This window comes from Bradyrhizobium sp. AUGA SZCCT0283 (genome assembly GCF_018130385.1).
Lineage (GTDB): Bacteria > Pseudomonadota > Alphaproteobacteria > Rhizobiales > Xanthobacteraceae > Bradyrhizobium.
Window position 1 is genome coordinate 55,425 of record NZ_JAFCLU010000014.1, and the last position, 115,343, is coordinate 170,767.

The 115,343-nt window shown below is 63.5% G+C and carries 88 protein-coding genes and 2 tRNA genes (2 of these 90 cut by a window edge); 29 read left to right on the plus strand and 61 right to left on the minus strand.

Annotated elements, in window-relative coordinates; all coding sequences use genetic code 11:
- Both JQ624_RS20125 and JQ624_RS20130 read right to left on the minus strand, forming a co-directional pair.
- A protein-coding gene (locus JQ624_RS20125; protein ID WP_212420653.1) for an alpha/beta hydrolase fold domain-containing protein crosses the window boundary here: on the minus strand, nucleotides 1-331 show its beginning. 2,348 nt of this gene lie to the left of the window's left edge; the window shows 331 of its 2,679 coding nt (coding positions 1-331); its start codon is at nucleotides 329-331; its stop codon lies off the left edge, out of view.
- Nucleotides 332-572: 241 nt separating this feature from the next.
- The gene (locus tag JQ624_RS20130) at nucleotides 573-1,550 is read right to left on the minus strand and encodes a LysR family transcriptional regulator (RefSeq protein WP_212420654.1); all 978 of its coding nucleotides are present in this window, start codon (nucleotides 1,548-1,550) and stop codon (nucleotides 573-575) included.
- A 185-nt stretch (nucleotides 1,551-1,735) separates the two neighbouring features.
- Between JQ624_RS20130 and JQ624_RS20135 the strand changes: the two genes are divergently transcribed.
- A complete protein-coding gene (locus JQ624_RS20135) occupies nucleotides 1,736-2,713 on the plus strand; it encodes a tripartite tricarboxylate transporter substrate binding protein (RefSeq protein ID WP_212420655.1) in 978 nt (325 codons plus the stop codon).
- A 43-nt stretch (nucleotides 2,714-2,756) separates the two neighbouring features.
- On the opposite strand, the gene JQ624_RS20140 is transcribed toward JQ624_RS20135, so the two are convergent.
- From JQ624_RS20140 to JQ624_RS20265, 26 genes are all read right to left on the minus strand, one after another.
- Entirely contained in the window at nucleotides 2,757-4,457 is a 1,701-nt protein-coding gene (locus tag JQ624_RS20140) for a phospholipase D-like domain-containing protein (RefSeq protein WP_212420656.1), read from the minus strand.
- 192 nt (nucleotides 4,458-4,649) lie between these two features.
- Nucleotides 4,650-5,840, minus strand: coding sequence for an ABC transporter permease (locus JQ624_RS20145; RefSeq protein ID WP_212420657.1), 1,191 nt, complete (start codon nucleotides 5,838-5,840; stop codon nucleotides 4,650-4,652).
- A 2-nt stretch (nucleotides 5,841-5,842) separates the two neighbouring features.
- Nucleotides 5,843-7,003 carry an ABC transporter permease gene (locus JQ624_RS20150; RefSeq protein ID WP_212420658.1) on the minus strand — a complete coding sequence of 387 codons (1,161 nt, stop codon included), beginning with the start codon at nucleotides 7,001-7,003 and terminating at the stop codon, nucleotides 5,843-5,845.
- Entirely contained in the window at nucleotides 7,000-7,680 is a 681-nt protein-coding gene (locus tag JQ624_RS20155) for an ABC transporter ATP-binding protein (RefSeq protein ID WP_212420747.1), read from the minus strand. Before JQ624_RS20155 ends, JQ624_RS20150 begins: the two co-directional genes overlap by 4 nt.
- 50 nt (nucleotides 7,681-7,730) lie before the next feature.
- Nucleotides 7,731-8,792, minus strand: coding sequence for an efflux RND transporter periplasmic adaptor subunit (locus tag JQ624_RS20160; protein ID WP_212420659.1), 1,062 nt, complete (start codon nucleotides 8,790-8,792; stop codon nucleotides 7,731-7,733).
- Nucleotides 8,793-9,095: 303 nt separating this feature from the next.
- Complete coding sequence (locus tag JQ624_RS20165) at nucleotides 9,096-10,109, minus strand: NAD(P)-dependent alcohol dehydrogenase (RefSeq protein WP_212420660.1); 1,014 nt, start codon at nucleotides 10,107-10,109, stop codon at nucleotides 9,096-9,098.
- Between the two features lie 73 nt (nucleotides 10,110-10,182).
- On the minus strand, nucleotides 10,183-10,809 hold the full coding sequence (locus JQ624_RS20170; protein WP_212420661.1) for an FMN-dependent NADH-azoreductase: 627 nt from the start codon (nucleotides 10,807-10,809) through the stop codon (nucleotides 10,183-10,185).
- Nucleotides 10,810-10,825: 16 nt separating this feature from the next.
- Nucleotides 10,826-12,403 (minus strand): isochorismatase family protein, encoded by a 1,578-nt coding sequence (locus JQ624_RS20175; protein ID WP_212420662.1) that lies wholly within the window; start codon nucleotides 12,401-12,403, stop codon nucleotides 10,826-10,828.
- 19 nt (nucleotides 12,404-12,422) lie between these two features.
- Entirely contained in the window at nucleotides 12,423-13,271 is an 849-nt protein-coding gene (locus JQ624_RS20180) for an MBL fold metallo-hydrolase (RefSeq protein ID WP_212420663.1), read from the minus strand.
- A 25-nt stretch (nucleotides 13,272-13,296) separates the two neighbouring features.
- A complete protein-coding gene (locus JQ624_RS20185) occupies nucleotides 13,297-14,187 on the minus strand; it encodes an amidohydrolase (RefSeq protein ID WP_212420664.1) in 891 nt (296 codons plus the stop codon).
- Nucleotides 14,184-15,302 carry a VWA domain-containing protein gene (locus JQ624_RS20190; protein WP_212420665.1) on the minus strand — a complete coding sequence of 373 codons (1,119 nt, stop codon included), beginning with the start codon at nucleotides 15,300-15,302 and terminating at the stop codon, nucleotides 14,184-14,186. Before JQ624_RS20190 ends, JQ624_RS20185 begins: the two co-directional genes overlap by 4 nt.
- The gene (locus tag JQ624_RS20195) at nucleotides 15,299-16,180 is read right to left on the minus strand and encodes a MoxR family ATPase (RefSeq protein ID WP_212420666.1); all 882 of its coding nucleotides are present in this window, start codon (nucleotides 16,178-16,180) and stop codon (nucleotides 15,299-15,301) included. Before JQ624_RS20195 ends, JQ624_RS20190 begins: the two co-directional genes overlap by 4 nt.
- 8 nt (nucleotides 16,181-16,188) lie before the next feature.
- On the minus strand, nucleotides 16,189-17,211 hold the full coding sequence (locus JQ624_RS20200) for a xanthine dehydrogenase family protein molybdopterin-binding subunit (protein ID WP_212420667.1): 1,023 nt from the start codon (nucleotides 17,209-17,211) through the stop codon (nucleotides 16,189-16,191).
- Between the two features lie 2 nt (nucleotides 17,212-17,213).
- Nucleotides 17,214-18,800 carry a xanthine dehydrogenase family protein molybdopterin-binding subunit gene (locus JQ624_RS20205; protein WP_212420668.1) on the minus strand — a complete coding sequence of 529 codons (1,587 nt, stop codon included), beginning with the start codon at nucleotides 18,798-18,800 and terminating at the stop codon, nucleotides 17,214-17,216.
- Nucleotides 18,801-18,811: 11 nt separating this feature from the next.
- Nucleotides 18,812-19,291 carry a (2Fe-2S)-binding protein gene (locus tag JQ624_RS20210; protein WP_212420669.1) on the minus strand — a complete coding sequence of 160 codons (480 nt, stop codon included), beginning with the start codon at nucleotides 19,289-19,291 and terminating at the stop codon, nucleotides 18,812-18,814.
- Between the two features lie 6 nt (nucleotides 19,292-19,297).
- Nucleotides 19,298-20,116 (minus strand): xanthine dehydrogenase family protein subunit M, encoded by an 819-nt coding sequence (locus tag JQ624_RS20215; protein ID WP_212420670.1) that lies wholly within the window; start codon nucleotides 20,114-20,116, stop codon nucleotides 19,298-19,300.
- Nucleotides 20,117-20,132: 16 nt separating this feature from the next.
- Nucleotides 20,133-20,576, minus strand: a complete 444-nt coding sequence (locus JQ624_RS20220) for an SRPBCC family protein (RefSeq protein WP_212420671.1) — start codon at nucleotides 20,574-20,576, stop codon at nucleotides 20,133-20,135.
- A 1-nt stretch (nucleotide 20,577) separates the two neighbouring features.
- Nucleotides 20,578-21,015, minus strand: a complete 438-nt coding sequence (locus tag JQ624_RS20225) for an SRPBCC family protein (protein ID WP_057842976.1) — start codon at nucleotides 21,013-21,015, stop codon at nucleotides 20,578-20,580.
- Nucleotides 21,016-21,024: 9 nt separating this feature from the next.
- Nucleotides 21,025-23,919, minus strand: coding sequence for a flotillin family protein (locus tag JQ624_RS20230; protein WP_212420672.1), 2,895 nt, complete (start codon nucleotides 23,917-23,919; stop codon nucleotides 21,025-21,027).
- A gap of 24 nt (nucleotides 23,920-23,943) precedes the next feature.
- On the minus strand, nucleotides 23,944-24,777 hold the full coding sequence (locus tag JQ624_RS20235; protein WP_212420673.1) for a phosphoenolpyruvate hydrolase family protein: 834 nt from the start codon (nucleotides 24,775-24,777) through the stop codon (nucleotides 23,944-23,946).
- Between the two features lie 2 nt (nucleotides 24,778-24,779).
- Nucleotides 24,780-27,017 carry an ABC transporter permease gene (locus JQ624_RS20240; RefSeq protein ID WP_212420674.1) on the minus strand — a complete coding sequence of 746 codons (2,238 nt, stop codon included), beginning with the start codon at nucleotides 27,015-27,017 and terminating at the stop codon, nucleotides 24,780-24,782.
- Nucleotides 27,010-27,792: an ABC transporter ATP-binding protein gene (locus JQ624_RS20245; RefSeq protein ID WP_212420675.1), complete on the minus strand. Its 783-nt coding sequence runs from the start codon at nucleotides 27,790-27,792 to the stop codon at nucleotides 27,010-27,012. Before JQ624_RS20245 ends, JQ624_RS20240 begins: the two co-directional genes overlap by 8 nt.
- On the minus strand, nucleotides 27,785-28,867 hold the full coding sequence (locus JQ624_RS20250; protein ID WP_212420676.1) for a branched-chain amino acid ABC transporter permease: 1,083 nt from the start codon (nucleotides 28,865-28,867) through the stop codon (nucleotides 27,785-27,787). Before JQ624_RS20250 ends, JQ624_RS20245 begins: the two co-directional genes overlap by 8 nt.
- 1 nt (nucleotide 28,868) lies before the next feature.
- Nucleotides 28,869-29,879, minus strand: a complete 1,011-nt coding sequence (locus JQ624_RS20255; protein ID WP_212420677.1) for a branched-chain amino acid ABC transporter permease — start codon at nucleotides 29,877-29,879, stop codon at nucleotides 28,869-28,871.
- A gap of 129 nt (nucleotides 29,880-30,008) precedes the next feature.
- Nucleotides 30,009-30,836 carry an AraC family transcriptional regulator gene (locus JQ624_RS20260; RefSeq protein ID WP_212420678.1) on the minus strand — a complete coding sequence of 276 codons (828 nt, stop codon included), beginning with the start codon at nucleotides 30,834-30,836 and terminating at the stop codon, nucleotides 30,009-30,011.
- 128 nt (nucleotides 30,837-30,964) lie between these two features.
- Complete coding sequence (locus JQ624_RS20265; RefSeq protein ID WP_212420679.1) at nucleotides 30,965-32,215, minus strand: ABC transporter substrate-binding protein; 1,251 nt, start codon at nucleotides 32,213-32,215, stop codon at nucleotides 30,965-30,967.
- Between the two features lie 370 nt (nucleotides 32,216-32,585).
- Here JQ624_RS20265 and JQ624_RS20270 point away from each other — a divergent pair, with 370 nt between their 5' ends.
- Complete coding sequence (locus tag JQ624_RS20270) at nucleotides 32,586-33,479, plus strand: DUF2066 domain-containing protein (RefSeq protein ID WP_212420680.1); 894 nt, start codon at nucleotides 32,586-32,588, stop codon at nucleotides 33,477-33,479.
- A 27-nt stretch (nucleotides 33,480-33,506) separates the two neighbouring features.
- Here JQ624_RS20270 and JQ624_RS20275 read toward each other — a convergent pair whose 3' ends face one another.
- From JQ624_RS20275 to JQ624_RS20305, 7 genes are all read right to left on the minus strand, one after another.
- Entirely contained in the window at nucleotides 33,507-34,274 is a 768-nt protein-coding gene (locus JQ624_RS20275) for an SDR family NAD(P)-dependent oxidoreductase (protein WP_212420681.1), read from the minus strand.
- Nucleotides 34,271-35,386: an ABC transporter ATP-binding protein gene (locus tag JQ624_RS20280; protein ID WP_212420682.1), complete on the minus strand. Its 1,116-nt coding sequence runs from the start codon at nucleotides 35,384-35,386 to the stop codon at nucleotides 34,271-34,273. The genes JQ624_RS20275 and JQ624_RS20280 overlap by 4 nt, the downstream gene beginning before the upstream one ends.
- Nucleotides 35,387-35,396: 10 nt before the next feature.
- A complete protein-coding gene (locus JQ624_RS20285) occupies nucleotides 35,397-36,254 on the minus strand; it encodes a carbohydrate ABC transporter permease (RefSeq protein ID WP_212420683.1) in 858 nt (285 codons plus the stop codon).
- Nucleotides 36,247-37,098 (minus strand): carbohydrate ABC transporter permease, encoded by an 852-nt coding sequence (locus tag JQ624_RS20290; RefSeq protein ID WP_249129952.1) that lies wholly within the window; start codon nucleotides 37,096-37,098, stop codon nucleotides 36,247-36,249. The genes JQ624_RS20285 and JQ624_RS20290 overlap by 8 nt, the downstream gene beginning before the upstream one ends.
- 74 nt (nucleotides 37,099-37,172) lie before the next feature.
- Complete coding sequence (locus tag JQ624_RS20295) at nucleotides 37,173-38,459, minus strand: ABC transporter substrate-binding protein (RefSeq protein WP_212420684.1); 1,287 nt, start codon at nucleotides 38,457-38,459, stop codon at nucleotides 37,173-37,175.
- Nucleotides 38,460-38,519: 60 nt separating this feature from the next.
- Nucleotides 38,520-39,692 carry an ROK family transcriptional regulator gene (locus JQ624_RS20300; protein WP_212420685.1) on the minus strand — a complete coding sequence of 391 codons (1,173 nt, stop codon included), beginning with the start codon at nucleotides 39,690-39,692 and terminating at the stop codon, nucleotides 38,520-38,522.
- 536 nt (nucleotides 39,693-40,228) lie between these two features.
- A tRNA-OTHER gene (locus tag JQ624_RS20305) sits at nucleotides 40,229-40,303 on the minus strand.
- Between the two features lie 283 nt (nucleotides 40,304-40,586).
- Between JQ624_RS20305 and JQ624_RS20310 the strand changes: the two genes are divergently transcribed.
- The gene (locus tag JQ624_RS20310) at nucleotides 40,587-41,753 is read left to right on the plus strand and encodes an FIST N-terminal domain-containing protein (RefSeq protein WP_212420686.1); all 1,167 of its coding nucleotides are present in this window, start codon (nucleotides 40,587-40,589) and stop codon (nucleotides 41,751-41,753) included.
- Complete coding sequence (locus tag JQ624_RS20315; protein ID WP_212420687.1) at nucleotides 41,753-43,108, plus strand: hybrid sensor histidine kinase/response regulator; 1,356 nt, start codon at nucleotides 41,753-41,755, stop codon at nucleotides 43,106-43,108. The genes JQ624_RS20310 and JQ624_RS20315 overlap by 1 nt, the downstream gene beginning before the upstream one ends.
- 29 nt (nucleotides 43,109-43,137) lie before the next feature.
- On the opposite strand, the gene JQ624_RS20320 is transcribed toward JQ624_RS20315, so the two are convergent.
- From JQ624_RS20320 to JQ624_RS20335, 4 genes are all read right to left on the minus strand, one after another.
- Nucleotides 43,138-43,824: a response regulator transcription factor gene (locus JQ624_RS20320; protein WP_212420688.1), complete on the minus strand. Its 687-nt coding sequence runs from the start codon at nucleotides 43,822-43,824 to the stop codon at nucleotides 43,138-43,140.
- Nucleotides 43,825-44,014: 190 nt separating this feature from the next.
- The gene (locus tag JQ624_RS20325; protein WP_212420689.1) at nucleotides 44,015-44,701 is read right to left on the minus strand and encodes a response regulator transcription factor; all 687 of its coding nucleotides are present in this window, start codon (nucleotides 44,699-44,701) and stop codon (nucleotides 44,015-44,017) included.
- A gap of 124 nt (nucleotides 44,702-44,825) precedes the next feature.
- Entirely contained in the window at nucleotides 44,826-46,073 is a 1,248-nt protein-coding gene (locus JQ624_RS20330) for a c-type cytochrome (RefSeq protein ID WP_249129937.1), read from the minus strand.
- A 134-nt stretch (nucleotides 46,074-46,207) separates the two neighbouring features.
- Nucleotides 46,208-47,899: a PQQ-dependent methanol/ethanol family dehydrogenase gene (locus tag JQ624_RS20335; protein ID WP_249129938.1), complete on the minus strand. Its 1,692-nt coding sequence runs from the start codon at nucleotides 47,897-47,899 to the stop codon at nucleotides 46,208-46,210.
- A 206-nt stretch (nucleotides 47,900-48,105) separates the two neighbouring features.
- Here JQ624_RS20335 and JQ624_RS20340 point away from each other — a divergent pair, with 206 nt between their 5' ends.
- Both JQ624_RS20340 and pqqA read left to right on the plus strand, forming a co-directional pair.
- Complete coding sequence (locus JQ624_RS20340; protein ID WP_212420691.1) at nucleotides 48,106-48,294, plus strand: hypothetical protein; 189 nt, start codon at nucleotides 48,106-48,108, stop codon at nucleotides 48,292-48,294.
- 242 nt (nucleotides 48,295-48,536) lie between these two features.
- Nucleotides 48,537-48,617 (plus strand): pyrroloquinoline quinone precursor peptide PqqA, encoded by an 81-nt coding sequence (gene pqqA, locus JQ624_RS20345; protein ID WP_212420750.1) that lies wholly within the window; start codon nucleotides 48,537-48,539, stop codon nucleotides 48,615-48,617.
- 1,027 nt (nucleotides 48,618-49,644) lie between these two features.
- Here the strand turns inward: pqqA and JQ624_RS20350 are convergent.
- Nucleotides 49,645-49,720 (minus strand) — tRNA-Ile (locus JQ624_RS20350).
- Nucleotides 49,721-49,890: 170 nt separating this feature from the next.
- On the opposite strand from JQ624_RS20350, the gene JQ624_RS20355 reads away from it, so the two are divergent.
- A complete protein-coding gene (locus JQ624_RS20355; RefSeq protein ID WP_212420692.1) occupies nucleotides 49,891-50,868 on the plus strand; it encodes a TAXI family TRAP transporter solute-binding subunit in 978 nt (325 codons plus the stop codon).
- Nucleotides 50,869-50,925: 57 nt separating this feature from the next.
- On the opposite strand, the gene JQ624_RS20360 is transcribed toward JQ624_RS20355, so the two are convergent.
- A complete protein-coding gene (locus JQ624_RS20360; protein ID WP_212420693.1) occupies nucleotides 50,926-52,137 on the minus strand; it encodes an ABC transporter substrate-binding protein in 1,212 nt (403 codons plus the stop codon).
- Between the two features lie 182 nt (nucleotides 52,138-52,319).
- Between JQ624_RS20360 and JQ624_RS20365 the strand changes: the two genes are divergently transcribed.
- From JQ624_RS20365 to JQ624_RS20375, 3 genes are read left to right on the plus strand one after another with little or no spacing between them, the layout of a single operon-like run.
- Nucleotides 52,320-53,432, plus strand: a complete 1,113-nt coding sequence (locus tag JQ624_RS20365) for a molybdopterin-binding protein (protein ID WP_212420694.1) — start codon at nucleotides 52,320-52,322, stop codon at nucleotides 53,430-53,432.
- A gap of 1 nt (nucleotide 53,433) precedes the next feature.
- Entirely contained in the window at nucleotides 53,434-55,395 is a 1,962-nt protein-coding gene (locus tag JQ624_RS20370; protein WP_409334351.1) for a molybdopterin biosynthesis protein, read from the plus strand.
- 51 nt (nucleotides 55,396-55,446) lie between these two features.
- Nucleotides 55,447-56,577 carry an FAD-dependent monooxygenase gene (locus JQ624_RS20375; protein ID WP_212420696.1) on the plus strand — a complete coding sequence of 377 codons (1,131 nt, stop codon included), beginning with the start codon at nucleotides 55,447-55,449 and terminating at the stop codon, nucleotides 56,575-56,577.
- Between the two features lie 7 nt (nucleotides 56,578-56,584).
- Here JQ624_RS20375 and JQ624_RS20380 read toward each other — a convergent pair whose 3' ends face one another.
- The 3 genes from JQ624_RS20380 to JQ624_RS20390 form a co-directional block, all read right to left on the minus strand.
- Nucleotides 56,585-57,268 carry a hypothetical protein gene (locus JQ624_RS20380; RefSeq protein WP_212420697.1) on the minus strand — a complete coding sequence of 228 codons (684 nt, stop codon included), beginning with the start codon at nucleotides 57,266-57,268 and terminating at the stop codon, nucleotides 56,585-56,587.
- Nucleotides 57,269-57,796: 528 nt separating this feature from the next.
- Nucleotides 57,797-58,441 carry a molybdenum cofactor guanylyltransferase MobA gene (mobA, locus tag JQ624_RS20385; protein WP_312014455.1) on the minus strand — a complete coding sequence of 215 codons (645 nt, stop codon included), beginning with the start codon at nucleotides 58,439-58,441 and terminating at the stop codon, nucleotides 57,797-57,799.
- The gene (locus JQ624_RS20390) at nucleotides 58,431-59,321 is read right to left on the minus strand and encodes a formate dehydrogenase accessory sulfurtransferase FdhD (RefSeq protein ID WP_212420699.1); all 891 of its coding nucleotides are present in this window, start codon (nucleotides 59,319-59,321) and stop codon (nucleotides 58,431-58,433) included. The genes mobA and JQ624_RS20390 overlap by 11 nt, the downstream gene beginning before the upstream one ends.
- 181 nt (nucleotides 59,322-59,502) lie before the next feature.
- Between JQ624_RS20390 and mobB the strand changes: the two genes are divergently transcribed.
- The 8 genes from mobB (at nucleotide 59,503) to fdhF (ending at nucleotide 71,971) form a co-directional block, all read left to right on the plus strand.
- A complete protein-coding gene (gene mobB, locus JQ624_RS20395) occupies nucleotides 59,503-60,030 on the plus strand; it encodes a molybdopterin-guanine dinucleotide biosynthesis protein B (protein ID WP_212420700.1) in 528 nt (175 codons plus the stop codon).
- Nucleotides 60,031-60,038: 8 nt separating this feature from the next.
- A complete protein-coding gene (gene glp, locus JQ624_RS20400) occupies nucleotides 60,039-61,295 on the plus strand; it encodes a gephyrin-like molybdotransferase Glp (protein ID WP_212420701.1) in 1,257 nt (418 codons plus the stop codon).
- 42 nt (nucleotides 61,296-61,337) lie between these two features.
- The gene (locus tag JQ624_RS20405) at nucleotides 61,338-61,589 is read left to right on the plus strand and encodes a sulfurtransferase TusA family protein (RefSeq protein WP_212420702.1); all 252 of its coding nucleotides are present in this window, start codon (nucleotides 61,338-61,340) and stop codon (nucleotides 61,587-61,589) included.
- A gap of 95 nt (nucleotides 61,590-61,684) precedes the next feature.
- Complete coding sequence (locus JQ624_RS20410; protein ID WP_212420703.1) at nucleotides 61,685-63,118, plus strand: sigma-54 dependent transcriptional regulator; 1,434 nt, start codon at nucleotides 61,685-61,687, stop codon at nucleotides 63,116-63,118.
- Nucleotides 63,119-63,131: 13 nt separating this feature from the next.
- Nucleotides 63,132-65,135 carry a HAMP domain-containing sensor histidine kinase gene (locus tag JQ624_RS20415; protein ID WP_249129939.1) on the plus strand — a complete coding sequence of 668 codons (2,004 nt, stop codon included), beginning with the start codon at nucleotides 63,132-63,134 and terminating at the stop codon, nucleotides 65,133-65,135.
- A gap of 410 nt (nucleotides 65,136-65,545) precedes the next feature.
- On the plus strand, nucleotides 65,546-67,201 hold the full coding sequence (locus tag JQ624_RS20420) for an OFA family MFS transporter (RefSeq protein ID WP_212420705.1): 1,656 nt from the start codon (nucleotides 65,546-65,548) through the stop codon (nucleotides 67,199-67,201).
- Between the two features lie 295 nt (nucleotides 67,202-67,496).
- Nucleotides 67,497-69,209 (plus strand): NADH-ubiquinone oxidoreductase-F iron-sulfur binding region domain-containing protein, encoded by a 1,713-nt coding sequence (locus tag JQ624_RS20425; protein ID WP_212420706.1) that lies wholly within the window; start codon nucleotides 67,497-67,499, stop codon nucleotides 69,207-69,209.
- The gene (gene fdhF, locus JQ624_RS20430; RefSeq protein ID WP_212420707.1) at nucleotides 69,206-71,971 is read left to right on the plus strand and encodes a formate dehydrogenase subunit alpha; all 2,766 of its coding nucleotides are present in this window, start codon (nucleotides 69,206-69,208) and stop codon (nucleotides 71,969-71,971) included. Before JQ624_RS20425 ends, fdhF begins: the two co-directional genes overlap by 4 nt.
- 42 nt (nucleotides 71,972-72,013) lie before the next feature.
- Here fdhF and JQ624_RS20435 read toward each other — a convergent pair whose 3' ends face one another.
- From JQ624_RS20435 to JQ624_RS20445, 3 genes are all read right to left on the minus strand, one after another.
- Nucleotides 72,014-73,009, minus strand: a complete 996-nt coding sequence (locus JQ624_RS20435; RefSeq protein ID WP_312014456.1) for a LysM peptidoglycan-binding domain-containing protein — start codon at nucleotides 73,007-73,009, stop codon at nucleotides 72,014-72,016.
- A 273-nt stretch (nucleotides 73,010-73,282) separates the two neighbouring features.
- Nucleotides 73,283-74,299: a magnesium and cobalt transport protein CorA gene (locus tag JQ624_RS20440; protein WP_212420710.1), complete on the minus strand. Its 1,017-nt coding sequence runs from the start codon at nucleotides 74,297-74,299 to the stop codon at nucleotides 73,283-73,285.
- A gap of 241 nt (nucleotides 74,300-74,540) precedes the next feature.
- Nucleotides 74,541-75,008 carry a hypothetical protein gene (locus JQ624_RS20445; RefSeq protein WP_212420711.1) on the minus strand — a complete coding sequence of 156 codons (468 nt, stop codon included), beginning with the start codon at nucleotides 75,006-75,008 and terminating at the stop codon, nucleotides 74,541-74,543.
- Nucleotides 75,009-75,366: 358 nt separating this feature from the next.
- On the opposite strand from JQ624_RS20445, the gene JQ624_RS20450 reads away from it, so the two are divergent.
- The 6 genes from JQ624_RS20450 to JQ624_RS20475 all read left to right on the plus strand — a co-directional run bounded on the left by JQ624_RS20450 (nucleotide 75,367) and on the right by JQ624_RS20475 (nucleotide 83,469).
- Complete coding sequence (locus tag JQ624_RS20450; protein ID WP_016846764.1) at nucleotides 75,367-75,456, plus strand: K(+)-transporting ATPase subunit F; 90 nt, start codon at nucleotides 75,367-75,369, stop codon at nucleotides 75,454-75,456.
- A 114-nt stretch (nucleotides 75,457-75,570) separates the two neighbouring features.
- Nucleotides 75,571-77,274 carry a potassium-transporting ATPase subunit KdpA gene (gene kdpA / locus JQ624_RS20455; RefSeq protein WP_212420712.1) on the plus strand — a complete coding sequence of 568 codons (1,704 nt, stop codon included), beginning with the start codon at nucleotides 75,571-75,573 and terminating at the stop codon, nucleotides 77,272-77,274.
- Between the two features lie 25 nt (nucleotides 77,275-77,299).
- Nucleotides 77,300-79,417 carry a potassium-transporting ATPase subunit KdpB gene (gene kdpB / locus JQ624_RS20460; protein ID WP_212420713.1) on the plus strand — a complete coding sequence of 706 codons (2,118 nt, stop codon included), beginning with the start codon at nucleotides 77,300-77,302 and terminating at the stop codon, nucleotides 79,415-79,417.
- Nucleotides 79,418-79,427: 10 nt separating this feature from the next.
- Complete coding sequence (locus JQ624_RS20465) at nucleotides 79,428-80,030, plus strand: K(+)-transporting ATPase subunit C (RefSeq protein WP_212420714.1); 603 nt, start codon at nucleotides 79,428-79,430, stop codon at nucleotides 80,028-80,030.
- A 41-nt stretch (nucleotides 80,031-80,071) separates the two neighbouring features.
- The gene (locus JQ624_RS20470) at nucleotides 80,072-82,783 is read left to right on the plus strand and encodes a sensor histidine kinase KdpD (RefSeq protein ID WP_212420715.1); all 2,712 of its coding nucleotides are present in this window, start codon (nucleotides 80,072-80,074) and stop codon (nucleotides 82,781-82,783) included.
- Complete coding sequence (locus JQ624_RS20475) at nucleotides 82,780-83,469, plus strand: response regulator (protein WP_212420716.1); 690 nt, start codon at nucleotides 82,780-82,782, stop codon at nucleotides 83,467-83,469. Before JQ624_RS20470 ends, JQ624_RS20475 begins: the two co-directional genes overlap by 4 nt.
- Nucleotides 83,470-83,691: 222 nt before the next feature.
- Here the strand turns inward: JQ624_RS20475 and JQ624_RS20480 are convergent, their stop codons facing one another.
- From JQ624_RS20480 to JQ624_RS20495, 4 genes are all read right to left on the minus strand, one after another.
- Nucleotides 83,692-85,074 (minus strand): TRAP transporter large permease subunit, encoded by a 1,383-nt coding sequence (locus JQ624_RS20480; RefSeq protein WP_212420717.1) that lies wholly within the window; start codon nucleotides 85,072-85,074, stop codon nucleotides 83,692-83,694.
- Nucleotides 85,075-85,094: 20 nt separating this feature from the next.
- On the minus strand, nucleotides 85,095-85,655 hold the full coding sequence (locus tag JQ624_RS20485) for a TRAP transporter small permease subunit (protein WP_212420718.1): 561 nt from the start codon (nucleotides 85,653-85,655) through the stop codon (nucleotides 85,095-85,097).
- 127 nt (nucleotides 85,656-85,782) lie between these two features.
- A complete protein-coding gene (locus JQ624_RS20490) occupies nucleotides 85,783-86,856 on the minus strand; it encodes a TRAP transporter substrate-binding protein (RefSeq protein WP_212420719.1) in 1,074 nt (357 codons plus the stop codon).
- A gap of 437 nt (nucleotides 86,857-87,293) precedes the next feature.
- Entirely contained in the window at nucleotides 87,294-88,901 is a 1,608-nt protein-coding gene (locus tag JQ624_RS20495; RefSeq protein WP_212420720.1) for an AMP-binding protein, read from the minus strand.
- Between the two features lie 156 nt (nucleotides 88,902-89,057).
- Here JQ624_RS20495 and JQ624_RS20500 point away from each other — a divergent pair, with 156 nt between their 5' ends.
- Nucleotides 89,058-89,285: a DUF6496 domain-containing protein gene (locus tag JQ624_RS20500; RefSeq protein WP_212420721.1), complete on the plus strand. Its 228-nt coding sequence runs from the start codon at nucleotides 89,058-89,060 to the stop codon at nucleotides 89,283-89,285.
- Nucleotides 89,286-89,384: 99 nt separating this feature from the next.
- On the opposite strand, the gene JQ624_RS20505 is transcribed toward JQ624_RS20500, so the two are convergent.
- Nucleotides 89,385-90,269: a Ku protein gene (locus JQ624_RS20505; protein ID WP_212420722.1), complete on the minus strand. Its 885-nt coding sequence runs from the start codon at nucleotides 90,267-90,269 to the stop codon at nucleotides 89,385-89,387.
- Nucleotides 90,270-90,369: 100 nt separating this feature from the next.
- Here JQ624_RS20505 and ligD point away from each other — a divergent pair, with 100 nt between their 5' ends.
- Nucleotides 90,370-93,036, plus strand: a complete 2,667-nt coding sequence (gene ligD, locus JQ624_RS20510; protein WP_409334352.1) for a DNA ligase D — start codon at nucleotides 90,370-90,372, stop codon at nucleotides 93,034-93,036.
- A gap of 143 nt (nucleotides 93,037-93,179) precedes the next feature.
- Here the strand turns inward: ligD and JQ624_RS20515 are convergent, their stop codons facing one another.
- Nucleotides 93,180-93,344: a DUF3309 family protein gene (locus JQ624_RS20515; protein WP_065752791.1), complete on the minus strand. Its 165-nt coding sequence runs from the start codon at nucleotides 93,342-93,344 to the stop codon at nucleotides 93,180-93,182.
- A 163-nt stretch (nucleotides 93,345-93,507) separates the two neighbouring features.
- Here JQ624_RS20515 and JQ624_RS20520 point away from each other — a divergent pair, with 163 nt between their 5' ends.
- Nucleotides 93,508-93,819, plus strand: a complete 312-nt coding sequence (locus JQ624_RS20520) for a polyhydroxyalkanoic acid system family protein (RefSeq protein ID WP_212420724.1) — start codon at nucleotides 93,508-93,510, stop codon at nucleotides 93,817-93,819.
- 7 nt (nucleotides 93,820-93,826) lie between these two features.
- Here the strand turns inward: JQ624_RS20520 and treY are convergent, their stop codons facing one another.
- From treY to treS, 5 genes are read right to left on the minus strand one after another with little or no spacing between them, the layout of a single operon-like run.
- Nucleotides 93,827-96,616, minus strand: a complete 2,790-nt coding sequence (treY, locus tag JQ624_RS20525) for a malto-oligosyltrehalose synthase (protein WP_212420725.1) — start codon at nucleotides 96,614-96,616, stop codon at nucleotides 93,827-93,829.
- Between the two features lie 5 nt (nucleotides 96,617-96,621).
- Complete coding sequence (treZ, locus tag JQ624_RS20530; protein ID WP_212420726.1) at nucleotides 96,622-98,379, minus strand: malto-oligosyltrehalose trehalohydrolase; 1,758 nt, start codon at nucleotides 98,377-98,379, stop codon at nucleotides 96,622-96,624.
- Complete coding sequence (gene glgX, locus JQ624_RS20535) at nucleotides 98,376-100,451, minus strand: glycogen debranching protein GlgX (protein ID WP_212420727.1); 2,076 nt, start codon at nucleotides 100,449-100,451, stop codon at nucleotides 98,376-98,378. Before glgX ends, treZ begins: the two co-directional genes overlap by 4 nt.
- A gap of 3 nt (nucleotides 100,452-100,454) precedes the next feature.
- A complete protein-coding gene (gene glgB / locus JQ624_RS20540; protein ID WP_212420728.1) occupies nucleotides 100,455-102,602 on the minus strand; it encodes a 1,4-alpha-glucan branching protein GlgB in 2,148 nt (715 codons plus the stop codon).
- Complete coding sequence (gene treS / locus JQ624_RS20545; protein WP_212420751.1) at nucleotides 102,599-105,889, minus strand: maltose alpha-D-glucosyltransferase; 3,291 nt, start codon at nucleotides 105,887-105,889, stop codon at nucleotides 102,599-102,601. Before treS ends, glgB begins: the two co-directional genes overlap by 4 nt.
- Before the next feature lie 300 nt (nucleotides 105,890-106,189).
- Between treS and malQ the strand changes: the two genes are divergently transcribed.
- Both malQ and JQ624_RS20555 read left to right on the plus strand, forming a co-directional pair.
- On the plus strand, nucleotides 106,190-108,139 hold the full coding sequence (gene malQ / locus JQ624_RS20550; RefSeq protein WP_212420729.1) for a 4-alpha-glucanotransferase: 1,950 nt from the start codon (nucleotides 106,190-106,192) through the stop codon (nucleotides 108,137-108,139).
- Between the two features lie 137 nt (nucleotides 108,140-108,276).
- Nucleotides 108,277-110,076, plus strand: a complete 1,800-nt coding sequence (locus JQ624_RS20555) for a glycoside hydrolase family 15 protein (RefSeq protein ID WP_212420730.1) — start codon at nucleotides 108,277-108,279, stop codon at nucleotides 110,074-110,076.
- Nucleotides 110,077-110,302: 226 nt separating this feature from the next.
- On the opposite strand, the gene JQ624_RS20560 is transcribed toward JQ624_RS20555, so the two are convergent.
- From JQ624_RS20560 to JQ624_RS20570, 3 genes are all read right to left on the minus strand, one after another.
- Nucleotides 110,303-114,070, minus strand: coding sequence for an S-layer family protein (locus JQ624_RS20560; protein WP_212420731.1), 3,768 nt, complete (start codon nucleotides 114,068-114,070; stop codon nucleotides 110,303-110,305).
- A gap of 395 nt (nucleotides 114,071-114,465) precedes the next feature.
- The gene (locus tag JQ624_RS20565; RefSeq protein ID WP_212420732.1) at nucleotides 114,466-115,266 is read right to left on the minus strand and encodes a Cof-type HAD-IIB family hydrolase; all 801 of its coding nucleotides are present in this window, start codon (nucleotides 115,264-115,266) and stop codon (nucleotides 114,466-114,468) included.
- Nucleotides 115,263-115,343, minus strand: the end of a protein-coding gene (locus JQ624_RS20570) for a gluconokinase (protein ID WP_212420752.1). The gene runs 408 nt beyond the window's last position; the window shows 81 of its 489 coding nt (coding positions 409-489); the start codon falls outside the window, past its right edge — the gene reads right to left on this strand; the stop codon is at nucleotides 115,263-115,265. The genes JQ624_RS20565 and JQ624_RS20570 overlap by 4 nt, the downstream gene beginning before the upstream one ends.

Sequence of the window (115,343 nt, forward strand, 5' to 3'; positions counted from 1 at the left end):
GGTCGGCGACGAAGCCGAGATAGCGCAGGATTTCAGGTTGGGTGGCGTATTTCTCCGACCATTGCCACGCGCTCTCCAGCTCCGGATCAAACGTGTAGCTGTAGTCGATGGTCTGGATGTCGCAGCGTGCGCCGGGATAGCGGTTCCAGTACCAGGTGCCGCCGACGTCGCCGGCCTCCTCGATCGCGACAGCGGTGAAGCCGGCCTTGCGCAGGCGATGCAGGAGATAGAGGCCGGCAAATCCGGCGCCGACGACGGCGACATCGACCTGTTGCGTCGTATCGCTGTTCGTCGTTTCAGAAGAACGTGCTGCGACCGCTGCGTCCGGCATGTATTCCTCCCGTGCGTTTTATATTTTGGGGTAGGCTACTGCCGCGTACTCAGTTTGTCATCAGGACAAATACAATCGCTGGATGTTTCCTTCGAGATACGATCTGCCGAGGCGCCCGGTCCACGACTTCACGAATTTCTCCGTGCGAAGCAGCGACTTACCCGCAACGCTCTGCGCGGGGCATGACAAATCGCAGGATGGGTGGAGCGAAGCGATACCCATCAATCGTGAGGCTGGTTCGCTATATGCGCTTGCGCCGTTCGCTGGTGCGGCGGCGCTCGCTTCCGCCTGCTGCCCAATTCGGGCTGAAACCGAGCGTGAAGTCGCGAAAACTCTCCACGGCGGGCGAGAGCGATGCGCTGTGCGTTACGAACATCGCGATCTTCCATTTGACGGCCGGTTGCAGCAGCGGCAGGAACGTCAGCCCGAAGCCGCGCACCAGCGGCTCCGCCATCGAGGGGCAGATCACGGCGCCTTGTCTCACCCGCAGCATCGATAACGCCGTGTTCACCCGGTGCACCGGCACCAATTCCTTAGGCTGATGCCGGGGCGGCACGTTGCTCAACACATTGATGGCGATGTTGGGCATGTAGTTGAGCAGGGGCCGCTCGCGCAAATCCTTCCAGCTGACCGACTTGCCTTTTGTCAGCGGGTCATCGCTGCGCAACGCCACCCAGAGCGGGTCGGCGCAAATCATATGCACTTCGACTGATTGATCCGGAACGACGCCGGCCGGCCCGAAGCCGATGTCGGTCGAGCCGTTCTGCAAGCCCGCCAGCACCTCCTGGATCGGCACGTCGTCGAAGCGGACCTCAACGCCGGGATGGCTGTTGTTGTATCCGGCGATGAGCTCCGGCAGCAGCGTGCAGGATAGCGTTTCGGGCGCGGCGACACGCACCAGCCCGCGGCGGAGCTCCTTGAGATTGGTCAGGTTGTCGAGCGCCTCGTCCAGGCTCGAAAGCACCCGCCGCGCCATCGGTGCAAAGGTCTCGCCGACCGCAGACGCCGAAACTTTTCGCGTCGTGCGGTCCAGCAGGCGGACGCCGACGCGGGTCTCGAGCTCCTTGATCAGGCCTGAGAGCGCCGCCTGCGACAGGTGCATGGCCTTGGCGGCTTCCGAGAAGCTTGCTGCCTCCAGCACGGCCACATAGGCGCGCAACTGCCGCAGTGTCACATCCATCGCCATGCCGCGTCCCCCGCCCGTCGTTTCGTAATTCATAGGCCAGGCTTATCAATCAGTCAAAAAATACACATTGTTCGATAGAAGTCGCCTCTCTATCGTTGCAGCCTCGACAAGATGATGAGTCCGGCGACGTCTGCGATCGCACCAATACGGCTCGAATAAAAATGGGATGAACGCAACGGGCCGCACCGTGCCTTCAGGCGACCCCAAAAGAGGCATTCATGAAAGTCACACGCCGAACTCTGCTGGGGACCATCGCCGCCGGCTTCGCCGCAGGTCCTCGCCTTCCTGCGTTTGCCGAGGGCGATTGGCCCTCGCGGCTGGTGCGGCTGGTGTCGCCCTACGGGGCCGGCGGGGCCAACGACATCTCGTTGCGTATCCTGGCCGAACAGTTCGGACGCAGCCTGGGCCAGCAGTTCATGGTCGAGAACAAACCGGGCGCGGGCACGCGCATTGCCAACGAACTGGTCGCGCGCGCCACGCCGGACGGATACACCTTCCTCTACGCGGCCGCGCCCTATGCCACCGCCGAAGCCCTGTATGGAAAACTGAAATACGAGCGTAAGGATCTGCAGCCGGTGGCGATGACCGTCATGGCGCCGCTCTTCCTGATCGTCAACGCCAAGGCGAGCTTCAAGAAGCTGCAGGAGATGATCGCCTACGGCAAGGCGCAGCCGGATGGCCTGACGTTCGCCTCTCCGGGCGCGGGTTCTCAGCCGCATCTGGCGGCTGAGTTGCTGCTGAGAGACGCCGGCGTCAAGGGCCTCAACGTGCAGTACCGCGGTGATTCGATGGCGTATACAGAGCTGCTCGCCGGCCGCGTTGACGCCACGCTGACCGCGATCAGCACGGCGTTACCGCATATCCAGAGCGGCGATTTCCGCGTGCTGGGCGTGGCTTCCGCCGAGCGCAGCGCCATCTACCCGGCGGCTCCGACCCTGCGCGAGCAGGGCTTTCCCAACGTGGTCGCGTCCGGATGGTTTGGCTTCATGGCGCCGTCAGCCACGCCGCAGCCGATCGTCGAGCGGATGCAGCAGGAGATCAGTCGTGCGCTGGCCGATCCCGAGGTGAAGCAGAAGCTGCTGGCGCAAGGGCTCGAAGCGCACAGCCGCACCGCCGCCGAGTTCGGCCATTTCATCGACGACGAGACGCGCAAATGGGGCGAGGTGATCCGCGCGGCCGGCCTCAAGGGGGAATAGGCAAGTTATGCCATGAGGGGCGATGATCTCAGCATGACGAATGTTACGAGAATAGCTTGCGGTCACGAATCTTTCGTTCGTCGGTATAATACTCGCTCCACCACGCCTTCTCGCCGCGCTTTCGCGGCGGCTTGGCCAATTGCAGCTTCTTTCTGGCCTTCCTGGCTTCGGCTTGCGCGACACGGAAATGATAGTGATCGAAGATTCTGAGCGCTTCGATCATATAGGACACGGCGATACGCCGGTCCTTTATCAAAAGAAGATTTTCGCCATTCGATGTATCGGCCGGTGGCGAAAAATTGTAGGAGCCGAAGTAAACTCTCGCGGTGGGCTTGTCGAAATCAATTACCACGAACTTGTGGTGCATTCGATTTCCCCCGCCTCCTTTTGGTTCGGACTTGAAGGGCTCCGGCACGTTTTTCGAAAGCGCCGACGGAAAGACTGGCTCGACCTTCCCATCCGGCTTTTGAAAGTCCAGGCCTCCGACTTTCTTGTCAGAGATGCCATAGAGAAAGATACCCTTGGCCTTGGCCAGTTTCTTGACCGCCTCGCGAATAGGTCCTTCGGTCTGAAACAGAAATGCCAGGGAAAACAGCACGCTCGATTCCGCCGACTTCATGTCTTCCGCGATGCCGTCGAGCAGCGCGTTGCTGCTGATGTGCGGCGAGAAGGAAACGTCCGCGTCGATATTGTCCAGCCCGAGACTGGTCCACTCGGCTGATCCCGTGGCGCCGAAGTCCACGGCCGCGTCGTTCTCCCAGTAATTCTCGAACGCGTCACGAAAGGGCTTGATGGCGGATTCGCCGGTCAGGACAACGGCGTTGTTGGACTGAACATAGAACCCTCGCCAGGAGAAATTCGTCGAGCCGCAGATGGCTTTCTTCAGATTTGGAGAATCGACGACGATGGTTTTGTTGTGCTGAGGCGCGCCCATCTTCTGGCGCTTCACGTTGTCTTCTCCGGCCGTTTTCACCAGTCGCTTTGCGGCCTGCGACTCTCCCGATTCTGCAGGTCCGTGTTCCCCAGCATTGTCGATGATGATTTTCAGGCGAGAGCCTAGTTTCTCCAATCGGGACACCACTTCAATTTCGCTTAGATCGTATGCAACAACCCGAACCGCTGCGTCTTCATCCTCAATCGCCTGATCCAGAACCTCGAGAATTGCGTGGCGGGCTTCAAAGCCCATCCAGGGGAGCGCCTCATCCTTCTTGGGATGGGTGGGTTTGAACTTGAGACCATCCTTGGCTTTTGCGGGCAGGAGCTTGGAAATCGTCCCGTACTTGTCGACGAACGCCTGCGACAATACGAACCCGCGTGTGTAAGTGACATTGAGTTGACCCGGATAGGTTTCCCGGCGCAGTTCAATGGCCGCCTCCTGCGCCTCGCCAAAACTCAGCTCGTCCTGCTTGTTCATGAAGACCGGGGTGACCCGGTAGACGAATTCTCCCGCCAATTCGGCGTTGCGAGGAAAATGCACCCAGCGAAATTTCTGTATGGGCGACTGCATCGTGGTCAGCCGATTTGGATTGGTCTTTCCGCCAGCGCCGGGAAACGCGATCCGGTTCTTCAAGGCAAAGAACCTGTTGCCGTCCGGCTCCTTGTATTCGATTGCGAAACCGACAAAATCGATCGGCGGCTCATCGTCCTTCCAATCCATGGCGATCAGAGCCATGCCATCGCCGCGATGAACCTTGAGGGTAAAGAGCACGTCGGCGTTGCTTCCCGTGACCTGAAATTCAGACATTGGCGGCCCCCCAAGTTGAAGTTTCATGCAACTCTAGGGCGATCATGGTCCTATCCGCAATGGCGAAGTGATGGCCGGAACAGGCCGTCGTGAATTGTCACAGAACCGGCAGTGGCCATGCCCGTATCGGGTCACTATGTCGCCCAGGCCTGCCGACGTGCGGCGGCGGGCCTCAAGGGGGGAATAGCAAGCTCAGTGCGCGTACAGGCCTTCGACGATCGGCAATCGCGCGGCGCGCAATGCCGGAAACAGTCCGCCGATCAGGCCCACGATCAGCGCCAGCGCAACACCCTCGGCGATCAGCCAGGGACTGAGCTTGAAGTCGAACACCACCTGGGTGAAGTTGCCGCCAAGGGTCGACGCCGTGACGCCGTCGAAGATCAGGTAGGTGGCGGCGGCACCTAACAGGCCGCCGATGACGGCGAGCAACAGCGATTCGGCGAGCGTCCCGACAAAGGCGGGAAAGCCGCCGAAGCCGATGGCGCGCAGCGTTGCGATTTCCGTCGCGCGGGACGCGACCGACGAATACATCGTGTTGAGCGCGCCGGCGACCGCGCCCAGCGCCATCGCGATCGCCAAAGGCCAACCGAGTTTCTGAATCAGGTCGGAGGTCTGCGAGGCCTGTTCGGCGAAGTAGGCTGCTTCGGATTTGACGTCGAGCTTCAGCCGCGGATCGTTGTCGCTGTAGCTTTTGAGCTCATTCAGCGTGGCCGGCCCGGTGAGGCGCACGCGCACGGTTTGCACGATATTGTTGCGGTTGAACAGGCTCTGCACCACGTTGAGATCGGCCCAGATCTCGGATTCGAATACGCTGCCGCCGGCCTCGAACACGCCGACGACGTTCCAGCGCGTGGCGCCGAACGATACGGTAGAGCCGATGTCGAATCCTTCGAATTCCCGCAGCAAGGCCTTGCCGACCACCACCTCATTGCTGCCGCGATTGAACATGCGGCCCGCGGTGATGGTAATGCCCTTGCGCAACGCGGTGCCCTGTTCGCCGATCCCGCGCAGCGGCAGGTTGGCCTTGGTCTTTGTCGAACGCTTGATGCCGTCGACCACAAGATAGAGCTCCGGCGAGATCAGGGGCTTGCCATCGCTGCCGCGGGCGATGCCGGGACCGTCCTCGATCAGCCGCACCTGATCGCGGCTTACCGTGCTGTTGATTTCGGCCTGCGAGCCGGCCCGCAGCACGATGGCGATGTCATCGGCCCCGGATCCCGCGATGGTGCGCTGGAAGCCGTTGGCCATCGCCAGGAACGCGAGCAGCACGATCACCACCAGTGCGATCGCGATCACCGTCGAGAGCGAGAGCCAGCGCCGCTGTCCAATGCTCTTGAGGTTGATGGCGGTGACCGCCGCGACTTGAAGCCAAAGCGAACGCATGCCTATCCCCGTCCGAGCGCGGTTGCAATTTTGAGCCGCATGGCGTTGAGCGCCGGGATGATCCCCGTGATCAGCCCAAGCGCGATCATCAGCGCCACCCCTTGCAGGATTATCGTCGGCGATACCGCAAAAGCGGGCGCGACGTTGGCGAGGCTGTTACGCAGCGCGATGGCGATCAGCGCCGCAATCGCGAGGCCGGGAATTCCTCCGAGCAGCGCCAGCAACACGGATTCGCCGAGCACCATCGCCAAAATCCGCGGGCCTGAAAAGCCGAGCGTCTTCAGCACGCCGATCTCGCGGGTGCGCTCCCGGATCGAGAGCGCCATGGTATTGCCGACGATCATCAGGATGGTGACGAAGGCCGCGCCGACGACCAGCAACACGATCAGTGCGATGTTGCCGAACTGCGCCGCGAACGCCTTGCCGAACGCCTTTTCGGTGTCGGTCGAGGTTTCCGCAGTGGAATTGGCGAACATCGCATCGATCGCCTTTGCCACGCGATCGTTGTTTTCGGGCGAGGTGGTCTGGAGGATCATCCAGCCGATGGTATCCTTGCCGAAACTGCGGGTCTCGTCGAAATAGGGGTACTGGAACAACAGGAAATTGGTATCGATGTGATCGGCCTTGCCCTTGACGATGCCGGCAATGGTGAGGTCCCAGGTGTGGCCGCCGCTCTTCTGGCTGAAGATGTTGCTCTGAATGGGAATGCGATCGCCGATCTTCCAGCCCCATTTCTGCGCCAGTTTTTCGCCGACCACCGCGCTGCCGCGGTCGCGGGTGAAGGCCTGAAGCTGGTCGGGCGGAACCTCGAATTCGCTGCGGTAGACGTCGAAATAGGTGCCCGGATCGATCGCGAGCGCCATGATGAAGTTCTTCGGGTCCTGATAGTAGCCGCCGAACCAGTTGGCGAAGGTCACCTGCCGGACGCCTTCGACCGCGCGGACACGATTGAAGTAGGCGATCGGCATCGGCTGGGTGAAGTTGATCTTGTTGACGGTGATCATCCGGTCCGCGGCGGCGCGGTCCTCGCCGGCGGTGAAGGCGCGGTAAAATCCGGCGAGCACGCCGAAGATCATGAAGGCGATCAGGATCGACACGATCATCAGGCTGGCGCGCAATTTGCGGCGGAACAGGTTTTTCCGGACCAGGTCGAAGTCGTTCACGCGGCAAGCTCCCGTTCGACGAAACGGCCCTTGTCGAGATGCAGGACACGCTTGGCATAGTTTGCCGCCGCAGGGTCATGCGTCACCATCACGATGGTCTTGCCGAGTTCGCTATTGAGCAGTTGCAGGATCGAAAGAATCTCGTCGGCGGATTGCCGGTCGAGATCGCCGGTCGGCTCGTCGCAAAGCAAGAGGTTCGGATCCGAGACGATGGCGCGCGCAATCGCCACGCGCTGCTGCTGGCCGCCGGACATTTCGCGCGGACGGTGCTTGATGCGGTCGGCGAGCCCGACCACGGAAAGCGCGGTGTGAACGCGCTCGGCACGCTCCTTGCGGCTCAATTTGGTGAGCAACAGCGGCAGTTCCACGTTCTGCGCGGCGGTCAGCATCGGCATCAGATTGTAGAACTGGAAGATGAAGCCGATATTGGCGGCGCGCCAGGCGGCGAGTTCGCCCTCGGAGAGGCCGTCGATGCGCTGGTCTGCAACCGCAATCTCGCCGGTGTCGGCGCGATCGATGCCGCCGAGCAGGTTGAGCAGCGTGGTCTTGCCCGAGCCGGACGGCCCCATGACGGCAATGAAATCGCCGCGGGGAATCGCAAGGTCGAGATGATCGAAGATCGAGATCGTCTCCTTTCCCTTGGTGAAACGCTTAGCTACGCCGGCAAGGCGAACCATCGGTTGTTCGGCTGTCACGCTTGTCTCCTCTGAAGGATTACGGCTGGAGGCTAGTTCGCGGCGGTGGTCTCGGGGGCGCCCTTTGCCTTGGCGTCAGCCAGGAAGTTCACCTTCACCGCCATGTCGGGCAGGATGCGCGGGTCCTTCTTCTCGAAGCGGATGCGCACCTTCACCGTGGCCTTCTCGCGGTTCGCGGTCGGCACGATGGCGATCACCGAGGCGGGAATGGTCCAGTCCGGATAGGCGTCCAGCATCGCGTTCACCGCGCCGCCGGGGACGACCCGGCCGATGAAGGCTTCGTTGACGTCGACTTCGATTTCGATCGAATCCATGTCGACGATGGTGCAGATGCCGGTGCGCGTGTAGCCGCCGACCGACATCGGTGAAATCATCTCGCCCGGCTGCGCGCTGCGGTCGATGACGACGCCGGCGAACGGCGCCCGGATCTGGTGCTTGTCGAGCATCGCGGCGCTGCGCTTGGCGTCGATCCTGGCGGTCTCGAATTGCGACCGCGCCTGGCGCAATTGCGCACTGAGCACACCGACCCGGGCCTGCGCCTTGGTCAGGTCGGCCTCGGTCGCAAAATTCTTCTGCGACAGTGTCTGCAGACGCGACATGATCCGGGTCGCGTCCTCCAGATCGGCATTGATCGCGGCGATCGCGGCATCGGCCGTCTCGACGCGCGAACGGGCCAGCTCATAGTCCCTTTCGGCAAGCACACTATCGAGCCGCGCCACGACCTGACCCTCGGTCACCGTCATGCCTTCGTCGATGAAGACTTCGACCACCTTGCCGGTGATCTCGGCCGCAACGGTCGCCTTGCGGCGCGCCACCACATAGCCGGATGCCGCAAGACTGCCGGCCGCCTTGTTATTCGGTGCCGCCTGCTGCGGCGCCTGCGGCTGTGAGGCGGTCTGCGCTACGGTCTGCGATGCGGTCTCTCTGGGCGCGTCCTGCCTGCGGAACTCGAAAGCGGCAAAGGCGCCGAATCCGACGACGCAGGCGACGATCGCTGCCGAGATCGGCAACCAGCGGCTTCCCAATCGTTCCGCCTTGCCGGCGCTGCGATCGATGGTAAGCGATCTCAGTAATTTGCTCTTGTCGTCGGTCATTATTCATTTCCATCCGGCTGCTCGCTGCGGTTCCTGCGCGGGCGGCATCGTTCTCGCGCTGGCGGTCTCGCTCTCGGCCGGTCTACACGTCTCGCCATCGTAGGGGCGGGGCCCTCAGCTTTTGGTGAGGCGGCGACCCCAGCTCGGTTGTAAATCCCGTTCAGCTCTCGCGAGCGCCAGGCGGCGCCCATTTTTCGACGAGGCGAATAGCGGGAATTTAAAGCTTAATGGCGGCGGAAGCAATTGCTGGAACCAGCAAGAGTTGCATGTGACCAGATGCCGCCATTTTTGGTGTGCCGTGGTTCATCCAATCGCAATCGCCACTTTGCCGAAATGCGCACCGCTTTCCATATGGGCAAACGCCTGTTTCGCCTGGTCGAACGAAAAGATCTTGTCGATCACCGGCTTCATGCGACTTGCCGCGATGCCATCCGCCATCGCCTGGAGGTCCTCGACCGATCCGACGGTGACACCCTGCAGCCGCTGCTGCTGCATGACCATCAATGGCAGCCGCAGGTCGGACGGCGGCGGCCCGGCGAGCACGCCGATAAAGGCGATCGTGCCGCCGATCCTGGTCGCCCTGATCGATTCATTCAGCGTGCCGACGCCACCCACCTCGACGACCAGGTCGACGCCGTGGCCGCCCCACTCGCGGGCTTTCTTTCCCCAGTCGGGTGTCGCCCTGTAGTTCAACGTAAAGTCGGCGCCGAGCTGCTTGAGGCGTTCGATCTTCGCGTCGCTCGACGAGGTTGCGATGACGCGCGCGCCGCACATTTTGGCAAACTGAATGGCGAACAGGGATACGCCGCCGGTGCCCTGCGTCAGAACGATCTGGCCGGGTTTCACGCCGCCGAGCTTGACGATCGCGCTCCAGGCCGTGACCCCGGCGCAGGGAAGTGCTGCGGCTTCGATGTCGCTGAGGTGCTCCGGCGTTCTGACCAGCGCGTGCTTCGGAAAGATCCGATACTCGGCAAGCACGCCGTCCACCGAGCCGCCGAGGGCTCTGCGCATCTTTGCTTCGCTCGGCTCGCCGGCGATCCAGCTTTCGAAGAAACTGCCGATGACGCGGTCATGGGCTGCGAATTCCCGCACGCCCGGGCCGACCCGCTCGACCACGCCCGCGCCGTCCGAAACCGGCACCAGCGGAAATTTTTGTCGCGAGCCGTAACCGCCCTTGACGGTGATGAGATCGCGATAGTTCAGCGTTGCCGCCTTGAGGCGAACCAGCACCTCGCCCGCAGCGGGCTCCGGCATGGGCTTGTCGACAAGGGCAAGTCCATCGATACCGTTCGGCCCCTGCAGCTCGTAGCACTTCAACGGGGTTCTCCTTCGGCGCAGCCGGATAAGCGCAGTATTGCAGCAAAAGTTCCGGTTCCGGCAAGCCCGTGGATCAGAATCGCGCAGCCATCTCGGCCAGCCGCCGATGCGCGCCTTCGCGTACGGTGCGGATCGGCTCCGCCGGCCCTGTGGTCGGTCCGATCGGCACGAACCGCACATCGCTGATGCCGATGAAGCGGAGCGCCTCGCGCAGATAGGGGGTCGCCATGTCGATGCGGCCGCGGTTCATGCCGGTGATGAAATCGCTGCCGCTCGCCAGGATGACGACCGTCGGCCTGTCCTTGAACAGCGGCAGATAGCCTTGCGCCGGATCGTAGCGGAACGCCAGCCCGGGCTGCGTGATCACGTCGATCCATTGTTTCAGCTTGTAGGGAATGCCAAAATTCCACATCGGCGTCGAAATCAGCACGCGGTCGGCGAGTGCGAAGCGGAGTGCGATGCGCTCGGTGACCGCAAACGCATCGCGCTGCGAATCCGTGAATGCCCGCCCGTTGATGCGGGCGTATTTGGCCTCCAGTACATAACCCTCGAATTCCGGCAGGTGATCCCGCCACAGGTTCATCACGTCGATGTCCCAGTCCGGCCGCACGTCGCGGAAGCGGTCAATAAAGACCCGGGCGCCGGCGGAGGATTCCGAGTCCGTGCGCGGCGAGCAGCTCAGATGAAAGAGTTTTGGCATGGCCGGGCCCTGGTCATCATCCCAGCCCCCTGAGGACCGCATCGGCGTTGGTGACGACGGCCACGTTCTGCATGGCAAAATTGATGGAGGCGTTATGCCAGTCGGCGTTCATCGTCGAGCAGCAGTCTTCCGGGACGATCATGAAGTAGCCCTTGTCGGCGCCGGTGCGCGCGGTGTGTTCGACCGACATGTTGGTCCAGGCGCCGGTGTTGATGATCATGTCGCGGCCGGTTGCCTTGAGGATGGTCTCCAGTCTCGTGCCTTCCCAGGCGCTCATGCGCATTTTCTCGACGACGAAATCGCCGGCGCGCGGCTCCAGTCCCGGAACTGGAGCTGCGCCCCAGCTCCCGCGCACCATCGCGCCGCTGTCGACCAGCCCCTCGAACAGCGGCGCATTGAGCGTGACGCCGGGCGCGCCCGGCTCGACGATGAACCAGACATGGATGATGACGACGCCGCGCGCCCGCGCGGCTTCGGCGAGGCGGCGGACATTGTCGACCACCCGCTGCTGGCGCGCATGGGCAGGCGAGCCGGAATCGGCGAACGCGCCACCCTCCATGATCACGTCGTTCTGCAGATCCTGAATGATCATCGCGCAGCGCCGCGGATCGAGCTGCATGTCGCCGCCGGCAAGCTGGGGAGAGGCAGGCGCAGCGGAGGCCGTATCAGGATTGGTCGCAGGCCGGCTGCTCATATAGGGTTCGTGGCGCGGTCCGGCCTTGACCGGGATCGCATAGACCGAATGTGTGGCGGTCAGATAGAGCGTGCGAAAGTCTGGTCCGCCCCAGGAGAGATTGGCGACGAGTTCGGGAACGCGCACTTTGCCGAGCAATTCGCCGGCGGGCGAGTAGACCCAGACGCCGCCGGGCGCGGTGACCCAGACATTGCCGCGCTGGTCGCACTTCATGCCGTCGGGCACGCCGGGCTCGAGCTCGGAACGTATGCCGCTGGCGAAGACGCGGGCATTGGAAAGCGAGCCATCGGCTTCGACGTCGAAGACGCGGATCAGCGCCTGCGTGGTGTCGTTGACATACAGCAGGCGCTCGTCGGGCGAGAAGCAGAGGCCGTTGGGCTGGTCGAACAGATGGCGGTCGACGACGAGTTTTGGCGGGCCGCCACCTGATGGGACGCGGTAGACGCCCTGGAAGCCGAGCTGGCGCGGCCGTTCGACGCCGTAGACCGGCATGCGGCCATACCAGGGGTCGCTGAAATAGATCGCGCCGCTCGAATGGACGCAGACGTCGTTCGGGCTGTTGAGTTCTTGATTCTCGAAATGCGAGGCGATCACCTCGCGCCTTCCGTCGGGCCGCTCACGGATCAATGACGAGGTGGCATGCTCGCAGACGATGAGATTGAGCTCTGCGTCATAGGTCATGCCGTTGCATTTGTTCGAAGGGCGCTTGACCTCGACGACGCCGCGCTTGGCATCCCATCGCCGGCGCACATCGCCTGGCATATCCGAGAACAGCAGATAGTGATGGACCGGATGCCAGATTGGCCCTTCCGTGAATTCAAAGCCCGTGCCGACCTGGCCGACGGGCGCATAGGGGTCGATCAGGGTTTCGAATTCCGGGCGCAGCGTGACGTGCGTCATCGGTCCGTCCTTTCAGCGCTTACGCCGGGAACCAGTTGCGCTGGGGCAGGCTCTGAACCACCGGGCCCGGCACCTGGTCGTGCAGCCGGCCGACCACCATGCCGCCCTCGATCTTGGCCGGCCGGTCGTGGACCGGAAGCAGATAGCGCGAATTGCTCAGGAGTTTTTTGATCGCCGCCTTTTCCGCGCGCTTGCTGGTGCCGTGATTGCCCGTGGTGCGCGGCTCGGCGTCGTGGATCTCGTGGAAGGGGGTGACGATCTGGTCGTTGAAGTCGTAGATCACGTCGCCGCAGATGGTGGCGATGCCGTCAGCGGTATGAACGTGGATGTTCATCGAGCCTTCGGTGTGGGCGTTGGCGGCGTCGCAGTAGACGCCCGGCATCAGTTCGACCGGGCCGGTCAGTTCGAGATCGAGGAAACGCAGCGCGCTCTTGGTGTGCAGGCGGTCGATCAGATGCTTGATGTCGGGCGCCGGATATTGCGGATGCATCAGGCCGGAGACGGAATATTCCAGCTCCTTGCGGTTGAGCACGACGGTCGTGTTCATGGGAAACAAATCGTCCTTGCCGGCGTGATCGATGTGTAGATGCGTGTGACAGACGTAGCGGACGTCGCCCATGCGCACGCCGTGCCGCGCGAGCTGGTTCTCGATCATGTTCTCGTGAAACTGCAGCCCGCGCATGCCCAGCGTTTCCATGATCTGGTTGGAGCGGTAGCCGGTATCGACCACGACCGGATAGGGCCCGCCGGTGATCAGAAAGCCCAGTGTCAGGACGCGGCGGGTCCGGCCGCAATCGCGGCCGAGCACGAGAAAACTCGATTCCAGTTCGATATCGCCATAGTCCAAAATCTTGATTTCAAGCGGCATGTGTCTCTCTCCCCGAATCCTCTTATTACGTTCCCAGCCGATAAACGCGCAGGGCGGTTGTTCTCAGAATGGCGTCGCGCTGGTCCGCACGAAGGTGTGCTGTCGCGGCGAGATAGGCGTCCACCAGTTCGCGATAGCTGGTCCAAAGTTTTTCGATCGGAAAATTGGAACCGAACAGGCAGCGGTCGGCGCCGAAGATCGTCACCGTCTCGGTGAGGACGTCGAATACGTGTGCGGGATCGTTGCGGTGGATGAAGGTGCCGAGTCCGGAAAGTTTTGAGACGACATTCGGACAGGCCGCGAGCCGGGTCATGCCGGCGCGCCAGGCGGATCGGCCTTGCGGCGAAAGGTCTTCCAGCATGCCGGCGTGCTGCAGGATGAAGGTCGCGTCGGGACAGGCTTCGGCGAGGCGTGCGGCATCCGCCATCTGCGGCGCGAACACCTGCAAGTCGAAGCTGAAGCCATAGTCGGCGAGTCGCGCGATATTGCGCCGTACTAGCGGATCGGCGCAGAGGTCCGGCCGCGCCGCAAAGCGATAGAGCGGGTTTTCATGCCAGTGCAGTTGCATGCGCACGCCGCGCACCAGAGGATAGCGCGCCAGACGATCCAGGTGCGGGCGGACGTCATCGACGCCAAAATCGGCGTAGGAGACGATGGCGTGCGGCCAGCCATGGTCCTTCGCGGTCTGCTGCACCCAGGCGGTTTCATCCTCGAAACGATCGTTGGCCCAGTTGGTCTGCACATAGACCGAGCGCGTCACGCCGGAGCCTGCGAGGTCGCCGAGATATTCCTGGATCGGATAGTCGCGCCGGATCGGCTCGTAGGGGCCAAAGATGCGCGGCTGCATCGGGCCGCTCAGCCAGGGCAGGTCGGCCTGACGCCAGATATGATGATGGGCATCGACGAGTTCGGTCACGCAGCCTTCCTTTGTCCAAGCGAGAGCACGTGCGAAACGATCGCAGCAGTTGATCCGCCGTCGACCAGATCATCCACGAAACGCCGGATCGCGATCAGCGCTTCGGTCTGCGGCTGAAAGCCGGGACCGGCGGCGAGCGGCGTCAGCCAGCTCAACCGCCAGGCACGCCGCGACAATTTTGCGACGGCATCGCGCAACGCGGAGGGGTCACCGCGCTCGAGGCCATCGGAGAGGATGACGACGGCAGCACCGCGGGCGTAGCTGCCGAACCGCGGCACCGCCAGGAACGCCTGCAGCGCATCGCCGATGCGGGTGCCGCCGTCCCAATCGCTGACCAGATGGGCGGCAGCGAATAGCGCCTGCTCGCGGCGCTTGAGACGCAGCGCGCGCGTGACGCGGGTGAGCCTTGTGCCGAACGTGAATACCTCGACATTGGGAGCTGCGTGCGACAGCGCATGCGCGAGCTTCATGTTGTCGTCGGTGCGGCCCTTCATTGAACCGGAGACGTCGATCAGCAGCAGAACCTTGCGCGGCCGGGCACGACGCTTCAGGCGTCCGAGCCGCAGCACCTCACCGTCGTTGCGCACGCTCTCGCGCAAGGTGCGGCGCAGATCGGCAAACGGGCCGCGACGGGCGCGCATGCGGCGATGGCCTCGGCGTCGCGGCAGCCGGGCAGGAGCCTCGCGCGACAGTTTTCGCAAGGCGTCGCCGGTCGCGCCTGGCGCGAAGCGGCGTTCGACCAGCGCCTCGGCGCGGGCCGCGACAAGTCCGGACTCGTTGGCTTCGTCGGCCAGCAATGTTTGGTCCTCGCCGCGTCCTTCTTCCTGCAGGCGAACCACTTCCTCATCTTCCGCGCCGGCATGACCGATCGCTTCGCTGCCGAGGAAATGGATGTCGAACAGCCGGTCGTAGGTCGCGCGCCGCTCGGGCGGCGGGGCGAGCGTCGCCAACCCGGCCTGCCGAATGGCTTCGAGGCTGCGCGGACCCAGCAACTCGATCGCAGCCAGGAACGCCGTCGTCTGTTCCGGCGCCACGGCAAAGCCGTTGGCGCGCAGCAGCGCGGCAAAGGACACGAAGACGCGGGCCGCGTGCGGTAGCTGAAATTGGTCGCTCACGCGGCAGCCTCCGCAATGAGGGCGTCGAGCCGGCCGGAGATGAAGGTGAGGTCCTCCTCGTCCTTCAGCGCGACGCCGATCGAGCGCTTGAAGGCATCCGGCCAGCGCGCGCCGCGCTCGTGCAGCAGCGTGGCCGCTTCGGCCCAGTCCACCGCTTCGGCAATACCCGGCACCTTGCTGAGCGGTTCGCGCCGAAGCCGGCCGACCGCGGCCACGACGGCGCGCGCCGTCGACTCGGCAACGCTCGACGCCCGCATCATCACGATGCGCGCCTCGCGTTCGGCTGTGGGATAATCGATCCAGTGATAGACGCAGCGGCGGCGCAGCGCCTCGTGCAGGTCGCGGGTGCGGTTCGAGGTCAGCACGACGACGGGGCGCTCCGCCGCGCGCACTGTGCCACGTTCGGGAATGGAGATCTGGAAGTCGGAGAGGAATTCGAGCAGAAACGCCTCGAATTCCTGGTCGGCGCGGTCGATTTCGTCGATCAGCAGCACGGTGGAGTCAGGCGCACGCAGGGATGCGAGCATCGGCCGCTCAATCAGAAAAGTCTCGCCGTAGATGTCGATCGTTTCCTCGCCGGCCTGGCGGATGGCGAGCATCTGGCGCGGATAGTTCCACTCGTAGAGCGCGGCCGATGCGTCGATGCCCTCATAGCATTGCAGCCGGATCAGGCGGCGGCCGAGCACGGCCGCGATGGCTTTTGCCGCTTCGGTCTTGCCGACACCCGGCGAGCCTTCCAGCAGCAGCGGCTTGCCGAGCGCAAGCGACAGATAGGCCGCCGTCGCGAGGCCTTCGTCGGCAAGGTAGTACGCCGTCCGCAACGCCCGTTCGAGCGCCTCGGGGCTATCGATGCCGACGATGTTGCCGCGGACCGTCATGTTGTGCCTCAGCGCCGCGCCTGCGGCCGCGCGCCGCCTTGCGCCTTGATCGCCCGCAAGACTTTTTCCGGCGTGATCGGCAATTCATCCATCCGCACACCGACGGCATTGAAGATGGCGTTGGCGACCGCAGGGAGTACCGGATTGGCGCACATCTCGCCGGGGCCCTTGGCGCCGAACGGCCCATCGGCCGCGGGGCGTTCCAGCACCGCGATATCGTGCGGGCAGATGTCTCCGGGACCGGGCATCAGATACTCGACGAAGTCGCGCGGGCCATGCGCGGGGTCGGGATAATAGGGCTCGGGCGTTTCAAACAGCGCGTGGCTGATCCCCATCCACGCGCCGCCGACCAGTTGCTGCTCCACCAGCCGCGGATTGAGCGCGCGGCCCAGTTCATACGCGCTGTCCATGCGCACCATCGCAACCTCGCCGGTCTCATCATCGACCTCGACCTCGGCGACGAGGCAGGCGTGCGCGTAGCAGGTGGCGGGGGACATTTCACCGGTCTCGGGATTGACCTCGGACAGCGGCACCAGAAAGATGCCGCGTCCGGATATCGTCTTGCCCTGCTTGAACTGCGCGGCGATCGCGACATCCTTGGTGGAGATCGAGCGGTGCGGCGCGCCCTTGACGTGGATGTTGCCGCGCCCGTCGGTATCGAGGTCGGCGGCGTTGACTTCCAGTTCCTCGGCGGCGGCCTCCATCATGACGCCACGCGCCTCCTTGGCCGCCGCCATGACAGCATTGCCGACGCGATGCGTGCCGCGCGAGGCGAACGAGCCCATGCAGTGCGGGCCTGTGTCTGAGTCTGCGGTGTCGACATAGACGTCTTCCACGGGAACGCCGAGCGTCTCGGCGCAGATCTGCCGCGTCACCGATTTCATGCCCTGGCCGAGATCGATCGACGACAGCGACACCGTGAACTTGCCGCTGGGGTTGGAATGAACCAGCGCCTGGCTGGGATCACCGCCGAGGTTCATGCCGATGGGATAGTTGACCGACGCGATGCCGCGTCCGCGATGTTTTGCCATGGTCAGCGCCTCCTGGTGCCGAAGACGGACGAAAATCGGGTGGCGCCATGCGACGGCGACGGAGCTTGCGGCCTCGGAGGAGGGGGCGTCGGTGGTGCGGGCGGCGGTGGCTGGACCGTTGCAGCGGGCGCGCGATCGTAGGTGGTCCGCTGCTGCGAGACGGCTGCGCGTTGCGGAACCGGCTCGCGCGGCGTCGGCGATATCGCCGCCCGGCTGCCGCCGCCATCCGTGCGCGACGACATCCGCTTGACCTCTTCGCGAAGCGGCCATTTGGCTTTTTCGGCGGCGACCTGAACGCATTCGATCAATGCAGTGTTTTTCGCCTCGCGCCGATGCGCCTTCATGTCGCCGTCGCGATAGGCGTTGAGGATGCGAAACTCCATCGGGTCGATGCCGACAAGATGGGCGAGCTTGTCCATCTGGCATTCGAGTGCAAAGTCCATCGCCGTGACGCCGAAGCCGCGCATCGCGGTGGCCGGCGTGCGGTTGGTGAATACGCAATAGACGTCGCCATGGACGTTCGGGATCGTATAGGGGCCGGGCAGGTGAGCCACGCATTTGACCACGGCGTAGCTTGAAAGCCGGGTATAGGCGCCGCTGTCGAAATAGGCGCGGATCTTGCGCGCGACGATGCGGCCGTCGCGCATCACGCCGTCCTTGATGTAGATGCGCTCGGCGCCGCGCGGCGAGCCGAACTGCATCTCCTCTTCGCGGCCGAGCTGATAGCGCACCGGCCGCCCGGTCAGCATCGCGCCGAGAATGGCGAGCGGCTCGGTAAGCGTGTCCACCTTGCCGCCAAACCCACCGCCGACGGTCCCGCCGATGAAGTGGAAGGTATTGGAGGGTACGTCGAGGATTTTTGCGCAGGTGTCGAGCGAGAAGAACAAGGCCTGCGTCGAGGTGTAGACGACATAGCGGCCGTTGGTGTCGGGGGCTGCGATCGAACCGTTGGTTTCGGTCGGCGCATGCTCGATCGGCGACATCTGGTAGCGCTGTTCGAGGACATGGTCCGCCTCGGCGAAACCGCGCTCGACATCGCCGAAGCGCAGTTTCTGATGATCGTAGACGTCGTGATAGACGAACGTGTTCTTAGGGTAGGTTTCGTTGACGACGGGCGCGCCCGGCTTCAACGCCTCCTCGACGTCGAACACGGCAGGCAATGGCTCGTAATCGACGCGCACTTTCGCCAGCGCCTCATAGGCCTCCCGCGGACTGTCGGCGACGACGGCGACGATCGGCTCGCCCTTGTAGCGGACCTTGTCGACCGCCAGCGACGGCTCGTCATCCTTGCCGAAGTTGATGAGACTGAGCAACGTGTTGAGATTGATCGGCACGTCGGCCCCGCGAATGATGCGCCGTACGCCGGGCGCGCGTTCCGCTTCCATCGTATCGATGCGGCGCAGGCGGGCATGGGCGTGCGGGCTGCGCAACACTTTAAGATGGAGCATGCCCTGCAGCTTGTGGTCGTCGAAATAGGTCGAGGTGCCCGTGACATGGCCGAGCATGTCCTGGCGCTGCGTGCCTTTTCCGATCTCTTTCAAATTATCGTCGCGCTCGTCGGCGAAGATGTCCTTGCGCAGTTCCAGCATGATTGTTCCCTTCAGGCGCGGGCGCGTCCGCTCGTGGCGGCGGCGAGGACGGCGTTGATGATCGGCTCGTAGCCGGTGCAGCGGCAGATATTGCCCGAGATTGCTTCGACGACCTCGGCGCGGGTCGGCGAGGGGTTGCGATCGAGCAGCGCCTTGGCTGCCATCAGCATGCCCGGCGTGCAGTAGCCGCACTGCGCCGCGAATTGCTCCATGAAGGCGCGCTGCAGCGGATGCAGATTGGGCCCGTCCTTCAGCCCGTCGAGCGTCTCGACGGCGCGGCCGTTCACGGTTTCCGCCAGCGTCAGGCAGGAGAGATGCAGTTCGCCGTCGATCAGCACGCTGCAGGCGCCGCAGCCGCCCTGGCCGCAGCCGAATTTCGGCGTCATGTCGCCGATCAATTCGCGGAGCGCGACCAGGAGATTGACGCCGCCGTCCACGAACAGGGCGACGTCGCGGCCGTTGTGACGAAACTGGAGCGGGGTCTTGGTCATGAATGCTTACTCCAGACCGGACAGCAGGCGGCGCAGATGGACGCCGACGATCTCGCGACGATACCAGGCGCTGCCAAGGGCGTTGTCGGCGGGCGATACGCCCTCCGTTGCGGCCGCGGCGGCAGCGCTGATGGCCGCGTCGTCAAGCGAGCGTCCCTCCAGCGCGCGCTCGGCGGCCCTTGCGCGAATTTGCGTCGCGGCCATCGAGCCGAGGGCGATGCGGGCTCCCGATATACGGCCGCCGCTCGCCGGCAGATGCGCCGCCAGCGTGATCACAGAACCGCCTTTCGGCTTGATGCGGGCGATCTTGCGATAGCGGAAGGCGTCGGCGCTTGCGGGTCGCTGACAGGAGACGGCCAGCACCAGCGCGCCGCTCTGGCGTTCGCGGGATTGCAGGAATTCTTCGATTCCCATGTCGCGGGCGCCAAGGCCACCCTGGACGGAGACGGTTGCGTCGAGCGCCAGCAGCGCGACGGTGAAATCGCCGTAGGGGCTCGGCGCGAACAAATTGCCGCCCACCGTGCCCATATTGCGGACCGCCGGTCCGCCGATCGAACGGGCCGGCGCGTGCAGGAAGGCGAGATCGCGCTCGGCCAGAATTCTTGCGAAGGTGACGCTGGCCCCGAGCGTGATCCGCGAACTCGCGACATCGATGCGGGAGAGCGCCTGATCGGTCGCACGCACGACGGTCGAGATCGAAACGTCGCCTTCGTTGAGGGCGCGCATGACCAGCGTGCCGCCGCCGAGGTAGCGCGCGCTGCGGTCGGACGACAATGCCGATGCCGCCTCGCCAAAACTTGCGAACGTCTTCACCGTCACGGGCATGGCTTCGCCTCCGCTTTCATGCGGCCTCCTTCAGGTGCCGGCGAATGGCATCGAAGCCGGCTTGATAGATCTGCTCCGCGACCATCTGCGTCAGCCGCTCGGCATCCGCGGGCCGTGTGGTGAAGCGGGATTCCCAATGCCAGAAGGTGCGATCGCCGTCGGTGACCGGCAGCAGGCGGACGTGGGCGACATAGTTGAACATCGGGATCGGCGTATCGAGCAGGCAATAGCTGAAGGTCTGTTCGAGGTCCGATAGCGCCAGCAGTTGCTCGCGCAGCTCCGAGCCGTCCTGCAGCCTGAAGCGGCGGACGCAGCCGATCTTGTCCGAGGCCTGCGCGCGTTCGATCGTGCTGGTCGCCACCGCCGGGTGCCAGCGGTCGTGGCCGTTGAAATCACGCAGCACGTTCCAGACCGCACCGGTCGGCGCGTCGAGGATCGTGCTTTTGACGATATGCGGCACGCTAGCCTCCGAACGCACGCTTGAGCGCGTCGAACCCGCCCTGAAACACGCCGGTTCCGATATTGCTGACGAGTTCGTTCTCCCGCTCCGGCGCACAGTCGAACTCGGCGGTCCATTCGAGAAATGTCTGGTCGCCGTCGGTCACCGGCGTAAGCCGGAGCGTCGCGACGTAGTTCTCCACCCCCATCGGCGACTCCAGGATGGAGTAGGTGCAGAACATGTCGTAGTCGGAGAGCCCGAGCAGCTTTTCGCGAATGCGGTCGCCGTTGCGCAGGCGAAAATCCCGCACGCATCCGATCTTGTCGGCGGGTTCGCCGCCCTCGATGCGGCTCTCCGCGATGGCGGGATGCCAGTTGGGCAGGCCGTTGAAGTCGCGCACGCGCGCCCAGACGCGGTCGTTGCGGGCGTTGACGACGGTGGAGACGTAGACCCGGGCCATGGCGTGCTCTTAACCTTTCTTGCGCGGTCCGCGTTCGGGGGCCGGCGCGCCGGTGGCGTCGGGGGCAGGCGGTGTGTCGGGCTTGCCTGGACCGCCCTTGCGCGTGGCTTCCTTGATGCCCTGCATGTCGCGCGCCTCGCGAATCAGGCCGGGCATCTTGGCAAGGCTCCCGCCCTCGACGCCGATGTCGGCGAGGATCGAGTCGATCAGAGGCGCCTGCACGCGGTAACGCAGCGCCGAGTCGATCACCTCGTCGGTGGCGCTGCGGCCGCCATTGCCGCCGCCACCGCCGTTGAGCCCGTCGACCTGAAGGATGCGGATGCCCTCGATCTTCTCCATCGGCTTGACGCTCTCGCGCACGATGCCTTCGATGCGATCGAGCAGCTTGCGGCGGAACAGCGAATAGCGCGCCTGATCGGTGAGCACGTTTTCGGCTTCGTTGAGCAGCCGCTGCGCCTCGGCCTCGACGGCGGCGCGAACGCGCTCGGCGTCGGCTGCGATCTTCGTCTCCTCGGCCCGCTTCTCCGCCAGCAGCACCTCGATGGTCTTCTGGCGCTTGGCGATCTCGCTGTCGCGGGCGGTGACGACGCGCTCGGCCGCCTCGGTCGCCCCCGCGCGCGCATCCTCGGCCGCTACCTTGGCGGCCGATTCCTCGAGGGACTTCTGATAGAGGGCGATGGCCTTTTCCATCAGTGCCGTTTCGACTTCCTTCTCGCGATTGACCTCCAGCTTGCGCAGATCGCGCTCGCGGCCGATCCGGGCTTCGTCGAGGCCGCGGTCGGAGGCGATGCGGGCCCGTTCGACTTCTTCGCGGGAAGCGATCTCGGCTTCCTGCAGCGCCTGGACGCGGGCGACTTCGAGCTGTTCGATCGCACGCCGGCGGGTGAGCCGCGCGGCCTCGAGCGCCTGTTCGCGGGAGACATCTGACGTCTCGACTTCCTTGCGCGCGATGATTTCCGCCTGCTTGACCTGCCGATCGGCATCGATCCGTTCGGAGCGCTTGGCGGCGAGCGCGATCACGCGCTCCTCGTCGGCGATCTCGACCGCCTTCTTCTGGTCGATATTGAGCACCTCGCGGGTCTTGGACGAGGCGATACGCTCGGCCTCCAACGCCAGTTCGACCTCGACACGCCGCCGCTCGATCGCATCGCGGCGCTTGAGTTCGGCGGCCTCGATCGATTCGGTGCGGTCGATCTCGAGCCCCCTGGTTTCCTTCTCGGCCCGGATACGCTGGGCGGCGATCACCTTCTCCTGGGCAATGCGCGCGGCCTCGATCGCTTCGCGCGAGGCGATGTCGGCCTCCTCGATGGCGCGGTTGCGCGCGATTTCGAGCGAACGAACGCGCTCTTCCTGGGCGATGCGGGAGGATTCGGTCGCCTCGCGCGCGGTGATCCCTGCGACTTCGAGCGCCTGGTTACGATCGATTTCCAACTTGCGCGTGGAGTGCTCGGCGCCGATGCGCTCGGCCGCCAGCATCCGCTCTCGCGCGATCCGTGCGGCTTCCACCGCCTTCTGCGCCTCGATCTCCGCTTCCTGAATGGTGCGAACCTGCGCAATCTCCAGCGACCGGGTGCGTTCGTCGGAGGCGATGCGTTCGAGGTTGACGATCGTGGTCTGGGCGATGCGGGCTTTTTCGGTCGCCTCGCGCGCCGCTATTTCGGCCTCCTCGACTGCGCGGGTGCGCTCGATCTCGCGCCTGCGGGTTTCCTCCTCGTTGGCGATCCGCGCATCGGTAACGGCGCGATCCTGTTGAATGCGCGCCTTCTCGACCGCCTCGCGGGCCGTGATCTCGGCTTCCTCGATCGTCCGCGTGCGCTCGATGTCGCGCTGCCGCACTTCGCGCTCCGAGGCGATGCGGGCGGTATCGACCGCGCGCTGATTGGCGATCTTGGCTTTTTCGATTTCCTCGCGCGCCAGCAGTTCCTTTTCTTCGACCGCGCGCGTGCGTTCGATCTCGCGGTGCCTGGTTTCGCGTTCGGAGGAGATGCGGGCTTCGGCGATCGCCTGTTCGTTGGCGATGCGGGCCTTCTCGATGGTTTCGCGGGCGGAAATTTGCGCCTGCTCGGCCTCGGTCTCGCGCAACGCGCGTTCGCGCGCCACCTCGGTGCGCTGCAGCGCCCGGCGCATTTCGATGTCGCGCTCCTGTTCGAGGCGGGCGGTCTCGCTCTCGCGCTCGATCTCCAGCGCCTGGCGCTCGGCATCGAGGTTGCGGGTGCGGATCTTGATCATCGAATCCTGTTCGATGTCGTTGCGCAGCTTGCGCTTGGCCTCGATGTCCTCCATCAGGCGGGTCAGGCCCTCGGCGTCGAACCGGTTCGACGGATTGAAGTATTCCAGGTCAGTCTGGTCGAGATCGGTAATGGCGACCGACTCCAGTTCAAGCCCGTTCTGGGCGAGCGCCTCGGCGGCGGCGGCCTTGAGCCGCGTGACGTATTCGCCGCGCTGCTCGTGCATCTGTTCCATGGTCATTTCGGCAGCGACCGACCGGATGGCGGAGACGAACTTGCCGGAGAGCAGGGCGTGCAACTGCTCGGGTTCGAGCGTGCGCCGTCCGAGCGTGGCGGCGGCGATGGCGACCGCCTCGCGGGTCGGCTGCACGCGCACATAAAAATCGGCCTCGATGTCGATGCGCATGCGGTCGCGGGTAATCACGGCGTCATGCTTGGCCCGCACGATCCCCATCGGCAGCACGTTCATGTTGACGGGCGTAAAGTCGTGAATGAACGGCAGCACGAAGGCGCCGCCATTGATCACGACGCGTTCGCCGAGCAGGCCGGTTCGCACAAAGGACACTTCCTTCGACGAACGGTGGTAAAGCCAGTTCACGATGTAGACGACGATGGCGATCACGACGATCGCGACAATCAGCCAGAGAATCAATTCGCCAACCAGAGTCCCCGACATCTTTTCCTCCCTTTGCTCCCGGCGTTATCGCGCGCCGATCGCCTTGAATTTACGAACCTGTTCCGTCAGCGCCCGCTCCACCGGCAGGCGCTCCATCGAGGAGGCGCCGTAGAAGCCGTGGCACTTGCGCGTGTGCTTCATGATGAAGTCGGCATCGTCAGGCTCGGCGATGGGGCCGCCATGGGCCAGCACCAATATGTCCGGATTGACGCTGAGTGCCGCTGCCGCCCAGGTGTCGATCCGTTCCGGGCAGTCTTCGAGCCTTGGTGCGGTATGCGCGCCGACCGCGCCGCCGGTGGTCAGGCCGAGATGGCAGACGACGATGTCCGCGCCCGCGATGGCCATCGCGGCGGCCTCGCTTTCGCTGAACACGTATGGCGTCGTCAGCATGTCCTTGTCACGCGCCTTGGCGATCATGTCGATCTCCAGCGCGTAGGACATTCCGGTCTCTTCGAGATTGGCGCGGAAGATTCCGTCGATCAGCCCGACGGTCGGAAAGTTCTGTACGCCGGCAAAGCCGAGCGCCTTCAACTGGTCCAGGAAGAGGTCCATGTCGCGGAACGGGTCGGTGCCGTTGACGCCGGCCAGCACCGGCGTTCTGGTCACCACCGGGAGCACTTCGCCGGCCATTTCCACGACGATGGCGTTGGCGTCGCCATACGGCATCATTCCGGCAAGGGAGCCGCGCCCGGCCATGCGGTAGCGGCCGGAATTATAGATGACGATCAGGTCGACGCCGCCGGCCTCTTCGCATTTGGCTGATAATCCTGTGCCGGCGCCGCCGCCGACGATCGGCTCGCCCCTGGCGGCCATGGTGCGAAACTTCTTCAGGATGGCTGAACGTTCGAACTTCGCCATGGTCACCTCGCGACTTTCCGACGGGTCCCCGGGCGTCCGACCAGAGGACGGAGCGCGTTGACGATGGCGGATGCAAATTCGGGTTCGTTGATGTGGCGCTTGACGCGGATGAGCTGGCGATTGCTGGTCTGGCGCACGCTGTGTTCAAGCGCGGTAAACAGCGCCGCGTCCGCTTCCGGATTCCAGAACGGCCGGCCCGGCGCATCGAGCGCGGAAACCCCTCCTTCCGGCAGGAAGAAGCGCACCGGCCCGTCCATCCGGTTGAGCCTCTCGCCGATCCAGCGCCCGATGCGGTCGTTCTCCTCCGGTGTGGTGCGCATCAGGGTCACCTGCGGATTGTGAACGTGGAATTTGCGCTGGCGATAGCGCTCAGGGATGGTGTCGGGTGCGCCGAAATTGACCATGTCGAGGGCGCCGGTAGAGCCGATGAAGGGCAGGCGGCTGCGGATGATCGCGCCAAAGCGATCGTCGGTGGCGGGAAACACGCCACCCATCAGGAGATCGCACACTTCCGTCGTCGTGAGATCGATGACGGCGGCGAGCATTCCGGAATCGACCAGCTTTTCCATCGAACGGCCGCCGACGCCGGTGGCGTGGAAGACGAGGCATTCGAAATCGTTGCGCAGGTCGGCGGCGATCTTCTGCACGGCCGGCGTCGTCACGCCGAACATGGTGATCCCGATGGCCGGCAGATCGGCCGGCGCGTTGCGTTCGGTTTTGGCCTGATTGTCCAAGCGCGCCTTCACCATGCCGGCGATGGCGTTGGCGCCGTTGGCGAGCACGGCGCGCGAGATCGAGTTGAGGCCCTGCACGTCGGTGACCGAATACATCATGGTGATATCGGCAGGACCCACATAGGGGCCGACATCTCCCGAAGCGACCGAGGAGATGATGAGCTTTGGCACGCCGATGGGGAGGCTGCGCATGCCCAGTGCGACCAGCGAGGCGCCGCCGGAACCGCCCGCCGAGATGATACCCGCGACATTGCCCTGGCGGCGCAGCCAGTTGGCGAAGGCGTCCGCCATCGCTGTCACCGACGCGCCGCGGTCGGACCCGAACACGCTTGATCCGCCGCGCCCGTGGTTCAACGCGATTTCCTGGGCGGAGACGTCGCAGGTGGAGAGCTTGCCGCTGGTTGACACGTCGACCAGGCGCGTCCGCAAGCCCTGTCCGGCGATCACGTCGCGAATGAAGCGCAGTTCCTCGCCCTTGGTATCGAGTGTCCCGGCGACGAGGACGACGGGTGGACCGGACGGGCTTTGTACAGCCGCGCCGGCCCGGCGCTTTTGCCGGGCAGTGTCTTCGATCCGCGTAACGCCCGTCGAAAGCGTACGCGCTGCGGCCTCGATGCGGGCAATGGGGACCGGCTGCGACCAGCGCGTCGGCAGCGTGGGATTGGAGATGTAGATCCGGATTGGTGCTGCACTCGCAGCGCGCGGCGGCACGGAACGCGCCTTGGCTTCGGCACTTGCATCGGCGGCTTCGAGATCCGTTTCCGGCTCGGCATGGACGCCAACGACTCCAACACCAAGCAGGCGCTGTTGCAGTTCCCGGTCAGCCGCGAGGCGCGCGGAGTCGATGATGCGATTGACGCGGCCGTTGACCATGATCGCGACATTTTTCGAAATCGCGGTGGCGACGCCGATGTTCTGCTCGATCACGAGCACCGACATGTCGCCGTCTTCGCCGAGGCGCACCAGCATTTCCTCGACCTGGGCGACGATGACAGGCGCCAGGCCCTCGGTCGGCTCGTCCATGATGAGCAGATGCGGGTTGGTGAGAAGGGCGCGAGAGATCGCCAGCATCTGCTGCTCGCCGCCCGAGAGCTGGCCGCCGCCATGGTCCTTGCGCTCGGCAAGGCGGGGAAATGTCTCGTAGATGCGATCGATGGTCCAGGCGCCGCGCCGCATTCCGGCGGCGAGGCTCAAATGCTCGGCGACGCTGAGCGAGCGCCACAGGCGTCTGCCTTGCGGAACATAGCCGACGCCTGCCTGCGCGATCCGCGCCGGGCTGAGGCGGGTGATGTCTTCGCCGCGAACGCGAACCGAACCGCCGCTCGCCCGCAGCAGGCCCATGATGGTCTTGCACAGCGTGGTCTTGCCCATGCCGTTGCGGCCGACCACCGAGAACACGCCGGAGTCCAAAGTCAGGTCGACGCCCTGCAATGCATGGGAATGGCCGTAGTAGACGTCGAGGCCCCTGACTTCGAGGGCAGGCGCGGCGCGGCGGACCTCACTCATGACCGGCCCCCAGATAGAGTTCCTGGACCTCGGGGTCGGCTTCGATCTCGTGCGGCAGGCCTTCCTTGAAGATACGGCCGTTGTGCATCATCGTGACGCTCTCGACGACGCGCAGCGCGACATCCATGTCGTGCTCGATGATGATGTAGCCGATATGGGCGGGCAGCGACGTCAGGATCTCGATCAGTTCGCGCCGCTCGGTGGGGGATAGCCCTGCTGCCGGCTCGTCGAACAGGATGAAGCGCGGGGCGCCGGCAAGCGCGAGCGCGATTTCGAGCTGTCGCTGCTGACCATGCGCGAGTTCCGCGACCAACTGTTCCCGGACCGGCGTCAGATGCACCGCCTGGATCAATGCTTCAGCCGCATGCATAAGGGCGTCGTTCGCACCCGGGCGCAGCGGAGAAAACCGTCCGCGGGATACGCCGCGGCAGGCGAGGTAGACGTTGTCCCGCACGGTGAGGCCGGGAAACAGCGCCGAAATCTGGTAGGTGCGGCGCAAGCCGCGCCGGATCCGTTCATAGGGCGGGAAGTGGGTGATGTCCTCGCCGAAGAAGCGGATGGTGCCGGATGACGGCGGAAAGTCGCCGGTCACGCAATTGAACAGCGTGGTCTTGCCGGCCCCGTTGGAGCCGAGCACGGCGCGGCGCTCGCCCGGGCGAACCGTGATGGTGACGTCGGTCAGCGCCGCCAGCGCGCCGAACAGCCGCGTTACGCCGCGCAGCTCCAGCGCGGCGCCGGAACCGACCGCTGAAAAGCGTGGCGCGGCGCTATCCATGGCCATGGCCTCCGCTCGGGCGAGTATGGGTATCTGCCGCGCGGCGGCGCCATCGCTCCCAGAGCCCGATCACGCCATCCGACGACCAGAACACGATGGCGAGGAAGCCGAGGCCGATCAGCAGCCGGAAGCGATTGCCGTCGAGCCCGAACTTGACCAGGAGATCGAGCGCGAAGGTGCGCAGGATGACGAAGATGAAGGCGCCGATGAAGGGGCCAATGGGGCGCGTGATGCCGCCGACCACGGCGATGATCAGGATATCGATGCAGGCGCCGACACTGACGGAGCCGGGCGAGATCTGGCGGTAGTTCCAGACCTGCAGCACGCCGCCGAGCGCGGCGATAAAGGATGCAAACGCATAGGCTGCCACGCGGTGCGCGTTGACATTGAAGCCGAGCGCCGCCATGCGGCGGGGATTGTCCCGCACGCCCTGCAGCGCGAGGCCGAACGGCGCGCGCGAGACATATTGAACCGCGAAATAGCAAAACGCGGCGACGCCCAGCGTGACGTAATAGTAGGGGACGTCGGAGCGCCAGTCGACGCCCCAGAATTTCGGCGTGGCGATGGTGTTGATGCCGGTGTGGCCGCCGAAGATCGCCCAGTTCTGATTGGTAAAATAGTAGAAGGCCGCACCGATCGCGAGCGTGATCATGATGGTGTAGATGCCCTCGGTGCGCACCGCGAGTGTGCCGCCGAGCGTGCCGAAGATGGTCGCGAGCACCAGCGCCATCGGCGTGGCGAGCCACCACGGCCAGCCGAGGCTGATATTGGTGTTGGCGCTCATGCCGAACACCGCGACCATGTAGGCGGCAAAGCCGGCGACGGTGAGCTGCATCAGGCTGACCATGCCGCCATAACCCGCCAGGAACATCAGGCTGAGGGCGATGGTCCCCAGGATCAGCGTCGTGGCGAAGATCTCGATCAGGAAGAAGCCGCTGGCGATGAACGGCATGATCAGGAGGATCGCCGCCACCACCCAGACGGCAGGCTGGTTGAATTCCGGCCACGCCAGCAAATTCGCGCGCGCTCCTGCCGGCGGACTGGTCTCTCGATGCGCGCCCTGGACCAACGACATGTCAGCGCCTCGCCAGCAGGCCCTGCGGCCGCAGCGCCAGCACCAACACCATGATGAGGAAGGTCACGACGATCGCGTAGGTCGGGATGTAAACGGAGCCGAGCTGCTCGGCGAGGCCGATGATGACGGCGCCCAGCGCCGCGCCCGGGATCGATCCCATGCCGCCGACGATGACGACGACGAGGGAAGCCAGCAGGAAGCGGGTATCCTCGCCGGGCGAAATCGACTGAAAGGTTCCGCCGACGACGCCCGCAATGCCGGCAAGGCCAGCGCCAAGCGCGAACACGACAACGAAGACGAGCTGGATCGGCACGCCGGTCGCCGCCAACATATCGCGGTCATCGACGCCGGCGCGCACCATCATCCCGACGCGGGTTCGATTGAGCGCAAGCCACATCGCGATGCCGATCACCACTGCAGCGACGAAGATCACGAGCCGCACCATCGGGTAGCGCAGATAGACCGCCTCGCCCGACGATTTGAGCGCGGTGACCAGCGGCAATTCGATCGGGCCGACCAGCCAGTTCGGGGTCTGGATCTGATAGAAATCGCCGCCGAATACCCACAGCATCAGGTCCGCAAACACGATCGAGAGCCCGATCGTGACCATGGTCTGGCGCAGATCCTGCCCCTCCATGCGGCGGAAGACGACGATTTGCAGGACTACCCCGACCAGCGCCACACCGATAAACGCGACGATGAAACCGAGCACCCAGGAGCCGGTCCAGACGCTGATGGCGTAGCCGATATAGCCGCCGAAAAGGTAGAGCGAGCCATGCGCCAGATTGACGTTGCGCATCAGGCCGAAAATCAGGGTGAACCCGCTTGCCACCAGGAAGTAGAGGCTGCCGAGCGTGATGCCGTTGAAGACAGCGTTGAGAAAGACCCGCTTCCTGCCTATTGCCTCTTCGAGGCCGGGCGGCCACACGGCAAGGATCAGCCACAGCATCACCGCGACCGCGATCAGCAGGATCAGCGCCCATGCCGGATGGCGTTCGATGAATCGTGTCACGGTAGCAGCCCGGCCATCGCCATACCGTCCTCCCAGACGCCGCGGCCGTTTCGGCTCGCGTTTTGGGGCATCCTAACGGCGCCGCAATCCCTGCACTTGATTGTCAGTATCTTTTCGCGCCTGATACACTCAGGGGCGCAAGACTTTGGCGGCGCGGCGGTATTCCGTCGGCGCCATCCCGACATTGGCGGCGAAGAAGCGCGTGAAACCGCTCTGGGAGGAGAAGCCGAGATCGAAGCCGATATCGGCGATCGGCACTTCGGTCGCGACCAGGGCGTCCAGCGCCTGTTCCATGATGAGTGTATTGAGATAGAGGTTCGGGGTGACGCCGGTCTGGGTGCGGAACAGCCGGTAGAAGTGCGGGCGCGACAGCCCGGAGGCCCGCGCGATCGAATCCAGTTCGATCTCGGCGCCCGGACTTTCGGACATCAGCTTGATGGACTTGCGGACGCGGAAGTCGGTGACGGCGGCCGTGGTGCGCGCCTCCTGCACTGGCTGGGATATCTGCCAGCTCTCGTCATAGCAACTGTCGATCAATTGCCTGAGTTCGCAATCAAGACTGCTTAACGAAGGCGCGCCGCAAACCAGCGCCGCGGATCGGCGAATATGCCTGTCGAGCGTGGCCGTGCGCTTGAAACAGGTGCGGCCGAACCGCAGGCTGTGGGCGCGGGCCGCATCCGGGGCGAACCATTCGGCGTTGACGTAGAGCACGAAGAAGATCGCGCCGTTCTCTAAGTCGGTGGGGACAAAATTGTGTGGTTCCCAAGGGTTGACGGCAACAATGGAGTCTTCTGCGAGGAACCAACGCTCGTCGCAGACGTCAATGCGGGCGGGTGTTCCGCCGACATGAAAAATCAGATGCCCTTCGCGATGCGCGTGCATGTTGAAGGGCCGGTTCAACTGATAGACCGTCGCGCGACCGAACCGGCCGTGGAAGACGGCGAGAGCCTTGCTCATGCCTTCCCTCCCGCGGGATGTTCTTGTCTTTTCAACCAGCGTTCAACATCCGCCGCGGGAATGCAAGGGAAGATCACGTCCAGCCCGGGCCCCGGCGTGACCGGGGCCCGTTCGCAAATGCGAAGAACTCAGTACTTCTTGCACTCCGGAACGGTCCGGCTCGGCAGCCCGATCTTGGAGAATACCGCCGGGTCGTAGCCCAGCGTCTGGTTCACGTTGGGAATGACCTTCACGACCTTGCTGAACAAGGCGCCCTTACCGTCATCCACCACTTCGGTGACAAAATTGGTGCCGATGGCCTGGCGGTTGGAGTCGAGCTTGATCTTGCCGTTGGGCGCGTCGAGCTCGATCTTGGCAAGGGCTTCCTTGAGTTTCGCCTGGTTGTTGCTGAGATCGCCGTTGACCTGACGCAGTGCGAGGATGAGCGCCATCGTCGAACCGTAATAGTTGGTGGCGAGCAGCGACGGGCTGGGGAATCGCTTGTTGGGCGGGAAGGCATCCTGGTAGGCCTTCACGAACTTCTGCCAGCCCGGATCCTCCCAGGTATCGGCCTGGCCGCTGGCGGCAATGGTGCCGAGCAGCGCGTTCTTGGCGTTGCCCTTGGCGGAGAGGATGGTCTGATCGACCATGATCGAGCCGCCCATCAGATGCGCCTTGCCGCCGGCCTGCTGATACTGGTTCAGGAAGTTGACGGCGTCCGCGCCGCCGAGGCCGAGATAGATCGCATCGACATCGTCGGGCAGGGCGGCAATGACGGACGCGAAGTCCTTGGTGCCGAGCGGCACCCATTGCCGGTTGGTGACCTGCCCACCGGCGCCGCAGAACTCGAGCACGAGCCCGAACACCTGCGTATAGATGAACGAATAGTCTTCGCCGACGGTGGCGATCTTTCGATAACCCTTGGTCTCATACGCGTATTTGCCAAGCCCAACCTGCCACTGCGCGCCGTCCATGTTGAAGCGGAAGAAGTTTGGTGACGGATCGACGTAAGTGGTTTCCTGGGCGCCGGAAGCGGCGTTGACGAAGGTCAGCTCGGGGCGCGTCTTGGCAAAATTCTTGACCGCGATGCCTTCGTCGCCGGACAGCGGCGACAGCAGGATCTGGACCTTGTCCTGCTCGATCAGTTTGCGCACCGCGCGAATGGCGGAGTCGGGCGTGGCATCCGTCGACGCGATGATGAATTCGAGTTCCTTGTCGCCGACCTTCTTGCCAAGCGCATTGAGCGCCGTCTGGTGTCCGCGTATTCCGTCCTCGCCGAGCACCGTATAGGTGCCCTCGAGTGTCGCAGTGACGCCGACCTTGATCTTCTCTTGAGCTAAGGCAGCGCTGGAAAGCAACAGGCTGCTCAGCGCGACCAGTCTCGCACAGCTTCTAAACATCGAACCCCTCCCTTGTATCGCCAGTTTTAGGTCGTCCTAAAAAATCGCCCTGCCGTTGATGGCCGGTTGCCCATCGTGAGCCGGAATGCATTCGGGATCGCCGGGCGAAAGCTAGCCGAAGACTGGGCCGGTGCACGCAACCTCGCCTGTTGCAACTTGACCAGTAGTCTCATTTTGCATGCTGCGCCGCGACGAGATATGCGGTGACTTGGGATCGATGATTCAAGATTATGGGCTGCAGGGACGAAGCAATAAGTCCCTGATTTCACTGACGGGTGCCGCAGGACTCGAACCTGCGGCCGGAGCGCCGGTTGAGGCGCCAGTTTAAGAACCTCGCGAGAAGCGCGAGCGGAAACGCGGAGGCATCATCATGGCCGATCTGCATCGGACGAGACACCGGTCTATCCTGACAAGCCGTGGTGCGAACCGCGCGATTGTCAGGATATTCTTGGCAGCCGCGTTTACCTGGTGCGCCGGTGCCATGGCTGCCACGGGAGCCGATCTTTATCGCGCAAAGGTCACCGTGACGGGCCAGGGCGAGGCGAACCGCATCATTGGCTTTGCCGCCTGCCTGGAGGACGTCCTCGTCAAGGTATCCGGTGCACAGAAACTCAGTGCTGACCGGCGATTGGCCGCTTACAAATCGAAGGCAAAAGATCTCGTCACGGCATTCAGCTATCGTGATCAGTTTTCGGGCAAGCCCACTCGGGACGAGCAGGGCACCCGTGACCGGCCCTACGATCTCACCGTGGAGTTTGAGGAAGGGAAGATCGACGACATTCTTGGGGCGTTTGGCCTCAAGCCCTGGCTTTCACATCGTCCGCTCCTTGCCGTCTTTGCCGAGATGGAGCAAGGCCCAAGGAGCTATCTCGTGACATCGGATGGAACCCAGTCCGACTTGCAGCGTGACGCACTGCTCGCCGCGGCCGACAAGCGTGGCATCAGCATTGTGCTGCCGGGCACGGCGGCGCTGGAGAAATCGAACATCACCGGCGCTGATCTCAGGACGGCGCCGTTCCCGGCGCTGGCGCCGGTTGCGGCCGAGCTGGGTGGCGATGTCGTTTTGGTCGGGCGGTTGGTCTGGAATGACCGGGAGCTCGGATGGGCCACGCAGTGGCAGATGGACTGGCGCGGCCGGACGCACCGCTGGCAAATTCGCGGCGTCACATTTGATGAAGCCTTCCGGCGCGGCATCGGCGGCGCGGCTCAGGTCTTGTCCGGCAATGGCGACTGGAGCGGCGGCCCGCAGCGACCAACATATTGAGATCGGCAAACGAGGACAGTCTTCTTCCTATCCAATGCCTCCGTCGACCTGGAAGCACTGGCGCGTGATGCGTTGGCTCTCGTCAGACGCCAGAAACAGCGCAAGACTCGCGATGTCGTCGGGTGTCACCGCATCGGGAATGGCCTGACGTGAACGAAGTTCTTCGATCTTCTGTTCGTCGGGGTACCATAGCTGGCGCTGTCGTTCCGTGATCACCATGCCGGGCGCGATGGCGTTGACGCGTATGCGGTCTGGCCCAACCAGCCGGGCCAGCGAATTGGTGAAGCCGACGATCGCCGCCTTCGCCGCCGCATAGGCCGGCAGCGCCGGTGCGCCGCGCATCCATGCGACGGACGACATGTTGATGATCGAACCGCCGCCGCGTGCCTGCATCTGCGGCACCACCGCTTGCGCTGCGAAGAAGACGTGCTTGAGGTTGACACCGATCATCCAATCGAATTGTTCGGGCGTCACCTCGGACAATACCTGGCGCTGGTCGTTGGCGGCGTTGTTGACCAGCACCGTGGCATCGCCAAGCGTGATGCGGACCTGCGCCATCGCATCGCGCAGGGCGTCGATGTCGAGCAGATCGCACGGCACGAACAGCGGCGCGGAGCCGGACGCAGCCGCCACCTCCCGCACCAGCGCTTCACCGGCAGCGGCATCGATGTCGAGGAAGGCGACGCGGGCCTGTTGGCTTGCGAACGCGCGCACGAAGGCGGCGCCGATGCCGCTGGCTCCGCCGGTGATCAACACCACACGGCCCGCAAGGCCGGCGTAACTGGTCTGGGTCATGCGATCAGCCGCTCCGTCACGGGGTCAAACAGGCAAATGCGGCGCGTGTCGAGCGCGAAGGGGGCAAGCGCCCCCGGCGCGGGCCTTATGTCCGGCGTGATGCGCGCCAGCACCGGCTCGCCGCCGAGCCGCAGCAGCACGATGGTCTCGGCGCCGGTAGGCTCGACCATCTCGACCGGTGCGTTGATCACGATGGGCGCGCCCGATGCGCCGGAAAATCCACGGCTGCCCTCGGCAATGCATTCCGGCCTGATTCCGAGCACGACGTCGCGGCCGACAAAGGAAGCGGCCGCGTCATATCCCTGCAGGCGAAGCCGGACCTCGTCCGGCCGCCCGGCGCCGATCACGACCACCGGCCCGCCATCTTCCGCCACCAGCCGCGCCGGCATCGTGTTCATCGGCGGCGAGCCCATGAAACGCGCGACGAATAGATTGGCCGGGTAGCGGTACACCGTGTCCGGATCGGCGAATTGCTGCACCTCGCCGTGATGCATGACCGCGATCCGCGTCGCCATCGTCATCGCCTCGATCTGGTCGTGGGTGACATAGACGATGGTGGCGCCGATGCGCTGATGCAGCCGCTTGATCTCCATCCGCATCTCCACGCGCAGCTTGGCGTCGAGATTGGAGAGCGGTTCGTCAAACAAGAACAGCAGCGGATCGCGCACCAGCGCGCGCCCCATCGCCACGCGCTGACGCTGGCCGCCGGACAATTGCGACGGCTTGCGGCCGAGCAGCGGCTCGATCTGCAGCAGGCGCGCCACGCTCGCCAGCGCCTTCTCCTGCTCTGCCTTCGGGACATGGCGGCATTCCATTCCGAAGGTGATGTTCTGGCGCACCGTCATCGACGGATAGAGCGCATAGGACTGGAACACCATGGCGATGTCGCGGTCCTTGGGCGCGATGTCGTTGACGACCCGCCCGCCGATTTCCACGGTGCCTGCGCTCGGGCGATCGAGCCCGGCCACGATGTTGAGCAGCGTGGACTTGCCGCAGCCGGAGGGCCCGACCAGCACGGTGAATTCACCGCTCTCGATGTCGAGGTTGATCCCTTTCAGCACCTCGAGATTGGCGTAGCGCTTCGACAAAGCGCGAATGCTCAACGCTGCCATAACACCCCCATCATTTCACGGCGCCGGCAGTCAGGCCGCGCACGAAGTACCTGCCGCCGAGGAGATAGATCAACAAAGTGGGCAGTGCTGCGATGATCACCGCAGCGCTTTGTACGCCATGTTGCGGGATATCTGCGATTGCGGCAGATAGCGCGATCAGAGCAGCCGTGACCGGCTGCTGTTGGCCGGTCGTGAATGTCACGCCATAGAGGAACTCGTTCCAGATGTGCGTGAACTGCCAGATGACGGTGACGATCAGGATGGGAGCCGAGAGCGGCAGAATGATGCGCCAGAAAATACGAAAAAAACCGGCGCCATCGATGCGCGCGGCCCTGATCAATTCATGTGGAATGGCGATATAGTAGTTTCGGCAGAACAGCGTGGTGAAGGAGAGCCCCTGGATCGTGTGAATCAGCACGAGACCCGTCAGCGTGTTGATGAGACCGATGTCCCGCAGCACGATGGTCCAGGGTAGCAGGCGCATCTGCTGGGGAAGGAACAGGCCAAGGGTCACGATGCCGTAGATCCAGTTATCGCCGCGAAAGCGCCAGAGCGACACGGCGTAACCGGCAATCGCACCGAGCATGGTGGAGAAAATCGTCGCGGGAATCGTGACGAGCGCGGAGTTCAGCATGTACGGCCGGATGCCGGCGCAGGTTTCAGCGACGCAGAAACCGCTCCAGGCAGCGAGGTAGTTGCTCCAGGCCCATTGCTTCGGCCAGCCGATCATCGAGGCCTGCGCGATCTCTTGGTTGGTACGGAGCGAGTTCAGCATGACAACAGCCAGTGGCGCGAGATAGGCTGCCGCGATCAATGAGACGAGCAGATAGATCAAAATCCGGCTCGGCGCGAAGGTTCGATCACGCATGGGTCGCCCGCCGTCGCTGGACATAACGCCACGCCGCATACGGCAGCAGCACCACAAGAAGAATAAGCAACATGAGCACTGCCGCCGCCGCACCCCGGCCGAGCTGGCTACGCTGGAACATCAGGTCGTAGACGACGAGGGCCGGCAGTTGGGTCGCGATTCCAGGCCCGCCATTGGTGAGCGCGCGGACGAGGTCGAAGGCCGAAATCGCGAACTGCAGCTGGACGACGACGACGGTGATGGTGATCGGCCAAAGCGTCGGCAGAATGACGCGCCAGTAGGTTCGGATCGGTCCAGCGCCGTCGATCTGCGCGGCCTTGATAATGTCGGCGTCGACGGACCGAAGGCCGGCGAGGAAGAGCGCCATTGCGAAGCCCGAAGATTGCCAGATCGCAGCGATAACAATCGTCCAGATGGCCATGTCGCGGTCGACCAGCCAGTCGAAGCGGAAGGAGGTCCAGCCGAGGTCGTGGACAAGCTTCTGGATCCCAAGGCCAGGATTGAGCAGCCAACTCCAGACTGTGCCGGTGACGACGAACGACACCGCCAGCGGGTAGAGGAAGATGGATCGCAGCACGTTCTCGCCGCGAATACGCTGATCGAGCAGGATCGCAAGGATGAGCCCGGTCACCAAACTCAGCAGCACGAAAGCGCTACCAAACAGCAGCAGATTGTCGAAGGCGATCTTCCAGTTCCGCGACGCCATGACCGCCGTGTAGTTGCGCAAACCCACCCAGCCCGAGACCGGAACAAGAGTGGATGGCGTGAACGAAATCCAGATCGTCCACAGCGAAAACGAAACGAGATGCGCGGCGGACAATAGCAGCGGCACCCAGATCGTCATATATTCGGGCAGCCGGCGGACCACACCGGAAATCGCCGGCCACCCTGTTCGCGGTGCTGCTGCGCCGGTGCCGGTCAACGCGAGCCCTCGACGGCCTCGGCGAGGCGGGTGACCGCCTGCTCCGGCGTAATCGTCTTGTTCTTCACGTACTCGGTGAGCACGTCGATCATCGCTGCGGTCAGGCCGTTTTCCTGCGCCATGTTGTGCGCGAGGCTCAGGACGGCCTGATTGTTGGCGACAGCGTCCTTGAGCGCAGCTGCGGTTCGCCGTTGGCCGTCCGACCAGCCATCACCAGAGAGATCGACGTCGGTGCGCACGGGTATCGATCCCGTGATCTGCGAATACATTGTCTGGATCGCCGGATCCATGACGAGCTGGGCCATCAGCGTCTGACCGGCCTGCAGATCGGGCTCCTTGCGCTGCCAGAATATGAAAGCATCGGCATTCAGCAGGAAGACCGGCCTGCTATTGTCGCTGGGGCCTGGCGCGATGATGAAGTCGTCGAACTTGAAACCGGCGTTACGCAACACGCCTTGGGCCCAGCCGCCCTGGATCATCATGCCCATGTCGCCGTCGACGAAACGCTTCAGGTTGGTGGCATAGGGTTGGGCGCCGACGTTGGGGTCCATCCAGTTGGCGATCTTGCGTACCTGTGCGAAGGCAGCCTTTATCTCGGGACCCTCCAAAGCCTTCTTGTCGAGATTCATGATGGCTGCGCGGTATGAAGCGGGACTGATGCCGGCGAAAGAGGCCTCGAATTTCTGCCCGTCATCGGGGCGGGTGCCGCCGTTGGCGATCGGATATGTGATTCCGCCTGCTTTCATCTTTTCGGCAAGATCGTTGAAGTCAGCCCAGGTTACGGGGATCTTGTCGGCCTTGGCTTTGTCCATCGCGCGTTTGGAGAGAAACAGCATGTTGGTGCTGTAGATCTGCAACGGCAGCGAGATCCATTTGCCCTCCGGCTTATGCAACCGTGCAAGGTCTGGCGCGACAACCTTTTCGTAGCCGGCGGCAGCGACAAGGGCGTCGAGATTGACGGTTGGGGCAATCTTCGACCAGGCCGCAATCTCGGGGCCCTTGAGTTGCGAACAGGCTGGCGGATCGCCGGCTATGATCTGAGCACGCAGCTTGTTCATCATCTCGGTGGTGAACCCGGGGACGGGCGAGTGCTGCCAAATCCCGCCCTTCTCCTCGAATTTCTTGCCGAGCGCCGTGATAGCCGCCCCATCGCTGCCTGCGGACCATTGCGAGATGGCGGTCAGGCGCGGCTTGACCGCGCTTTGCGCGCGGGCGAACGCCGGCAATGCAAGCGCGGCAGCGGATCCAGCGAGCAGACGACGCCTTGTTGTTGTGATCGGCATGGTACGTTCCTCCCGGGTGTGAACTTTTTGACGCGTGCAAGCCGCGCCGCTCATGGCATCTCAGGCGGCCTCCACCGACGCGGCCGGCATGCCGCCGCGGCAAGCCAGACAACAGGCCGCAAAGGCCAAGGCAGAACTCGGATCATTGCTGCTCGAGGGCGGCACGAAAGCCAGCGACGCTTGCGCGAATTTGAGCCCACCCAGCAGGCAGGCATCGATCCCGTCGACCAAAGCCATGCGATCGTCGTCCGCGAGAAGCGACGGCCAGCCGCTGACGACCACGCCAGGACAGGGCTTCACGTTCAACGTATTGCCGATCGCAAGGCCGAGGCGGAACAGCCGGCGCCGCAACTCCCGGCGCACGCGCGACGGAATCGGGATTGCGTTCACCCAATTGTCTCCAAGCTGCAGCAATTCCGGCTCGCCAACACCAAGAAGCTTGGCCAGCGCCGGAAGTGACGTGTAGGCTTCGACACAGCCGTGATGGCCGCAGCGGCATCGCGGACCGCCCTCGCCAAACACCATGTGGCCGAGTTCGACCGGCAGCAAGGCGTTGGCTTCGATGGCATCGTCCACCCAGGCGCCCGCCACGCCTTGGCCGACGAACACGAACAGATGCGCTCCGGTCAGCGGATAATCTTTGGTGCGGCAGCGCTGAAACATCGCATGCGCCACGACCGAATTGGTGAACTCGACCGGCGTGCCCGCAAACATCTCGCCGAGCATGCCGCGAACCAGCCCGATGTCACAGGGAATGATCGGATTGTCGAGTTCGCTCGACCGGCCAAGGCCGGGGACCGAAACGCCGATCTGCGCGAGCCGAACCCGTCGCCGCCGTGCCCAGTCCTGAAGCAATTGCAGCGCGTCGCGAAACACCCGGCTGACAGACGCGACGGTTGGCGTTTTCGGCAGCGGCAGGCGCTCGGTGTAATGCAGTTCGCCCGAGAGCCCGCCGACGCAGACGCTCAGCCGTTGACCGGTGAGCTCAAGAGCCGCCAACGCCACGGATTTGTCGAGCGATACCAAACCGGTCGGGCCACCGAAATAAGGCGCAGGCCGCCTCACTTCCTCGATCAGACCCTCCGCCTTCAGATCAAACAGAATGCGCGACAGGCTCGCCTCGGACAGGCGCACCGCCTTGGCCAGGGGAGGCCGAAACATGCCGCCCGACTGAAGCAAATGCCCCAGAATGGCCGCACGCGTCTGCCGCCGACTCCTCGGCTGCTCCGACATTTCCGTCCCTGTCGTCATTCTTACTTAGTGTAAGAATGTGCGCGCGGAGCCTCTCGACTGTCAAGGCGGTTGCCGGCTCAATTCATGGACTTGCTGTTGTGCGTGGCAGCAAAATTAAGCGGGCGCACTTTTCCGTTCGAAGCTGCCAGTCAATCGTCTGCCTCAAAGTGGCAAGCGGCCGCGCGCGTGCTCGGTCTCGGTCAAGACCATACGTCCATTGCGGAAGCGGCGGAAATGCAAGACTTGACCAAACGTCGACGCAGCTTGAGCCACTGCGGCGAATCTCCCGTCAATCGGTGTTAACCGGCGTCCGTGCCCTGCTGGTCCAACCATCGTGCCAGATATGACTTGGGCGCCCGGCCGATTTACCTTGGTGCGGACACACCGGAAAAGATTGTCAGCGCCGCTTACAGAACACGCGGGTTACGCCCGCTTCGCTTTGCCTGATAGAGGGGCTTGGTTGGCCACTTTCATCAGGTCGGAAATTCCACCCCCAACGGACGGCGAGATGAACACCAGACAAGTGATTGATTTGCTGGTGGGCCCGGCAGGACTCGAACCTGCAACCAGACCGTTATGAGCGGGAGGATAACGGTCGAGTCTGCTGATTTTCCTGCTTTTTCGTCTTTGTCGCGCTTCGGCGACGTCGTTTCTGGTGCGAAACTGGTGCGGTCGGCGTGCTCGGTCACATGGAAGCGCACTGCGGGCGAAGACAGTCTGTCGACACAACAGCTCCCGCTCACCAAGCATGCCTCATATTGGTCCGCCCCATATCGCGTGCACATACGGCGCGCATCCTGGACCAGGCCCGGGATGGCGGTTTGCGCCCAAGAGAAAAAGCATTTAATCTTCAAGCGACTGGCGTCAGACCAGGCGACGATCGGGGAGAGACCAGTGGAGCAAACCGATATTCGGTTTGGCAGTGCATCTGGTGTGACTGTCGCCAAGGCGAAAGCGCCGACCCCGAATGAGGCCGCGGCTGAAATCGCCCGCCAGTTGCCCTCTGACGATCTTGCGATGGTCCTGGTCTTTGTGTCGCCATACTATGACCCGCATCGCTTTGTGGCGGAGCTTGTGAAGCACTTCGCGGATGCGCCGGTGTACGGCTGCACGACCGCCGGCGAGTTGGCGCCGGATGGTTGGGATGAAAACAGCGTCGTCGCCTTGGCGTTCAGTAAGCGCGATTTCCGTGTCGTTGCTCGCCCAATTCTCAACCTTGGCAATTTTCGCGTCGAGGATGGCAGGAGGATCGGCAGTGAGCTTCGACAGGAATTGCTTCGGGACGAGACTGAAGTCGAAGGTAGCCGTTCGTTCGGACTGGTGTTGATCGACGGCATGTGCCGGCGCGAAGAAGCAGTAATGTCCGCCATCTACGCGTCACTCGATAATATTCCGATCGTCGGGGGATCGGCAGGGGACGGTTTGCGCTTCGAAAAGACCTGGGTATTTTTCGATGGCGAGGCTCACACCGACGCTGCGCTCTTGATATTGCTCAACACGTCGCTGCCGTTCCATGTGTTCAAGTGTGACAATTTCGTGCCGACTTCAAAGAAGATGGTGGTAACGGATGCCGACATCGAGCAGCGAGTGGTCAAGGAACTGAACGCCGAACCCGCGTCAGAAGAATATTCGCGCGCCGTCGGTATTGTGAACACCAAGCTCGATCCGTTTGCATTTGCGTCTCATCCGGTGCTGGTACGGGTTGGCGGCGCATACTATGCGCGATCGATACAGCGTGTGGATCCTGATGGATCATTGCGTTTTTTTTGCGCGATCGACGAAGGCATGGTCTTGACTGCAGCGACGTCGCAAAGCCTGGTCGGTGCGACGCTGGATGCGTTCTCCAAGGCGCGCAATGAGATTGGCGACGTTTCTCTATACATCGGGTTCGAATGCATCTTGCGCCGCCTGGATGCTGAACAGCATCAACTGGCGCGAGATATGTCGGAGCTTTATCGCCAGAATGGCGTTATCGGCTTCCATACCTACGGCGAACAGTATGGTTCGATGCACGTCAACCAGACGTTTACCGGGGTGGCCATAGGCAGGCGGCCAGTTTGATGGAAACGAAGGAAAGTCCCAGTGATCTCGAAGAGTTTCAACGTGAGACCACGAAGCTCAGGAAGATCAACGCGGCGCTGATGTCTCGCGTCGAACGTTCGATGGATCAGCAGTTCAACGCCTTCGCGTTGTTCGAGACGGCTATCGCATTGGACCACCAGGTTCGCGAGCGGACCCAACAGCTACGGGATGCGCTGCATTCCATCGAGAAGACCAACGAGAGCCTGCATCGCGCGAAGCAAAAGGCCGAAGCGGCAAGTTCCTTGAAATCGTCGGTGTTGATCTCCGTGACTCACGATCTATTGCAGCCATTGAACGCCGCCCGGCTGACGCTATCGGCGCTTGCGGAGCTGGTGGAATCCAAGGACGGAATGCTGCTTGTGGAGCAGGTCGATCGATCGCTGATAACCCTCGAAGATTTGCTGCGTTCGCTGCTGGAAATAGCGAAGTTGGACGCCGGCGCGCTGCGACCGGAGGTGCGGCCGATTGCTATCACCCCTCCATTTGAGCAGCTTCGCAGCGAGTTCGAACCGATCGCCGAGAAGCAAGGTCTTTCGCTGCGGATTTGTCCTTCGTCGCTCGCCGTTGCCTCCGATCCGATGATGCTCAGGCGCATCCTCCAGAACTTATTGGCGAATGCGCTGCGATATACCAGGGCCGGCGGCGTCGTGATGGGATGCAGGCGACGCGGCGACCGTGTCTGCATCCAGGTGTCCGATACGGGTCCGGGAATTCCCACGGCGCAGCAGGAAGCAATATTCAGAGAGTTCCAGCGCGGCGAGGCGGGCGCCAGCGATCAGGCCGGCTTTGGGCTTGGTCTCTCGATTGTCCGCCGCTTCGCAACGGCCCTCGGTCATGAGGTCCGAATCTCGTCAGAAGTGGGCCGCGGATCGACCTTCTTCCTGGAATTGCCTCGGGCCGATCCCGCCAATGTCGTGGATGAATCGCACGAGGTTCAGCTCGTTGATCGCCGATATGGCGGATTGGAGGGGGCCAAGATCCTGTTGATCGAGAACGATCCGTCGGGTGCGGAGGCGATGGCCACTTTGTTGGAGGGGTGGGGGTGCGACGTCGCGACCACACGGTCGACGGCCGACGCCCTGCAGCGCCTCAGCGAGTTAGGGGGAGCGCCGGATGCGATCGTCGCGGATCTTCACCTGGACCATGGCGAGAGCGGGCTGGCGGCCGTTGAAGAGATCAGGCAGTCGATGAAAATGGACGTTCCCGCGATGATCATCACCGCGGACTACTCCGAAAAGGCTGCAAAGGAAGCGAGTTTCCGTGGGCTTGAGGTGATGAAGAAGCCGGTAAAGCCGGCGGAAATGCGGGCTCTGCTCTCATTCCTGCTCACATAGCCCGGTTGACCGTTTACTGCGCATCGCCTTCAACGCCGATCCGGCACGCGGCCCGCGACCGTCTTGTTGGCGGTCAAGTTCGCGAAATCAATCTTGGACATTTCGACGATAGCCCTGGTGCGGCTGAGAACGTTGAGCTTGCGCAGGATTTCTGAAACGTGGACCTTCACCGTGGTCTCGGAGATCTTGAGCTCGTATGCGATCTGCTTGTTCTGCAGGCCGCGTCGCAGCATTTCGAGGACACGCAGCTGCTGTGGCGTCAGATCATGCAGACGCTTCAGCAGTTCCTGGGCAGGTCCCCGGCGCGGGTGCGTCACAGCGCGATAGCTCTTTGGCAGGCAAATCGACCCGCGCAGCGCTTCTGCTATCGAATGAGCGAGTTCCTGCTTCGATGATGATTTCGGTATGTAACCGGATATGCCGAGCGAGAGTGCGCTGGCCACGATTTGTGGGTCCTGGTGCGCAGAAACAACGACGATGGGATTGCGGGGAAATGCTTTGCGAATGCGGATGATGCCGGACAATCCTGTCGTACCCGGCGTAGACAGATCGAGAAGGACGAGGTCAATGCCATCGACCGACGACGACAGCACGTCGATCGCTTCATCGATCGAAGTCGCCTGAAGAATATCGGCGTCCGGAGCCGCCATGCGCAGAGCCAGCTCAAGGGCCTCGCAAAATAGCGGATGGTCTTCGACGATCAGAAATCGCGTCACGCTCAAGCCATTCCCTGGTCATTCGTTGCCAAAGTCCAAGAAGATTGCAAGCATCTCTGCTGCAGGATGGCTCAACTTGATCCAGATCAATGCAGTGCAAAGATATCGCAACCGAACGGCCAGACGTGACTCAATTGGACGGTGGGCCGGAATATGTCGCCCGGCGGTCGATGGGACGGTTGCGCGCCGTTCATTGCGGCCTGTTGCGATCGGTCCGGGCAGGCGATCGGCTCTTTGGATCGGGCAAGTCGATCTTGCCGATTTCAATGACCGCCTTGTTGCGGCTGAACAGGCCGAGCTTCCGCAGGATCTCCGTGATGTGCGCCTTGGCCGTCGACTCGGCGAGTTGCAGTTCGTGGGCGATTTGCCGGTTTGGGTAACCCTTGCGCAGGAGATCGAGCACGCGAAGCTGCTGGGGCGTGAGTTCGCGAAGCTTCGCCTGCAAGGCCTGGGTGCTATCTGGGCTTCTTCGACCGGTTGCCGCCGCGAAATCCCTTGGCACGGAAACCGAACCGCTGAGGACGCCCTCGATCGATAACGCCAGCTCCCGCTTCGATGTCGATTTCGGCAGATAACCGGCGGCGCCGAGCGAGAGAGCCTCGCGCACCACGTGCTGGTCCTCTTCGCTCGACACGATAGCGACGGGCAGGCGAGGGTGGGTCTCGCGCAGCCGCAGAAAGCCGGAAAACCCCGTGGCGTCCGGCAAGGACAGATCAAGCAAGGCCAGATCGATCCCCTGCTCGGATGCGAGAATGTGAAGCGCGTCGTCGATCGACATCGCTTCAAAGATCTGAGCCTCCGGAAGTGCCAATCGCACCGCATTGCCGAGGGCTTCGCGGAACAGTGGGTGATCGTCAATGATCAGGAAGCTGGTCATAACGCCTTCCCTCGGTTTCACCGCGCGGGCGGAAAGGGCGCAGCCGTCGCCGGTCATTGACCGGCGACGGAGCGACCTTGAAAGACGTTAGCACAAGTCACCATTTGCGTCCGGCCCGGATCGATCAGTCGTTGGATTGCGATTGGACTGTCAGCAGGAAGGCATAGATGCTCTCGACCTGGTCGTCAGTGTATACTTCTTTCCAGGCAGGCATCCCCTTGGCCGGACGGCCTTCTTGTACGGTCGTCCAGAATTTCGTGCGCATTTCGTCGCCGTAGCGATGATTGAGGAGCCTGAGGTCGATGCGTCGCTCGCTTTGTACCGCGTCGGGGCCATGGCAATGGGCGCAGGTTCCGTTGAAGATCTCCTTTCCACTGCTTACCGTCTCGGGGCCCGCGGTGGCCGGATCGGCCTTTGCCTCAGCCGCGACCACGTTCGCGACCTTCACCACGCCTGATCCGGTCCCAACCGTGCCGTCGGGCGATTGAGCAGGTCCGCCGGCTCCCTTGGCCACGGTCTCATCGGACGCCTGCCTGGTGACAGCCGATGTGGCGGTGAACCGGATCGCGCGATCGCCCGGCAGTCCGTATTTCACAGCGAGTTCCGCAATCGTGCGCTCGAGCTGCGGCAAGACGGCGTTCACCCGATCGCGTAAATCCTTTGACGTCTTGGCAAAACCGATGGCGGTGTCCCACGACAGGCCTTCGCCTTCGGTGGTCTGGATCCGATAGCGGCCGCCATAGGTCGTCTTGTTCAGCCAGCCGGCAACCGGCCCCCAGATGAAGGCGACATCGGCCTTGCCTTGATCAAGCGCCTTCATGCCTTCGTCGGGCGAAAGAACCGTGACCTTTTCGATGTCGTCCCGCTCGGCCAGGAGATTTTGCGGCGTGGTCGCGAATTGCACCGCAACGCGCTTGCCCTTGAGGTCGCCGATTCCGCCGATCACGCGGTTGTTGTCTGTCACCAGGGCATAGCCTTCTGTTCCGAATTTCCTGGAAAAGATGACGGCGGGGCCCATGAAATCGTCGGAGAGCGGCAGGCCGATCATGGCGTCGCATTGCTTGCCGAGCAGCGTGACGCGCACGGTGCGCTTGCCGAAATAGGATTTGTACCAGTCGTAGGTGATGGGCTGGGCGAGCGCCTGCGCCAGCGCCTGGCCGATCTCAACATAGAGACCCGGCTGGGACGGATTGTCGCTCGAGAACGGCAGGTTTGTCGGGTCGGCACAGAGGCGGAAGGGCTCTCCCTCGGCCGCGCGGCTCGGTCCAGCCGATGCGATCAACGCGGCGGCGAGGGCGAGAATTCCTGCACTGGCGAGGGCATGGCGTCGGCCATGACACTCCTTGTCACTACCAGAACGAGTTGGACGCATCCTCGGGCTCCCTGTGTTGGTTGGGCACGGTCGGAATAGCGCCCGGCAGCATCCGCTCGGCCTGCTGCCGGGAAGCATTCCGTTCAAGGCAGCGTGCGCATTCCGAGACTTGGACCGCGCACGCCGAGGTTGGTTTATTGGACGGCGAACACGAACAGTGAGCCGCCTTCAGGGGCAGCCGCGGTCATCTTCTTGCCGACCTCACCCAGGAAGGCAGGAATCGCAGCGGTGCGGCCAACGACAACGGCGACATACTGCTTGCCGTCGACCATGTAGGTGATCGGACCTGCGCCGATGCCGGAGCCGAGGTTGCGCTTCCAGAGAATATTGCCGGTCTTGGCATCGATGGCGCGGAAGTCGCCGTGAAGATCACCGGCAAACACAAGATTTCCGCCAGTGGTGAGGGTGCCGCCATTGAACGGCAGGTCTTCCTTGATGGACCAGACCTTCTTGTTCTTCACCGGGTCCCACGCCACGAGTTCACCAAGGAAACCACCAGGGCCCTCCTTGGTCGGGAATTCGGCGCCGAGATAGAACACGCCGCGCTTGTAGGTGACGTCGCTGACCGACCAGTCCATGCAAACATTGTTGGTAGGAATGTAGACGAGACCGGTTTGCGGATTATACGACATCGGTTGCCAGTTCTTGCCGCCGATCAGGTTCGGGCAGATGTCCTTCGCCGGGTGACCCGGGCCGGGGCGCTTGTCCGGATTCTCGACGGCCCGCATCGTGGCGATGTCCCATTTCTCCGCCCAGTTGGCAAAGATGAACTTCTCCGCCGACAGAACCTTGCCGGTCTCACGGTTGGCCACAAAGAAAAAGCCGTTGCGATCCGCCTTGAGAAGTGCGGGGACCGTGTTGTTGCCGATCTTGAGATCGGCAAGGATGGCCTCGTTGACGCCGTCATAGTCCCAGGCGTCGGCCGGCGTGGTTTGAATGTGCCACTTGATCTTGCCGGTGTTCGGGTCGAGCGCGAGCGTTGACGCCGTGTAGAGGTTGGTCAGCTTGCCGAAATCGCCATTGCCGGTCGACCGGACGGCAGTGTTCCAGGGAGCGGGATTGCTGGTGCCCCAGTAGACTGTGTCGCTCTTGGCATCGTAGGAGCCGACGAGCCAGGCGGCGCCACCGCCGTGCTTCGCACTATCGCCCTTCCAGGTGTCGCCGCCGGGTTCTTCAGGCGAAGGAACGGTGAATGTCTCCCAGACCTGTTTGCCGGTGTTGATGTCAAAGGCCAGCAGCGCCCCGCGCACGCCATACTCGCCGCCACCAAACCCGGTGATGACCTTGTCGCGAACAACAAGTGGAGGAGAGGTGATGACCGAGCCCTGCTTGTAGTCGACCACTTTCGTGGTCCAGAGCGCCTTGCCGGTCGCGGCGTCAAGCGCAGTCAGCTTGCCGTCGAGCCGGCCGACAAACAGCTTGCCGTCCGCGTAGGCCACGCCGCGATTGTTCACGTCGCAGCAGGCGTACTGCAGCACATCATCGGGAATCTCCGGCTCGTAAGTCCATTTGCGTGCGCCGGTCGCGGCGTCGAGCGCGTAGACATATTTGGGACCCCACGAGGTCGAAACATAGAGCGTATTGCCGACGACGATCGGCGACGCTTCGTTCGATCGTAGCGACCCAAGCGAGAACGAATAGGCGAGCGACAGCTTGCCGGCGTTCTCTGCGTTGATCTGCTTGAGGGAGCTGAAGCGCGTATTGCCGTAGTCGTGCCCGGCCACCGCCCATTGCCCCGCCTCGGATTGGGCCTTCAGCAACGAGTCGTTCGCGCGAACGCCAAAGGTACCTGCAGCCAGCATGGCAACCATTGAAATGCCGGCCAAGAAGCTTCTACTTCCTAACATCATCTGTTCCCTCCGCGATGTTGTGTGCGCGTCCTTGTTGGACGCCGTGCGCTTCGCGCTTCTGATGGGCAGTCTGTCTGCGAGCCATCGTGGGGAATTACAGCACCGCGTTGTCGGGCTTAGTATAGGCGGAAGGTAGTAGTGCAATTGACGATCACACTTCGCCGCCATGTCGTTGTAGCTTCTTGGCTCTTGCTGTTTTTAAGGACGAAGCGCGGCGGAATCGACATGGCTCTTTTGCGCTGGTCCGTCTGCCCCGCATGCCCGATCGGGCCGCGGTCGGCGATAATGGCGGTGAGCTTTTCAACGAAGCTTCCGGCCAGTTTCTTGGCGTCGAATCGATCAATGCCGCGCAGCGTATGTACGGAGTGTAAAAAGGATTGTTCGGAATCAATGTGTTACCGCGCCGGCTTCTACTACCAAGATCGCGATTACAAAATTTTGCGGACGTGTTCTTATCCACCAACGTCAGATGCTTTGAGCCGAGCTTCGCCGGAGCCAATAGCAGCGCAGTTCGGCGAGGGATTTCTCCCTGACTGCGAGGACCTGGGTCCTCGCATTTTCTTTGCGCTGCATCTGCAAGTAAACGATCGTCCAACCGTAAGGAGGAAGTGAAATGACCTGGAAGACCCCGAAGATCGTCGAAATCGCCGTCGGTTTGGAAATCAACATGTATGCGTGCGCTGTCCGGAAGTAGCGAACCGGAACTCGACGGCCTGGAGGATAGGCCCGGAACGCGGCCGCTTCGCCGCGTGGATGGTTCCTAAGCGCGGCGAAGCAATATGATGGTGATAGTTATCGCTTGTTCACGCAATTCGCTGCCGTGAAACAGAAGGGGTGTGGCTCGCATGTTCGTGACCGTCGTTGCCGTTCTCTGTCACCTTAGTGGTCTCGCTGCGGGTAGCTGCGTCGAGGAGATCGTTACCGATAGCAACATGACGCCGGAGATCACATTTCAGCACTGCGTCAAAGGCGCACAAGCTCCCCTTGCGAAGTGGATGAATGAACATCCGATCTACCGTTCGAACTGGCGAATCGAGCGCTACAAATGCGTGCCAGGTCACTATGAGGTCAGAGGCAGAGCGTAAGCCGCCAGAGTTGCGCCGAATGCAAACTTGGTCGTGCGAACCTTCTCATTTTCCACGTTTGAGGTCGTGCCGCTAAGACGCGGCCGCAGATGGGAATGATCCGGGCCTGACATCGCTGGAAAGGTTGTCGTGCAAGGGTGAAAAGCTTTCGTGTCGATGCCAAATATCGGGCGGAGAGGGTGCTATTCCTCCTATAGTCGGCGACGGGTCCAATCCCATCACTTCCGCGCGTATCGGCCCTGAGCCGAAGTGGTTCGAGATCCACGGCATGTCCGCTTTCGAAGGCAAGCTACACTAAGCCCTTTGCAGACTGACAGGACAGCATGCGGATCGCGCAAACAAAGGCGGTCAAAGCATCATCAACGAGACCGGGCGGGTCGCCCTTATTGGGGGCCAGAACCTAGTCACGGCGCGATTGTGGATTTGTGCCGGTAATTTGCCTGAGGTGTCAAATTTCTTCGGCGTCCCTCGGGGACTGTGGTGCTACTTTGCATGGGGTTGTTTTCGATATTTTGGTTGGGAGCGAGACCGGCCCGGTCCGGCTTCGCTTTCGCTCTGCTCCAGCTACGCCGGACACCACGCTTCGCCCTTTGTTCTCCGCGCGGCTGCGCCACGCGTAGCCCGAAGGGCGAAGCGTGGTGGGCCCGGCAGGACTCGAACCTGCAACCAGACCGTTATGAGCGGCCGGCTCTAACCATTGAGCTACAGGCCCCGCCGCGGAGCGGCCACAGGAAGGGCGGCCGGCAACGGTGCTGGCATCGTTTACAGGCATGACAGCGATACGGCAATGCCGGGTTCTGGGCCGAAAACATACTTTCGCAACGTCGCGGGTTTGCCTACAACCCCCTCGCGTCATTCGTTCCAGAACGCTTGAGGCCAACAATGAAACTCGCCCGGATCGCCTGCGCCAGCCTCCTTCTTTTTGCGGGCACCGCCGCGGCGCAGGATGGAGGCAAGGCCATTACCAAAACCACGATCAGCACCCAGATAAGCCTTGGGACCGCGACGCCGGGCGGCGGCTTCCCGGTCTATGGCAATGCGTTCGCGGAAATCCTGAATGCGGCCGATCCGTCGCTCTCGATCGAGCCGCGCAACACCAAGGGCTCCAACGAAAACATCCCGCTGCTGGAATCCGGCCAGCTCGACATTGCGCTGGTGGCCGGTGAACCGTCCTACGAAGCCTTCATGGGCATCGGGCGGATGGCAACAAAGCTGAAAATTCTCACCGCGATGTATTCCAGTCCCGGCATGTTCGTGGTGCGCGCCGACAGTCCTTACAAGACGATCAGGGATCTGGTTGGCCAGCCGGTCGCCTTCGGCGCCAAGGGCTCCGGCCTGCCAATCCTGTCGCGCTACATGCTCGACGGCATCGGGCTGAAGCAGGACGAGGATTTCAAGTCGATCTATCTCGACCGCGCCGGCGATGGCCCCGCCATGGTGCAGGACGGCCGAGCGGCGGCGCTGTGGGGCGCGGGCGTCGGCTGGCCGGGTTTTGCTACGATGGCGCAAAGCCCCGGCGGCGCACGGTTCATCGCGCCCGACGCCAGCGATATCGCGCGCATCCGCGCCAAGCATACTTTCCTCAAACCGCTGACGGTGCCCGCCAACAGCTATCCGAATCAGCCGGCAGCGATCGATTCCGTCGGCTCATGGAGTTTTGTGCTCGCGCGCGAAAGCCTGCCGGACGATGTCGCCTACCGGCTGGCGCGCACGCTGCACGGGGCGGAGGCCGCGCTGTGCAAGAAGCTGCCGCAGGCCTGCGAGACCACGGCCGCGAACACGGTCGCGGCTGCGCCGAATGCGGCGCTGATCCACCCCGGGGTGATGAAGTATTTTAGGGAGGCGGGGGTGGTGAAATAGCGAGTGGCGAATAGCGAATGGTTTCACCATTACTACTCGCTACTCGCCATTCGCCTCTTATTTCTTCGCCATCGCGCATGCCGGATCGGGCGGACCGAACGCTTCATCGCCGGGAATCTTGGCGAGGATCTGATAATAGTCCCACGGATATTTCGATTCCTCCGGCTTCTTGACCTGCACCAGCCACAGGTCATGCACCATCAGATTGTCCTCGCGCAGCTTGCCGTTGCGGGAAAAGAAATCCTCGATCGGCTTTTCGCGCATCTTCGCCGCCACTTTCAGCGGCTCGTCGGTGCCGGCTTCCTTGATCGCGTTGAGATAGCTCATGACCGAGGAATAGACGCCGGCCTGCCACATCGTCGGCATTCGGTTCATCTTGGCAAAGTAGCGCTTCGACCATTCGCGGGTCTTGTCGTCCATGTCCCAATAGAACGACGTCGTCAGCAACAGCCCCTGGGCTGCCGGCAATCCCAGCGAATGGATGTCGGTGATCAGCGCGAGCAATGCCGCCATCTGCTGGCCGCCCTTGAACACGCCGAACTCGGCGGCGGTCTTGATCTCGTTCATGTTGTTGGGCGGACCCGCCGCGATGCCGATGATCTTGGCCTTGGAAGCCTGCGCCTGAAGCACGAAGGATGACAGGTCAGGCGTCGCAAGCGGCGGACGCACCGAACCCAGCACCTTGCCGCCATTGGCGGTGACGACAGAGGAAGCATCGCGTTCCAGCGAGTGGCCGAAGGCGTAGTCGTCGGTGATGAAGAACCAGCTGTCGCCGCCGCGCTTCACCACGGCCTGCGCGGTGCCGGCCGCGAGCGAGCGGGTGTCGATCACCCACTGCATCGCGTAGGGCGAGCAGAATTTGCCGTGGAAATCCGCGGCCAGGGTCGAATGCGTGATGAACAGTTTCTTCTTGTCATTGGCGATGTTTTGCACCGCAAGTCCGACCGCGGAGACCGGAACGTCGACGATCAAATCGACCTGATCGACGTCGTACCAGCGCCGCGCAATCGCGCCGCCGATATCCGGCTTGAGCTGATGGTCGCCGACGATAATGCTGATCGGCTTGCCCAGCACCTTGCCGCCGAAATCGTCGATCGCCATTTGCGCTGACGTGACCGAGCCCTGACCGGTCGGCGTCGCCGCCGGGCCGTTCATGTCGGTGAGGACGCCGATCTTGACCACATCGTCTGAAACTTGCGCGATTGCTGTGGTCGACGCCAGCAGCGCGGCCGCGAGTATTCCCAGCCTGGAAAGGTTCCTGGCGAACATCCTGTCTTCTCCTCCCTGGAATCGGCGCGTTGGCCGTTGGTTTCGCAGGCGGTTTGATCCGCCAATTGGTCTCATTTGCAACTATTTTTGGGCGGCGTCAACGTGGTCTCGTGGAGGGGGCCCGACGACGGGAAGCCCCCGGTTCTGTTTATTTCCGGCCCGATTCAGGGCATAGCCGGACCATGACCTCGCCCCAGCGCCTGCCGACCTCGCTGACACCGCTCGATATGGCGCTCGACGCCCTGCTGAACGGGTTGGAACCCGTCGAACCGGTGGAATTGACACTCAAGGAAGCGCTGCGCTGCATCGCTGCCGGGACGCCGCCGCTTCAGGCCTATCCGCCGCGCGACACCGCCGCGGCGGATGGCTACGCCTTTTGCGCACGCGATCTCGTCGGCGCATCCTCCTATTCGCCGCTGCCATGGTCGGCGCCGCCGGTTTGGGTCGAGGCCGGCGAGGCCATCCCGGAGGCTTGCGACTGCGTGCTCGATTCCGATTCCGTCGACTTGTCCGGGCCGTTGCCGCAGGTGCTGGCGGAGGCGATTCCGGGGCAGGGCGTGCGCCGGGCCGGCGGCGATATTGCTGCCGGTTGTCTCGTCGTGGAAGCCGGGCGGCGCGTGCTGCCGCGCGATCTCCTGATGGCGCGCGCTGCCGGAAAAGAGCGATTGAACGTCCGCCGTCCGCGGCTGCGCATCGTCAATGTCCCCGGCGGCAGCCTGACGGCGGATCTGATCGCGGAGAGCACGCAAGCGACAGGTGCCGAAACGATCTCCTTCACCGCCGCGGGCCGTGATGCCGGATCGATTGCGGCGGCGCTCGATGATAGCGCGTGCGACCTGCTCCTGATCGTCGGCGGCTCCGGCGTCGGTCGCACCGACGCGGCGGTGACGGCATTGGCTGCGCGGGGCAAAATTCTCGCCCATGGCATTGCCCTGCAACCCGGCCGCACCTCGGCCACAGGGCGCTTCGGCAAGACGCCCGTCGTCGTGCTGCCGGGCGCGCCGGATCAGGCCCTTGCGGCATGGTGGACGCTGGCGCTTCCCGCGCTCGATCGCCTCTCGGGCCGCCGCCCGCGCAAGACAGTCAAATTGCCGCTGGTGCGCAAGATTGCATCTCACGTCGGCATCGCCGAGATCGTGTTGCTGGAGCGCAAGCAGGATATGTGGGCCACGCTGGCGGTGGGTGAATTGTCGCTGGAGGTGATCGCCCGCGCCGAAGCCTGGCTCGTGGTATCAGGCGCCTCGGAAGGATTTGCGGCAGGCAGCCCGGTCGATGCCTATATGTTGCGGGACTGATATGAGTTCTGGAATGACCAATACACCCTTGCCCAGAGATCGCGACACCAGCGAGCAGGACCAGTTCCTGACCATCCTGTCGCGCGAGGATGCGCTGGCGCGTTTCGAAGCCGCCTTGTTTCCGCTGATGGTGCCGGGGGAGAAGCGCCCGCTCGCCGACGCGCTCGGCTGCGCGCTCGCCGAGGACGTCGTGGCGCCGATCGACGTGCCGCCGTTCGATCGCTCCAATGTCGATGGCTTTGCGGTGCGCTCGGCCGATCTCGCTGCTGCCGGCGAGGCTTCACCGGTGCGCGTGATGCTGAACGACGAGGTGATCGCCTGCGGCACCGCGCCGACGCGGCCGGTATTCTCGGGGACGGCCACGCCCATCGCGACCGGCGGTCCGGTGCCGCGCGGCGCGGACGCCATTGTGATGGTCGAGCACACGCAGCCCTCAGGGCCTCGCGCGATCGAAATCCGCCGCGCCGCTTCCCCCGGACAATTCGTGTCCTATGCCGGTTCAGATATCGCCCGCGGCGAGGCGCTGCTGCGCGCCGGCACCGTCATCGGCTCGCGCGAGATCGGCATGCTGGCGGCCTGCGGCATCGCGCAGGTGGCCGTCGCGCGGAGGCCGCGCGTCGCCATCATCTCCACGGGCGACGAACTGGTGCAGCCCGGCCAGCCGCTGCGCCCGGCCGCGATCTACGACACCAACGGCGCGATCGTCACCGCGGCGATCTCGGAGAACGGCGGCGAGGCCCAATTTCTCGGCGCCATCCCGGATGACGAAGTGCAACTCGAAGCCGCAATGCGCGGGGCGTTAGCGACCAGCGACATGCTGGTGCTGTCAGGCGGCACCTCCAAGGGCGCTGGCGACGTCTCCCATCGCATCATCGGCCGGCTCGGCAAGCCCGGCATCATCGCCCACGGCGTGGCGTTGAAGCCGGGCAAGCCGCTGTGTCTTGCGGTGTGCGACGGCAAGCCCGTGATCATCCTCCCGGGATTCCCGACCTCGGCGATGTTCACCTTCCACGACATGATCGTGCCGGTGTTGCGGCGAATGGCCGGCCTGCCGCCGCGCTCGGATGCCAAGGTCAACGCACGGGTGCCGGTGCGGATCGCCTCCGAACTTGGTCGCACCGAATTCGTCATGGTGTCGCTGGTGGAAGGGGCGGACGGGTTGATCGCGTACCCCACCGGCAAAGGCTCCGGCGCCATTACATCATTCGCGCAGGCCGACGGTTTTCTGAAGATCGACGCGCTGGCCGACCAGATGCCGGCGGGCAGCGAGGCCGAGGTGACGCTGTTCACGCCGCATGTGCGGGTGCCGGACCTCGTCATCGTCGGCAGCCATTGCACCGGGCTCGATCTCGTCACCGCGCCGCTGGTGCACGCCGGTCTCGTCGTGCGTTCGATCGCCGTCGGCAGTCTCGGTGGGCTCTCGGCCGCCAAGCGCGGCGAGTGCGATTTCGCGCCGATCCATCTGTTCGACGACAAGACCGGGACCTACAACACGCCCTATCTCAGCGAGGGGCTCGAACTGGTGCCGGGCTGGCGGCGCATGCAGGGCATCGTGTTCCGCAAGGGCGATCGGCGCTTCGAAGGACTGTCAGCCGAAGACGCAGTGCGCGCGGCGCTGGCCGATCCCGCCTGCATCATGGTCAATCGCAACCAGGGCGCGGGCACGCGGATCCTGATCGACCGGCTGCTCGGCGGCGCGCGCCCGGACGGCTACTGGAATCAGCCGCGTTCGCACAATGCGGTGGCGGCGGCGGTCGCACAGCAGCGCGCCGATTGGGGCATGACCATTGCGCCGGTCGCGCATGCGTCAGACCTGGGTTTCATTCCCTTTGCCGAAGAGCATTATGACTTCGCGTTGGTAAAGGCGCGCAAGCAACGGCCGGCCGTGCAGGCCTTCCTCGATGCGCTGGCATCGGACGAGGGCCGCACAGCACTGGAGCAGGCGGGTTTTCGGCCGGCCTGACGCGTGACGTGTAGGAAGCCGTCAACAGAAACGGCTCGGGCGGGGACGGGAATGGCAAGACCGCTATCGATTGCGATCATCGGCGCCGGCATGGGTGGACTCGCGACCGCCGCGGCGCTGCGGCGGGTCGGCATCGACGTCACCGTCTACGAGCAGGCGACGCAGTTCGCGCGGATCGGCGCCGGCATCCAGATCGGCTGCAACGCCATGAAGGTGCTGCGCGGGCTGGGGCTGGAGGCAAGGTTGTGCGCGCAATCCTTCTATCCGCGCTCCTGGAACAACCGCGACTGGCGCACCGGCGAAGTCAAATTCGACATGATTTTTGGCGAGAGCGCCGAACAGAAGTTCGGCGCGCCCTATCTGCTGGCGCATCGCGGTGATCTGCACGCGGCGCTCGCCGGCGCCGTTCCAGATGAATGCGTCAGGCTCAATCACAAATTGGTCGGGCTGGATGAGACCGGCGAAGGTGTCCGGCTGACATTCGCCAACGGTGCAAGCGTGATCGCCGACGCCGTGATCGGCGCCGACGGCGTTCACTCGGTCGTGCGAGATATCCTGTTCGGCGTCTCACCGGTGAACTTCACCGGGCGGATCGCCTACCGCACCACCTATCCCGCCGCGCTGCTCGGCGGCGAAAAGATCGACGATTGCACCAAATGGTGGGGCGAGGACCGCCACATCGTCATCTATTACGTCAAGCCGGACCGCAGCGAGATCTACCTTGTCACCAGCCAGCCGGAGCCGGATTTCCGCATCGAGTCGTGGTCGGCGAAGGGCGACGTCAGGGAATTGCGCAAGGCGTTCGCTGGCTTCCACCGTCAGGTCGAGCAGGTATTGGCCGCATGCCCGGACGTGCACAAATGGGCGATCGTCGACCGCAACTCGCTGCAGCGATGGGCGGACCGCAACGTGACGCTGCTTGGAGATGCCTGCCACCCGATGACGCCCTACATGGCGCAGGGCGCGGCGATGGCGATCGAGGATGCGGCAGTATTGTCGCGTTGTCTCGACGGCGTCGAGCGCGACGGCGTTGCGAACGCATTTCGCCGCTTCGAAGCGACCCGCAAGGAACGGACCGCGCGCATCCAGCAGACCTCGCGCGCCAACACATGGCTCAGCGGGAGGACCGATACCGACTGGGTGTACGGCTACGACGCCTGGACGGTGCCGCTGGCGGCGTAAGTTTCCCTCAAGCCTGGACGCGCAACAGCTCGCTGATGATCCGTGGCTTCATCCAGCCGACATTGTCCACGATCTCCCGGCGCAGGGCGTCGTGCTCGGCCTCGTATTGCTCCCGGGTGATGCCCTGGGTGATTCCCTGGCCGGCCGTCGCTGTAATTCCGTATGCTTCTAGCGCGACGTCATGGCGATGCTTCCAGTCGATCACGCGCTTGGTCATGACTTCCGTGATCGCCGGCACCGTACCAGGATGACCCGCCAGGTCACAGGTCTCCTTGGTGCGTACATCTCCTGCCAGCATGAGCACGTTCCAGTCATCGAACCCGATGAGGTTCATCTCGGCGTACAGAAAGGCACCATGCTCGCCGTCCCAGATCGTGTGGTCGATGACCAGAAAAGGCACGGCGCGGCAATAGCCATGGCGCATCGTCATGTCGCGGTTGAAGGCCTCGGTGCGCTCGTCCAGCCGTTTCCTGGCTGCGGCGAAAAGAGCGATATAATCATCTGCCGTCGGCAGGATGTTGCGGGCATCATCCGGGCCAAAGCCAACTTCCCGCAGAAACTTGCCGATCTTTGGATCGTCCCAGAGTTCCCTGGAGAAAACGCGGGTCACACCATCTGCGTCCGGTGTCGGGCGCATGGTCTCTTTCAACTCGGTGAAGCCTTGCGGCTTCCTGCGTCCGAATATGGCCACGGTGCCCTCACGATAAATCCGTCACGGCAACCCTACGGGCAGATCTGTTAAATTGCATTAATCTGAAGCTGAAATCATGATCGAATTCTTCAATCTCCAGGTAGTTAAGACGATTGCTGCTTAAGTCTATCTCGCTGTCGTCGCCATGAACGCCTGGACCGCGCGCGCTGGCGGCGTGGACTTTTCTGACATAGCCACTACAAGTGGTATCATGACATCATTTGTCGCCATGTGGGTCATACCGGCCGCGATCGCCGCTTGGGGATCATTTCACTTCTCGATGCGCGACCCACGTTCAACGTCGTGGACGAAGATCGCGTTTGCAGGCGTTCTTCTCATTGCTTTCGGTGCGGTGTTGGCCACCTTTGCGTGGCTCCCCGGAAGCTCTGCCCGAAGGCGTCCTGGAGCGTGTCACGCTATCGCTCTTTTTTTGGTCAATGGTCGTGATCGGTGCGCCGCTATGCGTCGGCTCAATACTCGGAACCTTGATTGGGATGTATCGACGCCGGGACCGTTATCCGTCCTGATCTAATCGCTATCCAGCGCCGCCAGCCGATCGGCCTCCGCGATGTCGTCCATGGTGTTGGCATTGAAGAACGGATCGAGCGGTGTAGTCGGCCATGTCACGGTCGCGAGTCTATAGCGCGCGGTCCAGCGGTCGATCTTCCGGATGTCCTCGACGACAAGCGCGTGGCGCAGTTGTTCACGCAGGCCCACGCTCCACAATCCGATCACCGGATGGGACTGTCCATCGGAGGCGGCGACGGCAAGCTCGGCATTCTCTGCTTTGAGCGCGCCGTACAGCCGTGAAACCAGATCGCGCGGCAGGAACGGGCAGTCGGCGGCGGCGCTGAGAACGAGCTTTACGTCTGGCCGGTTGGCCGCAGCCCAGTCGAGTGCCGCGAGGATACCTGCGAGCGGTCCGGGAAAATCGGCGACGCCATCCGCAATGACGGGCAGGCCGAAGGACGCAAAGCGGGCGGGATCGCCATTGGCGTTGAGGATGAGGCCGTCGCATTGCGGCGCAAGGCGCGCGATCACGCGGTCGAGGATAGTGCGGCCGGCGATCGTGCGCATCGGCTTGTCGCCGCCACCCATCCGCCGCGCGAGCCCACCGGCGAGCAGCACGCCGAAAATTCGGGGCACGCCCCCTGGCGTTGCCTTACTCGTCACGCTCTTCACCCTTGCGCTTGTGCCGCGCGGATTCTTCCTCGACATAGTCGAGGTTCTGGTCGAACACGATTCGCTCCTGCCCTGAGAGTGCGATGAAGCGCTTTCCCCGCGTGCGGCCGACCAGCGTCAGCCCGACTTGCCGCGCCAGTTCGACGCCCCAGGCGGTGAATCCCGAGCGTGAGACGAGAATGGGGATTCCCATCCGCACCGTCTTGATCACCATCTCCGAGGTGAGGCGCCCGGTGGTGTAGAGAATCTTGTCGGCGGGATCGACGCCGTGGCGATAGATCCAGCCGGCGATCTTGTCGACGGCGTTGTGGCGACCGACATCCTCGGTGTAGCACACCGGCGTGCCTTCCTTGCACAGCACGCAGCCGTGGATCGCACCGGCTTCCAGATAGAGCGAGGGCATGGTGTTGATCGCCTGCGTCATCTGGTAGAGCCAGGACGTGCGCAGTTCCGCTTTCGGCAGCGCGACGCTTTCGACCGCTTCGAGCAGGTCGCCGAACGCTGTGCCCTGGGCGCAGCCGGAGGTCTGCGTGCGCTTCTTCAGTTTTGCTTCAAAATTGGTGTGGTGCTGGGTGCGCACCACCACCACCTGAAGATCGTCGTCATATTCGACCTCGGTGACGACGTCGTCGTATTTCAGCATGTTCTGGTTCAGGAGATAGCCGAGCGCCAGATATTCCGGATAGTCGCCGATCGTCATCATGGTGACGATCTCCTGGGCGTTCAAATACAGCGTCAGCGGTCGTTCCACCGGCACCCGGATTTCGACCGCCGCGCCGGTCTGGTCGGTGCCGGCGACGCGCTCGGTCAGCCGCGGGTCCTCAGGATTCGGCACGATCAGGGGGGCGGGGGCTTTGTCGATTTTCATCATATCCGCAGGTTAGCATGACATTGGCTTCCAGCCGATATAAAGCATTTCAGAGTATGAACAATGCGCCCATACGCCGTCATTGCGAGCGAAGCGAAGCAATCCATAGTGCAGCGAAGGAAGCGTGGATTGCTTCGTCGCTTCGCTCCTCGCAATGACGGTGGGGACGCCGCCGGAGTATGAGATGAAAGTAATAGGCCTCGCGGGATGGAGCGGCGCCGGCAAGACCACCTTGCTGACGCGGGTGATCCCGCAATTGCAGAAACAGGGCCTGCGCGTTTCCGTCATCAAGCACGCCCATCATACCTTCGATGTCGACGTGCCCGGCAAGGATTCCTGGAAGCATCGCGAGGCCGGGGCGGCCGAAGTCCTGGTGTCGTCCAGCCAGCGCTGGGCCCTGATGCATGAGCTGCGCGGCGCCGCTGAACCGCGGCTGCCGGAACTGCTGGCGAAGATGTCGGCGGTCGATCTCGTCATCGTCGAGGGTTTCAAGCGCGAGCCGCACCGCAAGATCGAGGTCTATCGCGCCGCGAATGAAAAACCGCTGCTGTTCCCCGACGATCCCGGCATCGTCGGAATTGCGACCGACACCGCGGTTGAAACCACGCTGCCGACAGCCCATCTCGACGATATCGAGGCGGTGGCGGCGATGATGCTGAAATCGGCGATCTCGCTCGAAGACGTGCTGGCGAAATGCGAAGCTGAGGGCTGATCAGGCACATGGCGCAATTGTCCGACGATTGCTTTGCCTTCGGCGGGCCGATGATGTCGGTCGATGAGGCCGTGGGTCTCATTGCCGCCCGCGTGACGCCGGTCGTGGATGTCGAGACGGTCATGCTCGCCCGCGCCGATGGCCGCATTCTCGCGCACGACATTTTGGCGCCGCTGCCGCTGCCGCCGTTCACCAATTCCGCCGTCGACGGCTATGCTGTTTCGAGCCGCGACCTGCCGCAGCAGGAAGAACAGGCATTTCCGGTGATCGGCCGCGTTCAGGCGGGCAGCTCCGCATCTGCGCCGCTCAAGCCGGGGCAGGCGATGCGCATCTTTACCGGTGCGCCGATGCCCGAAGGCGCCGATACCGTGTTCATGCAGGAAGATGTCCGCGTCGAAGGCGACAAGGTCGTACTTCCGGCAGGCCTCAAGCCTGGCGCCAATGTGCGGCCCGCGGGGGAAGACATTCCCTCAGGTCTTGCGGCGCTGCAGGCCGGCCAGCGGCTGCGGCCGCAGGATGTCGCGCTCGCCGCAGCCTTTGGCCTTACGCAACTCGATGTCGCCAGGCGCATTCGCGTCGCGGTGTTCTCCACCGGCAACGAACTGGCCTCGCCAGGCGCAACGCGCGCCGCGGCGCAATTGTTCGATTCCAACCGCTTCATGCTGATGGCGATGTTGTCGCGGCTTGGCTGCGAGGTCAGCGATCTCGGCATCCTCAGGGACGACCGCGCCGCGCTCGCGCGCGCCCTGCAGGAGGTGGCCGGCACGCACGACCTGATCCTCACCACCGGCGGCGTTTCGACCGGCGAGGAGGATCATGTCAAGGCGAGCGTTGAAAGCGTCGGCAGGCTGGTGCTGTGGCGGATGGCGATCAAGCCGGGACGCCCGGTCGCGATGGGAATCATCGGCGGCACCCCGTTCATCGGGTTGCCGGGCAATCCGGTGGCGAGTTTTGTGACCTTCGTCCACGTGGTGCGGCCGACTATTCTCGCGCTGTCGGGTGCGCGGCCGGAGCCGCTGCTGCCGATGCCGGTTCGCGCCGCCTTCAGCTACAAGAAGAAGATTGCCCGCCGCGAATATGTCCGCGTCACCCTGCGCAAGGGCGCGGATGGCGCGCTCGAAGCGGTGAAGTTTCCGCGTGAAGGCGCAGGGCTTCTGTCCTCGCTGGCGGACACCGACGGCCTGGTCGAGCTTGGTGAAGAAGTCACGCAGGTCACGCCCGGCCAGACGGTCGGATTCCTGTCCTATCCAGGCCTGATCAATTGATGTCCGTTGACGATGCGGGCTCGCTTCGCCATGGTCGGGCCCATGACGACGACAAAACTCGATCTTGCCGGGCTGAAATGTCCGCTTCCGGCGTTGAAGACGCGCAAGGCGCTGAAGACGTTGCCGCCCGGCGACAGGCTGGAAGTGCTCTGCACCGATCCGCTGTCGGTGATCGACATTCCGAACCTCATTCGTGAGACCGGCGACAAGGTCGAAATCACCGAGCGCAGCCAGGGCCGCATCGTGTTTTTGATTGAAAAAGCAAATGGCTCGATAGAAAAGCCAAATGCCTGAGCCGTTCGGGCGGGCACAACCCTCGCGCGTCAATTAGACGACTTCATTAGAACGCATGATTGCCGGGTGCGACAATCGGTCCTACAAATTCCGGCATGAACTTCCCGACATCGAAGGCGAGCGCAGCGGCATCCCCTGCCACGGCCAACGAGCCGGCGGCAAAACTCGGCAAACCGGCCGGCGGCCCCGAGTTCGGCGCGCTGGCGCAGGCCTCGATCCTGATCGTCGATGACGAGCCCGGGATGCGCAATTTCCTCGTGCGCACGCTGGGGCCGCGCTGCAAGCATGTGGAGGAGGCGGCCGACACGGACGAAGCCTCGCGCCTGCTCGACAAGAGCCGGTTCGACGTCGTCATCCTCGACAACATCATGCCGGGCAAGAATGGCGTCGAGTGGCTGGCGGAGCAGCGGGCTGTCGGCTTCTTTGCCGACGCCATTCTCATCACGGCCTATGCCGATCTCGACACCGCCATTCAGGCGCTGCGCGCCGGCGCGGTCGACTTCGTGCTGAAACCGTTCCGCTCGAACCAGATATTGAACGCGGTGGCGCGTTGTCTCGACCGGGTCCGGCTGCAGCGCGAGAATTACGTGCTGCGCTATGCGCTGCGCGCTTCCTCCGATCGCACGTTCCTGCGTGACAATCTGATCGGGACGTCGCCGGCGACCCGCAGCGTGCGCGAAACCATTGCCCGCGTCGCCCGCTTGCCGACATCGATCCTGCTCACCGGCGAATCCGGCACCGGCAAGGAAGTCGCCGCGCGCTCGATTCATTCGCTGTCCGACCGCGCCGACAAGCCGTTCGTGCCGGTGAACTGCGCAGCCATTCCGCCCGACATGATCGAGGCCGAACTGTTCGGCCACATCAAAGGAGCCTTCACCGGCGCAGACAGCGGGCGTGAGGGCCTGTTCCTCTATGCGCATGGCGGCACGCTGTTCCTCGATGAAATCGGTGAACTGCCGCTGCCGATGCAGAGCAAGCTGTTGCGCGTTCTCGAGGACCGCCGCGTCCGTCCCGTCGGCTCCGAGCGTGAAGTGCCGGTCGACCTTCGCTTGATCTTTGCGACCAACGCCGATCTGCAGAAGGAAGTAGAGCGGGGACGCTTTCGAGCCGACCTCTACTACCGCCTGAACGTCATGCAGATTCATCTGCCGCTGCTGAAAGATCGCGGCGATGACGTGCAGGAACTCGCCACCATTTTCATGAGCAAGCTCTCGATGCAGCTCGGCATGCCGCCGGTTGCGATCGACAGCTCGGTCCGCGCCGCACTGGCGAGTTACGACTGGCCGGGCAATGTGCGGGAGTTGCGCAATCTGATCGAACGCACGCTGATCCTCGGCGCATTCCCGGACGATTTCGCCGGGCCGCGAAGCGATGGCCAGCCGGCCGCCGCTGACAGCCTGGCCGATCTGGAACGCCGGCACATCCTTTCTGTCCTGAAAGAGACCGGCGGCAACCGCGAGGAAGCCGCGCGCAGGCTTGGAATCTCGCGCAAGACCATCGACCGCAAATGCGCGCTTTGGAATGTCTGAGCGGGCAGGCAGCATGAACGAGCCGGCGCGCGGGCGCTCCGTTCGTTTCCGGCTGCTGGCGATCGCGCTGCTGCCCATGCTGGTCATCCTGCCGCTGCTGCTCGGGGTTGCCATCTATCGCTGGAATGCGAGGTTCGACGCCACCCTGATTTCGAAGGTGCATGGCGATCTCACCATCGCGCATCAATATCTGGCCCGCATTCTGGAAAAAACCGGCGTGCAGATCCGCGCGCTCGGCCTCTCCGCCCGCTTCCGCGATGTGGAAGAGCACGATCCGCTGTCCGCCGTGGGCGACCTGCTCGAAACCTCCCGCAAGGAGATCGGTCTCGACTTTCTCTACCTGATGGACTCCAGCGGAAAGATCCTCGCCTCGTCGCCTGCGTTTCCGGGACAGCCAAAGGGCGACTGGCCGATCATCGCTTCGGCGTTGTCGGGGGCAGCCCCGTCAGCCGGCATCAACATCTTCAGCAATGACGAGCTTGCGGCGATTTCGCCTGTTCTCGCCGAGCGTGCGCGTCTCGACCTGGTGCCGACGCCTAATGCCGTACCGACCGACCGCAGCACCGAAACGCACGGTATGGTCGTGCATGCGGCGAGCCGGGCGACGACCCCCGGGGGCGCGCCGGCTGTGCTGGTCGGGGGCATTCTGCTCAATCAGAATCTGGAGTTCATCGATACGATCAACGACCTCGTTTATCAGTCGGCCAGCCTGCCCGAGGGCAGCCAGGGAACGGCGACGCTGTTTCTGGACGACGTGCGGATTTCGACCAACGTCCGCCTGTTCGAGGGACGGCGCGCGCTGGGGACGCGGGTATCGGCAGTGGTCCGCTCTGCAGTGATGGGTGAGGGGCGCACCTGGCTCGACAGCGCGTTCGTGGTCAACGACTGGTACATTTCGGCCTACGAGCCGCTGGTCGACAGCTATGGCAAGCGCGTCGGCATGCTCTATGTCGGGTTTCTGCAGAAACCGTTCGACGACGCGAAGTTCGAGACGCTCCTGATCATCGCGCTCGCATTCATCGTGATCACGGCCGCAACCGTGCCGATCTTCCTGCGCTGGGCGCAATCGATATTCATGCCGCTCGAACGCGTCACGACGACGATCGGCGAAGTGGAGAGCGGCAACCTGTCGGCCCGTACCAAATTGCCGGCATCTAGCGACGAGATCGGCCGCGTGGCGTTTCACCTCGATACCCTTTTGGACCAGATCCAGGAGCGCGACCGCCGGTTGCGGGAGTGGAACGAGGAGTTGAATACGCGGGTGCGCGAGCGAACCAGGGATCTCGAACACGCCAATTTGAAGCTGGAGGCGACCACCAAGCAGCTCATCATGTCCGAGAAGCTCGCTGCGATCGGCGAAATTACTGCGGGCGTGGCGCATGAGATCAACAACCCGATCGCGGTGATGCAGGGTAATCTCGACGTCATCCGCAGCGTGATCGGCGACGAGGCCGACAAGGCCAAGGTCGAGTTCCGCCTGCTGGATCAGCAGATTCATCGCATCAGCCAGATCGTGACCAAGCTGCTGCAGTTTGCCCGGCCGGAAGAGTATGCCGGCTATGTCGAGCGTCATGCGCCCGGAAGCGTCGTGGCGGACTGCCTGCCGCTGGTGCAGCATCTCCTGAACAAGACGGAAATCCGGGTTGTGCGGGAAGACCGGGCGAGCCGCCTGGTCCTGATGAACCGCACGGAACTGCAGCAGGTCGTGATCAACCTGATCGTCAACGCGATCCATGCCATGCCTGATGGCGGTACGCTTGCGCTGCGGTCATTCGATGCCGAGCGAGACGGCAGCCCGGGCATCGTCATCGAGGTGACCGACACCGGCGTCGGCATGCCTGCGGATATGCTGGAGAAAGTGTTCGATCCTTTCTTCACGACGAAGCGCCGGGACGGAACCGGCCTTGGTCTTTCCATAAGTCAGACATTGATCAAGCGCCAGCGTGGCCAGATCACAGCGGAAAGCGAAATCGGTCGCGGGAGCACATTCCGCGTCTGGCTTCCAGAGGCCGACTGATCCCGACCGCCCGGACATTTTGTCCGGCAAAGTCCGGACAATTTGTCTTGGGTTGCAGCGCGGTCACTCACAAGTCATTGATTTCCTGCATCGTGCGATTTGGCACATGGATTGCTCACTCCTCTTCAACAAGTTGAAGGGAGGAGCGAGGACCGGCGGTGCGCAGTCGAGGTGAGCTGTCGGCCGCGCATCTCATGCCGGCAAACTCTCACCTCAATTGGCCGGCATTGCTGCACGCATAATCAAAACATCAGGGTGGTTGGGTTCTCGAATGCGCGTGGCGATCCCCGCGCGTTCCCGAACTGCATGGGACAGCAGGATGGGGCTGTTCCACTGCATGGCTGAAGACGACGGGATCGAAGACGGCAAAAAACGCCCAGTTCAAGAATGGGCTGCAGGGGAAAATAGCGATGACAACAATCAGCAGCACCGGGAGCATCCCCGGTGCAGGAACGGGATTCCTTGACAAGGAGCGAACGATCGCGACAGCCGGCTTCAATCGCTGGCTGGTGCCGCCGGCGGCGCTTTGCATTCATCTCTGCATAGGCATGGCCTATGGCTTCAGCGTGTTCTGGCTGCCGCTGTCGCGCGCGCTCGGGTTGAGCGCGCCGAACGCATGCCCGGACATGTCGCTGGTGCAGGAACTCTTCACCACCACCTGCGACTGGAAGGTCGCCAGCATGGGCTGGATGTACACGCTGTTCTTCGTGCTGCTCGGCATTGCTGCGGCGGTGTGGGGCGGCTGGCTCGAGCGCGTCGGGCCCCGCAAGGCGGGCTTCGTTTCGGCGCTGTGCTGGTGCGGCGGCCTCTTCCTCGGCGCGATCGGCGTCTACACGCATCAGCTCTGGCTGTTGTGGCTGGGCTCAGGCGTGATCGGCGGCATCGGTCTTGGTCTCGGTTACATCTCGCCGGTGTCGACGCTGGTGAAATGGTTTCCGGACCGCCGCGGCATGGCGACCGGCATGGCCATCATGGGCTTTGGCGGTGGCGCCATGATCGGCGCGCCGCTGGCGAATTTGCTGATGAACTATTTCAAGACCCCGACCTCGGTCGGCGTCTGGGAAACCTTCGTCGCAATGGGCGTGATCTATTTCGTGTTCATGATGATCGGCGCGTTCCGCTATCGCATTCCGCCGGCCGGCTGGCGGCCCGAAGGCTGGACTCCGCCGGAAAAAGCCAATGCGATGATCTCGCAGAACAACGTTCACTTGAACGATGCGCACAAGACGCCGCAGTTCTGGCTGATCTGGTGGGTGCTCTGCCTCAACGTGTCGGCGGGTATCGGCGTGATCGGCATGGCTTCGCCGATGCTGCAGGAAATCTTCGCAGGCAAGCTGATCGGATTGCCCGACGTCGGCTTCAACCAGCTTGACGCGACGCAGAAGGCGACGATTGCCGGCATCGCGGCCGGCTTCGCCGGACTGCTCTCGCTGTTCAACATCGGCGGCCGCTTCTTCTGGGCGTCGCTGTCGGACAAGATCGGCCGCAAGAACACCTATTATACGTTCTTCATCCTCGGCATCGCGCTCTACGCGCTGGCGCCGACCTTCGCCGCAATGGGCTCGAAGCTTTTGTTCGTGCTCGGCTTCGGCATCATCCTGTCGATGTATGGCGGCGGCTTCGCCACGGTGCCGGCCTATCTCGCCGACATGTTCGGCACCCAGTTCGTCGGCGCCATCCACGGCCGGCTGCTGACGGCCTGGTCGACGGCCGGTATCATCGGTCCCGTGGTCGTGAACTATATTCGCGAGTTCCAGCTTGCCGCCGGCGTGCCGCGCGACCAGCTCTACAACACCACGATGTACATCCTGTGCGCTATGCTGATCGCGGGCCTGATCTGCAACTACCTGATCAAGCCGGTCGATAAAAAATGGCACATGAGCGATGCCGAGGTCGCCAAGCTGCAGGCGGCGACGGCGAGCGCGGGGGCATCGGGTCCGTCCGGTTCCTACGGCATCGGGTTCGGCGGGCTCGACGCCAAGGCCGCGCTGTTCTGGGCCTTCGTCGGCATTCCGCTCGCCTGGGGCGTGTGGAAGACGCTGGAAAGCGCCGTCAAGATACTCTGAGCGAAGGACGCCGCGGGACCGCCAGCCAGCATATCCCGCGGCGTCTTCCAACGCAGATTTCGCGCAGCGATCGATGCGTCTTCGCAATCGCAGCATGGGATGGCTTTATTGATCTTGCGATCATTTCGCTGTCTCATCCTGCCGTCAGACAGGCGGCACGGGGCGAGGATTTGCCGCGGGCGCTCAACCGCGCCAGCCGCTTAAATGCCTATCAAGACGCCACAATTCGCTTGGCATCTGGCATACCAGAGATTAGAGTCGATCTAATTCAGGCTCAGAGAACGAGACGCCATCAATGACTGCCCATGACGTACAAACGGTCCGCGCGTTCGAACATCCGGGCGCGGGCCGGAAGCGGGCCAAGGCGACCCCAAAAGGCCGCCAGGTCGACCCCACCGCCGCCGACGAGATCGAGCTTCTGCTCGGTGATCGGCCGCGGCGGCGCGATCTCCTGATCGAGCACCTGCACCTGATCCAGGACAAGTATCATCAGATCTCGGCCGCGCATCTCGCGGCGCTGGCCGACGAGATGAAGCTGTCGTTTGCGGAAGTGTTCGAGACCGCGACCTTCTACGCGCATTTCGACGTGGTGAAGGAGGGCGAGCCCGACATCGCCCCGCTGACCATCCGCGTCTGCGATTCGCTGACCTGCGCCATGATGGGCGCGGAAAAGCTGCTGCACGAATTGCAGGACAAGGCCGGCCCCGGCGTTCGCGTGGTGCGCGCGCCCTGCGTCGGGTTTTGCGATAGCGCGCCGGTCGCCGAAGTCGGACACCGCTATGTACTCCATGCGACTTCGGCCGAGGTCCTCGACACCGCGGCGCGGGGCGAGACCCATCCAATCATCCCGTCCTACGTCGATTACGAGACCTATGTCAGCGAGGGTGGCTACAAGCTGCTTGGTGACCTGCGCGCGGGGCGGATCGGCAAGGAAGACATTCTCAAGGTTCTGGACGACTCCAGCCTGCGGGGGCTCGGCGGCGCCGGTTTTCCCACCGGCCGCAAATGGCGGGCAGTGCTGGGCGAGCCGGGTCCCCGGCTGATGGCCGTCAATGGTGACGAGGGCGAGCCCGGTACGTTCAAGGATCGCTTCTATCTGCTTCGCGACGTTCACCGTTTCCTCGAAGGGACACTGATTGCGGCGCATATCATCGACGCGGAGGACGTCTACATCTATCTGCGTGACGAATATCCTGCCGCGCTCAAGCTGCTTCCGCTCGAGATTGCCAAGCTGCCCGCAGGCGGTCCGCGAATTCACATGCGTCGCGGCGCTGGCGCCTATATCTGCGGCGAGGAGTCCGCGCTGCTCGAAAGTATCGAGGGCAAGCGCGGCTTGCCGCGGCACAAGCCGCCTTATCCGTTCCAGGTCGGTCTGTTCGGCCTGCCGACGCTCATCAACAATGTCGAGACGCTTTTCTGGGTGCGCGACATCGTCGAGAAGGGCGCCGAATGGTGGAAGAGCCACGGCCGCAACGACCGTGTCGGACTGCGCAGCTACTCGGTCTCGGGCCGCGTCAAGAATCCCGGCGTGAAGCTGGCGCCGGCCGGCCTCACCGTGCGCGAACTGATCGACGAGTTCTGCGGCGGTATGGCCGACGGACACAAATTCCGCGCTTACCTTCCGGGCGGCGCGTCGGGCGGCATCCTGCCGGCCTCGATGGACAACATCCCGCTCGATTTCGGCACGCTGGAAAAATACGGCTGTTTCATCGGTTCTGCCGCTGTCGTCATTCTGTCCGATCAGGACAGCGTGAAGGGCGCGGCGCTGAACCTGATGAAATTCTTCGAGGATGAGAGCTGCGGCCAGTGCACGCCGTGCCGGGTCGGCACCCAGAAGGCGGCGATCCTGATGGAGCGGCCGGTCTGGGACCGCGAACTGCTCGACCAGTTGAGCCAGGCGATGCGCGATGCCTCGATCTGCGGGCTTGGACAAGCCGCCTCGAATCCGCTGACGTCAGTGATTAAATATTTTCCGGAAGAATTCGTGCCGAAAGAGGCCGCGGAATGACCAGGATCAAGTTCGAACTCGACGGCAAGCAGGTCGAGGCCAACGCGGGCGAAACCATCTGGCAGGTGGCGAAACGCCACCAGAAGGAAATCCCGCATCTCTGCTATTCGCCGGAGCCTGACTACCGACCCGACGGCAACTGCCGCGCCTGCATGGTCGAGATCGAGGGCGAGCGCGTGCTGGCCGCTTCCTGCAAGCGCACGCCGAGCGTCGGCATGAAGGTGAAGACCGAGAGCGCCCGCGCGGTCGCCGCGCAAAAGATGGTGATGGAGCTGCTCGTCGCCGACCAGCCGGCGCGCGAGACCTCGCATGATCCCGATTCGAAATTCTGGCACTGGGCCGAAAAGGTCGAGGTGACCGAGAGCCGCTTCCCCGCCGCCGAGCGCTGGCAGGGCGATAGCAGTCATCCCGCAATGAGCGTCAATCTCGATGCCTGCATCCAGTGCGGCCTCTGCGTGCGCGCCTGCCGCGAGGTGCAGGTCAACGACGTCATCGGCATGGCCTATCGCAGTCACGGGTCGAAAATCGTATTCGACTTCGACGATCCCATGGGTGAATCGACCTGCGTTGCCTGCGGCGAATGCGTGCAGGCCTGTCCGACCGGCGCGCTGATGCCCTCGGTGATGCTGGACGAAAATCAGACCCGCGTCACCTATGCCGACAGGAAGGTCGACTCGCTGTGCCCGTTCTGCGGCGTCGGCTGTCAGGTCACCTATCAGGTCAAGGACGAGAAGGTCATTTACGCCGAGGGCCGTGACGGCCCGGCCAACCATAATCGGCTCTGCGTGAAAGGCCGCTTCGGTTTCGACTACATCCATCACCCGCATCGGCTGACAAAACCGCTGGTGCGGCTGCCGAATGCAAAGAAGGATGCCAACGACCAGGTCGATCCGGCCAATCCGTTCACGCATTTCCGCGAAGCCTCGTGGGAAGAAGCGCTGGATATCGCGGCCAAAGGCCTCGTCAAAATTCGCGACGAGAAGGGCGTCAAGGCGCTGGCCGGCTTCGGCTCCGCCAAAGGCTCGAACGAAGAGGCCTACCTGTTTCAGAAGCTGGTGCGCACCGGCTTCGGCTCCAACAATGTCGATCACTGCACGCGGCTGTGCCACGCTTCATCAGTAGCGGCGTTGATGGAAGGGCTGAACTCGGGCGCGGTGTCGGCGCCGTTTGCCGCTGCCATGGACGCCGAAGTCATCATCGTGATCGGCGCCAATCCGACCGTGAACCATCCGGTTGCGGCGACCTACATCAAGAACGCCGCCAAGCGCGGCGCCAAGCTGATCGTGATGGATCCGCGCCGGCAGTCGCTGTCGCGGCACGCCTGGCGGCATCTGGCCTTCAAGCCCGGCAGCGACGTCGCGATGCTGAACGCGATGCTGCACACCATCATCACCGAAGGGCTGACCGACCAGCAATACATCGCGGGCTATACCGAAGGTTTTGATGAGCTCGCCGAGCGCATCAAGGATTTCCCGCCGGAGAAGATGGAAGCGATCTGCGGTATCCCCGCCGAGACGCTGAAGGAAGTCGCGCGGGTCTATGCCCGCTCGCAGGCCTCGATCATCTTCTGGGGCATGGGCATCAGCCAGCACATCCACGGCACCGACAACGCACGCTGCCTGATCGCGCTGGCGCTGACGACGGGCCAGGTCGGCCGTCCCGGCACCGGGCTGCATCCGCTGCGTGGCCAGAACAACGTCCAGGGCGCTTCCGACGCCGGATTGATCCCGATGTTCCTGCCGGACTATCAGCCGGTCGGGCGCACCGATCTGCGCGAGCCCTTTGAAAAACTGTGGCACCAGGACCTCGATCCCGTGCGCGGATTGACCGTGGTCGAGATCATGAACGCAATCCATGCCGGCGAAATCACCGGCATGTATATCGAGGGCGAAAACCCCGCGATGTCGGATCCCGATCTGCAGCACGCGCGCGGGGCGCTGGCGATGCTCGATCACCTGGTCGTGCAGGATCTGTTCGTCACCGAAACCGCGTTCCACGCCGACGTGATCCTGCCGGCCTCAGCGTTTGCCGAGAAGAGCGGCACCTTCACCAACACCGACCGCCGCGTGCAGCTCGCGCGCGAGGTGATCAAGCCGCCCGGCGATGCGCGGCAGGATCTCTGGATCATCCAGGAAATCGGCAAGCGCATGGGCCTGCCCTGGAACTACAACGGCCCGGCCGACGTGTTCACCGAGATGACGAAGGTGATGCCGTCGTTGAACAACATCACCTGGGACCGTCTGGTGCGCGAGGGCGCGGTGACCTATCCGGTCGATGCTCCCGACAAGCCCGGCAACGAGATCATCTTCACCACGGGTTTTCCGACCGAGAGCGGCCGCGGCAAGATCGTGCCGGCGAAGGTGATCGCGCCGGACGAGGTGCCTGATTCAGAATATCCGATGGTGCTGTCGACGGGGCGGGTGCTCGAACACTGGCACACCGGTTCGATGACCCGCCGCGCCAGCGTGCTCGACCAGATCGAGCCGGAGGCGGTGGCGTTCATGTCGCCAAAGGACATGCGGCGCTTGAGCGTCTGGCCCGGTGATTTCATCAGGCTGGAGACGCGGCGCGGCGCCGTCGAGGTCAAGGTACGCTCCGACCGCGACGTGCCGGAGAACATGGTGTTCATGCCGTTCTGCTACGCGGAAGCGGCGGCGAACCTGTTGACCAACCCGGCGCTCGACCCGTTCGGCAAGATCCCCGAATTCAAGTTCTGCGCCGTGCGCGCGGAGAAGGTGGCGCTGCAATCGGCGGCGGAGTAACGCGATCTGCCTATTTCCGTCATTGCCTGCAATGTCCGCGCTTCACCGCGCGGGAAGGACAAAGACCTGGCCGGGATAGATCAGGTTGGGATTGCGGATCTGCGCCCGGTTTGCCTTGTAGATGACGGCATAGCGCGTGCCCGCGCCGTACGAGACTTGGCTGAGACGCCAGAGGCTATCTCCGCGGGAGACCGTGGTGGTCGTTATCTTTGGCACCACCACGGTGGAGGACGGCGAGCCGCTGTCCGGCAAGACAGTACTCCCTGCGGCCGCAAGCTGCGGCTGTTGCGGAGCGGCTGAGTCCGGGCGCTTGGACGTCGTGGCCTGCGCCGACACCGACGCGGTTGTCTCGGGAGCGGTGAACGGCACCTCGGCGCGTGCGCGCACCGTGCCGGAGCTCGACGCTTCGTCCAGCCTGACACGGTAGCTACCCGGTGCGACCCCTTCATTGATGGTGACTGCAAAACGTCCGTCCGTGCCGGCCGTCACGGATGCAACAAAGCTGTCGTTGAGATAAAGCCTCAGCGCCGCACCGGGGCGCGCCTGGCCGCTCACATGGAACTTGCCGCCCGGTTCGATCTCGACTGTCTCCACGACCAGTGCGCCGGCCGCCGGTTTTGGCGCACCCGGTTGCGACAGCACAACGGTGGGTTTGTCCGGCGTGACCAGCGCCACGACCGGCTTCTCGTTCGATCTCGGCTCCAGCGCCGCCGTCACGCGCTGTTTGGACGTGGTCACCGTGCCGTCCGCCTGCTTTGAGCGCAGCGTCAGGTCGTAAGTGCCTGGAGGAAGCTTGGGCGGGACCATGACGAATTGTCCGGATTTATCCGCGACCGCGCGATCATGCACTTCGCCATCGCGCAGCAGTTCCACCGTTGCGCCCGGCGCTGCCCGGCCCGCGACGACGGCTTCGCCCGTCGGCTCGATGCTGGCAACGTCGAATGTCGGCACATTGCCGTTCTCCGGCGACGGCGGCGATCCGATCAGCGCGTCCACGACCGCGTTTGCTTCCGATTTGGCCTTTGCAAGCGCGGCCACTCGCGTATCAGGTGCAGGCTTCGAGGTCGCAGGCGCCGTCGTTGCAGCCATGGTGTCAGCCGGCGGCTCCCGGCGCACGTACTGAATGGCGAAGACGGCACCACCGACGGCTACAACCGCCACCAGGGGGAGGACTATTCGGCTAATCGATATGGCAGTCATGATGCTCACCCGCCTGCCGGATCGCTGGCTCGTCCGAACTTTATACCGTCTCAAGCAGGGTGGGTACTGGTTTGCGTCGGGAAAATGCAGTCTTTTCGGCGCCTTACAGGCCTACAGCCAGCCGACGCGCCGGAACCGCCAGAATAAGGCGGCGCATACCAGCAGGATCGTACCGATCACGCTGAAATAGCCATATTGCCACTCCAGCTCCGGCATGTGCTTGAAGTTCATGCCGTAGATTCCGGCGATCGCCGTCGGAACCGCGATGATGGCGAGCCATGACGCCAGTTTCTTGGACACCGCAGTTTCCTGCGCCTGGCCGACCAGCAGGCTTGCCTCAAAGGCAAACGCCAGCACCTCGCGAAGCGAGTCGATCCGCTCCTGCACCGTCCGGACGTGGTCGGTGACGTCGCGAAACAACGGCTGCATCGTGGATCGCACCATCGGCAGATTGTCATGCTCGAGCCGGCGGCAGACTTCCACCAGGGGCCCAACCGCATTGCGCAGCCGCAACAGGTCGCGCCGGAGCAAATAGAGGCGCTCGATCTGCGCCTGCGTCATGGCGCTGGCGAGCACCTGCGCTTCCATGGCCTCGACTTCCTCCTGAATGGTTTCGAGCACGGGGGAGTAGTTGTCGACGATGAAGTCGAGGATGGCGTAGAGAATGTAATCCTCGCCCCGGGCCAGCGCCCGCGGGCAGCTCTCGCATCGTTCGCGCACCGACTTGTAGGACGTCGAGGCGCCGTGCCGGACCGACACGATGTATCCTTCGCCGACGAACAGATGCGTCTCGCCGAATGCGATGCTGTCGCCGTCGAGCTGCGCCGTACGCGCCACGATGAACAGCGCGTCGCCATATTGCTCGATCTTCGGCCGCTGATGGGCGTGGTCGGCATCCTCGATCGCAAGGTCATGCAGTTCGAATTGCCGCTGCACGCGGCTAAGCAACGACATATCCGGGTCGTGCAGGCCGATCCAGACCACGTGGCCCGGCTTGCTGCGCCAGCTTGAGGCTTCATCGATGGCGATGTTGGCGACGCGTCGGCCATCGACGTAGACACCGGCTGCGACCACGCCGCCGGAGGTGGCGGGCTCGGTTTTCACAATGCCTGACGACGCGACGTTCATGGCTTCCACCCTCGATCATTGTTGCCGAACCTCGCTTCGCCGCGATGTTTTCGACTGAGGCTAGCACCACGAAATCCGCCGTCAATGCGAACCGGACGACGGGGTTCCCGCCGTCGCTTCGACATACCTCGGGCCTTGTCATATCTTGCAATCCGCGGCGCGGAGGAGCGAATCGAAGTCCGGTGCCGATACCGATGCCACCCCGGATGTCTGCTTTGCTCATCCGGGCTATTACGGATATTCAGGCAAAATTGTCGCTGCACACGGGCTCATAGAGCAGATTGGCGCCCTGCGGCACGGCCGGAACGCTGCGACGGCTCGGTGGCGTGCTGATGCGTTGCGCTTCCACAAATGCGCTCAGGATCGCTAGCGCCAGATCGGCGTGACGGGTCTCGATCGATTGGTCCAGCCAGTCCGGCAGTTCGCGCTGCCGCGACAGTGCGCAATACCATTCACCGTCGTCATAGGCGAGGCGGCGGAGCTGCCATTGCGGGAGTTCCAGATCGATCAGCGCCAGCGCCGCGTCGGTCCAGGCCTGCGACTGGATCAGCCGCTCGATGCGGGCGGCGCGGGCGTTCTGGTTTGCAGAAGGAAAGCGCCGGCAAGTCGCGTGGATGATCTCGGAGAGAAATTCGGCCGTGACGTGGCCGGCGTCACGAATCCGGTCGCCGAGGTCGAAATTGATCTGCTGTTGTGAGAGAAGTGACATGGGTTCATCTCAACCTGTAGCGCGGTCGATACAGCAACCGCGCTCCCAAATTGGCCAGAGCCCCATTTGAAAGCGAGATGAGCAGAGGCACGAAGATATAGGGATTTCATAGGCGCAGGGACGACGGGCGCGTCTTTATGGGATTCCTATAACGTCGCCGCCCCTCCCGTCTCGAAAACCTATGTGTCTGGTGGCATCTCACGACCATCCAATATGCCGGCCGCTCGTTCGACTGGCGGTTCACGACGCACAGGAACATTCCCATGCTGGACATCGTCATGCTGGCGCTCGCGCTCGGTTTCTTCGCGGCAGGCATAGGCTACGCCTACACTTGCGAACGGCTCTAGAGGAACTGGCCATGATCTTCGATTACTCACTCGCCGGTCTCGTCTCGCTCGGCCTGCTGTTCTACCTGACCTACGCGCTGCTGCGTCCCGAACGGTTCTGAGCCCGCCATGACTACGCTGGCCGCCATCGTGCTGGCGTTCCTTGCGACTGCGGCGCTGCTTGTCGTGCTTCTGCACCTGCTCCTGCCCGCAAGGTAATACAAAGGATACTTCCCATGACACTCATCGGCTGGTTCCAGATTCTGCTATACTGCGCGATCGTGATAGCGCTGGTAAAGCCGCTCGGCTGGTACATGACACGCGTCTTCAACGGCGAGTCGACTTTTCTTTCCCCGGTGCTCCGCCCGGTCGAAAGCGGGCTCTACTGGATCGGCGGCGTTGACGAGAGCCGCGAACAGCATTGGCTGACCTATACGGTCGCGATGCTGCTGTTCCACGTCGGCGGCTTCCTCATCATCTATGGGCTGATGCGGCTGCAGGCGCTGTTGCCGTTCAACCCGCAGGAGCAATCCGCTGTCGCCGAGGATCTCTCATTCAACACCGCGATGAGCTTCATCACCAACACCAACTGGCAGAACTACGGCGGCGAAAGCACGCTGTCATATCTGACGCAGATGGTCGGCCTGACGCACCAGAATTTCCTGTCAGCGGCAACCGGCATTGCGCTGGCGGTGGCGCTGATCCGTGGTTTCTCGCGTTCCTCGATGCGCACCATCGGCAATTTCTGGGTCGACGTGACCCGCTGTACGCTCTATGTGCTGCTGCCGATCTGCATCGTCTACACGCTGTTCCTGGTTTGGCAGGGCATGCCGCAGACCCTCGGCGCCTATGTCGAGGCCACGACGCTGGAAGGGGCCAAGCAGACCATCGCGGTCGGCCCCGTCGCGTCGCAGGTCGCGATCAAGATGCTCGGCACCAATGGCGGCGGCTTCTTCAACGCCAACGCCGCGCATCCCTTCGAAAATCCGACCGCGCTGTCGAACTTCGTGCAGATGCTCTCGATCTTCGCGCTCGGTGCCGCGCTGACCAACGTGTTCGGCCGCATGGTCGGCAACCAGCGCCAGGGCTGGGCGATCCTCGCCGTGATGGGCGTGCTGTTCCTGTCGGGCGTCGCGGTCACCTACTGGGCCGAGGCCAACGGCACGACCGCGCTTCATGCGCTCGGTCTGACCGGCGGCAACATGGAAGGCAAGGAAGTCCGCTTCGGCATCGTCGCTTCCAGCCTGTTTGCCGTCATCACCACCGCGGCGTCCTGCGGTGCGGTCAACGCCATGCATGACTCGTTCACCGCGCTTGGCGGCATGATCCCGCTGATCAACATCGAGCTCGGCGAGATCATCGTCGGCGGCGTCGGCGCCGGCATGTACGGCATGCTGCTGTTCGTCGTGCTCGCGATCTTCGTCGCCGGGCTGATGGTTGGCCGCACGCCGGAATATGTCGGCAAGAAGATCGAGGCGCGCGAAGTCCAGATGGCGATGCTCGCCATCCTGATCCTGCCATTGATGATCCTTGGCTGGACCGCCGTCGCCGTCGTGTTCCCGCCGGCGGTTGCCTCGATGGCCAACGCCGGTCCGCACGGCTTCACCGAGGTGCTCTACGCCTACAGCTCGCAAACCGGCAACAACGGCTCGGCTTTCGCAGGCCTGACCGGCAACACCTTCTTCTACAACCTCACCGGCGGCATGGCGATGTTCGTCGGCCGCTTCTTCATGATCGTGCCCGCCATGGCGATGGCCGGCTCGCTGGCGGGAAAGAAATCAGTTCCACCATCGATGGGCACGTTCCCGACCACCGGCGGCCTGTTCGTAGGCCTTGTCGTCGGCGTGATCCTGATCATCGGCGGCCTCACCTTCTTCCCGGCGCTGGCGCTCGGTCCGATCGTCGAGCACCTCGCTGGCAACGCCAACAACCTGTTCTGATCGATCCCTCTTCGGAGTCACTTTCATGGAAGTCGTCCAAAAAATGAATAAGCGGATGCCGGTGTCGGCGATGTTGGATCCGAAGATCGTCCTGCCGGCCATCGGCTCGGCCTTCGCCAAGCTCGATCCCAGGGTGATGATCAAGAGCCCCGTGATGTTCGTGGTCGAGATCGTGGCTGCGCTGACCACGGTCATCTTCATTCGCGATCTGGTGACGGGTGGCGCAAATCTCGGCTTCACCCTCCAGATCATCCTCTGGCTGTGGTTCACGGTGCTGTTCGCCAACTTCGCGGAAGCGGTGGCGGAAGGCCGTGGCAAGGCGCAGGCCCAATCGCTGAAGAAGACCCGCACCGAGAGCCAGGCCAAGCTGCTCAGCGGCTCGGACAAGACCTATCGTCTCGTCGCCGGCACCGCGCTCAAGGTCGGCGATATTGTCCTGGTCGAGGCCGGCGACAACATCCCCAGCGACGGCGAAGTGATCGAGGGCGTCGCGTCCGTCAACGAGGCCGCGATCACGGGCGAATCCGCGCCCGTTATCCGCGAATCCGGCGGCGACCGCTCGGCAGTGACCGGCGGCACGCAGGTGCTTTCCGACTGGATCCGCGTTCGCATCACCGCGGCGCAGGGCTCGACCTTCATCGATCGCATGATCAAGCTGGTGGAGGGCGCCGAGCGGCAGAAGACGCCAAACGAGATCGCGCTCAATATCCTGCTCGCAGGGCTCACCATCATCTTCGTGTTCGCCACCGTGACGATCCCGAGTTACGCCGCCTATGCCGGCGGCTCGATTTCGGTCGTCGTGCTGGTGGCGCTGTTTGTCACGCTGATCCCGACCACGATCGGCGCGCTGCTGTCGGCGATCGGCATTGCCGGCATGGACCGTCTGGTGCGCTTCAACGTGCTGGCGATGTCCGGCCGCGCGGTCGAGGCGGCGGGTGACGTCGATACGCTGCTGCTTGACAAGACCGGCACCATCACGCTCGGCAACCGCCAGGCGACGGCGTTCCGCCCCGTACGCGGCGTCACCGAGCAGGAGCTGGCGGACGCGGCGCAGTTGGCCTCGCTCGCCGACGAGACGCCCGAGGGCCGCTCGATCGTCGTGCTGGCCAAGGAGAAATACGGCATCCGCGGCCGCGAGATGCACGAACTCCACGCGACGTTCGTTCCGTTCACCGCGCAGACCCGCATGAGCGGCATCGACGCCGGCTCGTCTTCGGTCCGCAAGGGTGCGGTGGACGCGATCCTCAACTACATCGGCGCCGGCACGGCACAGACCTTGGCTACTGGGAATACGGTTCGTGCCGTTCAGCCGACCGTAGGCACGGAGGCGGCCCGCGAGATCCAGGCGATTTCGGATGAGGTCGCCAAGGCTGGCGGCACCCCGCTCGCGGTCGCCCGCGACGGCAAGCTGCTTGGCGTCATCCACCTGAAGGATATCGTCAAGGGCGGCATCCGCGAGCGCTTTGCCGAGCTGCGCCGTATGGGCATCCGCACGGTGATGATCACCGGCGACAACCCGATGACGGCAGCCGCGATCGCGGCCGAAGCCGGCGTCGACGATTTCCTCGCGCAGGCAACCCCTGAAGACAAGCTGAAGCTGATCCGCGACGAGCAGGCCAAGGGCAAGCTGGTGGCTATGTGCGGCGACGGCACCAACGACGCGCCCGCGTTGGCGCAGGCGGACGTCGGCGTCGCCATGAACACCGGCACGCAGGCGGCGCGCGAGGCCGGCAACATGGTCGACCTCGATTCCAATCCGACCAAGCTGATCGAGGTGGTCGAGATCGGCAAGCAACTTCTGATGACCCGCGGCGCGCTGACGACGTTCTCGATCGCTAACGACGTCGCGAAATACTTTGCCATCATCCCCGCGATGTTCCTGGCGTTCTATCCTCAGCTCGAGGTGCTCAACGTCATGCAACTGGCAAGCCCGCAAAGCGCGATCCTGTCAGCAATCATCTTCAACGCGCTGATCATCATCGCGCTGATTCCGCTCGCCCTAAAAGGCGTGGCGTACCGCGCCGTCGGCGCCGGCGCGCTACTCCGCCGCAACCTGCTGATCTACGGGTTGGGAGGCATCATCATTCCCTTTATTGGCATCAAGACCATCGACCTCGTGGTCACGGCCTTGCACCTGGCTTAAGGAGGCAACCATGCTTCGCGAAATCCGTCCCGCCATCCTCATCCTGGTCCTGCTGACGCTGATCACGGGGCTCGCCTATCCGCTCGCGATGACCGCGATCGCCGGTGTGATCTTTCCGAAACAGGCGCAAGGCAGCCTGATCGAGAAGGACGGCAAGGTGATCGGCTCCGCCCTGATCGGGCAGGAGTTCAAGGATGACAAATACTTCCATGGTCGGCCCTCGGCCACTCTGGCGCCGGACCCTGCCGATTCCACCAAGACCGTTTCGGCACCCTACAACGCGGCCAATTCCGGCGGCTCCAATCTCGGTCCGACCAGCAAGGCGCTGAACGACCGGGTCAAGGAGGACGTCGAGAAGCTGAAGGCTGAAAACCCCTCCGCCGCGGTACCCGTCGACCTCGTCACGACCTCTTCCAGCGGCCTCGATCCCGATATTTCGCCTGAGGGCGCGCTGTTCCAGGTGCCGCGCGTGGCCAAGGCCCGTAACATGCCGGAGGATCGCGTGCGCCAGCTCGTCGCCGAGAACACCCAGGGGCGATTTGCCGGCCTGCTCGGCGAGCCGCGCGTCAACGTCCTGGCGCTCAACCTGGCGCTGGACGCGGCATCCAAGTGACGGTGACTAGGCTCAACCCAAAGCGGTAACTATAATGCCTCATGGCAAATCGTGACCCTGAACAACGGCCTTCGCCGGATGCGCTACTGGAGGCCGCCCGGCGGGAGAGCGACAAGGCCGGCCGGCTGAAGATCTTTGTCGGCGCCGCCCCCGGCGTCGGCAAGACCTATGAGATGCTGCAGAGCGCGCACGCCAAGAGGAAGGCCGGCGCCGATGTTGTCGTGGGTGTCGTCGAGACCCACGGCAGGGCGGAGACCGAGGCCCTGCTGCAGGACCTCGAGGTGCTGCCGCGCAAGCGGATCGCCTACAAGGACCAGGCGCTCGAGGAGATGGACCTCGACGCGCTGATCGCGCGCCGGCCGCAGATCGCCCTGGTCGACGAACTCGCCCATACCAACGCCCCGGGCAGCCGTCATCCCAAACGCTATCTCGACGTCGAGGAACTGCTGTCCCACGGCATCGACGTCTACACCGCGGTCAACATCCAGCATATCGAAAGCCTCAACGATGTGGTCGCGCAGATCACCCATGTGCGGGTGCGCGAAACCGTGCCGGATTCTGTGTTCGATCGCGCCGACGCCATCGAGCTGATCGACCTCACGCCTGACGACCTGATCCAGCGGCTGAAGGAGGGCAAGGTCTATGTCCCCAAACAGGCCGAGCGCGCGCTGGAGCATTATTTCTCGCCGGGCAATCTGACCGCGCTACGCGAGCTGGCGCTGCGGCGTACCGCCGAGCGCGTCGACGAACAGTTACTCACCCATATGCAGGCCCACGCCATCGCAGGTCCCTGGGCCGCCGGTGAGCGCATCCTGGTCTGCGTCAGCGAAGACCCGCGCGCCGCCGGGCTGGTGCGTTACACCAAACGGCTGGCGGACCGGCTGCACGCGCAGTGGACAGCGATCAGCATCGAGACGCGGCGCAGCCTGCAACTGACCGACGAGCAGCGCGACCGGCTGGCCGACACCATGCGGCTCGCCGAAGCGCTCGGCGGCGAAGCGCTGACCATCCCCGGCGTCGGCCGCCGCATCGCCGACGACGTCATCCATTTCGCGCATGCCAACAATGTCACCCAGATCATCATCGGCAAGTCGACGCGTTCATGGTGGTTCGAACTGACGCGTGGCTCCGTCGTGCACGATCTGGTGCGGCGCGCCGGCAATATCAGCGTGCACGTCATCGCCGGCGACGAGCAGGGGGTTGCCAAGACGGCGGTGCAGACCGCAGTGCAGCAGGAGCCGTTCAACCCGCGGCCCTATCTGATGGCGTTGCTGTTCGTCGCGATCGGCCTCGGCGCCGCCGCACTGGTCCAGCCCATATTCGGCGGCATCGAGAATGTCGATCTGGTGTTCCTCACCGCCGTCGTGAGTGTGGCCGTTCGCTACGGGCTGTTTCCCTCGCTGCTGGCGAGCGTCGCGGCGTCACTGTGCTATAATTTTTTCTTTATGCCGCCGGTCTACACCTTCACCATCGCCGACCCGACCAACGTCGCGGCGTTCTTTTTCTTCATGCTGATTGCGTTGCTTGTCTCCAATGTCGCGGCGCGGGTACGCGTACAGGCTGATACGGCGATCGGCCGGGTTCGTACCACCGAATCGCTGTACGCTTTCAGCCGCAAGCTTGCGGGTACGGCGACGCTGGACGATGTGTTGTGGGCGACGGCCTATCAGGCGGCGTTGATGCTGAAGGTGCGGGTGGTTCTGCTGTTGCCGGAGGACGGCGTCATTACCGTCAAGGCAGGCTATCCGCCGGAGGATCAGCTCGATCAGGCCGATCTCGCCGCCGCGAACTGGGCGTGGGGCAACGACCGGCCGGCCGGGCGCGGTGCGGATACGCTGCCGGGCGCCAAGCGCCTGTTCCTGCCGATGCGGACCGGACGCGGGCCGATCGGCGTCATCGGCATTGACGACGACAAGACCGGACCGCTGCTGACTCCGGATCAGCGCCGCCTGCTCGATGCCCTGGTGGATCAAGGCGCGCTGGCGATCGAACGGGTGCAACTGGTGGAGGACATGGATCGCGTCAAGCGCACCGTGGAGTCGGACCGGCTGCGCTCGGCGCTGTTGACCTCGATCTCGCACGATCTCAAGACGCCGCTGGCGTCGGTGCTCGGCGCCGCCTCTACGATGCGCGATCTCGCCAGCGGATTGAGCGAATCGGAAAAGCGGGACCTGCTGGCGACCGTGATCGACGAATCCGAGCGGCTCAACCGCTTCATTGCCAATCTGCTGGATATGACGAAGCTGGAATCCGGCGCCATCGTGCCGAACACCGCGCGGCACGACGTCAGCGAGATCGTCGGCAGCGCGCTGCGGCGCGCCGGCAAGATCCTCGGGCACCATAAGGTGTCGCTGGAGCTTGCCGCCAATCTGCCGATGCTGGAGCTCGATGCCGTGCTGTTCGAGCAGGTGCTGTTCAACCTCTTGGACAACGCCGCCAAATATGCGCCTGCCGATACCACGATATCGATCAGGGGAGCGCGGGATCAGGGCCAGGTCTTCCTGCAGGTCCTGGACGAGGGCGGCGGCATTCCGCCCGAAGAACTGGAAAGCGTGTTCGACAAGTTCTATCGCGCGCAAAAGGGCGATCACGTCCGCCCCGGCACCGGTCTGGGGCTGGCGATTTCCCGCGGTTTCGTCGAGGCGATGCACGGCACGATCTCGGCCGCCAACCGTACCGATCGCAGCGGCGCGGTCATAACCATCAGGCTGCCGGTACTGGCCGCAAGCAATGCGCTGGATACCGCCGCATGAATGCAGCTCCGATCAAGGTTCTGGTCATCGACGACGAGCCTCCGATCCGCAAGCTGTTGCGGATGGGGTTGAGCACGCAGGGCTATGACATCCTCGAAGCCTCCAACGGCAAGATGGCGCTGGAGAAGCTGGCCGAGGGGCCGGCGCTGATCATCCTTGATCTCGGTTTGCCCGACATCCAGGGTCATGATCTGCTGCGCATGATCCGCGCCCGCAATGAGAGCGTGCCGATCGTGGTGCTGTCGAGCCGCGGCGACGAGGCCGGCAAGGTGCAGGCGCTCGACCTCGGCGCCGACGATTACCTGACCAAGCCGTTTGGAATGGATGAGTTGCTTGCGCGGATGCGCGCGGCGCTGCGCCACCAGTTGCAGGTGCAGGGCGAGCGGCCGGTATTTCGCGCCGGCGATCTCTCGGTCGATCTGGTGCGCCGCATCGTCAAGGTCGGCGAGCGCGAAGTCAAACTGTCGCCGAAGGAGTATGAATTACTGCGCGTGCTGGTGCAGCACGCCGGCAAGGTCCTGACCCATCGTTTCCTGCTGAAAGAGCTGTGGGATGAATTGACCGACGCGCAATATCTCCGCGTCTATGTCCGCCAGCTCCGCCAGAAGATCGAAGCCGATCCGGAGCGCCCGCAATTCGTCCTGACCGAGACCGGGATTGGCTACCGGCTGCGCGCGCCGGATTAGTCAGGGCAAGGAAGCAGCAACGGGGCCGTGACGCTGCTAAGAGCGTCTTCGAGCGAAGTGGATACCGGTTCGTGTGAAGAATACGCGTAAGAACAAGAATCTAGAGTTTCGGTTCTGATTCAACCGATAGCTCTAATTTAGTCTGGGCCGGGGCGACGAGTTCGCGCGTGGTGAAGCGGGCCCTTCCCGAAGCCGAACTTCCGTTCCCCAACGAACTGGTGGCTATTCGAGAAAGCCGGCCAGTCTCGGCAGCCACAGACTGATGCTCGGAAAATAAATGCACAACATCAAGCCGAGGACCTGCAGCGCAACGAATGGATACATGGCCGTGAACACGTCGTTCATGGTGACGCCCGGCGGCGCCGTGCCCTTCATGTAGAACAGCGTCGCCCCGAACGGCGGCGTCATGAACGCGGTCTGCAGATTGACCGCAACCAGCGTGCCGAACCAGGTCATCAGGGCAGCGTTGCTGCCGATGTGGTCAGAGAAGTCGTACCTCAACAGGATCGGCCCGAACACCGGCAGGACGATCAGGCAGATCTCGATCCACTCGAACGGGAAGCCGAGCAGGAAGATCAGAACCATGACGAAGGCGAGCATTTCCCACTTGGTGTCGATGCCGAAATGGGTGAGTGTCGAGATCATCAGGTCGTCGCCCCCGAGCACGCGGAACACGTAGGAGAAGCCGGTCGCGCCGAGGAAGATCAGGAACACGAGCCCGTTGGCGCGGCAGGAGGAATAGATCGCCTCGTTCATCATCTTGAACGTCATGCGCCTGTTCAGCGCGGCGATGAACATGGAGCCGAGTACGCCGACAGCACCGCTCTCCGTGGGCGTGGCCCAGCCGGCGAAGATCGAGCCGAGCACGATCACCAGCAGCGCCGTCATCGGGAACAGGCCCCGCCATAGCGCGTACCAGAACGCACTGCGGGTCTGCGGCCCGTAGCCGGGCGGCAGCTTGGGCGCGGCGCCCGGCTTGAAGATGGCGACGAGCACGATATAGACGAGGTAGAGGCCGGAGAGCAGGAAGCCCGGCATGATAGCGGCGAGAAACAAATTGCCTGCCGAAGTCGCCAGCATCTCCGCCATCACCACCAGCATGATGGCTGGCGGAATCAGGATGCCGAGCGTTCCGGCCGAGGCGATGGTGCCGATGGCAAGCCGCTTGTCGTAGCCCGCGGCCAGCATCTGCGGCAGCGCGATCACCGACAGCGTGATGACAGCGGCGCCGACCACGCCGATCGGCGCCGCCAGGATCGTGCCCATCACCATCACGGAGACCGCCAGCGCGCCCGGGCACCGCTTGAGCAGGACCTCGGTCGCGTCCAGCATGTCCTTGGCGGAGCCCGATCGCTCCAGGATCGCGCCCATGAAGATGAACATGGGGATCGACGCCAGCACCGGATCGTTGGCGACCCCGCCCCACATGCGCAGCACGATATCGGACAGGCCGATCAGGTTGAAGGTGCCGAGCCAGGCGCCGAAGACGGCAAAGGCGAGCGCCAGTCCGCCCATAATGAACGCGACCGGGTAGCCGACGAAAATGAAGAAAAACATCGACACGAACATGATCAGAGCGAGATTGTCGGCCAGCCAGTCGAGCACGTTAAAGTCCCCCGGTTGGGTTAGACGTCGGTAATCACATGTCCGATTTGCAGATTGACTTCCCGCTCCGACTTTTGGCCAAACAGGAAGACGATCACGCGGAGCAGTACGCTGAGGATGCCGAGCACCACCATCCACAGGCCGGCTGCGTAGATGCCCTTGATGATCCAGCGGTGGGTCAGCCCGACGGTGCTGTCGGACTGCTCGCCGAGCCGATAGGACTGCGCAACGAAATCCAGGCTGTAGTAGGCGACCAGAGCCATGTAGGGCAGCGCCAGCAGGAGGCAGCCGGCGAGTTCGATCCATGCCCTGCGGCGATACGACATCATCTCGGTGAAGGTATCGACCCGCGGATGCGCGTTGATCGTGTAGCAATAGCCCATCCAAAGCGAGAAGATCGCGGCGTGGAAGTGCCATTCCAGCTCTTGCAGCCTGGTGTACGGCAGTTGCAAGCCAAACTTGCGCGCGACGACATCGAACGTGGTCACGCACGCCATGATGACGAGCAGCCAACCGGACGCCAGAGCGACAACCTCAAGCGCCCGCCGCATAATCTCGGCCAGCTTCAGCAATGCATTCATCGCGACAAAGTCCTACTGTGGCGCAACCCGCGGCAGCGCACCATGCGCAACCGTTCATCACCGGACGGTGAGGCTACTTCCCTGGCAGAAGCCGGCGCAGCCGCGCGCTGCACCGGGCTGCCTCCGCTCAATCCTTCTGGTAGGTGGCCTTCATCGTCTGCGACACGCCCCACACCGCGAACTTCTTGCGGTAGTCCAGGTAGTGGTCGGCGACCTTCTTGAACAGCGGGTCCTTGGCCGATTCCTCCGCCAGCACTTCCAGCCACGCCTTCTCCAGCGTGGCCAGGTCCTGGTCGCTCCAGCGCTTGACCTGAACCTTGTGCTTGTCGCGCATCTCGGCCATCGCCGCGAACTGGGCGTGGTCGCTCTCGACGTAAGTGTGCATGGTGGATTCGCCGAGGGCGATCTCGATGATCGCCTTGTTCTGATCCGACAGCGCGTCCCACGCCGCCTTGTTCATCAGGAGCTCGCTCACTGAGGTCTGCTGATGCCAGCCTGGGAAATAGTTGTACTTGGCGATCTGGTGGAAGCCCAACTTGGTGTCCATCGTCGGCATCGAGAACTCGGTCGCGTCGATCACGCCGCGTTCCAGCGCAGGATAGATGTCAGCCGCTGCCAGAAGTTGGGTGGAGACGCCGAGCTTCTGCATCACCTGTGCGCCAAGGCCGAAGAACCGCATCTTCAGCCCCTTGAGTTCCTCGACCGACTTGATTTCGTTGCGGAACCAGCCGGAGGTCTCGGGCGCGATGGCGAAGGAGTCGATCGCGAACAGGCCGTGCTTGGCGTAGATCTCATTGCGCAACTGGTTGCCGCCGCCGAACCATTTCCAGCCGAGGAACTCGCCGATGGGCGGGCCGAACGGCACGGTGGTGAAGAAGGCGAGCGCTGGGTACTTGCCGGTGTGGTAGCCCGGCGTCGTCCAGCACGATTCGATCGAGCCCTTGGACACTGCGTCGAAGCACTCCAGCGGCGGGATCAGCGCGCCGGGCTCGTAGAACTTGATCTCCAATTTGCCGCCCGACAACCGCTCGACATTCTTCGAGAAGCGCACGGCCGAGGTGCCGAGGTGTGGCAGCTGGCTGCCGAACGCGCTCTGCATCTTCCAGCGGACTTTTTCCTGCGCGTTCGCATCTGTGGTCACCGCCGTGAGGGCCAAGGCGGCTAGCCCCGCGAATCCTAATACCAGTGTGGATTTAATCATCGCAGCTCCTCCCTTCGTTTCACGCAATACCGGCCCGCGGCTCACACGGCCGCAATGGTTGTTCGACGGTACGTTCGATGAGGTGGCTACGTTTTCTTTTTTGCCCTTGGAAGGTGTCGGGACGGACGTTGTCTCACCCCATTTCCGGCAGCGTGACATGAAGGCGCACAGCTGTCAAAAAAAATGCGCTTGCCAGACGGAAGCACAATTTGCGGCTCGACGTCGCGCTATTCCTTCTACGTCCGCAGCGGGCACACTTTTCCCGAGCCGGTCGCAACGCCGATATGGTGCGCCGCGAAGACGCGAGCAATCACCAACCGAGGATCTCATCCGGACAATTGTGGATTGGCCTGGAAACTGCGGAGCGGCATGCGCGGCTTAGCCTTAGCCGTGCTTTGGGCGGCTCCTCGCCGAAGGGGCGAGGACCGTGCTCCAGTCTAGATCGCCGCCATCTCGCCTTTGGTCCAGGCTTCCCGCAGCTTGAATTTCTGGATCTTGCCCGATCCGGTCAGCGGGAACGCATCCACGACGAACCAGTGTTTGGGCGTCTTGTGCGGGGCAAGCGAGGCACGCATGTAGTCGACCAGTTCGTCCTTGTCGATGACGGCGCCGGGTGCCGGGCGGATGAAGGCCGCGACCTCTTCACCCCACTTCTCGTGGGGAACGCCGATGACGGCGACTTCGCCGACCTTGGGATGCTTGAACAAGAGCTCCTCCAGCTCGCGCGGATAGATGTTCTCGCCGCCGCGGATGATCATGTCCTTGAGCCGGCCTTCCACCGTGCAATAGCCGCGCGCGTCCATCGCGCAGAGATCGCCGGTATGCAGCCAGCCGTCGGCATCGATCGCGGCAGCGGTCGCCTCAGGCATTTCGAAGTAACCGAGCATCACGTGATAGCCGCGGGTGCAGAATTCGCCGACGGTGCCGATCGGAACGGTCTCGCCGGTGTTGGGGTCGATGATCTTGTTTTCCATATTGGGAAGCGGCAGGCCGATCGTGTTGGCCTTGTCCTCGACGCTGTCGGTGGTGCGGGTTTGCGCCGCGACCGGGGAGCATTCGGTCTGGCCGAAAACAATCGTAAACGGCGCGCCGAGCTTTTCTTCCAGCAGCCGCACCAGCGCGGCTGGCACCGTGGAGCCGCCCGAGCAGATCGCCTTGACCGACGAGAGGTCGGTCGCCGCGAATGTCGGGTGTTCCAGCATCGCGACCAGCATGGTGGGAACGCCGAGCATCGCATTGCCGCGGTAGGTCCCGAGCATTTCCAGCACCAGTCCAGGCTCGAAGGCTTCGACCAGTACCTGGGTTGAGGCCTTCGATACCGCGCCGATCACGCAGCAGACGCAGCCGCCGGTATGAAACAGCGGCATCGTGGTGACGAAGACGTCGCCGGCATCGACGCCCATCCGGTCGGCGGTGTCGGCGCCGTTGTTGAGAAGTCCGCGATGACGCAGCAGGGCGCCCTTCGGAAAGCCCGTGGTGCCCGACGTGTATTGGATCATGACGGGATCGTCAGGACTGACGGCCGGCAGCTTGATGCTTTCGTCGTCGCCAGCGGCGATGAAGGCATTCCAGTCGTCGAACGAGATGATCTCGCGCAGTTCGGGGCAGTTCGGCGCCACTGCCTGCACCGTCTCGAGCATCGGGTTGCCGCGAAAGCCGCTGACGACGAAGACGCCGGCCGAGCGCGACTGCTTCAGCACATATTCGACTTCCCGGGCGCGAAAGGCCGGATTCACCGTGACGAGGATCATGCCCGCCATGCCGGCGCCGAATTCGAGCATCACCCATTCCGGGATGTTCTGTGCCCAGACGGCAACGCGCTCGCCCGGCTTGAAGCGCGACAGCAGCGCGCGGGCGGTGCGCTGGGCCTCACGATAAAACTGCGCGTAGGTCCATTGACGGCGCAGGCTCGGATCGGGGACGCCGGCAATCAGGGCCAGGCGATCGGGCGCTGCCTCGGCCGCCTTGCGCAGGAGATCGCCGAACGTCATCTCCCGCACCGCCGGCGTGGTCGGTCCTGCGACGTGCGACTTCGTCAATGCCATCAAATCCTCCCCGGTGTTGCAGGGACGGCGCCGTTCTTTGTCGCCGGCGCTTCAGGTGTCCCCAACGGCCAAAATGCCTGCCGTCGCCGGTCAATGCAAGCGGATCCGGAACCTCGTTTGGCGAAGGGAATTGATTTCGTGCAACGGAGAAAAGCCATGGCACGCAAATATTCGAGGAAAGCATCCGCCGACGTCGAGCGCGCGATGAAAAAGCGCAAGGCCGGCACGTTGAAGAGCGGCCGCTCGGGCCGCAAGGTCAAGAGCCGCAAGCAGGCGATTGCGATCGGCCTTTCCGAAGCGAGGGCCAAGGGTAGGAAGGTGCCGAAGAAGGCGTCGAAGAAGCGGAAGGCGTCGAAAAAGAAGGCGAAAAAGTCGAAGAGGTAGTATCGTCATTGCGAGCGAAGCGAAGCAATCCATGGTGCCGCACGCGGAGACTTGGATTGCGTCGTCGCTCCGCTCCTCGCAATGATGGATGGACCGGCCTCACCCCGCCTTGCGGTGCCTGGCCGTGGACCGGTGCGCCTTCTTTGCCGTCCGGCGTGCCGGCGCCCGCCGCGACGCCGGCGCATGCGCACGGCGCTTCGCCGCCGGCTTACCCTTCAGGCTCGCCTTCAGCGCATCCATCAGATTGATGACATTGTCCGGCTTTTCCTCGGGCTCGGCGACCTTGATCGGCTTGCCGGCAGCCTTGCGCCGCACCAGTGCCTTCAGCGCGTCCTCGTACTCATCCTTGAACTTGGAGGGATCGAAATGCGCCGCCTTGGTATGCAGGATATGGCCCGCGAGTTCGACCATGTCCTTGGTGATCTTCGGGGTCTTGATATCTTCGAAGAAGTCGTCCTCGTCGCGCAGTTCGTAGGGATATCGCAGCGTGGTGCCGAGCAGGCCTTTGCCCAGCGGCTCGATCGCCATGACGTGCTCGCGGTTGGTCAGCACGATGCGCGCCAGCGCAACCCGCTCCTCATCCTTCATGGCGTCGCGGATCACGGCGAAGGCGTCGATTGCGGCCTTGCCGTCGGGGGCGATGTAGTAGGGATGGTTGTAATAGCGCTTGTCGATCTCGTCTCTCGGCACAAAACTGTCGATCTCAATGGTGTGATTGCTCTCGATCTGGACGGCTTCGAGTTCCTCCTTTTCGATCTCGACATACTGGCCCTTCTTCAGCTCATAGCCGCGGCCCTTCTGGTCGCTCTCGACGACATCGCCGGTCTCGGCGTCGATCATCTGCTGCTTCAGCCGGTTGCCGGTCTCCCTGTTAATCATGTGGAAGCGGGTTTTCTCGACCGATGTCGAGGCCGGATACAGCACGACCGGGCATGACACCAGGGAGAGCTTTAGCGTGCCTTTCCAGTAGGCGCGGGGGGCCATTGCAGTCTCCAGCATGGTTGGGTTTGGGAACTTCAACGGTTAGTATGGGTTTTCGTTCCGGATGCCGCCGCGCGAGCGGTCGCGATCGTCGAGGCTTGCCGTGGGGTTGAAGAGACTCAGCACGTACCGGAAGAAGCGTGATTTCGGCAAGACCGCCGAGCCTTCCGGCGAGGTCAAGGTCGCGCCCGCACGGCAGCGGCGCTTCGTGATCCAGAAGCACGATGCAACGCGCCTGCACTACGATCTGCGGCTGGAATTCGACGGCGTCTTCAAATCCTGGGCGGTTACCAAGGGGCCGTCGCTCGATCCGCATGACAAGCGGCTGGCGGTCGAGGTTGAGGACCATCCGCTCGACTACGGCGATTTCGAAGGCACCATCCCGGACGACCAGTATGGCGGCGGCACCGTCATGCTGTGGGACCGCGGCACCTGGGAATCCGATGATCCCGAGCCCGGCTTCAAGAAGGGCGACCTGAAATTCACCCTGCATGGCGACAAGCTGCACGGCAGTTGGGTGCTCGTGCGGATGAAGGGCGACCGCTACGGCGGCAAGCGCACCAACTGGCTCCTGATCAAGCACCGCGACGAATTCGCCAAGGAAGGCGAAGCCAACGACATCCTCGATGAGGATCGCTCCGTGGCTTCGGGGCGAACCATGGCGCAGATCGCGCAAGGCAAGGGCCAGGCGCCAAAGCCGTTCATGCTGGCCAAGAAGACAAAAGCCGATGCGGTCTGGCACTCGAACCGCGGCGATGCCGCTGAGGCGCGCAGCTTACGGAAGACGGCCGCATTGCGGGCTACCCCGGAAACGAAAACGCGGGCGCCGGCGCAAAGCGCAAGACCGAAGAAAGTCGCTGCCATGCCCGACTTCGTGGCGCCGCAACTCTGCACGGTGGTCGAGCGGCCGCCCGGCGGCGCGGGCTGGTGCCATGAAATCAAGTTCGACGGCTACCGGGTTCAATTGCGGGTCGAGGACGGCGATGCCGCGCTCTACACCCGCAAGGGGCTCGACTGGTCCGACAAGTTCAAGGCGATCGCGAAGGAAGCGACGTCACTTCCGGACGTGCTGATCGACGGCGAGATCGTCGCGCTCGACCATAACGGTGCACCGAACTTTTCCAGCCTGCAGGCGGCGTTGTCGGACGGCGACAGCGAAAGCCTGATCTTCTATGCATTCGACCTGATGTTCGCCGATGGCGAAGATCTTCGCGGCCTGCCGCTCGGTGAACGCAAGGCGCGGCTGAAGAAGCTGTTGGAAGCGCGCAAGGGCAAGGAGAAGCAGATCCGCTATGTCGAGCATTTCGAAAGCGGCGGCGATGCCGTGCTGCAGTCGGCCTGCAAGCTGGAACTGGAAGGCATCGTCTCCAAGAAGCTGGATGCGCCCTATCGCTCCGGCCGATCGGAGAACTGGACCAAGGCGAAATGCCGCGCCGGTCACGAGGTGGTGCTGGGTGGCTGGAAGACCACCAACGGCAAATTCCGCTCGCTGATGGCCGGCGTCTACCGCGGCGACCATCTCGCCTTTGTCGGCATGGTCGGTACCGGTTTCGGTCAGGACAAGGTTCGCCGCATCATGCCGGCGCTGAAGGCGGCCGCATCCGACAAAAGCCCGTTCGGCGGCAAGAATGCGCCGAAGAAAACCCGCGACGTGCACTGGCTGAAGCCGGAGCTCGTCGCCGAGATTGAATTCGCGGGCTTTACGGCGGACGGCAATATCCGCCAGGCCGCGTTCAAGGGCCTGCGGCAGGACAAGCCGGCCAAGGAAGTGGAGGCGGAAATGCCATCCAAGGCTGACGTCGCACAGCCCAGACCGGGCAAGGACAAGGGCGCGGCGGCGCGCACCAAGCCTGCGTCGAACAAGGCCGCCGAGGTCATGGGCGTGGTGATCTCGAAGCCCGACAAGTCGCTGTGGCCCGATGCCGGCGACGGCGAGGGCGTCACCAAGCTCGACCTCGCGCAGTATTTCGAGGCGGTCGGCGAATGGTTGATCGGCCATATCAGGGGCCGACCATGCTCGATTGTCCGCGCGCCTGATAGCATCCATGGCGAAAAATTCTTCCAGCGCCATGCGATGCAGGGCGCGTCCAACCTGTTCGAATTGGCCAAGGTTTCAGGCGACCGCAAACCGTATCTGCAGATCGACCGGGTGGAGGGGTTGGCGGCAGTGGCGCAGATCGGGGGATTGGAGCTGCATCCCTGGAATTGCGCGCCCGATGCCTATGATACGCCGGGCCGGCTGGTGTTCGATCTCGATCCCGCGCCGAATGTCGAATTCCCGGAAGTGATCGAAGCGGCAAAGGACTTGCGTCAGCGACTGACCGCCGTCGGCCTTGAAAGCTTCTGCAAGACCACCGGCGGCAAGGGCCTGCATGTGGTGTCGCCGCTGCTCCACGGCGCAAGGGACAAGGTCTCGTGGAAGGAAGCCAAGGCGTTCGCGCAAGGCATCTGCCAGTGGATGGCCAACGACGACCCTGAGCGCTATCTGCTCAACATGTCGAAGAAACTGCGCAAGGGAAAGATCTTCCTCGACTACCTGCGCAACGACCGGATGTCGACGGCGGTCGCCGTGCTGTCGCCGCGTGCGCGCGAGGGTGCCACCGTCTCGATGCCGCTGACCTGGCCGCAGGTGCGCGGCGACCTCGATCCGAAGAAGTATACGGTGCGCACCGTGCCGGCGTTGCTGGCCAAGACCAAGGCGTGGGATGGCTACGACGATGCGGCGGCGTCGATCAAGCCGGCGATGAAGAAGCTGGCTGGGAAGCTGTAGGGCCCAACTGCAACCGTTACGCAAGTCGTCATGCCCGGGCTTGTGCCGGGCATCCGTCTTAAGGCTGTCGCGGCGACCAAGACGTGGATGGCCGGGACAAGCCCGGCCATGACGAAGATCGAAAACCAATGTGCGCGTCTTGCCTAGAGCTTCCCGAGCAGCAATAGGATCAGCAGGATCACGATCACCAAGCCCAGCCCACCGCCGCCGTAATATCCGGTGCCGTAGAACGGACCGCCGCCGATGCCGCTGAATCCGCCAAGCAGGGCGATGATGAGAATGATCAGGATGATGGTGCCGATTGACATGAGTCTCTCCTCAGCCCGGTAGGGCCTTATGTTTGTTCTGCCCTGAGACGGTAACAACAAGCCGGAATCTCCAAAGTTCCATATTGCGCCGCGATAAACGGCGCGCCTCTTCTTTTCGAACCGCGTGCAATTACATCCGGTTGGACAAGAGAGGATTTTTGCGATGACCAAACCATTGGTAGTTTCGATCCCGCACAGCTTGGGACGCGAGGAAGCCATGCGCCGCCTGAAGACGGGGCTTTCGCGCGCCGCTTCCAGCGTACCGGTGCTGAGCGTCGACGAGGAGCGATGGGAAGATAACCGCATGATTTTTCGCGTTCGCGCGCTAGGCCAGGCCGCCGCCGGCCATGTCGATGTGGCGGAAGATCATGTGCAGGTGGAAGTCGTGCTGCCGTGGCTGTTGCAGCGCTTTGCCGAGGTGGCGCAGGCTGCGATCCAGAACCGTGGCAAGCTGCTACTGACCAAGAAAAGCTGATGTTGGCCTAGGCCCGGCTGCGCTTGCGTGCCAATTTGGCCGCGCCGTTGAACCTCGCCCTCAGTACTGCGACCGGCAGATGCGTCAGCAAGTCGGACAGCCGCAATTGTGTGGCATCGGCGTCGGCAAAACCTTCCACCGCATAGCCGGCGACATCAAGCGCGGCGTCGTAATTCTCCGGACCGGGCCAATGTCTGCCCCCGTCGGTCAACGGCGCAAACCAGCGCGTCACCACGATGATCGCGGCCTCGCGGCTGCGGCGCCGGGCGAATGCGATGAAATGGTCGCGATGCGGTCCGCTCACTTCCAAAGGCTCGTAATCGCCGACCGTGAATATATCGGCGAGTTCGTTCCGAAGCTTGAGCAGGTGCCGTGTCCAGGCGAGCTTCAGATGACCGCTCGGCCACTTCTCGACCAGTCGGTCCCAATCCGGTTTCTCCAGCGCCTCAAGCCGCCCTGCGCGTTCGGCAAAGTCGACCGGCCGCCGGTTGTCGGGATCGACCAGTGAGAAATCCCAAAGCTCCGCACCCTGATAGAAATCCGGTACGCCTGGCATCATCGCCTTCAGCGTGATCTGGCTGAGCGAATTCAAGGCGCCCAGCAGCGACAGCCGCTGCGCCAGCGTTTGCAGCGCGTTGAGGAATTCTCCTGAGAGCGAAGGATCGAGAATTTTTTCGATGAAACTCTTGACGCCCGCCTCATAGGCTACGTGGGGATTGAGCCAGCTCGTTTCCTGCTTGCCCTCGCGCGCGGCCTTCAGCGCATACTCCTGCATCCGCTCCAGAAACGAGGCGTCGTCCGGCTGCCATGCCCCGAGCAGCGCCTGATACAGCATGTATTCGGATGTCGCCGACGGCGCGCGCAAATCGCCATCGACCGAAAGATGCGGCGCGTTGAGCAGCTTCCACCGGGCCACGGCGCTGGTCCATTCGCCCGGCATTTCCGACAGCGCCATGATGCGCGCCCGCGCATCCTCGCCGCGCTTGGTGTCATGCGTCGCGGTGGCCGTCATGCCGTGCGGCCATTCGCTCGCGCGGGCCCGCATCATCCCGTGGAATTCGTCGACCGAAAGCGCTTTTGCGGCCGGATCGCCGCCGACCTCATTGAGGGCGAGCAGGCGGTGGTAGCGGTAGAACGTCGTGTCCTCCAGCGACTTCGCCATCATGGGGCCGGTGAATTGCTGCACCTTCAACGCGAAACGTCTCACGCGCGGCGCGCTGTGGCGCGTGCGCCCGGGCTTGATCAGGTCCATCGTCAGGGTGTCGCGGAGAAAGTCGAAAATGCCGTCGTCGGCGGCAAACCAGTCGGCACGTGCCCGTTCGATCGTCCCAGAGATCAACTGGCGATCATGCGCGGATGGGCCTGAGGACGTCAGGTAGGTGCGGTACACCGGGAAGTGCAGCACATAGAGTTCGAGCGCCTGCCGCAGGCTGTCGGCGGAATAATCGCGGGTGGAGTAATGCCCGCTGGCAATCCGCGCCAGCAGGCGCGTCAGCACGGTGAACTCGCTGGTCAGCAGCGTTTCCAGCACGCGGCGTTTTGCCTCCCGCAGGATCGGTTCTAGTTTTGGCGACTGGTTGCTGACCTGCCGCCAGATCTCGTCAAGCGGCTCCAGGCCGCGGCCGTCGGTCAGCACATGGGTGATGACGTTCATCCACTCATAGCCGGTAGTGCCGTGAACGCCGGCGAACGACGGCAGCTTTTCGTGTTCGCCGAGAATTTTCTCGATCACGAGATAAAACGGGCCGCCGCGTCCACCCTGCGCGTCGCGGACCAGCCGGCGCAGGCGCTGGAAATACTGGACGGGATCGCGCAGGCCGTCGATGTGGTCGAGCCGCAGCCCGTGAAGCTTTTCCTCTGCAATCAGCCGTTTGACCAGGCGATGGATCGCCTCGAAGGTGCCGGCGTCCTCGACGCGCAAGCCCGCCAGCGTATTGATGTCGAAGAAGCGCCGGTAGTTGATGTCGCTGGAAGCGAGCCGCCAGTGGCCGAGCTTGTAGTGCTGGCGTTCGAGCAGATGGTGCAGCGAAAGCGTCGGCGCTGTGCGATCCGGTCCGGCGCGATAGGCCGCGAGCCCACGCGCGATGATGTCGGCGGCTCCAGCGATGCCCTTCAATTCGGCCTTGAAGGCAGGCGCTTCCTTACGGTTGGGGCGTCTTGGCCCCTGATAACGGGAGGCCAGCGCAAGCATTGCCTTGCCGGGTGCGCTTTCCTCTGCGTCTGTCTCCTTGACGATCATGCGCAGAATTTCGCCGTAGCGCTCCGGCGCGATCGGCAGCCGATGCTCGAAATACCAGGCCGAAAAGCTGCCTTCGGCGGGATCGTAGCGCAGCTCGATCTCACCGTTTTCCAATGCGTGGCCGTAGGACGAGCCGATGATCGGCAGTAGCACGCCGCCGCGGGCGCGGTATGGCAACTGCTCCCAGTCGATGTCGAAGGAGGCGGCGTGCGGCGAGGCGGGTCCCCATTCCAGCACGTCGAGCCACCATGGATTATCGGCAAAATGCACGCCGACATGGTTGGGCACGAAATCCAGGATCAGCCCGAGATCGTGTTGCCGCAGCACGGCGCTCAGCCGCTCGAAGCCGGCTTCGCCTCCCAGTTCGGGATTGAACTGGGCGTGGTCGGTGACGTCATAGCCATGCGTGCTGCCCTTGCGGGCGCGCATGAAGGGCGAGGCATAGAGATGGGTGATGCCGAGCGCCTTCAGGTAGGGCGCCACGGCAGCGGCGGCGTCGAAATCGAAATCCGCCGACAATTGCAGGCGGTAGGTCGCGACCGGGATCGCCGGGGGCATTTTTCCTATCCGATGCGCCAGAGCACCGTCCATGGCGGGACGCTGCCGCCCAACTCGCTGCCCCAGATCCGGGTTCCCGCGTGCCCTCCCGGCGCATGGCTGACAGTCTGGTCCGATAGGTTGGCGAGCAGGCGAAGCGTGGCGCCATCGCCCATCCGCCAATTGGCCGTCAGCAGCCGATTGTCGCCCGCGCGCGCCTCACCGAAGGCTGCGCCCGCGAGCCGCGGGACAATCTCTTGCCGGCGGACTTTCAACAGGTCCCGCACCAATGTCAGCCGCTTCCGTGCCGGCGGCGCGTCGCGCTCGTTCCAGTCAAGCACGGCGGAATCGCGGGTCGATGGATCGAGAGCGTCCGGTACCTCGTCGCCAAATTCCGCATAGGCCCAGGCATATTCGGCGCGGCGGCCCTTGCGGACGGCCTCGGCGAGTTTGCTGCCGAAATCGCAGAAGAACGGGAAGGGCGCCTTCGAGCCCCATTCCTCGCCCATGAACAGCATGGGAATGGACGGCGCCAGCAGCAGCACGGCGAGCGCCGCATCGATGGCCCGCGCATCCGCACTGCTTTCGAGCCGGTCGCCCAACGCGCGATTGCCGACCTGGTCGTGGTTCTGCAGGAAGTTGATGAAGGCGACAGGCGCCAAATGGCCGCTCGGCTCGCCGCGCTTGCCACCGCGAAACGCCGACGGCTCCCCTTGATAGACGAAGCCGGATGACAGCGAGCGCGCGATATCCGAGATCGGCGCGCGCTGGTAGTCGCCATAATAGCCCTGCTTCTCGCCGGTCATCAGCACGCGCCAGGCGTGATGATAATCGTCGTTCCACTGCGCGCGATACTTTCCGCGCGGGGGATCCTCGCCGGCATCCAGAATGCTGGCGCGGTTGTCGCCGTTTTCCAGGACCAGATGTATGTGCCGGCCGGTTTCCGCGGCGAGCTTGCCGGCAGTGGCGCTGAGATCGTGCAGCAGCGACAGCCCGCCCGGCTCGACGATTGAGTTGACGGCATCGAGCCGCAGCCCGTCGAAGCGATAGTCCCGCAGCCAGGAGAGCGCGTTCTCGATTGCGAAGGCACGGACTTCCTTCACGCGATAATCGATCGCGCTGCCCCAGGGCGTGTGGGCTTCCGTGAAGAACGAAGGCGCATAGCGGCCGAGATAATTCCCTTCGGGGCCGAAATGGTTGTAGACCACGTCGAGCATCACCATCAGCCCGCGCAGATGCGCCGCGTCGATCAGCGCCTTGAGATCTTCAGGCCGTCCATAGGCGCTGTCGGGCGCGTACCACAGTACGCCGTCATAGCCCCAGTTGCGGGAGCCGGCAAAATCCGCCAGCGGCATCAATTCCAGCGCGGTGATGCCGGTCTCTGCGAGATGATCGAGCCTCTCGATCATCGCGCGATAGCTGCCTTCTTTGGTGAACGTGCCGACATGGGCCTCGATGACGACCGCCTCCTGCCACGGACGTCCGCGCCAGTTCGCGGCGCGCCACGGATAGGATTCATGGTCGATCACTTCGCTCGGGCCGAACACATCGTCGGGTTGAAACGCCGACGCCGGATCCGGCACGTCGATCTCGCCGTCGATGCGGAATTTGTAACGCGCGCCGGCCTTCACGCCGGCGAGGTCGGCCGTGAACCAGCCGTCCTCGCCGTGCTTCATTGCGTGAGGTTGCTCCAGCATCACCTCGACGCGTTTGGCCGCCGGCGCCCACAGCCGAAATCGCGTGCCGTAGTTTGCCAGACACGGGCCGAATTGCCGGCCGTTCATGCCGCACCTGCAAAGGCAAGCACCGATCGCGGCGGCGCGCTGGTCTCGGCGCCCGAAGCTAGCCCGGTGGGGTTCTGCACGGCCTCGGTTGTGTTCAGCACCTGCTGCCAGTTCTTGTACTCGGGCATCTCAGGCAATTTGAAAGCGATCTCTTCGGGGGCGGCGTTCAGGACGATAAAGATCGGCGGCTGCCCTTGTTCCATCGGCCCCAGCACATAGGCCAGGAATCGCCCTTCCGGAAAATTCCAGTCGGCTTCCTGCATTTCCGCGGCCGCCGGCGTCAGCCACAGCACGCCATAGGAGCCATCCGTACGCCGCCCGGACAGCCAGCGCTGGCAGCGGAGCTGGGCGAAGCGCCGGCGCAGCGCGGTCATGTGGCTGACGAAATCAGTGAGGTCGTCGCCTTGCTTGCCGAGATTGTCCCAATTGACCCAGCCGGTCTCGTTGTCCTGGCAATAGGCGTTGTTGTTGCCGTTCTGCGAATTGCCGACTTCGTCGCCGGCCAGCAGCAAGGGCGTTCCCTGCGCGAGGAACAGGCAGGCGAGCTGGTTCTTGCGCAGCTGCCGGCGCAGCGCGACGATCGCAGCGTCGCTGGTCGGGCCCTCATGGCCGCAATTGTTGCTGTGGTTGTCGTTGGAGCCGTCGCGATTGTCCTCGCCGTTGGCCTCGTTGTGCTTTTCGTTGTAGCTGAACAAGTCGGCCAGCGTGAAACCATCATGGACGGTGATGTGATTGATGCTGGCGCGGGTCGCGCGGTTGTCGTGATGGAACAGGTCGGATGAGGCGGTCATGCGGCGGGATACTTCGCCGATCAAGCTGCCTTCGCCGCTCCAGTAACGCCGCATCGCGCTGCGATAGCGGTCGTTCCATTCCGACCATTGCGAGGGAAACGCGCCGACCTGATAGCCGCCCATGCCGAGGTCCCACGGCTCGGCGACGAGCTTGACGGTTGCCAGCACCGGGTCCTGGCGCACCGCGGTCAGAAACGCGGCATTGCGGTCGAAGCCGTTCGGCCCGCGTGCCAGCGTGGTGGCGAGGTCGAAGCGGAAGCCGTCGACGTGACAGACCTCGACCCAGTAGCGCAGCGAATCCATCACCATCTGCAGCACGCGCGGATGGGCGAGGTTGACCGAGCTGCCGCAGCCGGTGAAGTCGTCGTAGTAGCGCGGGTTTTCCTTGTTGAGCCAGTAGTAGGACGCGTTGTCGATGCCGCGGAAACACAGCGTCGGGCCGAGGTGATTGCCCTCGGCGGTGTGGTTATAGACCACGTCGAGCATCACCTCGATGCCGGCGTCGTGCAACCGCGCCACCGTGGTGCGGAACGCGTCGAGCGCGTTGTCCTGCGCATAGCGCGGCTCCGGCGCGAAGAACGCCAGCGTGTTGTAACCCCAGTAGTTGGCAAGCTTCCGCTCGACCAGCACGCGGTCGTCGATCAGCCCGTGGATCGGCAGCAATTCGATGGTGGTGACGCCGAGCTTCTTGAGATGGTCGATCATCGCCGGCGAGCACAGCCCGCCATAGGTGCCGCGCCAGCCCGGCGCGACGTCGCCCCGCTTTTGCGTCAGGCCCTTGACGTGGGCCTCGTAGATGATGGTGTCTTCCCAGGCGATGTTCGGCCGTATCTCGCGGCGGCCCCAGTTGAAGGTCTCGTCGACCACGACCGCCTTCGGCATGCCGCGCGCATTGTCGCGGCGGTCAAAGGAAAGATCCTCGCGCGCGCTCCCCGTTCGATAGCCGAAATGCGCGTCGCTCCACACCAGCCGGCCGGCGAGCCGCTTGGCGTAGGGATCGAGCAGCAGCTTGTTGGCGTTGAAGCGGTGGCCGCGCTCGGGCGCATAGGGGCCGTGGACGCGATAGCCATAGAGCTGCCCTGGCGAGACGTCGTTGAGATAGCCGTGCCAGACGTCCTCGCTGCGCTCGGGCAGTTCGATCCGCTCGAGTTCGCGGCGGCCCTGGCCGTCGAACAGGCAAAGCTCGACCTTTTCTGCATTGGCCGAGAACAGCGCAAAGTTGGTGCCCCGTCCGTCCCAGCTTGCTCCGAGGCGGGCAGGGCTTCCCGCGGACAATCGCATGCGTCAGCTTTCCGGTACGAGAAAGATCGCGGCCAGCGGCGGGATGGTCAGGCTGAGCTCGGGGATGCTGCCTTCCAGGGTGCGGACTTCGCCGACATTGCCGACATTGCTGCCGCCATAATGGTCGGAGTCGGAATTGAGCGCTTCCTTCCACTTGCCGGCGAACGGCACCCGGACGCGGTAATTGCGATAGACATTCGGCGAGAAGTTCACGACCACGAGACAGCGCGCGTGCGCGTCGAAACCCTTGCGCAGCCAGGCAAAGACGTTGTTGCCGGAATCATGGGTGATGACCCACTCAAATCCCGCCTGGTTGCAGTCCATCTCGTGCAGCGCCGGCACGTTGCGATAGAGCCGGTTGAGATCGCGGATCAGATTCTGGATGCCGGCATGCCGATGTTGCCCCAGCAGGTGCCAGTCAAGCGACTGATCGTGATTCCACTCGCGCTCCTGGCCGAATTCGCAGCCCATGAACAAAAGCTTCTTGCCGGGATGGCCGAACATGAAACTGTAATAGGCGCGCAGGTTTGCAAACCGCTGCCATTCGTCGCCCGGCATGCGGCCGAGGATCGAGCGTTTGCCGTGCACGACTTCGTCATGCGACAGCGGCAGAATGAAATTCTCCGAAAATGCGTAATGCAGGCCGAACAGGACGTCGCCGTGATGGTGCTTCCGGTACACCGGATCCTTGCCGATATATTTCAGCGTGTCGTGCATCCAGCCCATGTTCCATTTGAAGCCGAAGCCGAGCCCGCCATATTCGACCGGTTGCGAGACCTGCGGCCATGCGGTGGATTCTTCCGCGGCCGTAGTGGCCTCCGGAAAATGCCCGAACAGTTCGATGTTGAAGCGGCGCAGGAACTCGATGGCTTCGAGGTTTTCCCGGCCGCCATGCCGGTTCGGAATCCACTCGCCGGCGGGCCGGCTGTAGTCGAGATAGAGCATCGAGGCGACGGCATCGACGCGCAGGCCGTCGACGCCGTAGCGATCGAACCAGAACAGCGCGTTGGAGACCAGGAAGTTGACCACTTCGGTGCGGCCGTAATTATAGATCAGCGTGCCCCAGTCGAGGTGACGGCCCTGCAGGGGATTGGCGTGCTCGTAGAGCGCGGTGCCGTCGAAATAGCCGAGCCCATGCGGGTCGTCGGGAAAATGTCCGGGCACCCAATCGAGCCATACGCCGATCCCCTCGCGATGGCAGGCATCGACGAGCGCGGAAAAATCTTCCGGCGTGCCGAACCGGCTGGTCGGCGCGTACAGGCCGGTCGGCTGATAGCCCCATGATCCGTCGAATGGATGCTCGCTGACGGGCAGCAACTCGATATGGGTAAAGCCCATGTCCTTCGCATAGGCCGGCAGCTGTTCGGCGAGCTCGCGATAGCTCAGCCATTCATTGCCGTTCTTGCGCCGCCACGAGCCGAGATGCACCTCGTAGATCGAGATCGGCGCGCCCAGCGCGTTGATGCCCGATGGCGCGGGGCGCGGATGCGGGATTCTGCTTTCGTCGACGACGATCGAGGCCGTTGAGGGCCGGATCTCTGCGGCAAAGGCCACCGGATCGGATTTCAGCGGCAGATGCCGGCCGTCGGGGCCGGTGATGTCGAATTTGTAGCGGTCGCCGGCGCGGGCATGCGGCACGAACAATTCCCAATAGCCGACGCCGCGCACCCGCATCGGATGCCGCCGCGCATTCCAGAAGTTGAAATCGCCGACCACGCTGACGGCCTTGGCGTTCGGCGCCAGCACCACGAAGGCGACGCCGTCGACGCCGTCCAGCGTCATCGGATGCGCGCCGAGCTTGTCGTAGATCCGCCGGTGGGTGCCTTCGCCCAGCAGATAGAGATCGAAGTCGCTGAGCACCGGCGGGAAGCGATAGGGGTCGTCGAGATCGACGACGTTCTCGCCGAAGCGGGCACGGAGCTGGTAGCGTTTGGAGCCGTTCGGCAGCGCGCCTGCAAACAACCCGGCATCGTGAATCCGTTGCAGCTGCGCCGTCTCGCCTTGTTCACCGATCGCTTCCACATTGGAAGCTTCGGGGATGAAAGCACGCACCACGCTGTGGCCGTCTTCGCTGTGCAAGCCGAGATAACGAAACGGATCGGAATGCTTGCCTTCGATGATGGCATAGGCCTCGGCGGGTAGCTTGGTCATGAAGCCTCGAAGGACGGTTGCGACAGCATTCTGATGATTCCGGTCAGCGGCACGCGCAGCCATTCCGGCCGGAATGACAATTCGTGTTCGATTTCGTTCAAGGCCTTCTCGAGCAGGAAGAAGGTCAGCAAGCCGTCTGCCGCATTCGGATCGGCGGGCCACAACCGCTGATCGGTCATGGCCTCGTGGTAGGCGGCGAGAAATGCGGCGGTCGCCCGGTCACGCCATTCGCCAAGCGCCGCGCCGAGCTTGCCATGCTCATCGTGGGCTACTTTGAGCGCGCGCTCAAGGGCTGCGGTTGCCGAATAATCGATCGATCGGACCAGGCTGGCCATGTCGCGCGCCGCGGGTGCCTTGCGCCGGCGTTCGGCGATACTGCGCCGCGGCGCGCCTTCGAAGTCGACGATGAAGATATCGTCCTTGACGATCAGCAACTGGCTGAGATCGAGATCGCCATGGCAGCGGATGTTGGCGGCGTCGGCCTCGCGCAGCAGCAGCGTTTCCAGCAAATCCGGCAGGGCCGGCTGCAACGCCAGCACCTGGTCGGCCAGCGGGCGGTCGGCTTCCTTCAGCGTCTCCCGCCGCTGCCGGAGCGCATCGAAAACGCGGCCGGCGCACAGCATCAGATCGTCGATCCAGCGCTGCACGTCGTCGCGGCCGGCGGGCTCCGGCGCGAATTCGGCAAGCTCGCTGTTGCCGGCGAGCGCAACATGCAGTTCGGCCACGCGCCGCCCGGCCTGCGCCATGTAACGCAGGTAGGGGATCTCTTCCTCGCGCTCGCCGGGGTGGATGCTCGCCGCCAGCAGGCGCTGCTCCTCGACGAAGCGATCGAGATAGGCCGCACTCACGGTCCAGAGGTCGCCTTGATTGGCGACGAAGGCGTGAACGACACCGACCGCGCTCTTCTCGTTGCCCTCGACCAGCTCGACGCTGCCGAGCAGCGCCGGTGTGTTGGCAAAGTTGGCGATATCGGTGAGGAAGCGCCCCATCTCGATCTCGGGATTGGGGCCGGGCTGAAGCGTCCGGTAGATCTTGACGACATGGTCGTTATCCACCAGGGCGGTGCTGCGGGGCTGGTCGGACTCGACGATGCGGATATGCTCGGGCTGCCGGATCGGCTTGTCGCTGAAGCGGCTGGTTGGCCGGAATTCGAGCCGCAAGCCCTGTTCGCTCTCGTCGACCGTCAGCGATTGCTGCAGATTGCGCAACAACAGCGCAATGAAGATCTGGTCGGTGGCGACGTCGAGCAGGGTGCCTTCGCGGGCGCCTTGCCGAACGGCGGCCAGCGCATGCGGGTTGTAGCGCTCGCGGTCGAAGCGGACCCATTCGATCTGCATCGGCAGCACGTAGCGCGTGCTGACGCCGCGTTGAGTCGTTTCGAAAAAGGCGAGCCATGGCCGATTGTCGCCGATGTCGCAGAACGGAATGGCCGACGTCAGGGTCGGCCGGATCGCCTTGGGCGATCGTTCCGGATACCAGCGGCTGCGCGCCAGATGTCCCGGAAGCACGTCGCGCTCGAATACGCCGCGCTCGCGCGCCAGCGACACCCATGTCGCGTTCAGCGGCACCACCAGCGTTTCGAACTCGGGCACGGCCCGCTGCACCACCGGCGCCGATTTGTCGCGCTCCTGCAGTTCGAACCAGTAGAAGCCGTAAGGCGCCAGCGTGATCATGTAGGGCAGTTCGCCGATCGCCGGGAAGCGGGTTCGTCCGAGCATTTCCAGCGGAATGCGGTCCTTGAAGGCGGAAAGATCGAGTTCGGTCGCCTGCGCCGATCGCGACAGATTGGCGACGCACAGGATGACCTCGTCCCGGTACTGGCGCACATAGCACAGCACCGAGCGGTTCTCCGGGCGGATGAACGTCATGGTGCCGCGGCCGAAGGCGAGCGTGGATTTGCGGACCGCGATCAGCCGCTTGGTGGCCGAGAGCAGCGAGGACAGGCTGCGCGACTGCGCCTCGACATTGACCGCTTCATAGCCGTAGACGGGGTCCATGATGGTCGGCGCGTAAAGTCTTGCCGGGTCGGCGCGGGAGAAGCCGCCATTGCGATCCGGCGTCCACTGCATCGGCGTGCGGACGCCGTTGCGGTCGCCGAGGTAGATGTTGTCGCCCATGCCGATCTCGTCGCCGTAATAGATGATCGGCGTGCCCGGGAACGAGAACAGCAGCGAGTTCATCAATTCGATCTTGCGCCGGTCATTGTCCATCAAAGGCGCCAGGCGGCGGCGGATGCCGACATTGATGCGGGCGCGGGGATCGTTGGCGTAGGTCGACCACAAATAATCGCGCTCCACGTCGGTGACCATTTCCAGCGTCAGTTCGTCGTGGTTGCGCAGGAACAGCGCCCACTGGCAGCTGTTCGGAATGTCGGGCGTCTGGCGCAGGATGTCGGTGATGGGGAAGCGGTCTTCCTGCGCGATCGCCATGTAGATGCGCGGCATCAGCGGGAAGTGATAGGCCATGTGGCATTCGTCGCCGCGGCCGAAATATTCCTGCACGTCCTCCGGCCATTGATTGGCCTCGGCCAGCAGCACCTTGCCTTTGGCGTAATTGTCGAGCTCGCGACGCAGCCCTTTGATGATCGCATGCGTCTCGGGCAGGTTCTCGTTGTTGGTGCCGTCGCGTTCGCAAAGGTAGGGAATGGCGTCGAGGCGGAAACCGTCTACGCCAGTGTCGAGCCAGCGCTTCATCACCTGCACCAGCGCGCTCACCACGCGTGGATTGTCGAAATTGAGGTCGGGCTGGTGCGAGAAGAAGCGGTGCCAGTAGAACTGGCCGGCTTCCGGGTCCCAGGTCCAGTTCGATTTCTCGGTATCGGTGAAGATGATCCGCGTGCCCTGGTATTTCTGGTCGGTATCGCTCCAGACATACCAGTTGCGGGCGCTTGAATTCGGGTCCGAGCGGCGGGCGCGCTTGAACCAGTCGTGCTGGTCGGAGGTGTGGTTGATGACGAGCTCGGTGATGACCCGCAATCCGCGCTTCTTGGCTTCCTGGATGAAGCGGCGGAAATCCTTCATCGTCCCGAAATCGGGATTGATGTCGCCATAGTCGGCGATGTCGTAGCCGTCGTCGCGGCCGGGGGAGGGATAGAATGGCAACAGCCACAGCGTGGTGACGCCGAGATCCTGCAGATACCCCAGTTTCTCGGTCAGCCCGGCAAAATCGCCGATGCCGTCATTGTTGCTGTCGGCGAAGGCCTTGACGTGGAGCTGATAGATGATCGCATCCTTGTACCAGAGCTCGTCGGCGACGGCCTCAGTGGATGGCACCCCCTTTGCTTCGATGACAAGGCTGCCATCCGGATTCAGCGGATAGGCACCATCGATAGGAAGGGAGACGCCGGCGTTGGAGCTCTCGGCGGTTTGCGCTTTTTTGTTCACGGTGATGCCATTGCCATGGAAATGACGTCCCCGTTTCGTTTTCAGAAAGGGAGACGTTCCGAACTGGGATAGAAAGCCGCTCGGCTCGCTTTGGTTCCCCTGGAACCGTTGGTGGGCCGCGGCGTTAGACACCGTCTATCTCCTTCCTGTAATTAGACAATTTCGCGACATCGGTTTGATGTTTGCGTGCAAAGTACGTGCCGAATGGACCTTTTTGCTCAAGCCAAAGCCCAGGGAATCCAGACCGAGTTCCTGGACGGCCAGGGTCACCGCCGTGTGACGGACGCCGCCGCGCTCAAAATCATTCTGGATGCCTTGCCGCCGCAGGCCCCGGGACCGCTGGTCGGCCGCCCCGTAGTGGTCCGGTCCGGGCGGCCGTCGCGAACCGAGCTCCCGGCTACAGCCGGGCTTCCGGTGGAGTGGAAAATCGTTGCGGACTCAGGGCTTATCGCCAAGGGCGAGAGCTCCGATCACGCCATCGACTGGCCCAGGGAGCTGCCGCTCGGCATCTACCGGCTTCAGGTGAGCGACGCCACGACCGCCGAGGACGTGCCGCTGATTTCGGCGCCGGAACGGGCGTTTGGTGGCGAGTTCGACCGTTGCTGGCTGCTCGCGGTCCAGCTTTACGGTGTCCGCTCCGCGCGCAACTGGGGTATGGGCGACTTCACCGACCTCGCCAGCCTGATCGAATTCGCCGATCATCTCGGCGCCGACGGCATCGGCCTCAATCCGCTGCATGCCCTGTTCGACGATCGTCCGGGCGATTGCAGCCCCTATTCGCCGAATAGCCGGCTGTTTCTCAACGCGCTCTATATCGACGTCGAAAAGGTCTCCGAATTTCAGCCCGATTCCGAAACCCGCGAGGCGCTGGCGCCGTTGCGGGCAGGCGATGTCGTCGATTATTTCGGGGTCGCCGGTCTGAAGTGGCGGGCGCTGCGCAAGGCCTTTGCTGCTTTCAAGGCCAGCGCCAAGCCGGGCCGCCAACAGGATTTTGACAAATTCCGCGCCGAGCGCGGCACCTTGCTGTCGCACTTTGCCTGCTTCGAGGTGCTCCGGCATAAATTCGGCAAGCCGTGGTGGGAATGGCCGCAGGAATGGCGGCAGCCGGACGACGCCAGATGCGCCGCGTTGCGCCAGGGCGAGCACGCCGACGAAATCGAGTTCGTCGAATTCGTGCAATGGACCGCCGACCGGCAGTTGGGGGCCGCGGCCGATCTGGCAAAGCAGCTCGGCATGAAGGTCGGGCTCTATCTCGACGTCGCGGTCGGCGTGCAGGCCGACGGCTTCGATGCCTGGAACGAGCAGGTTGCGATATCCCGCCATCTCGGCGTCGGCGCGCCGCCCGATCCGCTCAACACCGCCGGCCAGACCTGGGGCCTCGCCGGCTTCAATGCCGTTGGGCTCGAGCTTGAGTCCTTTGCGCCGTACCGCGACATGCTGCGCGCCTCGATGCGCCACGCCGGCGCCATCCGGCTTGACCATGTGCTCGGGCTGAAGCGGCTCTATCTGGTGCCGCAAGGCTTCAGCGCGCGCGACGGCGTCTACGTCCAGATGCCGTTCGAGGCGCTGCTGGCGGTGACTGCGCAGGAAAGCGTTGCGAACCGCTGCGTCGTGATCGGCGAAGACCTCGGCACCGTGCCGGAAGGTTTTCGCGACCAGATCGCCGATTGGGGCATCTGGTCGTATCTCGTGATGATGTTCGAGCGCGACGATGCCGGCTCGTTCCGTCATATCGACCACTACCTGACCAATGCGCTCGTTACCTTCAACACCCACGATCTCTCGACCTATGCCGGCTGGCGCTCGTTCGGCGATCTCAAGCTGAAGCGCTCGCTCGGCATCGATCCCGGGGAGAGCGACGATGCGCGCTGGCATGCGCTGGCGATGCTGGACGACGTGCTGCGCCATCACACCATCGACCGCAACGATCTCTATTCGGTGGCGAATTTTCTGGCGCGCACCAAGTCGCGGCTGCTCGCGATCTCGCTGGAGGACCTGCTCGGGGTGATGGACCAGCCCAACATCCCCGGCACCGTCAACGAGCATCCGAACTGGCGACAGCGGCTTCCGGTGCCGATCGAGGAAATGACTTCCACGGTCGACGTCGCCGCGCTCAAGGCGGCAACCCATGAGCGGTCGCGCGCCGCGATCTGATGCAGCGTGATCCGGAAAAGTGGTTGCCGGTTTTCCCTCGCGACAAACGCGGAACGCGTTTGCGCGGAGATCATGGATGGAGGTACAGCGGGATGACAGTTCGACGAAATGCCATCCCGATGTAGCGGTGAAGCACCTTGCCGTGCCGTATCGAAGATTATGGGCTGATCGGCGATTGCGAAACCGCCGCGCTGGTCGGCCGGAACGGATCGATCGACTGGCTGTGCTGGCCGGCCTTCGATTCCGACGCCTGCTTTGCAGCACTTCTCGGCACCGAGAAGCACGGCCGCTGGCTGATCGCACCGGCGGGGGAGATTACCGGCACCTCGCGTCGCTATCGGGATGACACCCTGATTCTGGAGACTCGGTTCGAGACGGCTGACGGCGCGGTCGATCTGATCGATTTCATGCCGCCGCGCGGCAACGCCTCCGACGTGGTGCGGCTGGTGCGCGGCGTTCGCGGCAGGGTCAGGATGCACATGCAACTGGTGATCCGCTTCGGCTTCGGCATCGATATTCCCTGGGTCAAGAAGAGCGAGGACGGCTCGGCGCTGCTTGCGATCTGCGGGCAGGACATGACGGTGTTGCGCACGCCGGTGGAAACCCGTGGCGAGGACCTGACGACGGTCGCCGATTTTGAAGTAGGTGAGGGCGACACCGTTCCCTTCGTGTTCACCTACGGCCCCTCGCATCTGCCCGTGCCCAAGCCGATCGATCCTGCCTATGCGTTGAAGGACGCCGAAGCGTTCTGGACCGAATGGTGCAGCCGTTGCTCCTACCAGGGCGAATACCGCGACCTCGTGATGCGCTCGCTGATCACGCTGAAGGCGCAGACCTACGCCCCGACCGGCGGCATCGTCGCCGCGCCCACGACCTCGCTGCCGGAAAAGCTCGGAGGCGCACGCAACTGGGATTATCGATTCTGCTGGCTGCGCGACGCCACCTTCACGCTGCTGGCGCTGATGAATTCGGGCTACACGGAGGAAGCCTCGGCCTGGCACCACTGGCTGTTGCGGGCGGCGGCGGGTTCTCCCGCCAACATGCAGATCATGTACGGCATCATGGGCCAGCGCCGCCTGCTGGAATGGGAGGCCACATGGCTGCCCGGTTACGAAGGCGCAAGGCCGGTGCGGGTCGGCAACGCCGCGCACGCGCAACTGCAGCTCGACGTCTATGGCGAATTGATCGACGCCTTTCACCAGTGGCGCACCGCCAAGCTCGGACTGGATGAAACCAGTTGGGCGCTGGAATGCGCCGTACTGCAGCACCTTGCCGAACGATGGGACCAGCCGGATCACGGCATCTGGGAGCGCCGCGGCGCGGGCAGGCATTATGTCTCTTCGAAGGTGATGACCTGGGTCGCGTTCGACCGCGGCATCAAGAGCGCCGAGACGTTCGGCTTCAAGGCGCCGCTCGAGAAGTGGCGCGCGCTGCGCGACGCCATTCATCTCGACGTCTGCGCAAAGGGCTTCGATCCGGAGTTGAACGCCTTCGTCGAGTCCTATGGCTCGAAGATGCTCGATGCCAGCATCCTGTTGCTGCCTTCAGTAGGCTTTTTGCCGCCGGAGGATCCGCGCGTCCGCGGCACGCTGGTCGCGGTCGAACGGCATCTGATGCGCGACGGTTTCGTGCTGCGGCATGATCCCCGCGAAGCGGAGAAGCAACCGGCCGAAGGCGCGTTCCTCGCCTGCACGCTCTGGCTTGCCGACGCTTATGTGCTGGCGGGCGAGTTCGATCACGCGCAAGAGCTGTTTACCCGCGTTGTCGCGATCGCCAACGATCTCGGCCTGCTGGCCGAGGAGTATGATACGACCGCCTGCCGCCAGACCGGCAATTTCCCGCAAGCGCTGACGCACATCGCGCTGATCAACACCGCGCATAATCTCTGCGCGGCGAAGAAGTCGACCGAGAAGCCGGCGATGCAGCGATCGAAGTAGCGGCCGTCGTCTTGCTCTCTTGGAAGCCCGGATGAGCGCAGCGACATCCGGGGCCACTCGCGCAGCACCCCCGGATATCGCTGCGCTCATCCGGGCTACGAGTCACGGCACGCCAGGCGAAGTCGCGCGAGCCGGCATCCGTCTTCGCCGCGGCAGGCCCGGGCTGGGGTGAACCTGCCTTCATGGGAGGAGACGGCGGCCGGACACCGGCTCGCGCTTGCCGAATTCACACCAGATGGAAATCGGAAATGGTGTGCTGCTCGGCAACCGGGAAATGGGGAGACCCTTCCAGCAATCCGGAGAACAGCTCGTTCAGGCCGGGTCCCGTGGGCGATGAATCCGGATGAAGCCCAGGTGCCGGGATGTTGGGACTGCTGGCCAGCAGGCCGAATCGGTCGGAGCCCAGAAATGGGAAGACGATAAGGCCGAAGGTCGCGGAGACGTTTGCGAGGTTGGCGTGATTGCCGGCGAAATCGTCGACAACGGCGCCTTGCGCGTTGAAGCCTGTGATCGCCAGAGCCTCCGTCGCGTCGCCGGTCGCGACGGTATAATCGAACACCAGTTTCGACGGGTCACCAAGCAGCGCCGTGGCTGCCGCATTATAGACCGCCGACGCGCCGTCGTTCAGCGTAAGCGTCGGCGTGCCGCCTGTCACATGAACCGCTTCGTCGAAGTTGAGCGTGAAATGAACAACCGAGCCGGGGAGTGCTACGCCGCTGCCGGGCGAGGCGGCAATATTATTGAGGTGCGGCGCGATCGTGTCGATCTGCAGTATGCCCGCCGGATTGACGACGACGCCGGAGAGATCGGCATTGTTGCCTGAGGCATCGTGAAGCGTGGCACCATGCAGGTCCACGCCGGTGATGGCGAGGTCGGCGGTATTCTGGCCGTTCGCCACGGTATATTGGAACGTCAAAGCGGTGCTGCCGCTGCCGCCGGTCAGGGTTGCTACGCCGCCGTCATTGAGTATCAGCGTCGGCGTACCGCCGCTGACGCTGACATTCCCGTCGAAGGTGACGGTGAACGTCACGACATGGCCGGCATTCAAATCGCCGGAGCCGGCGGTAATGCCGGCACCCGAGGTCGTGACCGCCACCACGGCCGGCACCCCAAAGATGAAATCATCTGCGGAAAGATCGGCCTTCGTCACGTTCGTCAGAGTGATCGTATCGCCGCCGCCGAAATCGATGACGGTATCCGCCCCGACCTGGGTCGCGTGCGCGAGCACGTCGCTGATGCCATGGATGCCCGCGCCCGCAAACGCCCGCACGTCGATCCTGTCGGGCGTACCCGCGCCCGCGGTGAAATCGGTGAGGGTATCGGCCGCGCTGCCCGCCCGCCAGATGAACCGATCATCGCCGGTACCGCCGCTGAGCAGATCGTCGCCGTGGCTGCCCGTGATCACGTCATCGTTGGCGCCGCCGTCGATCGCAAGACGGATCTGGCCCGCGGCGAGACTCGATACGTCGATCACGTCGGCGCCGCCCAGGCCATTGATCCGCACGGTGTCGTTTGCCGCTTCCTGGCCGCTGATCGACACCTGCGCCGCCAAGCCGTTGACCAGGATGTTTTGGCCGCTCTGGGTCAGGGTGATGTGATCGGCGTTGCCGCCGGCGTTGACGATCACGGTGTCGGCGCTGCCGTCGCCGCCGCCTGCGGATGCAGAAAGGTCGATCGCGACCTGCTGGACGCCGGTGCCGGTGAGGTCGTTGACGGTGATGGTGTCGGCGCCTCCCAGAGCGCGGAACGCGATCTTCTCGGTGCCGCCGAGATCCATGCTGATGGCGGCGACGTCGCGGATAAACCGCGCGTGCGAGCCGTTGGCCGAGATATTGATTTGCTCGCCGATGTTGGCGCCGTTGAACGCCAGCGTATCGAAACCGCCCTGGCCCTCGACGATGTCGCTGCCGTCGCCGGGGTTCCAGATAAAGCTGTCGTCGCCGCCGCCAAGAAAGGCCACGTCGTTGTCGCGCCCGCCATTGACGGTATCGTTGCCCGCGCTGCCGAGAATGACATCGGCGCCGTCGCCGCCATTGATGGCAAGTGCGATTTGGCCAGCCGCCAGAGCGGAAGCATCGATCACGTCGGCGCCGGCAAGGCCGTTGATGACAAGCGCGTCGCTCGCGTCCTGGCCGCCGATTGTGACTTGGGCGGCGAGGCCGTCGACCACGATATTCTGGCCGCTCTGGCTGATCGTGACGTGATCGGTAGCAGTGGTGCCCTCGACAGTCACGGTATCGGCCGCGCCATCGCCACCGCCGCCGCTCGCGGAAAGATCGATCGCGACCTGCTGGACGTCGGTGCCGCTGAGATCGTTGACGACGATGTGGTCCGCGCCGCCGAGCACCTTGAGCTGAATTTTCTCGACGTCGTTGAGGTCCATCACGATGTTGGCGACGTCCCGGGACAGCCGGACGCGACCGCCATTGGCGGCAATGTCGATATTCTCGGCGATGTTGGCGCCATTGAAAACCAGCGTGTCAGTGCCGCTCTGGCCCTCGACCGTGTCGCTGCCGTCGCCGGGATTCCAGATAAAAGTGTCGTCATTGGCGCCAAGCAGCGCGACATCATCACCGCGGCCGCCGGTGACGGTATCGTTGCCATCGCCGCCGTTGATGAGATCGGCGCCCTGGCTACCGATGACGGTGTCATCGCCGTCGCCGGCGTCGATAGTGAGCTTGATTTGACCTGCGGGGAGGGCCGAAGCGTTGATGTTGTCGGCGCCGCCGAGCCCATTGATCAGCAGCGTATCGTTCGCCGCTTCCTGGCCGATAATCGATGTCTGTGCCGGCAGACCGTCCACCAGGACGGTCGAACCGCTCAAGGAAACCGTGATCTGATCGGCGTTGCCGGTGCCGTTGACGATCACTGTGTCGGCACTGCCGTCGCCGCCGCCGCCGCTGGCCTGCAGGTCGATCGCGACCTTTTTGACGTCGGTGCCGGTCAGATCGTTGACGGCGATGGTATCGGCGCCGCCCAACGCGTGGAAATTGATGTTTTCCACGCCGTTGAGATCCATGGTGATGTTGGCGACATCACGGGTAAATCGCACGCGCGAACCGTTGGCGGAGATATTGATACTCTCGTTGATATTGGCGCCGTTGAAGACCAGCGTGTCAGTGCCGCCCTGACCCTCGACCGTGTCGTTGCCGTCGCCGGGATTCCAGATGAAGGTATCATCGTCGTCGCCGAGCAACGCGATATCGTTGCCGCGCCCGCCGATCACGATGTCGTTGCCGGTGCCGCCGATTATCGTGTCGGCGCCATCGCCGCCGGTGATGGTGTCGTTACCGGCGCCGCCATCGAGCGTGAGCGTGATGAGGGCGGCGAGGCCATTGCCCGCCGTGATCGTGTCGTCGCCGCCATTGGCGTTGACGACCAGGTTCTCCGTGGTGCCGATGTCGAGGCTGAACGGCGCGGGGCTGACCCGATCAAACCGGACGCGCGTGCCATTAGCAACGATGGTGAATGTCTCGGAGCCGTTGCCGGCATTGACCTGAGCTGTGTCGACGTCGTCACCGCCCTCGAACAGGTCGGTGTCGTCGCCCGGATTCCAGATCATCAGGTCATTGCCGGCCTCGCCGAACACCTGGTCGTCGCCATCGCCGCCGGTCAGCGTGTCGTTTCCATCGCCACCAAACAGGAGATCGGAGCCGCCTTTGCCGAAAAGCGTGTCATTGTCTGCCTGGCCAAAAAGTTGATCGGCACCCGAACCACCGGTGAGCGTATCGTTGCCGGCGCCTCCGAACAAATCGGCGCTCGGAAGCGCGCCATTGCTTTCATCGAGGCTGACGGTGTCGTTGCCGTTCTGTCCGAATACCTGAATGAGACTGGTATTGACGACGGTCGGCGTGCCGCCCGCAATTGCGACAGCGCCGCCATTGATCAGGATATTCCCGGCCGCGTCGCGGCCGGTAACGATCGAATTGTCGAGGGTGTCGCCAAATTCCGAGAGGAGGCCGGCGGCAGGGGTGAAAGTGGCGGTAACGGCCATTGTACTCTACTCCAAATAAATTTGGGCGTCCGGCTACGAAACGACCCATAAGTTCCTGTTCGCAATAGCGATTTCAAAAGCATATTTCGGCGGGCAAAGACTTTGAGAAAACCTCCACAGACGCTTGATAAATTGGCCTTCCACGCATTCGTGAAGATGGTCCAAGCCCGCTTCTATATTTCCAATTCGGGAAAAGGCCATAATATGGCGGTGACACAATTCCAGGTGCCCGGAATCTGGGAAGATGCGCGGGATGCGTGTTTCGAGTTCATGAAAGCCCGATACCGCAGTGCGATAATTCGTGCTGTGAACGGTCTCACAGACACTGAAAAGCCAGCGGTCATCGACTTGCCGCCGCCATTCGGCAGAGGAGACGACCGACGTTCGCGGCGTCGTCAGTTCTTCAGGATCACATCGATCGCAGCGGCAAACCCGTCGCGTTCGTTGCTGTCGGTCACATGCGTCGCGTGCTGCTTGATGCCGTCCGCCGCATTGCCCATCGCAAACGAAACGCCGCTCCTGGCAAACATCGGAAGATCATTCTCCATGTCGCCGATCGTCGCCACCGCCGCGGTCGGAATGCCGAGCCGCCTAGCCATCGCTTCCACGAAGGTGCCCTTGTCGCGACCGGGCGGCGTGACGTCGAGATAATAGGTCTGCGAGCGGACCGCGGTCGCCTCCGCCCCGACGGCTTCCCGCATCGCCAGCTCGCAACGCTGCAGCAGCGCCGCGTCCGGACTGGCGCCGACGATCTTGCAGGCTTCTCCGAGATGCGGCGTGAAATCCGGAATGATGGTCGGATCAGCCTTGATCGCGCGTTTTTCGTGCGAGACGTATTCGCCGTCGGGATTGCGCGCGTACCAGCGCTCATTGGTGAACAGCCAGATATCGACGCCGAACGCATTGAGCACGTCGAGGCTGCGCTGCGTGACGGCAGGGGGGATCAAATGCTGCTCGACCGGCTTGAGTCCGGCATCGACGATCGAACTGCCGTTGAAGGCGCCGACGGTAAGCGTGATCGCAAGCGGCTCGATCAGAAAACTCATGCCGATGGTCGGCCGGCTGGAGACGATGGTGAAGCCGATGCCGGCCGCATGCAGCCCGCGCACGGCTGCCTTTGCGCCATCGGTCAGAACTTTGTCCTTCGTCAACAGGGTGCCGTCGACGTCGGAAACAACAAGCGCGATACGGGTCATTGGGGAACCAGGTTCAATTGAGTAACGATGTCATCCACGATTCGCTCGACCGGCGCATCGATCGATACAATGATCGG

Coding starts and splice junctions, on each gene's coding strand:
- JQ624_RS20290 (WP_249129952.1), bottom strand. CDS start 37,098: ATGACGATCTGGGTGCCGCTGCTATTGTCCGCCGCGCATCTCGTTTCG.
- JQ624_RS20300 (WP_212420685.1), bottom strand. CDS start 39,692: ATGTCGGAGCAGCCGAGGAGTCGGCGGCAGACGCGTGCGGCCATTCTG.
- JQ624_RS20225 (WP_057842976.1), bottom strand. CDS start 21,015: ATGGCCCGGGTCTACGTCTCCACCGTCGTCAACGCCCGCAACGACCGC.
- pqqA (WP_212420750.1), top strand. CDS start 48,537: ATGACCTGGAAGACCCCGAAGATCGTCGAAATCGCCGTCGGTTTGGAA.
- JQ624_RS20475 (WP_212420716.1), top strand. CDS start 82,780: ATGAATGCAGCTCCGATCAAGGTTCTGGTCATCGACGACGAGCCTCCG.
- JQ624_RS20355 (WP_212420692.1), top strand. CDS start 49,891: ATGAAACTCGCCCGGATCGCCTGCGCCAGCCTCCTTCTTTTTGCGGGC.
- JQ624_RS20295 (WP_212420684.1), bottom strand. CDS start 38,459: ATGCCGATCACAACAACAAGGCGTCGTCTGCTCGCTGGATCCGCTGCC.
- JQ624_RS20445 (WP_212420711.1), bottom strand. CDS start 75,008: ATGTCACTTCTCTCACAACAGCAGATCAATTTCGACCTCGGCGACCGG.
- JQ624_RS20315 (WP_212420687.1), top strand. CDS start 41,753: ATGGAAACGAAGGAAAGTCCCAGTGATCTCGAAGAGTTTCAACGTGAG.
- JQ624_RS20520 (WP_212420724.1), top strand. CDS start 93,508: ATGACCAAACCATTGGTAGTTTCGATCCCGCACAGCTTGGGACGCGAG.
- JQ624_RS20205 (WP_212420668.1), bottom strand. CDS start 18,800: ATGCTGGAACTGCGCAAGGACATCTTCGCCGACGAGCGCGACGATAAT.
- JQ624_RS20145 (WP_212420657.1), bottom strand. CDS start 5,840: ATGCGTTCGCTTTGGCTTCAAGTCGCGGCGGTCACCGCCATCAACCTC.
- JQ624_RS20390 (WP_212420699.1), bottom strand. CDS start 59,321: ATGATGAAAATCGACAAAGCCCCCGCCCCCCTGATCGTGCCGAATCCT.
- JQ624_RS20450 (WP_016846764.1), top strand. CDS start 75,367: ATGATCTTCGATTACTCACTCGCCGGTCTCGTCTCGCTCGGCCTGCTG.
- JQ624_RS20130 (WP_212420654.1), bottom strand. CDS start 1,550: ATGAATTACGAAACGACGGGCGGGGGACGCGGCATGGCGATGGATGTG.
- JQ624_RS20260 (WP_212420678.1), bottom strand. CDS start 30,836: ATGAGCAAGGCTCTCGCCGTCTTCCACGGCCGGTTCGGTCGCGCGACG.
- JQ624_RS20370 (WP_409334351.1), top strand. CDS start 53,434: ATGAGTTCTGGAATGACCAATACACCCTTGCCCAGAGATCGCGACACC.
- JQ624_RS20195 (WP_212420666.1), bottom strand. CDS start 16,180: ATGACGGTCCGCGGCAACATCGTCGGCATCGATAGCCCCGAGGCGCTC.
- JQ624_RS20425 (WP_212420706.1), top strand. CDS start 67,497: ATGACTGCCCATGACGTACAAACGGTCCGCGCGTTCGAACATCCGGGC.
- JQ624_RS20280 (WP_212420682.1), bottom strand. CDS start 35,386: ATGGCAGCGTTGAGCATTCGCGCTTTGTCGAAGCGCTACGCCAATCTC.
- glp (WP_212420701.1), top strand. CDS start 60,039: ATGGCGCAATTGTCCGACGATTGCTTTGCCTTCGGCGGGCCGATGATG.
- JQ624_RS20210 (WP_212420669.1), bottom strand. CDS start 19,291: ATGACCAAGACCCCGCTCCAGTTTCGTCACAACGGCCGCGACGTCGCC.
- JQ624_RS20240 (WP_212420674.1), bottom strand. CDS start 27,017: ATGAGTGAGGTCCGCCGCGCCGCGCCTGCCCTCGAAGTCAGGGGCCTC.
- JQ624_RS20135 (WP_212420655.1), top strand. CDS start 1,736: ATGAAAGTCACACGCCGAACTCTGCTGGGGACCATCGCCGCCGGCTTC.
- kdpA (WP_212420712.1), top strand. CDS start 75,571: ATGACACTCATCGGCTGGTTCCAGATTCTGCTATACTGCGCGATCGTG.
- fdhF (WP_212420707.1), top strand. CDS start 69,206: ATGACCAGGATCAAGTTCGAACTCGACGGCAAGCAGGTCGAGGCCAAC.
- JQ624_RS20155 (WP_212420747.1), bottom strand. CDS start 7,680: ATGGTTCGCCTTGCCGGCGTAGCTAAGCGTTTCACCAAGGGAAAGGAG.
- JQ624_RS20440 (WP_212420710.1), bottom strand. CDS start 74,299: ATGAACGTCGCGTCGTCAGGCATTGTGAAAACCGAGCCCGCCACCTCC.
- JQ624_RS20140 (WP_212420656.1), bottom strand. CDS start 4,457: ATGTCTGAATTTCAGGTCACGGGAAGCAACGCCGACGTGCTCTTTACC.
- mobB (WP_212420700.1), top strand. CDS start 59,503: ATGAAAGTAATAGGCCTCGCGGGATGGAGCGGCGCCGGCAAGACCACC.
- JQ624_RS20405 (WP_212420702.1), top strand. CDS start 61,338: ATGACGACGACAAAACTCGATCTTGCCGGGCTGAAATGTCCGCTTCCG.
- JQ624_RS20420 (WP_212420705.1), top strand. CDS start 65,546: ATGACAACAATCAGCAGCACCGGGAGCATCCCCGGTGCAGGAACGGGA.
- JQ624_RS20285 (WP_212420683.1), bottom strand. CDS start 36,254: ATGCGTGATCGAACCTTCGCGCCGAGCCGGATTTTGATCTATCTGCTC.
- JQ624_RS20230 (WP_212420672.1), bottom strand. CDS start 23,919: ATGTCGGGGACTCTGGTTGGCGAATTGATTCTCTGGCTGATTGTCGCG.
- JQ624_RS20565 (WP_212420732.1), bottom strand. CDS start 115,266: ATGACCCGTATCGCGCTTGTTGTTTCCGACGTCGACGGCACCCTGTTG.
- JQ624_RS20265 (WP_212420679.1), bottom strand. CDS start 32,215: ATGTTTAGAAGCTGTGCGAGACTGGTCGCGCTGAGCAGCCTGTTGCTT.
- JQ624_RS20235 (WP_212420673.1), bottom strand. CDS start 24,777: ATGGCGAAGTTCGAACGTTCAGCCATCCTGAAGAAGTTTCGCACCATG.
- JQ624_RS20175 (WP_212420662.1), bottom strand. CDS start 12,403: ATGACGCACGTCACGCTGCGCCCGGAATTCGAAACCCTGATCGACCCC.
- JQ624_RS20505 (WP_212420722.1), bottom strand. CDS start 90,269: ATGGCCCCCCGCGCCTACTGGAAAGGCACGCTAAAGCTCTCCCTGGTG.
- JQ624_RS20515 (WP_065752791.1), bottom strand. CDS start 93,344: ATGTCAATCGGCACCATCATCCTGATCATTCTCATCATCGCCCTGCTT.
- JQ624_RS20465 (WP_212420714.1), top strand. CDS start 79,428: ATGCTTCGCGAAATCCGTCCCGCCATCCTCATCCTGGTCCTGCTGACG.
- malQ (WP_212420729.1), top strand. CDS start 106,190: ATGGACCTTTTTGCTCAAGCCAAAGCCCAGGGAATCCAGACCGAGTTC.
- JQ624_RS20490 (WP_212420719.1), bottom strand. CDS start 86,856: ATGATTAAATCCACACTGGTATTAGGATTCGCGGGGCTAGCCGCCTTG.
- JQ624_RS20410 (WP_212420703.1), top strand. CDS start 61,685: ATGAACTTCCCGACATCGAAGGCGAGCGCAGCGGCATCCCCTGCCACG.
- JQ624_RS20200 (WP_212420667.1), bottom strand. CDS start 17,211: ATGGCAAAACATCGCGGACGCGGCATCGCGTCGGTCAACTATCCCATC.
- kdpB (WP_212420713.1), top strand. CDS start 77,300: ATGGAAGTCGTCCAAAAAATGAATAAGCGGATGCCGGTGTCGGCGATG.
- JQ624_RS20180 (WP_212420663.1), bottom strand. CDS start 13,271: ATGCCGCTTGAAATCAAGATTTTGGACTATGGCGATATCGAACTGGAA.
- treY (WP_212420725.1), bottom strand. CDS start 96,616: ATGCCCCCGGCGATCCCGGTCGCGACCTACCGCCTGCAATTGTCGGCG.
- treZ (WP_212420726.1), bottom strand. CDS start 98,379: ATGAACGGCCGGCAATTCGGCCCGTGTCTGGCAAACTACGGCACGCGA.
- JQ624_RS20495 (WP_212420720.1), bottom strand. CDS start 88,901: ATGGCATTGACGAAGTCGCACGTCGCAGGACCGACCACGCCGGCGGTG.
- JQ624_RS20160 (WP_212420659.1), bottom strand. CDS start 8,792: ATGACCGACGACAAGAGCAAATTACTGAGATCGCTTACCATCGATCGC.
- glgX (WP_212420727.1), bottom strand. CDS start 100,451: ATGCGATTGTCCGCGGGAAGCCCTGCCCGCCTCGGAGCAAGCTGGGAC.
- JQ624_RS20360 (WP_212420693.1), bottom strand. CDS start 52,137: ATGTTCGCCAGGAACCTTTCCAGGCTGGGAATACTCGCGGCCGCGCTG.
- JQ624_RS20560 (WP_212420731.1), bottom strand. CDS start 114,070: ATGGCCGTTACCGCCACTTTCACCCCTGCCGCCGGCCTCCTCTCGGAA.
- JQ624_RS20485 (WP_212420718.1), bottom strand. CDS start 85,655: ATGAATGCATTGCTGAAGCTGGCCGAGATTATGCGGCGGGCGCTTGAG.
- JQ624_RS20500 (WP_212420721.1), top strand. CDS start 89,058: ATGGCACGCAAATATTCGAGGAAAGCATCCGCCGACGTCGAGCGCGCG.
- JQ624_RS20470 (WP_212420715.1), top strand. CDS start 80,072: ATGGCAAATCGTGACCCTGAACAACGGCCTTCGCCGGATGCGCTACTG.
- JQ624_RS20250 (WP_212420676.1), bottom strand. CDS start 28,867: ATGTCGTTGGTCCAGGGCGCGCATCGAGAGACCAGTCCGCCGGCAGGA.
- glgB (WP_212420728.1), bottom strand. CDS start 102,602: ATGACCAAGCTACCCGCCGAGGCCTATGCCATCATCGAAGGCAAGCAT.
- JQ624_RS20215 (WP_212420670.1), bottom strand. CDS start 20,116: ATGCCCGTGACGGTGAAGACGTTCGCAAGTTTTGGCGAGGCGGCATCG.
- JQ624_RS20170 (WP_212420661.1), bottom strand. CDS start 10,809: ATGCCAAAACTCTTTCATCTGAGCTGCTCGCCGCGCACGGACTCGGAA.
- JQ624_RS20275 (WP_212420681.1), bottom strand. CDS start 34,274: ATGACCCAGACCAGTTACGCCGGCCTTGCGGGCCGTGTGGTGTTGATC.
- JQ624_RS20365 (WP_212420694.1), top strand. CDS start 52,320: ATGACCTCGCCCCAGCGCCTGCCGACCTCGCTGACACCGCTCGATATG.
- JQ624_RS20330 (WP_249129937.1), bottom strand. CDS start 46,073: ATGCGTCCAACTCGTTCTGGTAGTGACAAGGAGTGTCATGGCCGACGC.
- JQ624_RS20415 (WP_249129939.1), top strand. CDS start 63,132: ATGAACGAGCCGGCGCGCGGGCGCTCCGTTCGTTTCCGGCTGCTGGCG.
- JQ624_RS20245 (WP_212420675.1), bottom strand. CDS start 27,792: ATGGATAGCGCCGCGCCACGCTTTTCAGCGGTCGGTTCCGGCGCCGCG.
- JQ624_RS20325 (WP_212420689.1), bottom strand. CDS start 44,701: ATGACCAGCTTCCTGATCATTGACGATCACCCACTGTTCCGCGAAGCC.
- JQ624_RS20375 (WP_212420696.1), top strand. CDS start 55,447: ATGGCAAGACCGCTATCGATTGCGATCATCGGCGCCGGCATGGGTGGA.
- JQ624_RS20270 (WP_212420680.1), top strand. CDS start 32,586: ATGGCCGATCTGCATCGGACGAGACACCGGTCTATCCTGACAAGCCGT.